This window comes from Erwinia sp. 1181_3 (genome assembly GCF_052824965.1).
The window spans coordinates 1-115,343 of the sequence record NZ_VTDE01000005.1; the positions used below are offsets into that span (position 1 = coordinate 1).

Below are 115,343 nucleotides of genomic sequence, written 5' to 3' on the forward strand. Positions count from 1 at the left end.
TGCACGAGCAGAACCGCCGTAGGTTTTAGCCAGAACGGTGGTGATAGCTGCAGTCAGGGTAGTTTTACCGTGGTCAACGTGGCCGATAGTACCTACGTTGACGTGCGGTTTGGAACGTTCAAATTTCTCTTTAGCCACGACGATATTCCTTACTTTAATGCTCTCACCCTTTGGTGAGAGCATAGGATCAATATTTAAACTGTAGCTTATTTGCTACGAGCTTCAATTACGGCCTGAGCGACGTTGTTCGGCGCATCATCATACTTCAGGAACTCCATGGAGTACGAAGCACGGCCTTTAGTCAGAGAACGCAACTGGGTCGCGTAACCAAACATTTCAGACAGCGGAACTTCAGCATGAATCTGAACGCCAGTAGCGTTTGATTCCTGACCTTTCAGCTGGCCACGACGTCTGCTCAAGTCACCGATAACATCACCGGTGTTCTCTTCTGGAGATTCAACTTCAACCTTCATGATTGGTTCAAGCAGTACCGGCTTCGCTTTCTTAAAGCCGTCTTTGAACGCGATAGAAGCTGCCAGTTTAAACGCCAGTTCTGAGGAGTCAACGTCATGGTATGAACCAAAGTGCAGACGAACACCCAGATCAACAACCGGATAACCAGCCAGCGGGCCTGATTTCAGCTGCTCCTGGATACCTTTATCAACAGCAGGGATGTATTCACCAGGAATCACGCCGCCTTTGATATCGTTGACGAACTCGTAACCTTTAGGGTTAACGCCCGGCTCCAGTGGGTACATGTCGATAACAACATGACCGTACTGACCACGACCACCAGACTGCTTGGCGTGTTTACCTTCGATATCGGTAACTTTCGCGCGAATTGCTTCACGGTAAGCAACCTGAGGTTTACCCACGTTCGCTTCAACGTTGAATTCACGCTTCATGCGGTCAACGATGATGTCGAGGTGCAGCTCACCCATACCAGCGATGATGGTCTGGTTAGTTTCTTCATCAGTCCATACGCGGAATGATGGATCCTCTTTCGCCAGACGACCCAGAGCCAGACCCATTTTTTCCTGGTCAGCTTTGGTTTTTGGTTCAACAGCGATCGAGATTACTGGCTCAGGGAACTCCATGCGCTCCAGAATGATCACGTTGTCCGGGTCACACAGGGTGTCACCAGTGGTCACGTCTTTCAGACCGATAGCTGCAGCGATGTCGCCTGCGCGAACTTCTTTAATCTCTTCACGCTTGTTGGCGTGCATCTGTACGATACGGCCCAGACGCTCACGAGCAGATTTAACCGGGTTGAACACGGTATCGCCTGAGTTCACAACGCCAGAGTAGACGCGGAAGAAGGTCAGGTTACCCACGAATGGGTCGGTAGCGATTTTGAACGCCAGAGCAGCAAACGGTTCTTTGTCGTCTGAGTGACGAACAGCCGGAGTGTCTTTACCGTCGTCTAACATACCGTTAATAGCGGTAACGTCAGTCGGTGCTGGCAGGTATTCAACAACCGCATCCAGCATCGCCTGAACACCTTTGTTCTTAAATGCAGAACCACAGGTGACCAGAATGATTTCGCTGTTCAGTACGCGCTTACGCAGAGAAGTTTTGATCTCTTCTTCGGTCAGCTCTTCGCCACCAAAGAATTTCTCCATCAGCTCATCAGAACCTTCAGCTGCAGCTTCAACAAGCTTCGCACGCCATTCTTCAGCCAGTTCCTGCATATCAGCTGGAATCTCTTCGTAAACGAAGGTAACGCCCTGATCGGCATCGTTCCAGTTGATCGCTTTCATTTTCACCAGGTCAACAACACCGGTGAATTTCTCTTCTGCGCCGATGGCCAGCTGCAATGGCACCGGGTTTGCACCCAGACGCGCTTTCATCTGCTCAACAACTTTCAGGAAGTTAGCACCCATGCGGTCCATTTTGTTAACGAACGCAATGCGTGGAACTTTATATTTGTTAGCCTGACGCCATACGGTCTCAGACTGTGGCTGAACGCCACCAACTGCACAGTAAACCATTACTGCGCCATCAAGCACACGCATAGAACGCTCAACTTCGATAGTGAAGTCAACGTGTCCCGGGGTGTCGATGATGTTTACGTGGTGCGGCTCAAACTGCTTAGCCATACCAGACCAGAAACAGGTGGTCGCAGCGGAAGTGATGGTAATACCACGTTCCTGTTCCTGCTCCATCCAGTCCATGGTGGCTGCGCCGTCATGTACTTCACCGATTTTGTGGTTTACACCGGTGTAGAACAGAACACGTTCGGTAGTGGTCGTCTTACCGGCGTCGATGTGTGCGCTGATACCAATGTTACGGTAACGCTCAATGGGTGTTTTACGAGCCATTTGATTCCTCTGATTCTTAGACGTTCTAAGTTAAAAAAGCCCAGCAGGTGAGTCACTGGGACGCCCGCTGGGTTTATAACAACTACAGTGCTGTTACCAGCGGTAGTGAGCGAACGCCTTGTTGGCTTCGGCCATACGGTGAACGTCTTCACGTTTCTTCACTGCAGTGCCTTTGTTTTCTGCAGCATCAGAAAGTTCGTTCGCCAGGCGCAGAGCCATTGATTTATCACCGCGTTTACGAGCAGCTTCAACGATCCAACGCATTGCCAGAGCATTACGACGAACCGGACGGACTTCAACTGGTACCTGATAAGTAGAACCACCAACGCGACGGGATTTAACTTCCACGGTTGGGCGGACATTGTCCAAGGCTACTTCGAATGCTTCCAGCTCGTTTTTACCAGAACGCTGAGCCAGGGTCTCCAGCGCGTTATAAACGATAGTTTCAGCAGTAGATTTTTTACCATCTACCATCAGGATATTGACAAATTTGGCCAGCAATTCTGATCCGAACTTAGGATCTGGCAGGATTTTACGCTGACCAATGACGCGACGACGTGGCATGGAAATACTCCGTTGTTAATTCAGGATTGTCCAAAACTCTACGAGTTTATTATGACATTTAAGATAAAACGTTTGGCCTTACTTAACGGAGAACCATTAAGCCTTTGGCTTCTTCACGCCGTACTTGGAGCGAGCCTGCTTACGGTCTTTAACACCTGAGCAGTCCAGCGCGCCACGAACGGTGTGGTAACGCACACCTGGCAAGTCTTTTACACGACCGCCACGGATCAGGATCACGGAGTGTTCCTGCAGGTTATGACCTTCACCGCCGATGTAGGAGGTAACTTCAAAACCGTTGGTCAAACGAACACGACATACTTTACGCAGTGCGGAGTTCGGTTTTTTAGGGGTAGTAGTGTATACACGAGTACATACACCACGTTTCTGCGGGCAGGCTTCCAGCGCAGGCACGTTGCTCTTTGCAACTTTGCGTACGCGTGGTTTGCGAACCAGCTGGTTAACTGTTGCCATTAAATAGCTCCTGGGATTTAGCTTTGCTTCGTAAACACGTAATAAATCGCCTCGCGGAATCACGAGGCCGCAGAATTTTAGAGCTGGTCTGAAAAAGAGTCAAGAAATAACCAGGATTACCGCACTTACCAGGTCATTTGTTGCGAATGCCTGACCGCCAGCGTAACAAAACCAGTATAGCTTACTGTTGTTATCCTGGTCGAAATTTGAGCGACCAGGCCGCGGGCATCAAGATCTTCCTGCAGAACGTACACAGAGATGGGGGCATTCAGCAGCGCTTCAAGGGCGGAACTGCCCTCAAGGGCAGCGATAACCCCATCCTGCAGCAGCAGAACATCATCACCCTCTGCCAGCAAGCGTAGCATGGCCGGCAGGTCACAGTGGAAAGGCGAGGTCATCAAGGTATGCAGCATGGTTTCCTCTAGAAGGTCATGACCCGGTCATAATCATTCAGCATGGTACGAAGGGCATCCGGGGCCAGGACTTCAGCCGGCAGCACCCGCACAGCATCAGAAGCCATACCGCGTTCTGCCAGTGCTGCTGCGCACAGATAACAACGATCAACGTCATACAGCGGCAGCACACCAAATGTCGCGATGTAGTCGCGCGCCAAAATCTGCTGCGGCTGCTGGCCTTGAGTGAGTTGCAGCACACCATCGCTGACAAAAAAAAGTGCAATTTCATCGCTAAGCGCTGACGTGGCGAGAACCGCATCCAGCCCTTCACGGCCGGCACTGGAGCCATGCGGTCCCTGAGTGAATACAAATGCAACGCGTGCCATCAGAACTGCACCAGACGATCACAGGTCAGTGCGGCTTCAGCCAGCGCCCCTAACCCCGAAAGCTGAAACCCGTCTGCCAGATTGGCGACAGGTAGCCCCAGATTGCTGGCTTCCTGCTGGTCGGTAATGCCACGGCGCAGGGCAGCAGCCACGCAGATATTCAGCGTCACGCCCTGTTTCTGCTGCAATGATTGCCAATGACGGGTGAGGTCGAACTCATCGCTGGCGGGGGCATTGAGCACGCTGGCATTCAGGACCCCTTCACGATAGAAGAAAACACTGTCAAGCGTATGCCCCTGTTCCAACAGGGCATTAGCAAACAGCCAGGCACTGCTTGCCTGCTGCGTGCCATAGGCTGGCCCGGTGACCAGCAGGGAGAAACGCATTACTTATCCTGCCCGTGGAAATCGCCATTTTTAAACTGACGGATGTAGAGATAGACAGTGTGCTTGGAGATATTGAGACGATCCGCCACCTGATTGATGGCATCTTTGATATCAAAGATACCCTTCTCATACATATTGAGAACAATCTGGCGATTTTTGGCATTGTTCGACACATTACGGTCGGCACTAACTTCTTCAATCGTAAACTCCAGCGTCTGCATCACCAGATCTTCCACCGAAGAGGCAAAGTTCACTGAGGAGGCAACTTCCTGGGTTTCCGGCGGCATAAACGTCGCCATGATCTGTGAGAAAGGCACATCAAGGTTCATGTTGATGCACAGCAGACCAATCACACGCTGTTGGCGATTGCGGATGGCAATCGTCACCGACTTCATCAGCACACCGCTTTTCGCCCGAGTAAAATAGGCTTTGGAAACGTTACTGTCCGCCCCGGTCATATCGTGCAGCATACGCAGGGCAAGATCGGTAATCGGAGAGCCAATTTTACGCCCGGTATGTTCACCGTTAGCAATGCGCACCGCAGAACATTTTAGATCCTCCAGCGAGTGCAGAACGATCTCACAGTGCGAGCCAATCAGCATCGCGAGGCCATCAACGACGGACTCGTAAGATTTTAAAATTTCGAAATCACCGGGCGTAAAGGGGTGCTGCTCCAGCAGCTCCGAATCCGCAACATCACCGGAGAAAAGTGAATTAGACATGAACGACACCACCCTTTGACAAGAGCCTGTCACACGGCGCCAGGGGCAGACTCATTCTTATTAATTGCGCGCGGGTTAGTCTAGCAAATATGGGAAAGGCGTGTCCCGCCCTTTGTCGTTAAATACAACCTGGCGCAAAGAAGGAGTGGAAACAGGGGGTAAAGCAAAAAAAAACGCCACCCGAAGGTGGCGATTATCAACTTATTTCTTGGCTTTCGCATCAGCGGCGGCAGGAGCTGCCTGCTCTGCATTATCATCCGCTTTCGCTGCTGGCTTGATGTCGAGCAGTTCAACATCGAAGACCAGGGTGGAGTTAGCCGGGATGCCTGGAACGCCATTTTTGCCGTAAGCCAGATTCGGTGGGATCACCAGCTTGATCTTGCCACCTTTTTTAACGTGCTTCAGACCTTCGGTCCAACCCGGGATAACACCATCCAGACGGAATGACAGTGGCTCACCACGAGTGTAAGAGTTGTCGAACTCAGTACCATCAATCAGCGTACCTTTGTAATTCACAACAACCGTGTCGCTGTCTTTTGGCGCATCACCCGTCCCTTCTTTCTCTACCTGGTAGAGAAGACCGGTTTCGGTTTTCTTCACGCCTTTTTCTTTCGCGAATTTCGCCGCATAAGCATCACCTTTCGTGGTGTTCTCTTTTGCGTCTTTTTCCATCTTCGCCTGCGCTGCACCTTTCACACGACCTTCGAAAGATTGCAGTGTTTGTTCAATTTCCTGGTCAGAGAGCTTGCTCTTACCGGCAAACGCATCCTGTACACCCGCGATAAGCTGGTCTTTATCCAGTGCGATGCCCAGTTTTTCCTGCTCCTTCAGGGAGTTCTCCATGTAGCGACCCAAAGACGCGCCCAGTGCATAAGCTGACTGCTGGTCGTCATTTTTGAATGCGGCATTTTTTGGTGCCTGCTGCTGCGCAGTTGGCTTAACCGGAACAGCATCAGCAGCCATAACCAGAGGAGCATTCAGTGCAACAGCCATAGTGGTAGCTAACATTGTGACTTTAAACAGTGATTTCATCCATTTCTCCAAAACCGAAGCATCTCACCTCGGAAATCGTTTGCAGACCTGCGGTCTGTAATATAACCGGGGGCGGGATCACAAAACAATCTCGCCATAAAAACTCGAAGTTAACTTCCGACCGCGTGATTATCCGAAAGTTTCAACACAAGGAATGGTGATTCGTTCGCGCCTTTTCAACCTCTGGTGGCCAATTTAAGCCAATACTCTTACTTCTGCCTGCATTTTACCGTTAGAATCGGACAATTCGCGAGCCTGGAAGACGGGCCGGTAGTAACAAGAGGAAACAGAATGCAACAATCACTGCTGGAGCAACGGCTGGAGATAATGGAGAGTAAGCTGGCGTTCCAGGAGCACACCATTGAGGAACTTAACCTGACGGTGGTGCAACACGAGCTGGAAATGGCCCGACTGCGTGAATTGATGCGCCTGCTGACCGACAAGCTCAAAGCCGCCGCGCCATCGATGCTGGCGGATCCCTCCGAAGAAACCCCACCCCCTCACTATTGACACCGGGTCGAGGCGTGCCTCAGCACTACGATGGTTCTTCGGAAGGCCAGGTATGCCTCGCCCCTATGTTGATTCTTCGCAAGGCTCGGCATGGGTGCTTCGTAGGGGGCGGGCATGCCCGCCCCAATCCCCCCAGGCAAAGCAAAAAGGCCACCCGAAGGTGACCTTTTATCGCTGATATTCCTCAGTATGTCGTGCAATAGCCAACGCAGCTACAGCACGAAAGACGACGGAATATTAGTGGCTGCAGCCGCAACCGCCAGTCCCGCAACCGCCCTGACCATGGTCGTGATCATGGTCGTGGTCGTGGTGATGGCCGTCTTCGCCGTGAACGTGGCCGTGGGCCAGCTCTTCTTCCGTTGCTTCGCGAATAGCGATAACTTCAACGTTAAAGTTCAGGTTCTGACCTGCCAGCATGTGGTTACCATCAACCACTACGTGCTCGTCTTCCACTTCGGTAATTTCTACCGGCACTGGACCCTGGTCGGTTTCTGCCAGGAAGCGCATGCCAACCTGCAGTTCATCAACACCCATAAATACGTCTTTTGGGACGCGTTGTACCAGATTGTCATCGTAGGCACCGTACGCATCGTTTGACTCGATATTCACATCAAACTTATCGCCGACCACATGATCTTCCAGTGCTTTTTCCAGCCCGGAGATCAGAGAACCATGACCGTGCAGGTAGTCCAGCGGTGCACTCACCGGGGATTCATCAACCAACACACCGTCTTCTGTACGCACCTGGTATGCCAGGCTGACCACGAGGTCTTTTGCTACTTTCATGATTACTCCTAACCGTTGAGAGCTTGAGCCCTGATTCATTGACTGCCATTGTCAGCCTTAGTGGCTCTAAGTGGCGACGATTGTATCGAATTTCAATGCGGCTGTAAGGAACAACGTAAAAAAAGCTGAATCAGCGCGTTACTCCGGGTGGAAAATACCGATAACTTGCTCATTTTCGCGCACCTGCTCACGAGCCTGTTTATCCGCTTCACGCATCTGATGGCCGCACTTTACGCACTCCACCACATCAATATTATTTTCCCGCCACAGGGCGAGGGTGTCTTTTGCCTGGCACTTTGGACAAGTCGCACCAGCGATAAAACGTTTACGCATAGTATTATTCCATATGAAATTTGGCGTTATCGGCGATGAGCGTTCGATTACGATAGCCAAAAATTAATCCGCCTCATCCCAGCCATCATATTGCCGCTTCTCATGCTGCATCTCAGCCTGGAAGATATCTTCCAGCTCGCGTCTGGCCTCTTTCACTCTTGAAATCTGCTGGCTGTCGGTATGATTTGGCATCAGCTCACGCAACATTCTCATATCCAGACGGCGGAAATGTTGCTGGGCACGGAACGCCTGATGCGGATGCATACCAAGCGTCATCAGAGTCTTACGCCCCAGTTCCAGCGCACTGCTGAACGTTTCACGGGAGAACTGCGTCACCCCCGCCTGCAACAGTTCATGTGCTTCAACACGGCCACGTGCACGCGCCAGGATCTGCAAGTGCGGGAAATGATGCTGACACAGATGAACGATCTCCATCGCATCTTCCGGGCCGTTGCAGGTTATCACGATAGACTGCGCCGTTTCTGCTCCCGCGGCACGTAATAACTCCAGCTCGGTGGCATCACCGTAATACACTTTGTAACCATATTTACGCATCAGGCTGACTGCACTGATATCACGTTCCAGTACCGTAATGCGCTTTTCATTGGCCATCAACAAACGCGCCACAACCTGACCGAAGCGACCAAAGCCCACCACAATTACCTGAGGCTTATCATCTTCAACAAAGGGTTTTTCCTGGCTGTCATCCACTTCATTAAAGCGACGTTCAAGAATTTTATCCACGCCCTGCATCAACAGCGGTGTGGTCATCATCGACAACGTAACCGTGACCAGCAGCAATGGCATCTGATCGCCACTGAACAGCTTTGCTGACGCTGCCGCAGAGAACAACACAAAAGCAAATTCCCCGCCCTGGCTGAGCACCCCGGCAAACTGCAACCGCTCAGAGCTGCGCAGGCCATAGATGCGTGACAGCAGATAGAGCACCGCCGTTTTCACCGCCACCAGGGTCACAACGCCTATCAGAATCTCAACAATATGGGTATAGAGCACACCGAGGTTTAACGCCATGCCTACCGAAATAAAGAACAATCCGAGCAGCAGTCCTTTAAAGGGATCGATGGCAATTTCCAGCTCGTGGCGATACTCACTCTCCGCCAGCAGGATACCGGCAATAAAGGTGCCCAACGCCATCGACAGACCGAGCGCATCCATAAACAGCGCCGACCCAAGCACCAGTAGCAATGCCGCCGCAGTGAAGACTTCGCGCACACCGGAGGCCGCAATAAAACGGAAAATGGGCCGCAGCAGATAGCGTCCGCCGACCAGCATTCCGCCAAACGCCAGTACTTTCATGCCGACCTTCATCCAGTCGGTATGACCACTGTCGCCGCCTGCCAGCAGCGGTACCAGCGCCAGCGCCGGGATTACGGCAAGGTCCTGGAACAGCAACACGGAAAAACCGAGCTGGCCTGACTCATTGCGGTTCATCGCTTTATCGCGCATGAGCTGTAACGCCATTGCCGTTGAGGACATCGCCAGGCCGATCCCGCCAATGGTCGCCGCCTGCCAGGAGAAATCGGTCAGCCACAGCAGCCCGCCCAGCACCAGCGCACTGAGGATCACCTGAGCAGCACCGACACCAAATATCGAACGCCGAAGCTCCCATAGTTTGGAGGGTTTCAACTCCAGCCCGATGATAAACATCAGGAACACCACGCCCAGCTCGGAGAAGTGCAGGATCTCATCGACGTCGCTGATGAAACCCAATCCCCAGGGCCCGATAGCGATCCCCGCCAGCAAATACCCCAGCACCGCGCCAATCCCCAGGCGAGCGGCGATAGGCACTGCAATCACCGCCGCAAACAGATACACCACGCCTGCGGTCAGAAGACTTTGACCTTCCATCTACACTCCTCCGTGTGGCAACGGGTTGGACAACCAGTCGCCATAGGCACGGGCATAATTTTGCATGACATCAGCGGACTGGCGACGCGCCCAGTAAATGATCATAGGCGTCATCCAGTGCATATTGCACATCTGTGCGGTCAACTCGAAAGGACGCATAATGTCCGACATCGGATAACGGTTCAGCCCTTCCTGATGGTAAGCCGCTTCCGGTTCTCCAGTAGTGATCACGCTGCGCCAGTATTTGCCTTCCAGCACATTACCGCCCACCCCACTGGCAAAGCCACGTGACAGCACGCGGTCCAGCCACTCTTTCAGCAACGCAGGGCAACTGTAGGTGTAAAGAGGATGTTGAAAAACGATGATATCGTGTTCACGCAGCAGTTGCTGCTCACGGTGAATATCAATAAAAAAATCCGGATAGTGTGCGTACAGGTCATGCACCGTCACATGCTCAAAATGACGCGCCGGCTGCAACAAAACGCGATTAGCAATCGAATCCTGAGACTCCGGATGGGCGTACAACAGCAGGACTTTAGGCAGCTGCGACATCATTCCCCTCCAAATCGTCGTCATGGCGGGATATTTCCGCTACCATGCTCGACGCAACGGAACTACTTGATTCCGCAAAACTGATTATGATGGTGTAATTTAACATACTCTGAACTTACGGCGCTTATGATTGTATTCTCCTCGTTACAAATTCGTCGCGGTGTCCGCGTACTGCTGGACAACGCAACAGCCACGATCAACCCCGGTCAGAAAGTCGGCCTGGTCGGCAAAAACGGCTGTGGCAAATCGACGCTGCTGGCCCTGCTGAAAAACGAGATAAGCGCCGATGCCGGTAGCTTCAGTTACCCGGGTAACTGGTCGCTGGCGTGGGTCAATCAGGAAACGCCAGCGCTGGACGTTCCGGCCATTGAGTATGTTATTGATGGTGACCGCGAATTTCGTCAGCTTGAATCTGAATTAGCCCATGCAAATGAAATTAACGACGGCCATGCCATCGCCACGCTGCATGGCAAGCTGGATGCGGTTCAGGCCTGGACCATTCAGTCACGCGCCGCCAGTCTGCTGGACGGCCTCGGTTTCAGCCAGGAACAATTACAGCGACCGGTGAGTGATTTCTCTGGCGGCTGGCGTATGCGCCTTAACCTTGCGCAGGCACTAATCTGCCGCTCAGACCTGCTGCTGCTGGATGAACCGACCAACCACCTTGATCTTGATGCCGTGATCTGGCTGGAACGCTGGCTGAAAAGCTACAGTGGTACGCTGATCCTGATTTCGCACGATCGGGACTTCCTTGACCCGGTGGTCGACAAGATCCTGCACATAGAGCAGCAGTTCATCTTCGAGTACACCGGCAACTACAGCTCGTTCGAAATTCAGCGTGCGACCAAGCTTTCACAACAGCAGTCGATGTTCGAACATCAGCAGCAAAAAGTGGCGCACCTGCAAAGCTTTATCGATCGGTTTAAAGCGAAAGCCAGCAAGGCGAAACAGGCACAGAGCCGCATCAAAATGCTGGAACGTATGGAGCTTATCGCCCCGGCTCACGTTGATAACCCGTTTACCTTCAGCTTCCGCGAGCCTGAAAGCCTGCCGAATCCCCTGTTGAAAATGGAAAAAGTCAGCGCGGGTTATGGCGACAGAAAAATCCTTAACTCGATCAAACTCAACCTGGTACCCGGCTCACGTATTGGTCTGCTGGGGCGTAACGGCGCAGGTAAATCAACGCTGATTAAGCTGTTGGCCGGTGAACTGGCCCCGCTGGAAGGGGATATCGGGCTGTCGAAAGGCATTAAGCTTGGCTACTTCGCCCAGCATCAGCTAGAGTTTTTGCGCGCCGATGAGTCCCCCATTCAGCACCTGGTGCGCCTGGCACCGAAAGTGCTGGAACAACAGCTGCGCGACTATCTTGGCGGCTTTGGTTTCCAGGGCGATAAAGTCACGGAAGAAACACGCCGTTTCTCCGGTGGCGAGAAAGCGCGCCTGGTCCTGGCCTTAGTGGTCTGGCAACGTCCCAACCTGCTGCTGCTGGATGAACCGACAAACCATCTTGACCTCGATATGCGTCAGGCACTGACCGAGGCACTGATCGATTTCGAAGGCGCTCTGGTTGTTGTGTCGCATGACCGCCATCTGCTGCGCTCCACCACCGACGATCTCTACCTGGTGCACGATGGCAAAGTCGAAGCCTTTGAAGGAGACCTGGAAGATTATCAGCAGTGGTTGAGTGACCTCCAACGTCAGACCAGCGCAGAGGCCGCCCCGAAAGCCGACAGCGCCAACAGCGCTCAGGCCCGTAAAGACCAGAAACGCCGCGATGCCGAACTGCGCACCCAGACTCAGCCACTGCGTAAGCAGATTGAGAAACTGGAGAAGCAGATGGAAAAGCACAACGCCCAGCTGGCTGACGCGGAGAGTAAACTGTCTGAAAGCGCCATTTACGATCAGAGCCGCAAAGCCGATCTGACCGCTGCACTGCAACAGCAGGCAACGGCGAAATCAGCATTGGAAGAGTGCGAAATGGAATGGCTGGAAGCGCAGGAAGAATTAGAGTCGATCATGAACGCCTGATGCAGCAGTCCGGGCGCGGCATGCCACGCCCCTACGACACTGATTTATCGGGATAACGCACTCTGGGACACAACCCGACGCGGCATACCGCGCCACTACGACACTGATTTAACGGGATAACGCACTCTGGGACACAACCCGACGCGGCATACCGCGCCACTACGACACTGATTTATCGGGATAACGCACTCTGGGACACAACCCGACGCGGCATACCGCGCCACTACGACACTGATTTATCGGGATAACACATTCGTAGGGGTCGGGCATGCCCGACCCGCATCTCGTTACTGCGCCGCCAGACGCTGGCGAAGCGCGGTCAGATCTTCAACGTTATGCAGCTTTCCATCCAGGAAACGGATTTTCAGCTCCCCACCCTGCTCCTGCTGCCAGCTCTGACCGTCCAGCAAACGATATTTCCCTTCATCATCTTTTTCCACCCGTAACAGGCCCCGCGCAGAGTTTTTCATGCCGTTGTCCGTTTTCGGCTGTTTGAAGATCTCACGCCCCTCACCGTTCACTTCGCCATAGGTCGCTTTCATCGCGAAACCAAAGGTGTCACGCGTGTTGTACTGATAAGTATAAGACCCGACGCCGAACACCACATTGCTGCTGGCAAAACCTTTGGCCTCCAGACGGCTCAGGATCAGATTGGCACGCTCAAGCGTAATCGAGTCGCCGTAAATCAGGCCAACATGCGGGTCCAGCACCTTGTAGCCCTTCGCATTGATCGTGCCGCCGAAGATCTCCCACAGCACTTCGACGGAGCCTTTCTGTTGTGCACTGCGTGCCGGATCGCGGTCGGCATCGTCGCCGCTGCCGCACAGTATCTCCACCGGGTCACCGCTGTCAGGGCGGAACACCAGACGGCCTTCACGCGCCATGATCTCGGGTTTGAGCTCGCGGCTGTATTCGGTCAGTACTTTCCAGTAATCCCAGGTATCGGACACCACCGAAACAAACCCGGCAGGATAAAGCTCCGTCAGCAGACGACGGAAGGTGGCGATCTCACCCTGCTCCTCACCCATGCACATCACGCTGTGCTCGGTGGCAGGAATACTCCCGGCAATAAACGTCCCTTCTGCCGGGCGGTAATACTGCTGCGCATAGAGAATAGAAGGCAGACTGTCAGTACCGGTAAAACTCAGCAGGTGGCCCACCCCCGATTGTGCAGCATCATGCAGGCCTGACATGCCGCGGAACGAGAAGTCATGACACTGAAAATCGACATGTGTCATATCGTCACAGGTCCGTTCCGCCCACTGCTGACAAATCTGGCGATAGTGGTGCGCCACGGTAGCATTGGTGGAAGACTTCCACAGCTCTGCCGACATCACGCTCTCAAGGTAGTTAACCAGCCAGAAAAACTCATCCACGGTATTGGTGATGGTCAGCACCGGAATTTTCATTGACACTTTGCTGCCTTCATCCAGGCTTTTGATCGCCAGCGGCAAATAGCCCAGGCGATGCAGTGCGCGGATATGCTCCACGCTGACGCTATTTTTTCCCAGGTAGCTGTCCATCAGTTGCTGATACTGGCCCACCACCTGCTCTTCCGGCTGGGCAAAGAATTTGTCGTTAAACAAATCGACCATAAACCACTGTAAAAAACCCTGCAGGCCGAAAAACACCAGCGCATCATCCGCCAGCGGTGAGTGGAAATAACGATTTCCACGCGGGGTAAAGTTGGAGTACACGCGGTTCGTTCCCGCGGGGTACTGTTCGCGATGTGTGGTTTTGTAGCCGTCGATAGCCATAATCGGATTAATTTGCATGGGATGCTCCTTCACTGCGGTAAATGGTGTCGATATCAATCAGTTCTACACGTTCCTGCGCCAGTTCATGTCCCGCCAGTGATGTGGTGGTCCAGATGCGGTCGATCCCCTGGCTCAGCAGGTGATCCACTCCTTTGCTGAACAGGCCGTGCGTGACATACAGGCTGACCGAACGCGCCCCGGCAGCACGCAACACCGCAGCTGAACCGATAAAAGTGCCTCCGGCATCGCAGAGGTCGTCAGCAATCAGCACGTCCCGGTTCATCACATCGCCTTTCAACAGCTCAAATCTGCTCAGTGCACCGCTGGCAATATCACGGTGTTTGCCCAGAATGCCGTATTCCGTGGCGTTGACCTGCTGCGCCAGCGCATGCACCTTCTTCAACGCACCTGCATCGGGCGCAACCAGCATCATGCCTTGCGCCAGTTCAGCGCGCAGCGTAGGGCTGTGGATCAGAGCGCGATGCTGTGGGATCGCCACCAGACGGTCAACAACGCCTGCGGCCACATCGCTATGCGGATCAAGCACCACTACGCGGTCAAAGCGCAGTTGATTAAGAAAACCGGCAAACACTTTCAACGCAAAACTGTCACCGTCACGCATGGTGCGGTCCTGGCGGGCATAGGGCAGCCACGGCAGCTCAAGAGTCGTCTGGCGCAGCAGGCAGCGCTGGCGTACCGCATCCAGTACCTGCGCGACCAGCATCAGGTCATCCAGAGTCTGCATCGCACTGGCACGCAGCGTCAGAATGGTGGCCTGCGGATCAAGCGACGACAGCACACGTCCCCAGACCGCACCGTCAGGAAAGCGGCCGCTTTCCAGCGCGGCCTCCTGACCATCGAGTGTTAATTGCAGTTTCATCATCGCAGACTCCTATTTACCAATTAATGTCTCAAGGACATTTATATAATTGTCTAAGAGACACTAATTGACAAGTAAAAAATAACTCGCGGAGAGAAAAACTGGTTAACACCATGATTTTAAATCAAATAAATCTCATCAAAAAAGCGGCATGATTGAATCATTACGCCGGGGCTGGTAGTGTGTCCCAGCGACACTTCCTGCAGGAACCCTATGATGTCATCAGAAGAAGAGTATCTGGCGCAGTACGATGCCTCACGCTATGCCGCACCGCTTGTCACCGTCGACAGCGTGCTGTTTACCCTATGGCAGGAACAGCTGTGCGTGTTACTGGTAGAACGTGCTAATCATCCGCAACGGGGATGGTGGGGGCTACCGGGAGGGTTTATTGATATGCAACAGGATGAATCCACGCGTGCCACGGCGCTGCGTAAACTGCGTGAGAAAACCACGGTCAATCCTCCGTGGCTTGAACAGCTGGCAACCTGGTCAGGGCCAGATCGAGATCCCCGCGGCTGGAGCCTGACCACTGCCTGGTATGCGCTGATCGCCGCGGAAAATTGCCGCGCAGAAAGTGAGGACGTGAGCGATGTGCAGTGGCAACCGCTGGCCGGGCTGGCACAGCGCAGCGATATCGCCTTTGACCACCAGCTGATTATTGCCGAAGCCCTGCAACGGCTGCGGCAAAAAACGCTCTACTCCCTGCTGCCCGTCTACTGCCTGCCTGCCGCCTTTACCCTCACACAGTTGCAGGACGTAACCGAAACGATCCTCGACCGCCCGGTGCAGCGTAAAAGCCTGATCCGTCGTTTTGAGGCCTCAGCGATGTTTGAGGAAACCGGGGAAAGCGTGGCGACGGGCGCGCGAAAGGCCAAACTGTATCGCCTTAAGCCGGGTGCGGATGTTCATACCTTCTCCCGCAACCTGATGATCGACAATTAAAACAGCCTTGTACCGGGCTGCGACTGTGTTGCTGCGTCTCCTCGCGCCTTGTCTCGCTCCGGTACAATCCGTTTTGTTAAAAGGGCTTGTCCCCTAATATCGTTGCTCTGTGCATGATGCGGCGCGCCGGTAAATAATCCGCATTGGCATAATGCTGCGTCACACGGTTATCCCAGATGGCCACATCACCCACCTGCCAGCGCCAGCGCACCTGGAAGTCAGGTTTGGTGACATGGGCAAACAAGAAATGCAGCAGCGCATCACTCTCCTTCTCTGTCAGACCGACAATACGCGTGGTAAAGCCTTCATTAACAAATAACGCCTTTTTACCGCTGACCGGATGGGTGCGGATCACTGGATGTAACACGGGCGGATTCTTCGCCACCGCCTGCTGCCAGCGCTGATGCTCTTCCTCACTGCCGCGATATTTGTATTCCTGGAAGGCTTTGCGGAAATCATGCTCGGCCTGTAACCCACCCAGCAGCACCTGTAACGGTTCAGACAGCGCGTTATACGCAGCGATCCCACTGGTCCACAGCGTATCGCCCCCGGTTTCGGGTAACTGCTTCGCCGCGAGGATCGCCCCGGCTGGAGGGGTTTCAATAAACGTCACATCGGTATGCCAGTTGTCGTTATCCGGCGGGTTATCGTCATGGGTATCCAGCACGATAATCTCCTCCACATCCGGCGCATGCGGATAAACCGGGTGAATATGCAGGTCGCCAAACCGTGCCGCCAGCTGGCGATGCTGCTGCGGGGTTAACGGCTGGTCACGCAGGAACAGTACCTGATGGCGGATCAGCGCATGATAGAGCTGCTCAAACTGCGCATCGCTTAACGGTCGGGTCAAATCTACATCGCTGACCTGGGCACCAATATAGGGGCCAAGCGCCTGAATTTTAATACGTTCGTTCATTGTTGTACTCCATGCCAGGGGGTAAGGCGGCGCTGCAAGGCGCGTAGCCCCAGCTCCAGCGCAAAAGCTATCAGGGCGATCACTGAGATACCGGCCAGCACCACATCGGTGGCGAGAAACTCGCCAGCTGACTGCACCATAAAGCCCAGTCCGCGGGTGGCGGCGATGAGTTCAGCGGCCACCAGCGTCGACCAGCCGACGCCAAGACCAATACGAATGCCTGTCAGGATTTCCGGCAGCGCACCGGGCAGAACCACATGCCACAGCACCTGCCAGCGGCTGGCACCAAGTGAGCGGGCGGCACGCAGACGGACCTGCTGAGCACTTTTTACCCCGGCCACCGCCGACATCGCGATCGGCGCAAAAATCGCCAGGTAGATCAGTAAAATTTTTGAGGTCTCGCCAATACCAAACCAGATCACCATCAGTGGCAAATAAGCCAGCGGCGGCACAGGACGGTACAGCTCAATCAGCGGGTCGAGAATGCCGCGCACGGTGTCATTCAGCCCCATAAAAATGCCCACCGGAACGCCAATCAACGTCGCGGCCAACAGCGCAATCACAATGCGCGTCAGGCTCGCACCCAAATGCTGCCACAGCGTGGCATCCATAAATCCGGCCGGGCTGGCGATGGTCAGTAACTGGTGTAAGACCTTCTGCGGCGGTGGCAGAAACAGTGGCTCAATCAGCTGTAAGGCGGTCACGGCCCACCACACGGCCAGCAACACCAGAAGTGTACCCACGCTGAGTGTCAGCTGACGCGACAGCGGCCAGCGCCATTTCACACGGCGCACCGTGCTTTTTTCGTTAATCAGGGAGCTCATGCAAATACCTCACGCTGCTGGAACACCCGGCCGAGTACGTATTCACGGCGTTCAATAAAGGCAGGATCGGATTTAATCGCGCGGCAGGCTTCCCCCGCTGCATAGCGGCGGCCAAAGTCGAGTGACAGGCGTTCGACAATACGGCCCGGCCCCGGAGACAGTAGAATCAGTTCGCTGGCGAGGAATACGGCTTCCTCAATATCGTGCGTAATCAACAGAATCTGTTTGCCACTGTCGCGCCATAACGTCAGCAACAGTTCCTGCATCTGCTCGCGGGTAAAGGCGTCAAGTGCGCCGAAGGGTTCATCGAGCAGCAGCAGACGCGGGTCAGCCGCCAGTGCGCGGGCAATGCCAACGCGTTGACGCATACCGCCCGAAAGCTGCCAGATAAAGCGTTTTTCAGCACCCTCCAGCCCGACTTTTTTCAGCATCTGGCGTGCCACTGCCCGGCGGGCATTTTTTTCCACTCCTGCCAGCTGCAGCCCGAATGCAACGTTATCCAGTACATTGCGCCATGGCAGCAGCCCTTCATGCTGAAAGACCACGCCCCGGTCGGCGCCCGGTCCACTCACCGGCTGGCCGTCCAGCGTAATGCTGCCACCGTCTGCCGGAATAAATCCGGCAATCAGGTTCAGCAGCGTGGTCTTGCCGCAGCCCGAAGGCCCCAGAACCACCACCAGCTCTCCATTGCCGATCGACAGGTTGATATCCTGTAATGCCAGTTGTCCTGCATAGCTGGCGCGAAGATGAGAGACTGACAGCATGGTTCTGGCTCCTGTTATTGTGCGAGAGGTTTCACAAAGCGGTCGGTGACATAGCTGCTGTAATCCGTTGCGATGTCCGGCACTTTGCCCTGCTCTTTCAGGAACCGGGCCGTATCAACAATCGCCTTGTTCACCGGGCCGTTAAGCTGCTCCACCTGCTGCTTCGCTGTCAGATAGGTATTTCCTTTCACCAGAACCGGAACGTCAGCATTCGGCACACCGCTGAAGCGCGACAGCTTGGTCAGGTTATCGTCCTGCTTCAGCCACTGCTGTGGGTTATCAAGATAGGCTTTCTGCGCGTCCAGTGCGCTGCGGGCAAAGGCAGTCACCACTTCCGGATGCTGCTGGGCAAAGTCTTTACGCACTACCCACACATCCAGCGTTGGCGAACCCCATTTCCCGACCTGGGCGGAATCGGTCAGCACCTTGCCGTCTTTCTCCAGCTGATTCACTGCCGGAGCCCAGACGTAAGCACCATCGATGTCACCACGCTGCCAGGCTGCAAGAATGGCCGGGGGTTGCAGGTTAATGATCTGTACCTGGCCCGGCTTAATGCCCCAGTGCTTCAACGACGCCAGCAGACTGTAATGCGTGGTTGAAATAAAGGGCACGGCGATGCGCTTGCCAATCAGGTCTTTCGGACTCTTGATGTCTTTTTTCACCACCAGCGCTTCGGAGTTGCCCAGTTGGGAAGCCAGCAGGAACACCTCGATAGGCAGTTTTTGACTGGCGGCGACCGCCAGTGGGCTGGAACCGATATTGCCGATCTGTACGTCGCCGGAAGCCAGTGCGCGGATCACGCTGGAGCCGCTGTCGAATTTACGCCAGTCGACTTTCGCCCCGCTCTCTTTGGCAAAGGTGCCGTCAGCCTGAGCGACTTTTGCCGGTTCTGCTGATGTCTGATACGCGATGGTGACATCGACTGCCTGAACGCTGAGTGCTGTCAGTGACAATGCCGCTGCCAATATTGAAAGTGTGAATTTACCCGCCATAGCCCGCTCCAGAGATTATTGTTATTGGTGAACACCTCCTTTGTAACCGGGCGCGACTATCGTAATAAAGTAATTAAAAATTCTTTTTTATATCAAAAATTGCTTAGGAAGAATTGTGAATTGATTTGCCAAAAAATGGTAAAAGCCTTAGTTAAGCGTATTTTCAGAATAAGCAGGGTTTACGCACTGCGCATTTCCCTTGCACCACAGTCTCAACGCCAGGCGACTGCCCTGCAAAAAGAGATGGCCGATACCATCAATCAAATGCTGAAACGCAAAGCCTGACGGCCATCAATAGCGGAAAAACTACCGACATATGCGTTACAAGCACTGAACTCCGCCTTCGCCCAGCAGCATTTGCGCCTGCTGGAAAACGATACGCTGGCGTTCGAGACCGACCTCACCGTGCTGAACAGTCTGCTGAAAACCGATGGGTTTAAGCCGTAATCGGGCCGGGTATGCCCGGCCCCTACGGAAAATGAAGAATATCGTAGGTCCGAAGCACGACGTAGAGGCGGGGAAGATCGTAGGTCCGAAGCAAATACCGTAGGGGCAAGGCACGCCTCGCCCGCGGTTTTAGTGCCAGATCAGCAATACGCAGGCCGCTGTTAACAACCCCATAAAAACATTGAAAAGGGTCCATGCCCGGCGACTGCGCAGAATGCGGCCTATCAGCGTGCCGAAGCCTAACCAGATCACCCCGGAAACCACATTGACCAGCGCCATGCCAATACTGATGGCAATCACCGAGTTTTTGTAGGCTTCACCGGCCAGACTGAAGCTGGCCACGGCACCCAGTGCCATTAGCCAGGCTTTCGGGTTAATCAGTTGCAACAGACCGCCCTGCCAGAACGGCATCGGCGCTGCGGGTGCGTTACCCGTTTCCAGTTTTTCGTATTCCGCGCTGCCGATTTTCCACGCCAGCCAGAGCAAATAGGCACTGCCCGCTATTTTCAGGAACAGATGAAGGGAAGGATAAAGCAGAATCAAACCACCCACGCCAAAGGCCACCATCAGCAGCATCACCTGCATCCCGATCATAATGCCGATCAGTAACATCAGAGAGCGCAGAAAACCAAAGTTAGCACCTGAGGCGGTGAGTAACATATTATTAGGGCCTGGCGTAATCGCCGCGACCCACAGAAAGCCCAACATTGATAAAAACAGACTCAGTTCCATAGAACGGGTGCTCCCCACCCCTCTGAAAAATTAACAACCTGACGAAGCTAACAGCGTGCTATGGATCCTACAAGCTCTAACCCGATAAATTTTAGCCCCCTGACGGATAACGCTTTTCGTCCACTAATGGGCACCAGCAATCCGCATCTGCAAACTATTCTGCCGCGCCTGATCCGTCGCCGCATTACCCTGCAACCCCACTGGCAGCGCCTGACGTTACCGGATAGCGATTTTGTCGATCTGGCATGGAGTGAAGATCCGGCGGCCGCACGCCACAAACCCCGAGTGGTCCTGTTCCACGGGCTGGAGGGCAGTTTTCACAGCCCTTATGCGCACGGCCTGCTTCAGGTGTTGAAAGATCGCGGCTGGCTTGGCGTGGTGATGCATTTTCGCGGTTGCAGTGGTGTACCGAATCGGCTCAACCGTATCTATCACTCCGGTGAGACAGAAGACGCCAGCTACTTTTTGCAGTGGTTGCGCGATGAATGGGGCCAGGTTCCTACCGCCGCGGTGGGGATTTCCCTGGGCGGGAATATGCTGGCCTGCCTGATGGGCAAGCAGGGCGAGGGCTGCCTGCTGGACGCGGGCGTGGTGGTTTCCGCCCCGCTGATGCTGGAACCCTGTAGTCTGCGGCTGGAGCAGGGATTTTCACGCATCTATCAGCGTTATTTGCTGGGATTGCTGAAGAAGAATGCCGAACGCAAACTCCGCGCGTGGCCGGGAACACTCCCTGTCGACCTGGCTCAGCTTAAATCGCTGCGCCTGCTACGCGACTTTGACGATGCGATCACCGCGCGCGCGCACGGCTTTGCGGATGCCAGCGACTACTATCATCGTTGCAGCGCCATGCCGTTGCTCCCCGGCGTGCGTAAACCGTTATTGGTGATACACGCGAAAGACGACCCTTTTATGACCCCTGAGGTCATCCCTGATCCGGCATTACTGCCCGCCTGTGTTGAGTATCAGCTGACGCAGCACGGTGGACACGTCGGTTTCGTCGGCGGCACGCTGCGTAAACCTGCGATGTGGCTGGAACAGCGCATCCCTCAGTGGCTTAACACCTGGCTGGAGAAATGATGATTATCCCCTGGAAAGACCTTGATACCGAGACGCTCGACAATTTGATTGAATCCTTCGTACTGCGTGAAGGCACCGACTATGGTGAACAGGAGCGCTCGCTAAAACAGAAAGTCGACGATGTCCGTCGCCAGCTCAACAGCGGCGAGGTGGTGCTGGTGTGGTCGGAATTGCATGAATCCGTCAACATCATGCCGCGCGGCCAGTTTCGTGAATAAATAGTCGTGAATAAGTAAACGTGAAGCCATAATGACTTGGACGGGTAAAACATGTTACCAATGATCCGTCCGTCCGACCTTTATCAGGGAGTTGCACGCCATGTCAGCCAAACATCCGGTCATCGCCGTCACCGGCTCCAGTGGGGCAGGAACCACCACCACCAGCCTGGCTTTCAGGAAGATTTTTCAGCAACTTAATCTGCGGGCAGCCGAGGTCGAAGGGGACAGTTTCCACCGTTTTACCCGCCCGGAAATGGATATGGCAATCCGTAAAGCGCGCGATATGGGAAAGCACGTCAGCTATTTTGGCCCTGAAGCCAATGACTTTGGCCTGCTGGAGCAAACGTTTGGTGAATATGGTCGCAGCGGTAAAGGGCAGTCGCGCAAATATCTGCACACCTATGATGAAGCCGTACCCTGGAACCAGGTGCCGGGCACATTTACCCCGTGGCAGCCGCTGCCTGAACCCACCGATGTCCTGTTTTATGAGGGTTTGCATGGCGGCGTAATGACTCCGCTGCACAACGTGGCAGACAAGGTGGACCTGCTGGTCGGCGTGGTGCCTATCGTTAACCTGGAGTGGATACAAAAACTGGTGCGCGACACGGGTGAACGCGGTCACTCGCGTGAAGCGGTCATGGATTCAGTGGTGCGTTCCATGGAGGACTACATTAACTTTATTACGCCGCAGTTCTCACGCACTCATATTAACTTCCAGCGCGTCCCCACGGTGGATACCTCTAACCCCTTTGCTGCTCGCGGCATCCCCTCTCTGGATGAAAGTTTTGTCGTCATCCACTTTCAGGGGCTGGAAGATATCGACTTCCCCTATCTTCTCTCCATGTTGCAAGGTTCGTTTATCTCGCATATCAAAACCCTGGTGGTACCAGGTGGAAAAATGGGACTGGCAATGGAGTTGATTATGGGGCCACTGGTCAAACGCCTTATCGAAGGCAAAAAAATCGGCTGACCCCATTTATCCTGTTATCGCTTCATCAGCAGGCGGTGGATAAAGCCGGTATGCAGCCTCACCCCGATTTTTAGCGCATCTTCGTCAAGGCGAAAATGGGGGTTATGCAGCCCCCGGCAGGTCCCTTTTTCCGGGTTGCCCGACCCGACCCACAGGAAACAGCCCGGCACTACCTGCTGATAGGCTGAGAAGTCCTCGCAGCCAAACATTGGATGCAGCATAACCTGCAAGGCATCATCCCCCAGCGTGGCAATCACATTATCCACTGCAATACGGCAGGCGTCCGGGTGATTAACCCCGGTGGTGTAACCCGGCGTCCATTTCAGCACGTAGCTGGCCCCTGCTCCCTGCGTCATTCCGTCCAGCTGCTGTGACATCATCTGCGGGATAGTGTTACGCGCACTCTGGCTGAGCGTGCGCAGCGTGCCGCGCAGATTCGCCGTGTCAGGGATAACGTTATAGCCGCCGTCAGCCTGAAAACTCGCGACCGTCAGTACGGCACCTTCGTTAGGGTCAAGACGACGTGAGACAATCTGCTGAAGTGCCTGCACCACTCCTGCGCCCAGCGTCACCGGGTCGATACTCTCCTGCGGCATCGCTGCGTGGGCGCCTTTTCCCTGCAGGGTCAGGTCGAAGTTATCGCTGGCAGCGCTGAAGACGCCCTCTTTCACAGCCACCTGGCCGGTAGACAGTCCCGGGAAAACATGCAGACCGAAGATCATTGATACACCATTCAATACGCCCAGCTTAATCAGCTCGCTGGCCCCGCCTGGCGGCACTTCTTCCGCATGCTGGAAAATAAAGCGCACTTTGCCGGCAAGCTTACTCTGCTGCTGGCACAACACCCATGCCGCCCCCATCAGCATTGCCGTATGCGCATCATGCCCGCAGGCATGCATCACACCGCGATTGCGCGAGGTGAAAGGTTCACTGTTCAACTCCTCAATAGGCAGCGCATCCATATCGGCCCTCAGGGCAATGCAGTCACCACTACGCGGCCCCTCAAGTTCAGCCAGTACGCTATTTGGCGTCGGGCGACTAAGTGTTAATGGGCCAAACTTTGCCAGTTCAGCGGCAACATAGTCTGCGGTGCCATGCTCGTGGAAAGAGAGTTCGGCATTCGCGTGAATATGCCGCCGCCATTGCAGCACCTTTGGTGTGACATCCTGAATCAGCGTCTCGATAGTCATCATGACTCCTGGTTGATTAAATCTGACAACGGCAGACCAGGCAGCAACAGAGAATCATGGGCAAACGCCGGACATTCAGCTGTTGTTTCGCCAGCCTGCAGCAAATTAAGAAAGGAATGTAGAACGAGGGAAATATACCGCTGATGTTATTCGCCTGCCGTGGCGTGAAATGCGGGTAGAGAGAGGAATAGCAGGATGTGTACGCTACGTTCTGTCAGCTGTGGGTAACGACAACGAACATCGTTACCCATAAGAAACCAGCTTCAGGTCAGATCTGTCACTTCATAGCTGTGCGTCATTTTCACCGCGCTCCCCAGCATAATCGCCACCGAGCAGTATTTCTCCGCAGAGAGGTCGACCGCACGTGAAACGGCTTTATCCGTTAACGCCTTGCCGCTGACAATAAAGTGCAGGTTAATATGGGTGAAAATACGCGGTGCCTCTTCACGACGTTCCGAGGTCAATTTAACTTCACAGTCGGCGACATCGTGACGGCCTTTCTGCAGAATAGACACCACATCAATCGCACTGCATCCCCCGGCAGCCATCAGCACCATCTCCATCGGGCTGGGTGCTTTATCCCCCGCGTTGCCATCCATCAAAATCTGATGGCCGGATGAGGATTCTCCCAAAAACGTCATCCCTTCAACCCACTTAACTCGTGCTTGCATCACAAAATCCTCTCATTGATTCAGTTACCGCAGAGTACGCTGCACTCACAAAAACGGCAACGTTGCCTTTTTCGAACTATGCTGAAGCGAGACAACAGAAGACAGTCTTGTAAAGCTGTGCTACAAACGAAGCTGCAATATTTTACTGGCATAACAATGCACGGTAAAAACGGGACGACAGCACGAGCCATGCTCTTAACAGAGGCCCGTATAATTTCCCTATGGGAACGCTTGAATATTTCAACGCCTGGCAGGGATACATCCCCTGATACCCAAAAATATTTCGCGCTTCAGGCCAGCGGCAACGCATCTGCAGCACGCCGAATACAGGGTATATTTAGGCACGATTACAACAGAGGATAACAGCGAATGGTTCTCGGCAAACCGCAAACAGACCCTACACTCGAATGGTTCCTGTCACATTGCCATATTCACAAATATCCATCCAAAAGCACTCTGATTCATCAGGGTGAGAAGGCGGAAACCCTCTATTACATCGTTAAAGGATCAGTAGCGGTGTTAATCAAGGATGAAGAAGGCAAAGAGATGATCCTCTCCTACCTCAATCAGGGCGACTTCATTGGCGAGCTGGGCCTCTTTGAAGAAGGTCAGGAGCGCAGTGCATGGGTACGTGCGAAAACAGCCTGTGAAGTGGCTGAAATTTCCTACAAAAAATTCCGTCAGTTGATTCAGGTGAATCCTGACATCCTGATGCGCCTGTCTTCACAGATGGCGCGTCGCCTGCAAGTCACATCAGAGAAAGTGGGTAATTTAGCTTTCCTTGATGTGACCGGACGCATTGCCCAAACGTTGTTGAATCTGGCGAAACAACCGGATGCCATGACGCACCCGGATGGGATGCAGATCAAAATCACCCGTCAGGAGATCGGCCAGATCGTCGGCTGCTCCCGCGAAACGGTGGGTCGTATTCTGAAAATGCTGGAAGATCAAAACCTGATCTCAGCACATGGTAAAACCATTGTTGTTTACGGAACACGTTAACCGGCTCTGAACCCACGGCGCGACGCCCAGTCGCGCCGTTTTTATTTGGTGTGGCTCATGTGGCGGAGAATTATCTATCACCCCGAAGTTAACTACGCACTCAGGCAAACACTGGTGCTGTGTTTACCCGTGGCGATCGGCTGGATGCTCGGCAACCTGCAAAACGGCCTGCTGTTCTCATTAGTCCCCGCCTGTTGTAACAATGCCGGTCTTGATACTCCACACAAACGCTTCTTCAAACGTCTGATCGTAGGCGGTTGCCTGTTTGCTTTCAGTAGCTTTTTGATTCAGTACGCCGGGGCAGAAGAGGTGCCACTGCCCGTGATCCTGCTGGTCATGGCACTGCTGCTTGGCGTCACCGGTGAAATCAGTCCGCTGCACGGTCGTCTGCTACCGGCATCGCTGATTGCCGCCATTTTCACCCTCAGTCTGGCCGGACGCATGCCCATGTGGCAGCCGCCGCTATTGTTCATTCTCGGTACCGTCTGGTATGGCGCGTTTAACTGGTTCTGGTTCTGGCTGTGGAAAGAGCAGCCGATGCGCGAAACCCTCAGTCTGCTCTATCATGAACTGGCTGATTACTGCGAAGCGAAATACAGTCTGCTAACCCAGTTGACCGATCCCCAAACCGCCCTGCCTCCCCTGTTGGTCCGCCAACAGAAAGCCGTCGATCTGATTAACACCTGTTACCAGCAAATGCATATGCTGGCCGCCAATCGCGACCATTATCAGCGACTGACGCGCGCATTTCAGGTCGCCCTCGATCTACAGGAACATATCGCCGTCAGCCTGCATCAGCCCGAGGAAGTACAGAAGCTGGTAGAGCAGAGCCACGCCGAGGCGGTGATCCGCTGGAATGCGCAGACCATTGCCACACGCCTGCGGGTACTGGCTGACGATATCCTCTATCACCGCTTCCCTGAACGTTTCACGATGGAAAAACCGCTTCAGGCACTGGAAAAAATATCCCGTCAGCACCCCGATAATCCGGTTGGCAACTTTTGCTATTATCACTTCAGCCGTATCGCCCGCGTGCTACGCACCCAGCACCCGTTGTACCGTCGCGACCTGATGGCGGACCGCCAGCGCCGCCTGCCGCTGTTTCCTGCGTTGAAGAGTTATCTGTCGCTGAAATCCTCTGCCCTGCGCACCGCCGCACGCTATGCAGTCATGCTGACCTTCGCCAGTTCACTGGCCCTGTTCTTCAATCTGCCGAAGCCTTACTGGATACTGATGACGGTGATGTTTGTCAGCCTCAACGGTTACAGCGCTACTCGGGTACGTATCCAGCACAGGGCGCTGGGAACGCTGGCCGGGTTGGCCATTGCCGCTGCCACGCTCGGTTTACATGCCCCGGAATCCTGGGTGCTGCTGGTGATGCTACTGATTACCCTGGTGAGCTATCTGTTTATCCGCAAGTTTTACGGCTGGGCAACCGTAGGATTCACGGTCACCGCGGTGTATACATTGCAACTGCTGTCGCTGAACGGAGCGCAGTTCCTGCTGCCGCGCTTAATGGATACACTAATGGGCTGTCTGATTGCCTTCGGCGGCATGATTTGGCTATGGCCACAGTGGCAGAGTGGATTGATGCGTCAGAATGCGCACGATGCGCTGGAGACCTATCAGGAGGCATTGCAGAAGCTGCTGGGCAGCGAACAGGATGCGGAGAAACTGGCATACCAGCGTATGCGGGTGAATCAGGCGCATAATGCGCTGTTTAACTCACTGCATCAGGCGATGCAGGAACCGGGCTTTAATTCACGCTACCTGGCCGATATGCAGCTGTGGGTCACGCACAGCCAGTTTATTGTTGAGCATATCAACGCCATGACCATTCTGGCGCGGGAGCATACGATGCTAACGCCGACGCTGGCAGAGCGCTATTTGCAATCCTGCGAAATTGCCCTGCAACGCTGTCAGCAGCGTCTGGAGTATGACGGACCGGATTCAGGCAGCAATGTACTGGATGCTCCCGAGGACTTCCATCAGGGGCCGGTGACCATTATGGAGCGACACGTGAAGCGTATTCTTGGCCACCTCAGCGTAATGCACACCATTTCGTCGCTGACCTGGAGCCAGCGCCCACATCATGGCCGCTGGCTGTCCCGGCGCTTGAGGAAATCGTCATGATCGCGGGTCAGGCATGCCTGACCCCTACGAATTAGCGGCATGCCGACGCTGGTCTGGGATATGCCTGACATCGACGAATTAGCGGCATGCCGACGTTGGTCTGGGATATGCCTGACATCGACGAATTAGCGGCATGTCGACGTTGGTCTGGGATATGCCTGACATCGACGAATTAGCGGCATGCCGACGTTGGTCTGGGATATGCCTGACATCGACGAATTAGCGGCATGCCGACGTTGGCCTAGGATATGCCTGACCCCTACGAATTAGCGGCATGCCGACGCTGGTCTGGGATATGCCTGACATCGACGAATTAGCGGCATGCCGACGTTGGTCTGGGATATGCCTGACATCGACGAATTAGCGGCATGCCGACGTTGGTCTGGGATATGCCTGACATCGACGAAACAACGTAGGGGCGGGGCATGCCCCGCCCACGGCAATCAGCCCAGGACTTTCTCAACAGCCGTGGCGAAACGCGCCATGCCTTCGGCGATATCCGTTGGCTCAATGACCAGCGAAGGCGCAAAACGCATCACGTCAGTTCCGGCAACCAACACCATCACACCGGCTTCTGCTGCGGCGTTAAGAATATCGCGCGCACGTCCAGCATGCTGTGATTTCAGCTCCGCGCCAATCAGCAGGCCTTTGCCACGGATATCGCTGAACAGATCGAAACGGGCATCCAGCGCCTGAAGCGCATCAACAAACAGCTGACGGCGCTCTTCCACACCTTCCAGCACCTCTGGCGTATTGATGATATCCAGTGCAGCTTCAGCCACCGCACAGGCCAGCGGATTACCGCCATAGGTGGTGCCATGCACGCCAGGCGCCATAACCGATGCAATGTCGTTAGTCGTTAACATGGCACTGACCGGGAAACCACCGCCCAGCGCTTTGGCGGTGGTGAGTATATCCGGCTGCACACCATAATGCTCATACGCAAACAGTTTACCGCTGCGGCCCATGCCGCTTTGCACTTCATCCAGAACCAGCAGCGCATTATGTTCATCACAGAGCTGGCGCAGCCCCTGCATAAACTCTGGCGTCGCGGGCATCACACCCCCTTCTCCCTGAATCGGCTCGACCACAATGGCGCAGGTATGATCGTCAATCACCGCTTTTACTGCGGCCAGGTCGTTAAACGGGACGTGGACGATATCGGCAGGTTTTGGCCCGAAGCCATCGGAATACTTCGGCTGGCCGCCAACGGACACCGTAAACAGCGTGCGACCGTGGAAGGCGTTATGGAAGGCAATGATTTTACTTTTGAACGGGCTGTGACGTTTGGTGGCGTAGTAACGCGCCAGCTTAAACGCCGCTTCGTTTGCTTCAGCACCGGAGTTAGCAAAGAACACTCGCTCGGCAAAGGTCGCGTTGATCAGTTTGGTCGCCAGACGCAGGGCAGGTTCGTTAGTGAAGACGTTACTGGTGTGCCACAGGGTTTCACCCTGCGTTTTTAATGCCTCTACCAGCGCCGGATGGCAATGCCCGAGCGCGGTGACCGCAATACCGCCAGAGAAATCAATGTACTCTTTACCCTGCTGATCCCAAACGCGGCTGCCTTTCCCTTTCACCGGCACAAACTGTGCTGGTGCATAAACAGGCAAAATCACCTCATCGAACGTTGCACGTGTTACCGCTAATTTTTCCGCCGCCATTCACTACCTCACCATTTAGTCTTTTCAGGGATGTGAAAATATAGTCATAAAATATGCATAAAAAGTCACTAAAAGGCAAACGTTAATCAGCGTTTGAGGAAATTATCCAGCAGTTGATGCCCCTGCTCGCTGAGGATGCTTTCCGGGTGAAACTGCACCCCTTCCAGCGATAACGTGCGGTGGCGGAAGCCCATGATCTCATCAGGCTGACCATTCTCATCCACGGTCCAGGCGGTCACTTCAAACTCAGCAGGCAGACTGCCGCTTTCAACAATCAATGAATGATAGCGGGTCACCGTCAGGGGATGATTCAGCCCGGCAAACACGCCGCCATCACGATGTTCGATCGCGGATGTTTTGCCGTGCATCACCTTGCGTGCGCGTACCACGCGGGCGCCAAAGGCCTGTGCGATTGCCTGGTGCCCCAGACAAACGCCAAGGATAGGCAATTTCCCGGAGAAATAACGGATAGCCTCAAGAGAGATCCCGGCTTCATTCGGTGTACAGGGACCTGGAGAGATCACCAGATGTTCCGGCGCCAGCGCGTCAATCTCAGCCAGCGTGATCTCGTCATTGCGGCGCACGCATACCTCGGCTCCCAGCTCAGAAAAATACTGGTAGAGGTTCCAGGTGAAGGAGTCGTAGTTGTCGATCAGAAGCAGCATGGTGGGCTCGTTACAGCAGGACCGCCACCAGGCGGCCCTGACAGAATGCCATCAGAGAATTATGGCAGCACTTTGGCAGACAGGATCACCACCGGCGTCACCGGAACATTCTGGTAAGGACCAAAAGTTTTCGTCTGCACCTGGGCGATCTTATCGGCCACATCCATTCCCTTCACCACTTTACCGAAGACGGCATAGCCAAAATCACGCTGACCATGATCGAGGAAGGCGTTATCCGCCACGTTGATAAAGAACTGGCTGGTTGCACTGTCCTTCTCAGCCGTACGCGCCATTGAAATGGTGCCACGTTTATTGAGCAGGCCGTTATCTGCCTCATTTTTTATCGGCGGTTTAGGCTGCTTCTGCTGCATGTCAGCGGTGAATCCCCCGCCCTGCAGCATAAAGCCCGGGATCACGCGGTGAAAAATGGTGTTGTTATAAAAACCATTGTTGACGTAATCCACAAAATTAGTCACCGATACCGGTGCTTTCTGGTTGTTCAGTTCCAGTTCGATAGTACCGGCGGAAGTGGTCAGCAGCACATGCGTGTCCCCCTTCGCGGCAATAGCGGAGGCAGAGATTGTCGACAGGGCAAGAACGGTCGCCACTGCGGTCAAAGTACGTTTCAACATGAAAGATTCCTTACTGAGTGCAACAAACCATAAAAACAACGCTGATTGTAAAGAGGCACTTACCAACGCGCCAGCGTTTTACCTTTATTTACGCTGCAAACATCTTGAAGCAAACGGGATAAGAGAAGTCCGAATGGTGATAATGATCACGTTATGAATGAAATATGAAGATATTCATTTCATTAAATATTTAAGCAGATCACGAATATCGTTAAACTTCTCTCGTTTACCACGGGCATTCCGCCCGACGACTTCTCTTTCAAACAGGTTTCCACTATGACAAATCGCGATCGAATTGGGCTTACCTGGATCAGCTTCTTCTCTTATGCGCTGACCGGTGCAGTGGTTATCGTTACCGGTATGGTACTGGAGAATATTGCTGCTTACTTCCAGCTGCCCGTGGCACAGATGAGTAATACCTTTACCTTCCTGAACGCCGGTATCCTGCTGGCGGTATTCCTGAACGCCTGGCTGATGGAAATTGTGCCACTGAAGCGTCAGCTTATTTTCGGCTTTGTGCTGATGGTGCTGGCCGTGCTGGGCTTGATGAACAGCCACAGCCTCACCGTTTTCTCTCTGTGCATGTTTGTGCTTGGCGTGGTGAGTGGTATTACCATGTCCATCGGTACGTTCCTGATCACCCATCTGTATGAAGGACGTCAGCGTGGCTCTCGCCTGCTGTTTACCGACTCCTTCTTCAGCATGGCGGGTACCATTTTCCCGATTATTGCTGCCGCTATTCTCGCGCGTTCTCTGCCGTGGTACTGGGTATACGCCTGCATCGGCGTCATCTATGTCGCCATCTTTGTTCTGGCACTGTGCTTTGAATTCCCGGTACTGGGCAAGAAAGCCACCAGAGGCGAGCCTGTAGTGAAAGAGAAGTGGGGCATCGGCGTCGGCCTGTTGGCTGTGGCAGCACTGTGCTACATCCTTGGCCAGCTTGGCTTTATTGGCTGGGTACCGCTGTACGCGACCAAAAATATGGGGCAGAGTATCGAACAAGCCGGGGGTCTGGTCGGTAACTTCTGGACCGCGTATATGATTGGTATGTGGGCCTTCAGTGCCATTCTGCGTTTCTTCGATCCGCAGCGCATCCTCACCGTACTGGCACTGGCCGCCACTGCGCTGATGTACTGGTTTATCAGCGCGACGGATGCCTCCATGCTGAAGTGGATCATGATGAGCCTGGGCTTCTTCTCCAGCGCTATCTACACCACCATTATCACACTGGGTTCGTTGCAGACTAAGGTCGCTTCGCCAAAACTGGTGAACTTCATCCTGACCTGCGGCACCGTTGGCACCATGTTGACCTTCGTGGTCACTGGCCCGATCGTAGAGAAAGGCGGTGCACACGCGGCGCTGGCGACCGCTAACGGCCTGTACGCGGTGGTCTTTGTGATGTGTCTGCTGCTCGGTTTCGTCAGCAAGCACAAGTTGCATGGACATATGGGTTCCCACTAACCTTAAGATGTCAAAAAGGCCGGTTAATCCGGCCTTTTTTTATGCAGCGTCATCGCCTGAAATCCACCTTTTCACTCTCATCCAAATGGATAATGCTGGTGGCGGGAGCTGTCTCGGCGATCACTCGTCCATCACGGATCGAGTAGCGCACTGGAACCTGACGGCGCAAGGCATCAAAACCGCTCTCAGCAGGCAAGATCACCAGGTTAGCACTGTTACCGCATTGGATACCGTAATCCTTCAGTTGCAGCGTTCTGGCGCTGTAAGTGGTTATCAGGTTAATCCCAGCATCTAACTGTTCGTATCCCATCAACTGGCACACGTGCATCCCCATGTGCAAGACCTGCAACATGCTGGCAGTCCCCAGAGGATACCAGGGGTCGAAAACATCATCGTGACCAAAGCAGACATTAATGTCCGCCTCCAGCATCTCTTTCACCCGCGTAATGCCCCGGCGCTTCGGATAGGTATCGAAACGGCCCTGTAGGTGAATATTCACCAGCGGGTTAGCCACAAAATTAATTCCAGACAGCTTTAGCAGGCGGAACAGACGTGAGGTGTAAGCACCGTTATAGGAGTGCATTGCGGTGGTATGACTGGCCGTCACGCGGGCTCCCATCTGTTCACGGTGCGCCAGCGCCGCGACGGTTTCAACAAAACGCGACTGTTCATCATCGATCTCATCACAATGCACATCCACCATACGCTGATACTTTTGCGCCAGTGCGAAAGCACGGTGCAATGACTCAACGCCGTATTCTCGGGTGAACTCAAAATGCGGTATTGCCCCCACCACATCGGCCCCTAATTGCAATGCTTTCTCCAGCAGCGCTTCACCATCGGGGTAAGACAAAATGCCCTCCTGCGGGAAGGCCACCAGTTGAATATCCACCCATGGCACCATCTCCTGCTTCACTTCCAGCATCGCTTTCAGCGCGGTCAGCGTCGGGTCGGAGACATCAATATGGGTACGCACATGCTGAATACCGTTGGCGATTTGCCACTTCAGTGTCTGACGAGCCCGCTGCTTAACATCATCATGCGTCAGCGTGGCCTTACGCTCAGCCCAGCGCTCAATGCCCTCGAACAAGGTCCCAGACTGATTCCAGGCAGGCTCACCCGCTGTCTGCGTGGTGTCCAGATGAATATGCGGTTCAATAAACGGAGGGAAGGCCAACCCACCTTCGGCATCCAGTGCTTCACCGCTGGCACGCGTTGGTGGCTGTGGCATGATATGCACAATCTTGCCCTGTTGGATCTCAATCTGCCAAAGCCCTTCACGCTCCGGCAGGCGAACGTGATTAATCCACTGTAATTCTGGACGCATAAATCCCTCCGTCATCAATAAGACACGCTGTTAACCCTATCACGGATTAATACTGCTGCCGGAAATCTCTGAATGAACCGATGAAAATCAGCAGCCTGAATGCTAATTTCCCCTCTATACTCAGCATTCTGATTGACTGCGAGGAAAGGACCATGAAGCACCTGATCATCGCCTGCATGCTGGTAAGCCAGCCACTGATGGCGGCTGCACCTGACTATGCCACGCTGGAAGGTATCTGGCACGTTGATGCCGTACATGTGGATAGCACAGGCATCCAGGCTGTGGTGGAGAACGATCCGCAATATATGGGCGCAGTGGTGACGTTTTCGTCAAATAAGATTATGTGGAGTCAAGGCAGTGCGCAGCGGACGATCGATCCGGCAACGGATAACTGTCTGAAGAGACCGACGTTGACGTCTGCCGATGAGAACGATCCCGAAGACAGCTATCAGGTCGCGGGTGGGTACAATGTGATATGTGGCGATGAGCCGTGGGGGCCGGGGGCCGTCGTTACCGCACCGGTCAACGATACGCTAACACTCTACTGGTTTGACGGGGCAATTCTGGTATTGAAAAAAGAGCACCGCCAGTCATGATGCTCTTGCTTTCTTAACGGGTGGCAACCCTTAGCAGATTGCCACCGGTAACGATTTACGGCTGAGCAACGAAGCCGATGGCCTCATACACTTTTTTCAGGGTGCCCTGCGCCTGCGCACGCGCTTTTGCTGCACCATCACGCATCACCTGCTCAAGGAAGGCTTCATCATCGCGGTAACGATGATAACGCTCCTGCAGCTCACCCAGCATGGCTGATACCGCATCCGCAACCGCTCCTTTCAGGTGGCCATACATCTGGCCAGCAAACTCGGCTTCCAGCTCGGCCATCGTCTTACCGGTCACACCGGACAAAATATCCAGCAGATTCGATACACCAGGCTTCTCTTTCACATCATAACGCACCACCGGTGGTTCATCGCCGTCGGTCATCGCACGTTTAATTTTCTTCACTACCGACTTCGGATCTTCCAGCAGGCCGATAACGTTATTGCGGTTATCATCAGACTTGGACATTTTCTTGGTCGGCTCCAGCAGCGACATCACGCGCGCCCCGGATTTAGGAATAAACGGCTCTGGCACGGTAAAGATGTCGCCGTACAGTGCGTTAAAGCGCGAAGCCACATCACGGCTCAGCTCCAGATGCTGTTTCTGGTCTTCACCTACCGGCACCTGAGTGGTCTGATACAACAGGATATCTGCCGCCATCAGCACCGGGTAGTCAAACAGCCCCGCATTGATATTTTCTTCGTAACGGGCGGATTTGTCTTTAAACTGAGTCATACGGCTCAGTTCACCGAAATAGGTGTAACAGTTAAGGATCCAGCCAAGCTGCGTATGCTCAGGCACGTGCGACTGAACAAAAATGGTGCTTTTCTGTGGATCGATGCCGCAGGCAAGATAGAGTGCCAGCGTATCCAGCGTAGCCTTACGCAGTGCAACCGGGTCCTGACGAACCGTGATGGCGTGCAGGTCAACGATGCAGTAGATGCAGTGGTAATCATCCTGCATCTGTACCCACTGACGCAGCGCACCCATATAGTTACCGATGGTCAGTTCACCTGAAGGCTGTGCGCCGCTAAATACGATGGGTTTGCTCATGTTTCCGTCCTGAATAATTACAGCCCGAGTGCGGGCAACAAATCGTTAAAATGATCAAGCGTGACGTCGGGCTGACTGGTGGCAATAGGCTCACCGTAGTTATAGCCGTAAGTCAGGCCAATGCAGGGACATCCTGCCGCCTGCGCGGCTTGAATATCATTGCGTGAATCGCCAACAAATACCAACTCTCCCGGTAGCAGACCAAACTTTCCCAAAACCAGAAACAGCGGGGCCGGATGCGGTTTCTTTGCCACCACATCATCGCCACCAATAATCAGGGAAAAGTAGTCGGCAATACCGAGCGATTGCAGCAGTGGAGCAACAAACGGAGTGGGCTTATTGGTGACCAGCGCCATCGGCAGGTTATGTGCGGCCAGCGCGGCCAGCGTCTCTTTGACGCCAGGATACAGCAGGCTGCCACCATCTACGCTCTGTGCATAGTGTTTATCCAGCAGCACCCGCGCATCAGACAGCAGGGCGCTCTGTGGGGCATGGCCCAGCGCCCAGGTCAGAGCGCGCTCGATCAGAATATCCGCCCCGTTGCCAATCCAAGTTGATACCCGCTCAACACCCGCTATGGGTAGGTTCAGCTCATTGAGTGCGCTATCAACGGCACTCGTCAATCCTGGGGCGCTATCGGTCAGCGTGCCATCAAGATCAAACGCGAGGGCACGGACGTTAGTGAAATGACCCATGACGAGACTTCTCCAGTTCGGTGCGCATATCATCGATCACTTTTTTGTAATCGGGATGACCAAAAATGGCTGAACCGGCAACAAACATATCGGCACCCGCTGCGGCAATCTCACCAATGTTGTCCGCTTTAACGCCGCCATCCACTTCCAGGCGAATATCATAGCCGCTCTGATCGATTAGCTTACGTACCTGACGCAGTTTATTCAGGGTACCCGGAATAAATGACTGACCACCGAAGCCCGGGTTCACGGACATCAGAAGGATCACATCCAGCTTATCCATCACATAATCAAGCACGCTGAGAGGGGTTGCCGGGTTCAGCACCAGGCCCGCCTTGCAGCCCTGCTCTTTAATTAATTGCAGTGTGCGATCAACATGCTCGGAGGCTTCTGGATGGAAGGTGATATAGCTGGCACCGGCCTTGGCAAAATCAGGTATCAAACGATCAACCGGTTTGGCCATCAGATGGACATCGATCGGCGCAGTCACGCCATAATCGCGCAGGGCTTTTAACACCATCGGCCCCATCGTGAGATTGGGAACGTAATGGTTATCCATCACATCAAAGTGAACCACATCACCGCCAGCAGCCAGTGCTTTAGCAGTGTCTTCGCCCAGGCGGGCAAAATCTGCGGAAAGAATTGATGGGGCAATTAAAAACTGTTTCATCCGTTTCTCCCTGGTTGTGCCTGAGTTTCAGGCGTCATCACCGGCCAGTATACAACGCCAGTAATTCATTGACCTTACTTCGCGTGTTGCCACTGCGGCTGATCGAACGACGCACTTTGATTTCATGCAGGATAGCGCCCTCGTACCACTGACGTGTTAGCGGCGTATCGTGGTTCGAGATCAGCACGGTAATGCTATGCTCGTTGGCCAGCATCGTAGCCAGTTCGACCAGATGTTGTTGCTCACGCATGCTAAAGCTGTTGGTGTGGTACGCCGTAAAGTTAGCGGTCGTGGAGAGCGGTGCATAGGGTGGATCGCAATAGACCACTGCCCCCTTTTGCACTTTCCCCAGCGTAACATCGTAAGATTCACAGACAAAAGTCGCCTGCTGGGCCCGTTCGGCAAACCAGTAAATTTCATCTTGCGGAAAGTAGGGTCTGCGATAACGACCAAACGGCACGTTGAACTCACCGCTCAGGTTATAACGGCACAAGCCGTTGTAACAATGGCGGTTGAGGTATAAAAACAACACCGCTCGTCGGTAATCATCGCGGCACAGATTAAACTCTTTGCGATAGGCGTAGTACACCGCCGAATCATTCGTTTCAGGAACGAAGAGCATGCGCACATCTGCCACGAATTCATCCGTGCGTTCTTTAACGATGTTATAGAGGTTAATCAGATCGCTGTTAATGTCTGCGAGAATGTACTTTGAGTACTGGGTGTTAAGAAATACCGAGCCCGCCCCTACGAAGGGTTCGATCAAACAGTCCCCTTCAGGGAGATGGCGTCGGATATCATCGAGCAACGGGTACTTGCCACCTGCCCACTTCAAGAAAGCGCGATTTTTTTTCATGCTGTCGTTAATTACTTTTACTCATCAGGCTGTGGTTACACCGACAGCATATCTGCGCTTTGAATGCTCTGCGTGCCAGCGGCACGCACACACACTAAGGATACGCCGGGTTTCCCCGGCGGGGTGTTATTTACCCGCTTCTTTTTTTACCTGGCTCACCGGTTTTACCCAAGGGTTCTGAGCACGAACTTCCGCCGGTAGAGAGGCAACAGCGCGTTTAGCATCACCTGAAGTCGCATAAGAGCCACTCACCAGTACATACCAAGGCAGTCCGTTACGCGTGGTCTGATAGACATGATAGCCACTCAGATTTTGTTTTTTCGCCCAGGCATTCAACGTGTCTGAACGCGATGCACTGCTGAGTTGCAGCGTAAAGTTACCGCCGGGGGTGCTACCGCTACGCGCGGCTGGCGTACTCTGACTGGCTGTAGTCGCTGGTTTACTTTCTTTCGCCGCAGGCTTACTGGCAGCAGGCGTATGGGCCGCCGCCGGTTTATTCTGATGCGTTGCCGTCGGACGTGGAGCCGTAACAGGTTTGTTGCTTGCCTGGCGCGGAGTTTCTGCCCCTGGTGCTACTGTAGCAGCCGCCGTTGGCAATGAAGACTCTCCCTGACCTGCCTGTGCTGCAGCATCAACCTGCCCTTGCTGGTCATTCAAAGCTGTATTCAGATCGCCTGGCAGCTCAACACGCTGTTGATTCGGCGGTGTCTGCACTGGCTGTGCTTCTGTCGGCGTTGGGGAAATCGGTGGAACACCCACATTCTGTGACGAAGCCGACTGAGTATTATTCGGGGTTGTACCGGTTTCAGACGTAGCTGGCTGGCCTGACTGGCCGCTCATTGAAGAGGACCCGGAGAGATCGATATTCTTTTCACCACCGGCGTTACCCGCAGGCGTTGCAGGCTGTTTCGCACTGCTGTTATCAGGTGATTTCAATGCAGACCCAATACCTAACACAAGCAGCAGCAGAACCAGGATACCAATTCCCATCATCATATGCTGTCGGGATACAGGGATTTTTGGTGCAGACGACGTTTTGCGGGACCGCGTTGGTCGGCGGTCGCTGGTGTCAGGTTTTAACTCGTCTTCCGGTTTAAACTCGTCCATTTAACCTCCTCCCATAGAGCGGCAATGCCGTTCGAACCCTTGAACGGCGATACATCAGAATAGTAGCCAGGAGACCTGGTACAGATAATCGCTATGGCTTCAGACAATCCTGAATGGATGCAAGAACCATATCATGTGGTACTCCGCTGCGCACTTCGGCTTTGCCGATGGCCAGGGGAAGAATCAGACGCAGCTTGCCAGCCAGGACTTTTTTATCACGCATCATATGTGGCAGGTAGTCAGCCGCCGCCATACTTTCTGGCCCATGTACCGGTAACCCGGCACGCTGTAACAACGTGATAATACGGTCTGTATCTTGCGAACTGAACTGACCAAGACGTTCAGCGTTGCGTGCAGCCATTACCATCCCGGCTGCCACCGCTTCGCCGTGCAGCCAGTTGCCGTAACCCATATGGGCTTCAATGGCGTGACCATAGGTATGCCCAAGGTTCAGCAACGCACGCTGGCCGTGCTCATGTTCATCTGCTGCCACCACTTCCGCTTTCAACTCACAGCAGCGGCGAATACAGTACGCCAGCGCCGTGCCATCCAGCGCCAGCAAGGCATCCAGATTGTCTTCAAGCCAGGTGAAGAATTCACCGTCAAGGATGATGCCGTATTTGATCACTTCCGCCAGACCGGAAGAGAACTCACGCGCTGGTAGAGTATTCAGACAGTCAAGATCTACCACCACCGAGGCAGGTTGATAAAATGCCCCGATCATGTTTTTACCCAACGGATGATTGACGGCAGTTTTCCCCCCCACAGAGGAGTCAACCTGCGACAACAGCGTGGTTGGGACCTGGATAAAACGTACGCCACGCTGGTAGCTGGCGGCTGCAAATCCGGTTAGATCACCAATCACACCGCCACCCAGTGCCACCAAAGTGGTATCCCGGCCATGAGGCCTGGACAGTAATGCGGTAAATACCTGATCCATCACGGCCAGCGATTTAAACTGCTCACCGTCCGGCAGAATCACCTGATCGACCACCACGCCCGCGCCCTCAAGGCGTGAACGCAATGGTTCCAGATAGAGAGGAGCCAGCGTCTGGTTGGTTACCAGCATGACCTGATCGCCCGCTTTAAGCGGCCAAAAAGAAGCCGGATCTGCGAACAACCCGGCGGCGATGGTAATGGGGTAACTGCGATCCCCAAGAGTTACGGTAATCCTCTCCATGACGCTGTATCACCTTTTTTGCTGTGCCCACAAGTGGGCCGTCAGAGCCTGAATCAGCTCTTTTCCAACATATTGATAATTTGATTAGCCACCACTTTCGCACTTTGATCGTCAGTACGAATGGTTACGTCGGCAATCTCTTCATACATCGGATTGCGTTCATCGGCTAATGCTTCCAGCACTTCACGCGGTGGAGAATCCACCTGCAACAGCGGACGTTTTTTGTCGCGCTGAGTACGTGCCAGTTGCTTTTCGATAGTCGTTTCAAGATAAACCACTACGCCACGGGCGGAGAGACGATTGCGCGTTTCGCGCGACTTGACGGAACCGCCACCTGTCGCCAGCACAATGCCCTGCTTTTCAGTGAGTTCATTGATGATTTTTTCTTCGCGATCGCGGAAGCCTTCTTCGCCTTCGACGTCAAAAACCCAGCCCACATCCGCTCCGGTACGTCGCTCAATTTCTTGATCGGAATCGAAAAATTCCATATTGAGTTGTTGAGCTAACTGACGCCCAATAGTGCTTTTGCCGGCACCCATAGGCCCAACCAGAAAGATATTGCGTTTCTCTGCCATTTTTTCGGTATTACTAAGACAATTCGTTGATGATACCCCGCCTTAAACCAGGCAGGACATGAACTGAAACCTCATGAGCGATAGTGCGAGAGTCAGACGAAAATTATCTCAACACTGAAGGTGTTTTGGCAACCGATTAAATTTACCTTGCCCATTGCACGCAATATTTTGGCGCGTTTCAGTCCGCTTCATTTATCAGCCGGATGTGGTTGCATCGGCTACGCCGGTTGCGCACGATAAAAAACGGTTAAAAAGCATTCGCTGCTAAGGGCACCTGGCCCGTAATTCAAAATCGCTAAACCTTGTAAGCTAATTCCGTCCTTGCGTCAAACCCAACTGTCAGCAATTCCGGAAAAAACATGCAGGTGTTACAGTTTGCCTCAAAAATCGCATTAATCGCTACGAATCAGTCTCGGTGTGATGAAGATCACCAATTCACGCCTTTTTTGTTCACGTACATCGTGACGAAACAGGCCACCCAGTAGCGGAATATCGCCCAGAAAAGGCACCTTAGTGCGCCCTGTGGCGCTCTGTTGCTGAAAAATCCCTCCCAGCGCCAGCGTCTGCCCATCCTTCAACATCACCTGGGTATCAATCTCCTGTTTATCGATGGTCAGGACCTCGTTTTCACCGCTTCGCATATTTTTTCCGGGTACATTTTGAGAAATATGCAGTTTCAGTAAAATCCGACCGTTAGCCTGTACCTCTGGCGTGACTTCCATCGCCAGCATCGCCTCTTTGAACTCCATGGTGGTCGACCCCCTATTTCCACTGGCAACTTCGTAGGGAATTTCCGTACCTTGTTTGATACTGGCCGTCTGCTGATGCGATGTGAACAAGCGTGGGCTGGCAATAATCTCGGCCTGCTGCTCTCTTTCCAGCGCGCTCAGCTCAAGATCCAGCAACTGACCATCCAGTTTTGCCAGCGTCAAACCCACCATACCTGCCGGGCGACTGACGCCAAGATCCACTCTCAGCTGGCTGCTACGCAGCGCCTCTGCCACCTGTTCAGATCCACTTAGCCCCCAGTTAACCCCTAATTCACGCAGATTCTCTTCACTGATGGTGACGATATGTGCTGCCAGCTCAATCTGAGCCAACGGCACATCCAGCTGGCGCACCCAACGTTCTGCCTGATCGAGGGCACTTTCAGTATCACGTAATAACAAACTGTTAGTCCGGCTATCCAGCGTAATGCTGCCACGCGCGGTCATTAATCGGGCGCGCTCATTTTGCAGGCTGCCGTTGACCGCTGCGGCATCGGCATGCTGGAGAGTGAGCGTACGATTATGCAGGGGGAGCGTCTGTTCCTGAGCTTCACGGCGTGCGGCCGTTTTTCGCTCCTCCTCTTGCTGCCAGCTCTCCGGATAAATCAGCATCACGTTGCCCTGTTTTTCCATTGTCAGGCGCCCCATTTTTAACACCAACTGTAAAGCCTGCTGCCAGGGCACGTCTTTCAGCCGAAGAGAAAGCGTGCCTTCAACCCCCGGTGCTACCACCAGGTTGAGCTGCTGGTAATCGGCCAGCGCCTGCAATACCTGCCCGACGGGAGCGGCGTCAAAAGCGAGAGAGAGGGGAATCTGGCTGGCTGATAACGGGCTTATCAGCGCCAGCCAGAGGTAAATTATCCTGAGCATGATGTCCTCCTTTTAAACCCAGCCGCCGTGACGGCGGGCAGTCCTGTAAAGTCGTGATCGTGACAGTCTGAGCATCAATCTCCGCGATACGCCACTCCGTGCCGGGTAATGGGTCGCCAGTCTGCCGCCAGAGCAATTTATGTTGAGACGAGACCAGCCACGCGTCATAGCGGCCCTCTCGGCCAATCAGTCCCAGTAAACGCCAGGTGAGTTCCGTCTCTGCAACGGACGCGCAACGCTGGACGTTCAGAGGAAAAAAGGGATCGCGCGCCCACACGTTACACATCAACAACAGCAATCCCCAGGCCAGCTTAATTTTCATCCGTTAACTCCATGACCAGGCGCAATTGCTGTTCCTCACGTTGCAGTTTGAACTGGGAAAACAGTAACGTGGGCTGAAGCGCAGAAAGATAATCCAGCAGCGCAATAAATTGTGGCCAGTTCAGCATCAGAGACAGCTCACCGCCCTGCCCGGCAGGGTGCCAGTATTCCAGTACCGCACCGCTGGCTTTGAGCAGGTCAGGCAGTAAAAAAGGCCGGATGACGTCAGAGGTAAGCCGTACCTCGATCTGTTCTGTCTGCTGCTGCACGGTGGCAAGTGCGGGCATGGCGCGGAGTAATTGCAGCTGCTGACGATAACGGTGTGCCAGCTGCTGCCACTGCTGTTCGCCCTGCTGCTGCTTTTGTTTTATCGGATGCCACCAGGCGCCCCATAACAGCATCGCCAGCAACAGCGCAGCGCCACAAAAACTGCCCAAGCGTATCCATGCCGGCATTTGCAACCAACCGATCAGCCAGCGGTGCATCATTCGTCGGCACCAGGAGACAAAAACGGTAGTGCCTGCATATCAAACGTCATTTCGCCCGTGCGAACACGCTGGACTGCCCCCAAATTGACCTGTTTAAACAACGTGACCTCGCGTAATCTGTCACGCAACTGGTGCAGTTCCTGAATGCTGGCCGCCACCCCGCGTAACACCAGTTCCTTGCGGGTTTTATGCAACACGCTCAGCCAGGTATCCGGTGGAAAGTGCAGGCCAAGACCCCGCGCGAAATCACGCCACTGGGTCATCTGCTGTTGACGGTGCATGAGGTGATGCTGCTGACGTTGCAAGGCGCTGAGCTGCTGTCGTGCGGCCTGCGTGCGTGCACTCAGGGCCTGCACATCGTTTAGCGCGGCGCTCCACAGACCCTGCGTGCGACTCTGCTGGTGATTGAGACTGCGCTGCCAGTATCCCTCCAGCATCAGCATGGAAAACACCAGAACTAAAACGCCCCCTGCCAGACGCCAGACGCGCCAGCGCTTCTGCAATTTCACCTGCCGCCAGGGCAATAAGTTCACCCATACCATCAGCAATCCTCCGGGCGTAATGCCAGACCGGTTGCCAATGCAAAAGCACCGTCATACACGGGCAACGGCGGCTGATAACATTGCACTGCGGCCAGCGGCGACAAGGCGAAGGTGCCTTCCGGCCGCTCTTCTGCCAGCACAGAGCTGTACCAGACTGAGTGGCTGCCTTGTAAATATCGCTGCTGTAGTGCGCTAAAATCGGCTGCATCTTCCAGTGAACACCAGCCCCAGGCATGAACACCCGACTGCGTGGCATACCACAGCCAGTGATCGTTCAGGCGGTGCACCAGTGCGGCGGACGCCTCCAGTGACAGTCCACGAGCCAGCGCATACAGTGCCGCCGGAGTCAGTTCCAGAACATCGGGAGCCAGCGAGGCCTGTTGCAGGCAGTCTACCCAATTTTGTAGTGCATCCTGGCGTGCCGCCGTCAGATACATCGCCCCGTCAACGTCATCACTACCACGGTAATCCAGCGCCAGCGCTTCGGGTGCGATAGGGAAAAATCGTCTCGCCGCCGCCATGATGTAACTGTTACGATCGGGTTCACGTAATCGTAAGGCAGGCTTCGCCAGTTGGCGCTGCATGACGAGCTGCGGGGGGAAGCCGACCCGCAGTGAAATGCGAGCAGGAAGGTGTTTACGCCAGCGTTGCAGTAATGCCACAACATCGTCCGGGCGTTGCACCAGGCCATTTCTTAACGTATCTTGCGGCAACGTATGCTGCCACCAATGACGTAGCTGCCAGCCGTTTCGACGGCGCTGGATGCCCAGGGCGCAGAGCTGCCCGTTTTGAATATCCAGCCCGACTTGCCATGTCTTAAAAGCCATTGCGCGATCTCCTTATCGTCTGTTGAAAAGGACGTATCCAAGGTACAGGCTTGCCTTTATACTACCGCGCGATTGTTTATAAACTGCCCAACCGACTTTAAGTGGGAAATATCAGGTGAAGTTCGTAAAGTATTTATTGATCCTTGCAGTGTGTTGCATCTTGCTGGGAGCTGGCTCGATCTATGGTTTGTACAAATACATAGAGCCACAGCTCCCGGATGTCGCCACGCTGAAAGATGTGCGTCTGCAGACGCCAATGCAGGTCTACAGTGCCGATAACGAGCTTATCGCACAGTACGGCGAGAAACGCCGTATTCCACTGACGCTGCAACAAATCCCACCGCAAATGGTGAAGGCCTTTATCGCGACGGAAGACAGCCGCTTCTATGAACATCATGGCGTCGACCCGATTGGTATTTTCCGTGCAGCCAGCATTGCGCTGGTTTCCGGTCATGCGTCGCAGGGGGCCAGTACCATTACCCAGCAGCTGGCACGTAACTTCTTCCTCAGCCCGGAACGTACACTGATACGTAAGGTCAAGGAGGTGTTCCTCGCCATTCGCATTGAACAGATGATGAGCAAGGACGAGATCCTTGAGCTGTATCTGAACAAGATTTACCTCGGCTACCGCGCCTATGGTGTTGGCGCTGCGGCACAGGTCTATTTTGGTAAAAGCGTTGATCAGCTGTCACTGAGTGAGATCGCCATGATCGCCGGCCTGCCAAAAGCACCGTCGACATTTAACCCACTCTATTCTCATGATCGTGCCGTGCAGCGTCGCAATACCGTTCTGGCACGTATGCTTGACCAGCACTACATCACGCAGATGCAGTATAACGAAGCGCGCAGCACACCACTGGTGGCGAACTATCATGTGCCGGAAATTGCTTTCTCAGCGCCGTATCTGACTGAGATGGTGCGTCAGGAGATGATCAAGCGCTTCGGTGAGAACGCCTACAACGACGGTTATAAGGTCTATACCACCGTCACCCGTAAGCTCCAGTTGGCGGCACAGACATCGGTTCAGGACAACGTTATTGCCTATGATATGCGTCATGGTTATCGCGGTCCGGCCAGTGTGCTGTGGAAAGTGGGTGAGCAGGCATGGGGCCACAGCGAAATCATGAAAACGCTGAAGTCTTTACCGGTGTACGGTCCGCTGTTCCCGGCAGTGGTTACCACCAGTAATAGCGAGGAAGCCACGGCCATTATGCGTGATGGCAGCAGCGTTGCGCTAAACCTCGCCAGTGTTCGCTGGGCCCGCCCGTTCAAGTCAGACACCTTACAAGGTGCCACACCGCGTTCGGTGAGCCAGGTATTGCAGCCTGGTCAGCAGATTTGGGTACGCAAAGTGGATAACGACTGGCAACTGGGCCAGGTGCCGGATGTGAACTCCTCACTGGTATCGCTCGACCCACACGATGGTGCCGTGCGCGCACTTGTGGGCGGTTTTGACTTCAATCTGAGCAAGTTTAACCGTGCAACCCAGGCGTTACGCCAGGTCGGTTCGAATATCAAACCGTTCCTGTATACCGCAGCAATGGACCGTGGTTTGACGCTGGCATCTATTCTTAACGACGTGCCGATTTCTCGTTGGGATGCAGGTGCCGGTGCTGACTGGCGTCCGAAAAACTCACCCAATACCTACGCGGGTCCCATTCGTCTGCGCCAGGGGTTGGGTGAGTCGAAGAACGTTGTGATGGTGCGCGCCATGCGCGCCATGGGCGTCGACTATGCGGCCGAATATTTGCAGCGTTTTGGTTTCCCGGCACAGAACATCGTCCATACGGAATCACTGGCGCTGGGATCGGCCTCCTTCACCCCATTGCAGATGGTACGTGGCTACTCTGTGATGGCGAACGGCGGCTTCCTGGTTGACCCGTACTTCATCACGCGCATCGATGATGAGCAAGGCAACCACGTCTTCGAAGCGAAACCGAAAGTCGCCTGTGCAGAGTGCAATCTGCCGGTGATCTATGGCAACACTCAGAAGGCCGTCGCACTGAGTGAAGACAGCGTAGAAAACGTGGCGGTATCGTCGGAAGGTAACAATGTTGCCGTACCACAACCGCAGTTGGAGCAGGTTCCACAGCAGGGTCAGCAGGATGGCCAGCAGCAATATGCGCCACACGTGATCAACACCCCGCTGTCATTCCTGATTAAAAGTGCGCTGAATTCGAATGTGTTTGGTGAGCCAGGCTGGATGGGCACTGGCTGGCGGGCTGGCCGCGACCTTAAACGTAACGATATCGGTGGCAAAACCGGTACCACTAACAGCTCAAAAGATGCCTGGTTCTCCGGCTACGGGCCGGGGGTTGTCACCTCGGTGTGGATCGGTTTTGACGATCACCGCCGTGACCTCGGACGCACCACGGCTTCCGGGGCGATTAAAGATCAGATATCAGGCTACGAAGGCGGTGCCAAGAGCGCACAGCCAGCATGGGATGACTATATGAAATCCGCGCTGGATGGTGTGCCGTTACAACCATTGACGCCGCCAGAAGGCGTAGTGACGGTCAATATCGACCGCAGCACCGGCAAACTGGCGAACGGTGGCGGCAATAGCCGCGCGGAATACTTCATCAACGGCACCCAGCCGACTGAATATTCCGTACATGACGTCGGAACCACACTGATGGACAACGGCGAAAGCCACGAGTTGTTCTGATACAAAAATGCCGGGCAATTGCCCGGCATTTTTTATTTCAGGTCAGTCAACCACACTCACCCGTTACGATGGCTCACATCAGTAACTCAGCCGGCCTTGCTTCACCAGCCATTCACGGACCAGAAACAGCGCACTGACGTTACGCGATTCGCGAAAATCAGGTTCATCCAGGAGCGCCAGCAAATTATTTAGCGGCCAGCGCAGTTGCGGTAATGGCTCAGGTTCATCCCCTTCCAGTTGCTCAGGATAAAGTCCCTCTGCCACCACAATGTTCATCTGACTGGAAAAATAGGACGGCGCCATCGTCAGTTTTCCCAGTGTCTCCAACTGATGAGCGCCAAACCCGGCCTCTTCTTTTAGTTCACGATTGGCGGCTTCAAACGGCGTTTCGCCAGCATCAATCAATCCCTTCGGGAACCCCAGCTCATAGCTTTCCAGCCCGACAGCATATTCCTGAATCAGAATCAGATGATCGTCGACAATCGGTACGATCATAACCGCTTCACGGCCAGAGGAACGCATACGTTCGTACACACGGCGCGCACCGTTGCTGAACTCCAGATCAACGGCTTCTACCGTGAACAACCTGGAGCGCGCAACAGCTTCAACTTTGTGGATAGTAGGTTTTTGTAATTGTCTGGTCATCATGGCCCCAGCGAAAAGCCGAATAAGGTTAACGTCATGCCCGGTGCAAACACGGGTGTGCTATTGTCCATTGTGCGGCAGGTGCCGCAGGAATCCAATCATCGCATGAATCATTTTACTTTTTTATAACAAATCCTTGTTAATATGAGGAAAATCTTTTAAAGAATGTCAATTGAACGACTAAAAAATAGGATTATGCCGATATCTGTTATGGCAAATGCCTGGTAACATCACCCCCGGCCATGCTATACAATTATTCTAATTTTATGATTTTTAGCGCTATTTTTAATCACACAGTGAATTGCCTATTCTGTCTTCACTCGCCATTTTTGGCTGGTATTGACCCACCATCTTATGCGAGAGAAATGACAGGAGCATCGTGGCAGGAATGAGGGGAGCATGAGCACAATAGTCATCATATTGGCTGTAATGCTGGCCTGCTCGGTGACGGCAGGTTGTTTTTTTTGGTACGCTATGCGGCATCGCCCGCCGTTGGCGAAACCACTGCCATTCATTAGTCCCCCTTATCGCAAACTGAGCGACGAAGAACGCACAGCGGTAGAACGCTACGTCTCCATGCTGGCTAATAATCGGCATGATACCCAGCCAACCGGTGCCAGCAGCTCACCCGAACAACTGGTTCTGACATCTCAAAGCAACAATGTTTATCCCGTCACTCGCTCCATCACCCGCTACGGACTCTCCACCGACGACCAAAATAAATGGCGCTACTACCTGGATGCGGTTGAAGTGCATCTGCCCCCATTGTGGGAGCAGTACATTGCGGAAGAGAACTACGTTGAGCTCATTAAAACGCAAACGATCCCGCTGGTCATTTCACTCAATGGGCACTCACTGACTCAATATCGTTGGGAATCGCCTGCACTGGTGCCGATGGTACGCGCGACCGGGCAAAATGCCTCTATCCGCAAAGAAGAGGGCGAGAACGTTGAGCTTCTCAGCGTTCGCAAGGAGAGTCTGGAAGAGTATGCATTGAGCAAACCGGATGGCACCCGGGAAGCCCTGCTTATCAGCACGGGATTACTGCTGTTTTTCATCAGCCTCGTGGGGCCGGTTGTTCTGATGCCCTGGCTGATATTGGCGGGTATCTGCATGATTTTATTCAGCATCTGGATGCTGTACCGCCGCCCCACAGAGAAAGACCTGCGTGACATCCACTGCCTGCGCGGCGCACCGAAACGCTGGGGCTTATTTGGCGAATCCAACCAGGGTCAGGTCAGTAACATCTCGTTGGGTATTATCGATTTGATCTATCCGCCACACTGGCAAAGCTACGTAGCCCAGGACCTGGGTCAAACTACCGACGTTGATATCTATCTTAACCGCCAGGTCGTTCGCCAGGGACGTTTCCTCTCCCTGCAGGATGAGGTGCGTAATTTCCCAATCCAACGCTGGCGTAAAAATGTTGTGCTGGCTGCGGGTGCGTTGTTGGTGCTGGTACTGCTGATTTCCTGGATCCCCCTGAGCATGCCACTGAAGTTGAGCCTGGCATGGATTAAAGGCACGGAAAGTCTGCAGGTCACGCAGGTGAGTGACTTAGAAAACGTTGCCCTGCATGTGGGCGACAGCCTGAAAGTCAAAGGCACGGGGATGTGTTCGATTCCAACCACCTATCAGGGCAACCGCAGCTATGACTTTATGCCGTTCGACTGCTCTGCGGTATACTGGAACAACGCTGAACCCCTGCCCCTGCCGCAGTCCGATATTATCGATAAAGCCACCGCACTGCTGGATACCACCCGGATGCAGCTTCATCCGCAGACCAGCACCGATCCAAAACTCAATCCGCAGCTGGCCACCGCCATTCAGAAGTCAGGCATGATCCTGCTGGACGATTTCTCGGATATCGTGCAAAAAACGCAGGATTTGTGCAGCCAGGAACAGGACTGTGTGCGTCTGAAAAATGCGCTGGTCAACCTCGGCAATGCCAAAGACTGGCAAACGCTGGTGCACCGTGCCAATTCCGGTGCACTCAACGGCATGAACGTGTTACTTCGCCCGGTGAGTGCCGAAGCGCTCGAAAATCTGGTCAATACCGCAACCTCCTCTTTCTTCTATCGTGAAACACGCCGTGCCGCAGACGCACTGAACAGCCCTCCTCCGGGTGGTTTTCTGATCCTCAGTGACGAAGGTCGCCAGTTGGTGAATCAGCCCTCCCCGGCAGCATCACTGTTTGATTACAACGCCCCCGACCAGTGGCCAGAACTGCAACGTCTGGCAGGTATGCTGCTGCACACGCCGTTTAACGCTAACGGGATCATTACCAGCATCACCACCGATGCCAACGGCACACGCCACATCGCACTGCACAGCGAGCCGGACACCATCACATTATGGCACTACCTCGGCAGCAGCCTGTTGTTGCTGTTGCTCTCTCTGATCCTGGTCATTAACACGCTACTGGCACTGCGTCGCATTCACCGTAATCGTCTTCGGATGATGGAAATTCACCAGTATTACGACAAATGCCTCAACCATTCGCTCAACGATATACAGACCGTGCGGCCGATGTTCTGAGCCCATCGCATCTGTGCTATTTTTAATAGCTAATGCCCTCCATACCCAAAATAATCCTGGACGCCCCCACCCGTTAACTTGAAAGATGACGGGGGACACCCTATATAGGGGTATTCCCAAAAGGAGCAGCGATGAAAGAGAAACCCTCTGACGGGGTCCGGCTCGATAAATGGCTTTGGGCCGCACGGTTTTATAAAACCCGGGCAGACGCACGCGAAATGATCGAAGGCGGCAAAGTCCATTACAACGGTCAACGCAGCAAACCCAGTAAACTGGTGGAAGTGGCTGCCGAGCTGACGCTGCGCCAGGGTAACGATCAGCGCACCGTGGTGATTGAAGCGATCACTGACAAACGTGGCCCGGCGACTGTTGCGCAACAATTGTACCGCGAAACGGTAGAGAGTATTGAGAAGCGGGAAAAAGTGGCGCTGGCGCGTAAAATGAATGCCCTCACTATGCCGCACCCTGACCGGCGCCCTGATAAAAAGGAACGTCGTGACCTGATGAAATTTAAACATTCTGGCGACGAATAACGCCACACTCGAGAGAAACACTATGTCCCAGCAAGACCAAATGCACCGTTACCTGTTCGAAAACCATGCTGTGCGCGGCGAATTGGTTACCGTATCCCAGACATGGCAGGAAATCATTGAGGGTCATGACTACCCTCAGCCAGTGCAACAGGTCCTTGGCGAACTGCTGGTGGCCACCAGCCTGCTGACAGCTACCCTGAAATTTGACGGTGACATCACGGTGCAGTTACAGGGTGATGGCCCGCTTAATATGGCCGTAATCAACGGTAACAATCTTCAGGAAATGCGCGGTGTTGCACGTATGCAGGGTGAGATTGCCGATGGGAGCAGCCTAAAAGAGATGGTCGGCAATGGCTATCTGGTGATCACCATTTCTCCGAAAGAAGGTGAGCGCTACCAGGGCGTAGTCGGGCTGGAAGGTGACACCCTTGCCGCCTGCCTGGAAGATTACTTTATGCGTTCAGAGCAGCTCCCTACTCGTCTGTTTATCCGCACCGGCGAAACAGAATCGCAGGTGGGTGCAGCCGGTATTCTGTTGCAGGTTCTGCCGGCTCAGGATGCCAGCCTGGATGAGTTCAACCATCTGGCGACGTTGACAGAAACGATCAAAACAGAAGAGCTGCTGGGCCTGCCAGCAAATGACGTGCTGTGGCGTCTCTATCATCAGGAAGAAGTCACCCTGTTTGAACCCCAGAACGTGAGCTTCAAGTGCACCTGTTCACGCGAACGTTGCGGCGATGTGCTGCGAACACTGCCGGATGAAGAAGTGGACCAGATCCTGCAGGAAGATGGCAACATTGATATGCACTGTGACTACTGCGGTAATCACTACGTCTATGATGCGGTCGATATTGCCGCGATCCGTAATGATTCTGCGACAGGTGACCAACAGGTTCACTAATCGCCAGGGGCCGGATATTACCCGGCCTTTTTCTTTTCAACGATGCCCCGTTTTTACCCCGCCTGTCTTTATTTTCTATCGAAAAACAATACGATACTCCCGTCACAAAAAATCGCATTTTCCCGCTAAAAATTCTTCATAACCTGGTATTTATCACTACAAAAAGACACCGACTTAGCACTATTGATGCAACAAATGCGATTCTTTTCATTGAACCCGGCGTGGCTTCTCATTTTCCTTCTTTGCCGCTTTCGCTGTTTTCTGGCGGGTGTAAACTGCGCGCGATCGTGGCATCACCCGGCACTGATGCAGAAGCCGGAGGTTGCTCGCGGTAATAAAGTTGAAATACCCCTACAATTTGACGCAGTACAAAAAACCGACAAAGGAGCAGTAACATGCACACTAACGACCTGACCTTGCAGGACCTCGTCGCTTATGGCATCACTGATACGGTGAAGGTGATTCATAATCCTGATTATGACACCCTGTTTAAGGAAGAAACCCTACCCACATTAAACGGTTTTGAGCGCGGTATCGTCACGCAGTCTGGCGCTGTCGCCGTTGATACCGGCATTTTTACCGGACGCTCTCCGAAAGACAAATATCTGGTACGTGACGAAACCACCCGCGACACGCTGTGGTGGAGTGACAATGGGAAAGGTAAAAACGATAACCACCCCCTCTCGCAGGAGACCTGGCAGTCGCTGAAAAACCTTGTCACAAAGCAGCTCTCCGGCAAACGCCTGTTTGTTATCGATGCCTGGTGCGGCGCTAACCCGGACTCACGCCTCTGCGTACGCTTTATCACGGAAGTCGCCTGGCAGGCGCACTTCGTGAAGAACATGTTTATCCGCCCGGATAAAGCAGCTCTGGCGAATTTCATACCCGACTTCGTGGTGATGAACGGCGCCAAGTGCACCAACCCGGACTGGCAGGCACAGGGGCTGAATTCCGAGAACTTTGTCGCCTTTAACCTGACGGAAAACATGCAGCTTATCGGGGGAACCTGGTACGGCGGCGAGATGAAGAAAGGGCTGTTCACTATGATGAACTACCTGCTGCCGCTAAAAGGGATTGCGTCGATGCACTGCTCGGCCAACGTCGGTGAAAAAGGGGATGTTGCCATTTTCTTCGGCCTCTCAGGCACGGGCAAAACCACACTGTCTACCGATCCAAAGCGCAAGCTGATTGGCGATGATGAACATGGCTGGGATGATGACGGCGTGTTTAACTTTGAAGGGGGCTGTTACGCTAAAACTATCAAACTGTCAGAAAAAGCAGAACCGGAGATCTACCATGCGATCCGCCCGGATGCCCTGCTGGAGAACGTTGTCGTTCGCAGCGATGGTTCGGTGGATTATGACGACAGCAGCAAGACCGAGAACACCCGCGTCTCCTACCCGATTGATCATATCGACAATATCGTTAAACCGGTGTCGAAAGCCGGCCACGCGAAGAAAGTGATTTTCCTGACCGCTGACGCTTTCGGTGTGCTGCCCCCCGTATCACGCCTGACCGCCGAGCAGACCCAGTACCATTTCCTTTCCGGTTTTACCGCCAAACTGGCCGGTACTGAGCGTGGAGTCACCGAACCTACTCCCACCTTCTCAGCCTGCTTTGGTGCCGCGTTCCTGACCCTGCACCCCACACAGTACGCAGAGGTTTTGGTGAAACGGATGAAGGACGCAGGCGCAGAAGCCTGGCTGGTGAATACCGGCTGGAACGGCAGTGGGAAACGTATTTCGCTCGCCGATACACGGGCGATTATCAACGCTATCCTCAGTGGCGACATCGCCCATGCAGAAACCACCACGTTGCCTGTTTTCAACCTGGAGATACCGCTGACCCTGCAAGGCGTAGACAGCAAACTGCTCGACCCGCGTCAAACCTGGGCGAGTGAAGCCGAATGGGAAACAAAGGCTCGGGATTTGGCGCAGAGGTTTATCAACAACTTCGATAAGTTCACCGACACTAAAGCGGGTGAAGCACTGGTGAAAGCCGGGCCGAAACTGTAAGCCAGTCAGTGGAATCGGGTGAGGCATGCCTCACCCCTACGACATCATGCCGCACCCTTGCCTGTCACTGGGTAGGCCCTGGCGGAAGGCTGGCAGGTGGCAATGGCAGCCAGGCACGAATGCGTAAGCCCCCTTTTTCACTCTTACCAATCTCCAGCGCCCCCTGGTGAGCATCAATAATACGCTGCACAATCGCCAGTCCCAGGCCCGTTCCGCTGGTACTGCGTGCGCTGTCACCACGCACAAACGGCTGAAGCAGGTGCTTAAGCTGGTCGGGTTCAATACCGGGACCATCATCGTCTACCTGGAACCAGGCTCGATGCAGCTCACGCCCGGAACTGACCTTAATCCAGCCATTACCATAGCGGGCAGCATTGACGACCATGTTGGCAATCGCACGCTTAATCGCAAGGGGATTGATATCCAGCATCAGCTCAGCGGACATCACGGCATTCTCAATTTCACGCTCGTAACCGCTTTCTGCCGCCACCACTTCTCCCAGCACACTGTTGAGGTCCGCGCGTTCAAACTGCATCTCCTGCCCGGTACGCAGGTAATCAATAAACTGTTCGATAATCGCATTACATTCTTCGATATCTTTATTGATCGACTCAGCCAGATAGCCATCCTGCTCTGACATCATTTCCGTTGCCAGACGAATACGCGTCAATGGCGTTCTCAGGTCATGACTCACCCCGGCCATCAGCAGGGTTCGGTCATCGGCTAACTGCTTCACGCCAGATGCCATCTGATTAAATGCCCGCGTCACGGAACGGACCTCAGAGGCACCATACTCGCGCAGTGGCGGGGGGATAATGCCTTTACCCACCTGTAACGCCGCGTGCTCCAGCTCCACCAGCGGGCGGTTCTGGATACGTATAAACAGCCAGGCTCCACCGATCGCCAGCAACATAATCGCCAGCGTGTAGCGGAACAATGGAGAGAAATCGCCCTGATGGATCTCGGTCAGGGGGACGCGCACCCAGATATCCGGCGACAACCAGGTTTTCAGCCACACCACCGGGGAGTTCTTATTGACCTCCACACGGACATCGGTCGGGCCACCCAACTGCTGCGCCATCTGTTGGCTGAGAAACTGATAGTGCTGCGCCCAGCGTAATCCGCTCTCTTCCGCCGCTGCATTGGTATACAGCGAGATGCCGAGTTCACGGTAGATTTCACGGCGAAATGCCGGAGGCACTTCCAGCTGCGTGCCATCTTCCAACTGCAAACGGTCGGTCATCAACATACGAACTTCATAGGCCAGCACTTTGTTGAACTGTTGCAGACTGGGCAAAATTGCAAAGTTCAGCACCACCAGATAAGTCGTTACCAGGCTGACGAACAGCAGGGTAACGATCAATAACAGTGTGCGGGCAAATGAACTACGGGGAGAGAAGCGGAATCGCCTCATGCTTTACTGCCGTCCGGCACGAAGACATAGCCCAGGCCCCAAACGGTCTGGATGTAGCGTGGATGAGCCGGATCTTCTTCCACCATACGGCGCAAACGGGAGATCTGTACGTCGATAGAACGCTCCATCGCACTGTACTCACGACCACGGGCCAGGTTCATCAGTTTATCGCGCGACAGCGGCTCACGCGGGTGGCTCACCAGCGCTTTCAGCACGGCGAACTCGCCGCTGGTCAGTGGCATCGGCTCATCTTCACGGAACATCTCGCGGGTACCGAGGTTCAGCTTGAATTTACCGAAAGCAATCACCGCTTCTTCCTGAGAAGGCGCACCCGGTAGTTCATTCGCCTGACGACGCAGCACCGCACGGATACGGGCCAGCAGTTCACGTGGGTTGAACGGTTTTGGAATATAGTCATCCGCACCGATTTCGAGGCCCACGATACGATCCACTTCCTCGCCTTTGGCGGTGACCATAATAATCGGCATGGGGTTGCTCTGGCTGCGCAGACGGCGGCAAATCGACAAGCCATCTTCGCCAGGTAACATCAGGTCCAGCACCATCAGGTGGAATGATTCACGCGTCAGCAGGCGATCCATCTGCTCAGCATTGGCCACACTACGCACCTGGAAGCCCTGCTCGGTCAGATAACGCTCCAGCAGTGCACGCAAACGCATGTCATCATCTACCACCAGGATTTTGTAATTTTCTTGCATTTCGTTACTCCCAAAGGCGCTATTGCCTGAGCCTGTATTTTTAAAAAAGATGCCTGAATGTAACAGTCAATAATGGTTTATATTGTAGCCGAAATTGTTACAAAGCATATTAAACAGCAGCTTATCTGTAATCTGGGTCAAAAAAACCAGGGGATGAACGGTTTTTTCCAGCGTATTTATCATGACAAACAAGCAGTAACGTTGCGGCATAATTCGGAACAATGAATTTGCATCCCGTCACACAGCACAACAAAATAGTCTGCATATCACGATGACGATGGCTGAATGATGAAAACCAAACTGATTACCCGCGAAGGCTACAACCTGCTGAAGCAGGAGCTGGACTTCCTGTGGCGTGAAGAGCGCCCGGAAGTGACGAAGAAGGTCACCTGGGCGGCCAGCCTTGGCGATCGCAGTGAAAATGCCGACTATCAGTACAACAAAAAACGCCTGCGTGAAATTGACCGCCGGATACGCTATCTGACCAAGTGCCTGGAACAGTTGCGTATTGTCGACTATTCCCCACAGCAGGATGGCAAAGTGTTTTTCGGTGCCTGGGTTGAGGTGGAAAACGATGATGGCGATCTGAAGCATTTCCGCATTGTCGGCTATGACGAGATCTTCGGTCGCAATGACTATATCTCTATCGACTCGCCGATGGCGCGTGCATTGCTGAAAAAAGAGATCGGGGATGCCGCCATCGTCCACACCCCAGTGGGTGAAGCACTGTGGTACGTCAATGCGATCAGCTACGTCAAAGAATCCTAAACTCGCCGTTGCAGCCATGCTGACAGTCTGATGACTGGCATTATGCTGCTGCAATCCGTATAACTGTTGCCAATTTCTTAAGCTAAAAAGTGTCCCAACAATGATGAATAATTCACTGAGCCGCCTGATTGCAAGTGAGCTAAAGGCCAGACCAGAACAGGTTGAAGCCGCTGTTCGCCTGCTGGACGAAGGAAATACCGTGCCGTTTATCGCACGTTATCGTAAGGAAGTGACCGGCGGGTTAGATGATACCCAACTGCGTCAGCTGGAGACCCGACTGGGTTACCTGCGCGAGCTTGCCGACCGCCGCCAGTCCATTCTGAAATCCATTGCCGACCAGGGAAAACTGACCGATGAGCTGGCAGCGGCAATCAACGCCACCCTGAGTAAAACCGAGCTCGAAGACCTCTATCTGCCTTACAAACAGAAGCGCCGCACGCGCGGTCAGATCGCGATAGAAGCCGGTCTGCAACCCCTGGCAGACACGTTATGGCAGGAGCCGTCTCACGATCCTGAACAACTGGCCGCTGGCTACATTGATGCCGACAAAGGTGTTGCTGACACCAAAGCGGCGCTGGATGGTGCACGCTACATCCTGATGGAACGTTTCGCAGAAGATGCCGGACTGCTGGCAAAAGTGCGTGACTACCTGTGGAAAAATGCACACCTGGTCGCACGTGTGATCGATGGCAAAGAAGAGGAAGGCGCAAAATTCCGTGACTACTTCGATCATCATGAAGCGTTATCCACCGTACCTTCCCACCGTGCGCTGGCCATGTTCCGTGGGCGTAACGAAGGTATCTTACAGCTGGCGCTGAATGCTGATCCGCAGTTTGATGAACCACCGCGCGAAAGCCACGGTGAGCAGATCATCACAGACCATCTGAATCTGCGCCTGAACAATGCGCCAGCGGATACCTGGCGTAAAGCCGTAGTCAGCTGGACCTGGCGCATCAAGGTGCTGCTGCACCTCGAAACCGAACTGATGGGCACCGTGCGTGAACGCGCGGAAGACGAAGCGATTAATGTCTTCGCCCGCAATCTGCACGATCTGTTGATGGCGGCGCCGGCGGGGATGCGCGCCACGATGGGTCTCGATCCTGGCCTGCGTACCGGGGTCAAAGTCGCCGTGGTGGATGCGACCGGGAAGCTGGTCGCGACAGACACCATCTATCCTCACACCGGGCAGACTGCGAAAGCCGCAGCGGCCGTAGCAGCACTCTGTACCAAACATCAGGTTGAACTGGTCGCCATCGGCAACGGTACGGCATCTCGTGAAACCGAGCGTTTCTATCTTGAGGTGCAAAAGCAGTTCCCGCAGGTCCAGGGCGAGAAAGTCATCGTCAGCGAAGCGGGAGCCTCGGTCTATTCCGCTTCCGAACTGGCGGCACTGGAGTTCCCTGGCCTGGATGTCTCGCTGCGTGGCGCGGTTTCCATCGCCCGTCGCTTACAGGATCCGCTCTCCGAACTGGTAAAAATCGACCCGAAATCCATTGGTGTCGGCCAGTACCAGCATGACGTCAGCCAGAGCCAGTTAGCGAGAAAACTGGATGCGGTGGTGGAAGACTGCGTGAACGGCGTGGGTGTCGATCTGAATACCGCCTCTGTGCCGCTGCTAACGCGCGTGGCAGGGCTGAGCAAGATGATCGCCCAGAACATTGTCACCTGGCGTGATGAGAACGGCCGTTTCCAGAACCGTCAGCAGTTACTGAAAGTCGGTCGTCTGGGGCCGAAAGCCTTTGAACAGTGCGCCGGATTCCTTCGCATCACTCAGGGCGATAACCCACTGGATGCCTCTACCGTGCACCCGGAAGCTTATCCGGTCGTGCAGCGTATTCTCGCCGCCACCGAGCAGGCTCTTAACGACCTGATGGGTAACCCGACTGAGCTGCGTAATCTGAAAGCCGTTGATTTTACCGATGAGCGTTTCGGCGTGCCGACCGTGAGTGACATCATCAAAGAACTGGAAAAACCGGGTCGCGATCCACGTCCTGAGTTTAAAACCGCACAGTTCGCTGACGGCGTCGACACCATGAATGACCTGCTCCCGGGGATGGTGCTGGAAGGCTCGGTGACTAACGTCACCAACTTCGGCGCCTTCGTCGATATCGGCGTCCATCAGGATGGTCTGGTGCATATCTCCTCACTGGCCGATAAATTTGTCGATGACCCACACAAAGTGGTGAAAGCCGGTGATGTGGTCAAGGTGAAGGTGATGGAAGTGGATTTACAGCGTAAGCGTATTGCGCTGACCATGCGCCTTGACGAGCAGCCAGGCGAAACCAACGCGCGACGCGGTGGCGGCAACAAATCGCCGGACCGTGACAACGCGCGCCCGGCAAAAGCCAACAACAAGCGCCCTGCCGCCCAGCCTGCGGGCAACAGCGCGATGGGCGATGCGCTGGCTGCCGCCTTTGGCAAAAAAAGCTAATCCCCCCGGCGGGCCTGATGGCCCGCTCTTTTTTCCTAACCTCCGCGTCTGCCCTGCGATTAAGTTGCTCCATATCAATGTGAGCAAGAATCACTCTCATTAAAATTATCAGTGTCTATTTAAGCAGGCACCGCCAATGCAAATGATCCCACAGCACGCCTACCGAATCGTCGGTTTTTCGTCATCCATCAATCCGGTATTTCGCCAGAAACTCATGGCGCTGGGCCTGTTGCCCGGCATCACCTTTCGGCTGATCCGTATCGCTCCACTGGGCGATCCCCTACATATTGAAACCCGCCACGTCAGCCTAATGTTGCGCAAAAAGGATCTTGCATTACTCCAACTGGAAGCCATGCAGTCAGCCGGAGAGGTCGCATGAAAACCACGACTATCGCACTGACCGGGAACCCTAACGTAGGCAAAACTACCTTGTTTAACCAGCTCACCGGATCGCGCCAGCGGGTCGGTAACTGGGCCGGTGTGACCGTCGAGCGCAAAGAAGGGCAGTTCACCACAGAAGAGCATCAGGTGCAGTTGGTTGATCTGCCAGGCTGCTACTCACTCACCACGCTCTCGGCACAGGCATCGCTGGATGAACAGATTGCCTGTCAGTATCTCCTGAGCGGTGATGCCGACCTGGTGGTTAACGTGGTGGATGCCAGCAACCTTGAACGCAATCTTTATCTGACCTTGCAGCTGCTGGAGATGGGGCAGCCCTGCATCGTGGCATTGAACATGCTGGATATTGTTGAAAGCCAGCAAACAGAGTTAGACCTCCCGGCGCTGGAAGAGGCGCTGGGCTGTCCGGTGATACCGCTGGTTTCCACTCGCGGGCGCGGCATTAATCGCCTGAAAGAGACCATCGACCGTTATTCACGCCAGCCCACCCCGCTTGCTGTCCCCTATTCGCAGCCGCTGCAACAAGCGTTGCGTGAACTGGTCGCTGCCATGCCCGCCACCACGCCAGAAGGGCAGAAACGCTGGCTGGCCCTGCATATGCTGGAAGGGGATATCTGGAGCCAGCAGCAGATGCCCGCAGCCCAGGCGTTACTGCCAGGCATCCATGAACGTCTGGGGGAGGATGCCGCTCAGTCCATTGCCAGTAGCCGTTATCAGACTCTCGAATCACTCTGCCACAAGGTCATCCGTGCCGCCGGAAGCCGTAGCCTGTTCAGCCAGCGCCTGGATCGCCTGACCATGAACCGCTGGCTGGGCCTGCCGTTGTTTCTGCTGGTGATGTATATGATGTTCTTCCTCGCCATCAACCTTGGTGGCGCACTACAACCGCTTTTCGACCTCGGATCAGCGGCGATATTTATTCAGGGTACGCAGTGGCTGGGCGCTACGCTGCACCTACCGTTATGGCTGACGCTTTTCCTGGCGCAGGGCATCGGCGGTGGGATCAATACCGTCATGCCGCTGATACCGCAGATCGGCATGATGTACCTGTTCCTCTCTCTGCTGGAAGATTCCGGTTATATGGCGCGTGCCGCCTTTGTGATGGATCGGTTGATGCAGGCGCTTGGTCTGCCCGGTAAATCCTTTGTGCCGCTGATTGTTGGCTTTGGCTGCAATGTGCCCTCGGTAATGGGAGCACGCACGCTGGACGCCCCACGGGAGCGGTTGATCACCGTACTGATGGCGCCGTTTATCTCCTGCGGAGCGCGGCTGGCGATTTTCGCGGTCTTTGCGGCGGCCTTTTTCGGTCAGCGTGGTGCCCTGGTCGTTTTCAGCCTCTATCTGTTGGGGATTTGCGCGGCCATCGCCACTGGCCTGCTGCTTAAGCATACGCTGATGCGCGGTAACGCCAGTCCCTTTGTAATGGAGCTGCCACTGTGGCACGTTCCTCACGCCAAAAGTCTGCTGTTGCAAACCTGGCAGCGTCTGCGGGGGTTTGTCCTGCGGGCCGGGAAAGTGATTGTGCTGGTCAGTATGCTTATCGGTGCGCTAAACAGTTTTTCGTTTAGCGGCAAGCCGGTGAGTCATCTGAACGACTCCGCGCTGGCCAGCGTCAGCCAGACATTGACACCACTGCTGGCACCGATCGGTGTTCACGATGATAACTGGCAGGCTACCGTCGGTCTGCTGACCGGAGCGATGGCAAAAGAAGTGGTGGTCGGCACGCTGAATACTCTCTACACCGCCGAAGCGCTGCAACAGCAGGCATTCGACCCTGAGCAGTTCAGTCTTCGCACGCAGCTGAGTGACGCGCTGATTGAGACATGGCAAGGCATCAAAGCCACTTTCAGCCTCAGCGTTCTCGCCAACCCCATTGAGGCCAGTAAAGGCGATGCGGAAATGGCCAGCGGCGCAATGGGTACGATGCACAGCAAGTTCGCCAGCGATGCTGCCGCCTACAGCTACCTGATTTTTGTGCTGCTGTACGTGCCCTGCGTTTCAGTAATGGGTGCCATTGCCCGTGAAAGCAGTAACCGCTGGATGCTGTTCTCGATCCTGTGGGGGCTGGATCTGGCTTACTCGCTGGCCACCCTGTTTTATCAGGTTGCCAGTTTCCACCAGCATCCAGGCAGCAGCAGTCTGATTATTGCCACTGTCCTGTTGTTCAATGCCCTGCTGCTGGGCGCGCTACGCCGCGTGCGCATCACCCCGGCCCAGATCCCGGTTAAACAGGTCAGTACCGGCTGCCAGAACTGCGCCAAAAACGGTCGTTGCCACTGATGCAGGTTGCGATTTTGTGACCAGCGTCTACAGTGAAAAATAACGTCTGAATTTTTCACCCGCGGTGGCAATTCGAATAATAATGGATATTATCAATAACTTAATAGATAAGATCTACGATTACACTTTCCCGCCATCCTGCTTACAGCGGCTGCATACGCTGATTGCTGATGCGCGGGAGCGTATTCAACAGTCGCGTAAACCACACTGGGATGAAAAAGACGTGGTGCTGATCACCTACGCCGATCAGTTTCATGAAGAGAACACGCCCACCCTGACGACCTTCTCTCGTTTCTGGCAACAGCACCTGCAATCCAGCTTTAATCTGGTTCATCTGCTGCCTTTTTTCCCCTGGTCCTCCGACGATGGTTTCTCAGTCATTGACTATCACCAGGTGGACCCCAAATGTGGCGACTGGCAGGACGTCGCCGCCCTGCGCCAGCATACCCGGCTGATGTTTGATTTTGTCTGCAACCACATGTCATCTGAAAGCGCCTGGTTTCGCCACTATCTGGCGCAGGACCCCGGCTGGGACGATTTCTTTATCAGCATGCCGCCCACCACCGATTTAAGCGCAGTCACCCGCCCGCGCACCTCACCCCTTCTCACGCCTTTTGCGATGGCCGACGGTGAAACCCGTTTTATCTGGACCACCTTCAGCGCCGATCAGATCGACCTGAACTTCGCTAACCCGGAAGTGCTGATCGCGATGGTGAACGTGGTACTGGATTATCTGCAAAAAGGCGCCGATTACCTGCGCCTGGATGCGGTGGGCTATATGTGGAAAACGCCGGGAACGTCCTGTATTCATCTGGAAAAAACCCACCAGCTGGTCAAGCTGTTTCGCGCTATTGCCAACGAAGTGGCACCAGGCACGGTGGTGTTAACGGAAACCAACGTTCCGCACAAAGATAACATCAGCTATTTTGGTAATGGTCGTGATGAGGCGCAGATGGTGTATCAGTTTTCACTGCCGCCGCTGGTGCTGCACGCAATCCATTATGGATCGTCACGTGCCCTTCGCCAGTGGGCCGCCTCCCTCGATGGCGGCAGCGGCAGCACCACATTCTTCAATTTCCTCGCGTCACATGACGGCATCGGCCTGAACCCCTTACGCGGCATTCTGCCGGAAACCGAGATCGTCTCGCTGGTACGCGATCTGGCGATGGAAGGAGCGCTGATCTCCTATAAAAATAACCCTGATGGCAGCACCAGTCCGTATGAAATCAATGTCACCTACATGGATGCCCTGAATCAGAAAGCGGATGATGACGATACGCGCCTGCGACGTTTCCTGCTGGCCCATGCGCTGCTGCTGGCCTTTCCTGGCGTACCGGCCATCTACGTGCAAAGTATTCTCGGCTCACGTAACGATGTTGAAGGCGTAAAAACTGCCGGGTACAACCGGGCAATCAACCGCCAGAAATATGCCGTCAGCGATATCGAACAGGCGTTAATGGAAAAGGATTCACTGCGACAACGAGTCTACTATGCCCTCAGCCAGCTCATTCAGTTGCGTATCCAGCAGACGGCCTTCCATCCGGATAATCCCATGAGCATCATCGACAGTGACAATTCACTGCTGGTGATGAAACGCCAGGCAAGAGAAGAACAGGAATCCCTGTGGTGCGTGTTTAACCTGAGCAATAAAGCGGTGAGTATGATGCTGCCAGAGGCGCGCTGGTATCGGGATATTGCCAGTGGCGATCGTATTGATGGTGCGCAGGCGATGCTGCTGGAAGCGTGGGAATTCCGCTGGCTGAAAGCCTGAAACTGCCCACCGATGGCGGGCAGGGACTATCGCTTACTTATAGACGTCAGCCAATGCGTGATCGCGGTTCCCCTGCTGGGCTGCGATGATCACATAGTATTTACCGCCTTTCTCATCGGCTTTTTTCGATAAGCGGGCGTTGGCATCCATCGGATCGGTGGTGGAGTTTGTCGTCACCGTACCGATTTTTTCCAGCTTCATCTCCTGCGCTTTTTCGCGGGTGATCTGCTCGGCTGCACTGGCATTAAATGCCGCCAGGGTCGTCAACATCAGTGCAGAGATAGTGATCAGCTTTTTCATACAATTTCCTCTCCTTAGGTAAATATTTCCAGTTATCAATGGCAGTAAAAAATAGTGCCGTGACCATTATCGACCGCGATGTGCAAACCGACAACGCAGTGAATTGTTGCAATACGTAACGCCACTCTGCCTCCCCCGCTCAGTTGCCCAGAGATGGCGCTCCTCAGGGCCTGACGTTCTCACTGAAATCGATAATCTGCTGACAAAAATCGGCCGGATGCGAGATAAAAGGCGCATGGGCCGCTTTCTCAATAATATGGCTGGTACTGGCTGGCCAGGCATCATCAAGCAGCGGGACAATTTTTCGTGGTACTAAGCCATCCAGCGCCCCATACAGGCGTAAAAATGGTATGGACAGCGCGGCGAGCGCCTGGCGCACGTCTGCCGTCTTGAGAATTTCCAGCCCGCCGTTCAGGACCTCAACCGCAGGTACCGGTCGCTCAAACACCACGCTTTTCAATGCCCGGGCATCCTGGCGAGCGCTGTCCGTCCCCAGGGTTTGTAACGCGAGAAACCGCTCCACGGTGCGCTGGAAATCCTCACTCAACTGGTGCTGAAATGAGGTCAGCGTTTCCGGTTTTATGCCGGGCCAATCGGTTTCCGCACTGAAACGCGGTGAGGATGCCACGCTGACCAGACCACGCACCCGCTGCGGCGCATTCAGCGCCACCTGGCTGGCAACCAGGCCACCCAGCGACCAGCCCAGCCAGATGGCCTGCTCAGGGGCCTGCGCCAGCACAGCTGCCGCCATCTCATCGAGCGTCATTGCCGGGAATCCCTGGCTGTGACCATAACCGGGAAGATCCACCAGATGCAGACAAAAATGTGCGCTGAGCCGCTCGCTAATGCAATGCCACACCCCGGCGTTCAACCCCCATCCGTGCAGCAGCACAAGATGGCGATCGCCCTGTCCAATAGTCTCCCAGTGAAGCACCGTCATCGGTTATCGTCCTGTATTTAAATTACGAGGTCGCCATGCTACCAATGCCAGCAGGCTGTTGGCTATGTCTGATGCCGCTCAGCCTTGCACAGCACGGCTTGTGCACCGTTTGTTTACGCCACCTTCTGGCGATGCGCGGTGGTTGCCCACGCTGTGGACTGCCCAGCGGCGAAACAACCCGTGAATGCGGCCGCTGCCTGCACAGCCCACCTCCCTGGCAGTGGCTGGTGTTCGTCACGCCCTGGCAACCACCGCTCAGCCAGCTCGTAAACCGGCTAAAGTTTTATCGCACCACCGCACTTGCGGTAACGCTGGCCCGGTTGATACTGCTATGCTGGTTAATGCAACGGCGTGAAAGCGGGCTGCATCGTCCGGATGTATTGCTGACGGTCCCACTGCATCATCGCCGGGCGTGGCAACGCGGCTATAATCAGTTAGAGGATATGGCTCACTGTCTGGCACGCTGGACGCAATGTCGTTATTTACCCCGAGCCATCACACGTATACGTGCGGGGCGTATTCAGCACCGTCTGGGCGCTCTGGCGCGGCGTAAAAACTTACGCGGCGCGTTTACACTTGAAATTGATGTGCGCGGGCTGCATATCACCTTATTAGATGATGTGGTCACCACGGGCAGTACCGTCGCAGAGATAAGCCGCATTCTGCTGGCCAGGGGTGCTGCCAGCGTACAGATCTGGTGCCTGTGCCGAACCTTGTAGAGCGTCGGTGATGGGCGTATTATAACCAATGAAATTAGTTAACTATTGAGCAATCGCCATGATCCTAATTACCGACTCTGCACAAGAGCACTTCGCAAAACTGCTGTCAAAGCAGGAAGATGGCACCCAAATTCGTGTATTCGTGATTAATCCGGGTACACCGACTGCCGAGTGCGGTGTTTCCTACTGCCCACCCGATGCAGTAGAAGCAACGGATACTGAACTGAAGTTTCCCCTGCTGTCAGCCTATGTTGATGCCCTCAGCGCACCCTATCTGGAAGACGCTGAAATCGACTTTGTGACCGATAACCTGGGTTCACAGCTGACGCTGAAAGCACCGAACGCCAAAATGCGTAAAGTTAACGAAGATGCCCCGTTAATTGAGCGTGTTGAGTACCTGTTGCAGGCCCAGATCAACCCACAGCTGGCGAGCCACGGCGGTAAAGTTTCCCTGATGGAAATCACCGACGAAGGTTTCGCTATTCTGCAATTTGGCGGCGGCTGTAACGGCTGTTCCATGGTCGATGTGACCCTGAAAGAAGGCATCGAGAAAGAGATGCTGGCGGCGTTCCCTGAACTGAAAGGCGTACGCGACCTGACAGAACACGAACGCGGTGAGCATTCGTTCTACTGATGACCTGGGGCCGGATATCCGGCCCCTTCTCTTTTCTTTCCCCGCGATTTCACGCCCCCGGTTTAATTTTCCCCCGACTGCCTGTTTAATTTTCCCTGGCGTGATTGACGCTGGATTTTTCAGCTTACACGTGTACACTGAAACCTGTTTTCGCAACCTACAGGTCATCATGTTGAACAATATTGGCAGAAGAGTCGTGATCACAGGTATGGGCTTAATCAGCCCGCTCGGTAATGGCGTAGACGGTAGCTGGCAACGGCTGATCGCCGGTCAGTCCGGGATTCGTCATCTTCCTGAAGAGGCCTATGGCGATACGGCCATCCGCGTGGGTGGGCAGGTTCCCTCCATCGAACAAGACCCGCAGCACGGTTTTGATATTGCTGCGCTTATTCCGGTGAAAGAGCAGCGTAAAGCGGACCGCTTTATTCATCTGGCGCTGGCAGCGGCCGAAGAAGCCATCACGCAGGCCGGCTTACATAATCTATCGGAAACCGCACGTCTGCGCACCGCCACCATTATTGCCACCGGCATTGGCGGTTTTCATGCCATCAGCAATGCGGTCAAAACCGTGGCAGAAAAAGGCAGCCGTAAACTGTCCCCGTTTACCATTCCGTCGTTTATCGCCAATCTCGCGGCGTCACACGTGGCGATCAAATATGGCTTCAAGGGCATGCTGGGAACACCCGTTTCCGCTTGCGCGGCCAGCATTCAAAGTATCGGTGACGGTTTCCGCGCCATCCGTTTTGATGATGCGGATATCGCCGTGGTGGGTGGCTGTGAATCTTGCATCAATCCGGTTTCACTCGGGGGCTTCCAGGCCGCCCGCGCGCTCTCAACAGCCTTTAACGACCATCCTGAGCAGGCTTCGCGCCCGTTCGACCAGGCACGTGATGGTTTTGTGATGGGAGAAGGTGCCGGGATGCTGGTACTGGAGGAATTGACCCGTGCTCAGGCGCGTGGCGCCACAATCCTTGGTGAAGTGGTCGGTTATGGCACCACCTCGGATGCTTACCACATCACTTCCGGGCCGGAAGATGGCGAAGGCGCTGCGCGTGCGATGACCATTGCGCTCCAGCAGGCAGGGATAACAGGGCGCGATATCGATTATATCAACGCGCACTCTACCTCGACGCCGGTCGGCGATCTTGCCGAAATCAATGCGCTGCGTCGGGTACTGGGTGAAGGCGCTCACACGGCGATCTCCTCAACCAAATCCGCCACCGGGCATCTGCTGGGCGCCGCCGGGGCTGTGGGGGCGATCTTCTCACTGATGGCAATGCGTCAGCAGATTGCGCCACCTTCGCTGAATATCACACAGCTGGACAGTGCTGCTGAAGGGCTGAACATCGTTAAAAACAGTGCGCAGCAGATGACCATCCGCAGCGTGCTGGTTAACGGTTTCGGTTTTGGTGGTGTAAACGGTTCGGTGATTTTTAAAGCCTTTACGCCGTAAGCGCCGGGCGGACCGCAAGAGAAACGGGTCGGGCATGCCCGACCCCTACGTGATGCGGCAATAGTTGATACGGCGAGGCATGCCTCGCACGATTATTACGGGGCTTTACGTCGTTTATCGATATCCTTAATTAAGCGATTAACGCGATCATCGGCAAACATGGCCTCCAGCGTGACGCTCAGTTTACGCCGCCAGTTGGGATACTGATCGGTGGTGCCCGGTACATTCACCGGATCGGCCATATTCAGCCAGTCCTCTGGTTGCAGCCCCAGCAGTGCGCTGTTGCTGTCGGCAATAAAACGCTGTAATCCACGATTGAGCACCGTTGTCATCGCCAGCCTGTCCGCCCGTTTACCACAGCTTTTTGGCACACAGTGATGACGATGCAATGCCTCCAGCAATGCCTGTTTCTGGCGGACGCGATGCTCAAACAACCCTTTGAGGACCAGCTTGTCAGGATAAATACCCAGCGTTTGACCCAGAGTCAGATCCCCGGCACTCCAGAAGCCACGCAGCGTCGGCAGGTCATGGGTCGTCGCACTCGCCATAGACTGGCGTGGCCAAACGGAGGGTGCCCGGTAACGATCCCCACTCTCCTGCTCGAAGTAGAGAACCTTCCACGAATAGATACCACTGTCGCGCAGTTTACTGACAATTTCCGTCGGTACAGTACCAAGATCCTCACCGATCACCATGCACTGATGGCGCTGACTTTCCAACGCGAGGATTGCCATTAAGTCATCCACCGGATAGTGGACATAGGCACCGAAGTTGGCCGTTTCACCGTAAGGGATCCACCACAGGCGCAACAGCGACATCACATGATCGATGCGCAGTGCGCCGCAGCTCGCCATATTCGCCCGCAGCAGGTCGATAAACGGTTGGTAGCCACGCGCCGCCATCACGTGCGGGTCCATCGGCGGCAATCCCCAGTTTTGCCCCAGCGGGCCGAGGATATCCGGCGGCGCGCCAACGGAAGCTTTCAACCGGTAGAGTTCACGATCGCACCAGGTTTCGGAGCCGCCTTCCGCCACGCCCACGGCTAAGTCCCGGTAAAGCCCCACTGGCATCTGGTGCTGCTGGCAACACTGCCAGCACGCATCAAACTGACGATTCGCCAGCCATTGCAGCCATGACCAGAAACGCACTTCATCCTGCTGCTCACGGCAAAACTGCTGCACCGCCTCGCTATCGCCCTGCTGTACATTTTCAGGCCATACCGGCCAGCCCCAGCGAGCAGGATCGTCCTTCAGCATAGCGCAGTGCAGGGCATCAAAGGCGGCCTGGTTTAACAGGCTTTCTCCCCCGGCGTTGATAAAGGCCTCAAAGTGCTGCACGCTGGCGTCCTGCGCATCACGTGCGGTGAACTGCGACCAGGCATGACGTAGCCCCTGAATTTTTAATGCCCCCACCCGCGCATAATCCACCCAGTCAGCATCGCGTGCAGTGTGTAACGCCGTCTGGGTGCTCTTTTTCTGCCACCAGCGCTGAGCGGCCTTGCTGTGCTGGAAATCCGGCACGGCAGCCACATCGATATACATCACGTTGAGCCAGCGCCGTGACGACGGGCTGTACGGACTGGCATTTTCAGGCAGGGAAGGATAAAGCGCGTGAATCGGATTGAGACCAATAAATGCACCGCCGCGTGTGGCGATTTCGCTGACCATGTGCTTCAAATCGCCGAAGTCACCGATGCCCCAGTTCTGGGCCGATCGCAGCGTATAGAGCTGCACGCAGGCGCCCCACAGTTTGTCGCCGCGCTTTAACTCTGCAGGCTCATAGCAGCGTTTTGGTGCCACAATAATCCGGCACGGCCACTGTTTTTTCCCCTGCGTGAGCAACAGATGATGATAACCTTCTGGCAGATTCGCCGGCAGCGTCAGCACCTCTCCACCAGACACAGACCCCTGGTGGGTTTTCCCCTGCTCACTGTCAAATTGCCACTGATAATTCCCTTTTCCCCCCACCTGAAGCTGTTGAGTCCGTTTTTTCAGCAGCACACGACAGGGTGGCAATGGTGCATTTCCCCTATCAGGAACGGCGGCCATTGCCTCAAGCAGCTTTTCGCGCGTCCCGGCGCTCACCGCTTCCGGCTGCCCGCGTGCATTAATATATTTCGAAGCAATACCCGCCGCCGTAGCGGCCTGCTCACGCTTTTTTAAGTCCATCGCCTCTCCCGGGCCGTTTTGCCTGCCAGATACGCTGCTGGTAATCCCGAATCGAACGATCGGAGCTGAACATCCCGGTGCGGGCCGTATTCAGAATAGCCGCTTTCGTCCAGGCCTCCTGGTCACGGTACAGCGCTTCCACCTTCAGCTGTGCTTCGCAGTAACTGGCGAAGTCGGCCAGCACCAGCCACGGATCGCCCCCTTTGCCCAGGCTGTGCAGCATCATGTCGAACGCGTGTTTATCGCCATCACTGAAAAATCCTTTCTCCAGCTCTTTCAACAGGCTATCAAGATGTTTATCTTTTTTGCGTAACTTCAGCGGCTGATAGCCACTGGCTTTCAGCGCCTTGACCTGGTCCACCGTATTGCCAAAGATAAAGATATTCTCTTCACCCACCTGTTCAGCGATTTCAACGTTGGCCCCGTCGAGCGTACCTACGGTCAGCGCACCATTCAGCGCCAGCTTCATATTGCCTGTACCGGAGGCTTCATATCCGGCAGTGGAGATCTGTTCTGACAGATCGGCTGCCGGGATCATCAACTCAGCCGCCGTAATGCGATAATCCGGAATGAACACCACCTTCAGCTTGTCGCCCACCAGCGGATCGTTGTTGATCTTCTCCGCCACCTTATTAATGGCATAAATAATATTCTTCGCCAGGTAGTAACCCGGTGCGGCTTTGGCGCCAAACAGGAACACACGCGGCACCACATCCAGTTTCGGGTCGTCGCGCAGCCGTTTATAGAGAGAGAGGATATGCATCAGGCCAAGATGCTGGCGTTTGTACTCATGCAGGCGTTTGATCTGTACATCGAACAAGGCATCCGGGTTCACCACAATGCCAGTGCGCTGCACAATGTACTCAGCCAGGCGCAGCTTGTTGGCGCGTTTAATCTGTCGATACTGTTTGCGGAATGCTTTATTGTCGGCAAAGGCTTCCAGCCCTTTCAGCGCCTCCAGATTGTTCGCCCACTCAACGTTAAGCGTGTCATCGATCAACGCCGCCAGCGCCGGATTACACTGCTTCAGCCAGCGACGCGGCGTGATGCCATTGGTAACGTTATGGAATTTCTCCGGCCACAGCAGGTGATATTCCGGGAACAGGTCTTTCACCACCAGTTCAGAGTGCAGCGCAGCCACACCATTCACAGCAAAACCGCTGACCACGCAAAGATTGGCCATGCGCACCTGTTTATCGTGCACCACCGCCAGTTTCGCCCAAACGGCTTCATCCCCTGGCCACTGTTTCTCGACCACCTTTTTAAAGCGTCGGTTGATCTCTTTAATCAACGTGAAATGGCGTGGCAGCAGGCTGCGTACCAGCCGTTCATCCCAGCGCTCCAGCGCTTCCGGCATCAGGGTGTGGTTAGTGTAGGCGAAGGTCTGACGGGTGATGGCCCAGGCATCGTCCCAGCTTAACTGGTGCTCATCCAGCAGCACACGCAGCATCTCGGGAATGGCGATGGTCGGGTGGGTATCATTAAGCTGAATCACCTCATAGTCCGGCAACGTATGCACGCTGCGCCCAGCAAGGTGATGGCGACGCAGAATGTCGGCCACCGAACAGGCACACTGGAAGTATTGCTGCATCAGGCGCAGGCGCTTTCCTTCCTGATGGTTATCGTTGGGGTACAGCACTTTGGTCAGCTTCGCCGCATCAATACCCTGCTGCTCGGCCGCGAGAAACTTACCGTCATTAAACAGCGTGAGGTCGAACGGATGAGCATGGGAGGCCTGCCACAGACGCAGTGGCTGTACAACGCCGTTACGGTAGCCGGTCACCGGCAGATCCCAGGCTTCGCCGCGCAGAGTAAACGCCGGATGCCACGCCAGCTGGCCATCGGCATTTTTGATTACCGTCCCGCCGATGCCGACATTCACATCCAGCGCCGCATTGTGGCGAAACCATGGATAACGCTCACGCTGCCAGTCATCCGGTGCTTCAATCTGCTGACCGTCGTCAAACGACTGGCGGAATAAACCGTATTGATAATTTAGCCCATAACCCGTAGCCGGCTGCCCCACCGTGGCCATCGAATCCAGATAGCAGGCGGCCAGCCGCCCCAGCCCACCATTACCCAGAGCAGGATCAACTTCTTCTTCCAGCAGTTCACTGAGATCGCGCTGATGCTCTGCCAGTGCCGCTTTAACCTCGTCATACCAGCCCAGATTCAGCAGATTATTCCCGGTCAGGCGGCCAATCAGAAACTCCATAGAAATATAGTTAACGTGGCGCTGCTTTTTCACGGATTTCGTCACCGGCTTTGCCGCCAGCAGTTCTGCCAGCGCACCGCTGATCGCCTGCCACCACTGGTGGGCAGTCATGTCTGCGGCACGTGTATAACCAAGATGCTGCCACTGACGCGTCAACGCCGCATCAAAGCGCGCCTTATTGAATTTCTGTTGCGACATATAATCCCTCTTAAACAGGTGGGCAAAATGTGACTGAAGGCACCTTACAGTTAAGACGGCAAAACGAAAAAAAGCTCACCGCAGAATGCGATGAGCGAAAAAAAAGCAAGTAAACAACTAGAGGGAGACAACTAACCGGGCTGGGCTGCCCGGATAAAGCGCGCGGCAATAGGGTGCAGAACAGGCTGCACGCCCAGAATGGGAATAGGAGGTGAAAAAAAGAGACTGATCTGAGTATGAGTGAATTCGTTAAACGTGCCAGTAGCGGGCGACCTTTTTTTAGATCGCCCCGGCCGGGCTAGCAGAGTTCCAGATGAACTTCGTGCTGTTCGATCGTTTTCATGACACTCGGTGGCGGTGCCTGGTCGGTAAACAGGTAATCGATCAACCCCATATTGCCCAGGTTAACCATCGCGTTGCGGCCAAATTTAGAGTGGTCTGCCACCAGCATCACACAGCGGGAATTCTCGATTATCGCGCGCTTGGTGCGCACTTCATGGTAGTCGAAGTCCAGCAGGGAGCCGTCCATATCGATACCGCTAATCCCCAGAATGCCGTAATCGAGGCGGAACTGAGAAATATAATCGAGCGTCGCTTCGCCCATAATGCCGCCATCACGGGTACGCACTTCGCCCCCGGCCAGGATCAGGCGAAAATCGGGTTTCGCCATCAGCAACACCGCAACGTTCAGGTTATTAGTGACGATACGCAGATTACTGTGGTTCATGAGCGCATGCGCCACCGCTTCCGGAGTGGTGCCGATATCAATAAACAGCGAGGCGCCATCGGGGATCTGGCTGGCAACACGCTGAGCAATACGCGCTTTCTCTGCCGACCACATCATCTTACGGTCTTGCCAGGCGGTGTTTTCCGAACTGGAGGGTAACGCGGCACCGCCATGATGGCGCTGAATTTTGTTTTGCTCGGCCAGATCGTTTAAGTCGCGACGAATGGTCTGCGGGCTGACATCAAAGTGCTCTACCAGCTCTTCGGTACTGACATATCCCTGACGGCGCACCAGCTCAATGATGGCGTCATGTCGTTGTGTCTGCTTCACGCTGTTCTCCTTTTAGCTTTTTTTATGACGCGTATCGACAAAGGCCATCGCCAGCCCAACCAGCAGCCCGGTAACGTGCGCTGCATTGGCAATCGACAAACCAAACCAACCGAAATACCCCACCAGCAGCCACAAAACCGCAAAGGCCATCAATCCGCGTTGCAGAAAGATCCCGCGCTCAGGGCTGCGCTCACCGCTCAGCCAGGAATAGCCCATCAGGGCGTAGACCACACCGGAAAGCCCACCAAACAGCACACCGCTGAACTTCGCCTGCATCCAGCCGCTGAGCAGCGCGGATATCAGCATAATCACGAACAGCTTGCCGCTGCCGAGCCGCTTTTCCAGCGTGCCGCCAAGATACCAAAACCACATCAGGTTAAACAGAATATGCAGCAGCGAGAAATGCAGTAAGGCATGTGAGAACCAGCGCCACAGTTCAAAGTGCTGGTCTGCATCAGGCCAGGAGAGCAGGCGCATCACGGCGCCATCACCGAGCACCTGCATCAGGATAAAGACCAGCACGCAGGCTGCCATCACCGTCAGCGTGAGGACGCCAGCACGTTCACGCAGATTATCCAGCAGTGAAACATGCTGATAGTGAATGCCGCTGTCTGTCGTGCCCGAGGTCCAGCTGGCCGCCTGATAGCGCGCGTGGTTAGGGTCACGAATAAACTGGTTGAGTTCGTTTTCGACCACTGTCAGCTGCGATTCATCATCCAGCCACAGGGTGTAACCATTATCGTGCTCAACGCGCAACGTCACGCCGCGCGTCGCCATGTAATCGACAAACGCCTGCGCCGGGCGCAGATGAGTAAAATGGGTGATGCGCATAGAGAAGCGACTTCCTTTCAGTCAGACCAGACAAACCGAGAGTATAACGATTTCCCCTTACCGGTTGCAGGGGAAAGCGCGAGCGGTGACAAGAGAGGCGTCAGAGTGCGTCGACCTGCTGCGGGAAAGCGGCACGCCAGGCGTCAAATCCGCCATCAATACTGTAAGCCGCCGTGAACCCCTGACTGAGCAGGAATTGCGCTGCACCTTTACTGCTGTTGCCGTGGTAGCACATCACCAGCACCGGGGTCGTTAACGCCGCCTGGGAGATAAAAGCAGGCAGTGAATCGTTAGTCAGATGAAAAGCGCCGCTGGCATGGGCAGCAGCAAAACTCTGAGGGTCGCGAATATCAACCAGCAACGCATTCTCTTCAGAGAGTTTCTGCTGCGCCTGCTGTACGTTGATGCACTCAAATTGTTCCATGGTGGGTTCTCGTCAAAAGCTAAAAAAGTGACCAAATTACCCCCATTGTAGCCTGAAGGCGGCGCACAATAACCCGGGAGTTAGCAGGGAGATAAACTTTTTCTTGCAGCAAATATGTTACCTGCATCACGCATAATTGTTTTTATTAGGTTAACGCTAGCATCAATGTTGGTTTCCGATTAGTATAATGCTCGAAAACGAACATTAGTGAAAGATTCCGAACATCGGAGGAGATGACGTGGAAACCAAAGACCTGATCGTAATCGGCGGCGGTATTAACGGTGCTGGCATTGCGGCTGATGCTGCCGGGCGCGGCCTGTCAGTATTGATGCTGGAGGCGCAAGATCTCGCCTGCGCCACCTCTTCTGCCAGTTCAAAACTTATCCACGGTGGCCTGCGTTACCTGGAGCACTATGAATTCCGCCTGGTAAGTGAAGCGCTTGCCGAACGTGAAGTGCTGCTGAAAATGGCACCACACATCGCTTTCCCTATGCGTTTCCGTCTGCCGCACCGCCCGCACCTGCGTCCAGCCTGGATGATCCGCGTGGGTCTGTTTATGTACGACCACCTGGGTAAACGTACCAGCCTGCCGGGCAGTAAGGGTTTGCGTTTTGGCTCAGACTCGGTGCTGAAGCCGGAAATCGTGCGCGGTTTCGAATATTCTGACTGCTGGGTGGATGATGCCCGCCTGGTGGTGCTTAACGCGCAGGAAATTGAGAAGCGTGGCGGTGAAGTTCGCACCCGTACTCGCGTGACGCGCGCCTGGCGTGAAAACGGCCTGTGGATCGTGGAAGCTGAAGATATCGACAGTGGCAAAACCTTTACCTGGCGCGCCAAAGGCCTGGTGAATGCTGCCGGTCCGTGGGTTAAACAGCTGTTTGATGACAGCCTCAAGCTGAAGTCGCCGTATGGCATCCGCCTGATCAAAGGCAGCCATATCGTGGTACCACGTGTACACACCCAGAAGCAGGCTTATATTCTGCAAAACGAAGATAACCGTATTGTCTTCGTCATTCCGTGGATGGATGAATTCTCAATTATCGGCACCACCGACGTTGAGTACAAAGGCGATCCGCAGAATGTGAAAATCGACGATAACGAAGTCGACTACCTGCTGAAAGTGTTTAATGCCCACTTCAAGAAAGATCTGGGCCGTGACGATATCGTCTGGACTTACTCCGGCGTGCGTCCGCTGTGTGACGACGAGTCAGATTCTCCGCAGGCGATTACCCGCGATTACACGCTGGATGTGCATGATGATGCCGGCCAGGCACCGCTGCTTTCCGTGTTCGGCGGTAAGCTGACCACCTATCGTAAGCTGGCAGAGCACGCGATGGAGAAACTGAGCAAGTACTACCCAAGTATCGGTGCGGCATGGACCAAAAGCTGTGTACTACCGGGTGGCAACTTTGCCGGAACACGTGAAGATTATGCCGCGACCCTGCGTCGCCGCTTCCCGTTTATTACCGAGGCGATGGCACGCCACTACGCGCGAACTTACGGCAGTAATACAGAACTGCTGCTGAAAGACGCGACCTCTCTTGAGGATCTGGGTGAGCTGTTTGGTCACCACTTCTATGAAGCGGAACTGCGTTACCTGGTTGAGCACGAATGGGTACGCGTGACCGACGATGCTATCTGGCGTCGTACCAAAGAAGGGATGTGGTTGAACGATGAGCAGCAGGCGCGAGTGACCGCGTGGCTGACCGAACACGGTAAGAAACCGGCCGCGCTGTCGCTGGCATCGTAATATCAGCGGGTCGGGCATGCCCGACCCCTACGTTATGGCGGGGCGAAGCGGGTTGGCATGCCCGGCCCGTACATGATTCGTAGGGGCGAGGCATGCCTCGCCCTTTCCGGCTCTGATTACAATCTTATCGGTTTAATCCCCCAGATCTCATCCGCATACTCCTGAATGGTCCTGTCCGACGAGAAATACCCCATATTGGCAATGTTGTGTACCGCACAGCGCGTCCACTCTTCCTGATTACGATACAGCTTATCGACCTTATCCTGAGTATCCACGTAGCTGCGATAATCGGCCAGCAGCTGGTAGTGGTCCCCAAGATTAACCAGTGAATCAAAGATATTGCGATAACGCCCAGGCTCCTGAGGGCTGAATACTCCGGTGGCGATCTGTATCAGGACCTGATGCAGTTCGGCATCCTCCTCATAGAAAGTGTGGGAGTTATAGCCACTGTTGCGCAGCGCTTCGACCTGCGGTGTGGTGTTACCGAAGATAAAGATATTCTCTTCACCCACGTGATCCAACATCTCGACGTTTGCTCCGTCCAGCGTACCAATTGTCAACGCACCGTTAAGTGCAAATTTCATATTACTGGTGCCGGACGCTTCGGTGCCCGCCAGTGAAATCTGCTCGGAGAGATCGGCCGCCGGAATAATGATCTGCGCCAGACTCACGCCGTAGTTAGGAATAAACACCACCTTCAGTTTATTTTTCACCTGCGGATCGTTGTTGATCACCTTCGCCACATCGTTGATCAAATGAATGATGTGTTTTGCGGTGTAATACGCTGAGGCGGCTTTCCCGGCGAAGATATTGACCCTGGGCACCCAATCGGCCGTCGGATCGGCTTTGATGCGGTTATAGCGGGTGATGACGTGCAAAACATTCAGCAACTGGCGTTTGTACTCGTGGATACGCTTAATCTGCACATCAAACATCGCACGCGGATCGATCACCACATCCATTTTTTGGCTGATGTAAGCCGCCAGACGTTTTTTATTTTTCAGTTTGGCATTCGCCACCTGCTCAATAAAGTTCGGATAGTCAATATGCTGTTTCAGCTCATCCAACTGGCTCAGTTCGGTACGCCAGGTACGACCAATCGTCTCATCCAGCACATCGGAGAGCGCCGGGTTCGCCAGTGCCAGCCAGCGACGCGGCGTCACGCCGTTAGTTTTGTTGCAAAAACGGCCAGGGAACAGTTTGGCAAAGTCAGCAAACAACGACTGAACCATCAGATTCGAGTGCAGCTCAGAGACGCCATTCACTTTATGACTGACCACCACCGCCAGCCAGGCCATACGAATACGGCGACCGTTGTTCTCATCAATAATGGAAATACGCGACAGCAGCTCCCAGTCATCCGGGTAATATTCCTGGATGGTTTTCAGGAAGTAGTCATTGATGTCGAAGATAATTTGCAGATGACGCGGCAAAATTTTACCGATCATATCCACCGGCCAGGTCTCCAGCGCTTCCTGCATCAGCGTGTGGTTGGTGTAGGAGAACACCTGGCAGGTGACTTCAAACGCGTCATCCCAGGTAAATTTGTTCTCATCGATCAGCACGCGCATCAGTTCCGGGATCGCCAGCACCGGGTGGGTATCATTAAGATGCAGGGCAATTTTATCGGCCAGGTTATCAAAGGTCTGGTGCATCGCCCAGTGACGATGAAGGATATCCTGAACCGTGGCTGACACCAGGAAGTACTCCTGCCGCAGACGCAATTCACGCCCGGAATAGGTCGAGTCATCGGGATAGAGCACGCGCGACACATTTTCCGAATGGTTTTTATCTTCCACCGCCGCAAAGTAATCGCCCTGGTTAAACTTCCCGAGATTGATTTCATTACTGGCCTGCGCGCCCCATAGCCGCAGGGTATTGGTGGCATCCGTATCGTAACCCGGGATAATTTGATCGTAGGCGGTGGCCAGCACCTCTTCGGTCTCTACCCAGCGTGCGCGGCTGCCTTCCTGCTGAATACGGCCACCGAAACGCACCTTGTAGCGGGTGTTAAAACGCTGGAATTCCCAGGGATTCCCATATTCCAGCCAGTAATCCGGTGACTCCGCCTGGCGACCATCAACGATATTCTGTTTGAACATGCCGTACTCGTAGCGGATGCCGTAGCCGCGTCCCGGCAGACCGAGCGTGGCAAGGGAATCCAGAAAACAGGCAGCAAGACGACCGAGGCCGCCGTTACCCAACCCCGGATCGCTCTCTTCTTCAATCAGCTCCTCAAGGTCGAAGCCCATCTCTTCCAGCGCCGATTTTGCATCGTCGTAGATGCCCATCGCCAGCAGCGCATTGGACAGCGTGCGTCCCACCAGAAACTCCATCGACAGGTAATACACCTGACGCACATCCTGAGACAACTGGGCACGGTTCGATCGCAGCCAGCGCTCGACCATACGATCGCGCACGGCCAGCAAGGTGGCGTTCAGCCACTCGTGCTTATTAGCAATAGACGGGTCTTTGCCAATGGTGAACATCAGCTTATAGGCAATTGAGTGCTTGAGTGCATCGACACTGAGCGTCGGTGAGGCATAGGAGAACGGTGCGTTCATATCAAATTTCCCATTTTCTGGTTACAACAAACGTTGATAGAGATCGCGGTAGGCCACTGCAGCCACCTGCCAGCTAAAATCCATCCCCATTGCCTGACGCTGAACATAGCGCCACAACGAAGGACGGGACCAGAGAACAAAAGCACGTCGAATTGCACGTAATAACGACCAGGCATTACTGTCTTCAAAACTAAAACCGCTGGCGATACCGTCAGCCAGATTTTCCAGTGAGCTGTCATTCACCGTATCTGCCAGCCCTCCGGTACGCCGCACCAGCGGCAGCGTGCCGTATTTCAATCCGTAGAGCTGTGTCAGACCACAGGGCTCAAAACGGCTCGGCACCATAATCACATCAGCGCCACCAATAATGCGGTGCGAGAAGGCTTCGTGATAGCCGATTTGCACGCCCACCTGGCCTGGATACTCGGCAGCCGCAGCAAGGAACCCCTGTTGCAGTTCTGCATCCCCTGCACCCAGTAACACCAGCTGACCGCCCTGCTCCAGCAGCCCCGGCAGAGCTTCCAGCACCAGATCCAGCCCTTTCTGCTTCGTTAAACGGCTGACCACAGCAAAGACCGGCGCTTTGTCGTCGATCTTTAATCCCATGGTGATCTGCAACTGCCGTTTGTTCTCCAGCTTGGCATCCAGCACATCACGGTTATAGCGCGCATTCAGTAGCAGATCCTGCTCCGGATCCCAGATAGCCGGATCAACACCATTGAGTATCCCGGTCAGCCGCCCTTCCAGCTGGCGCTGTTTCAGCAAGTCTTCCATACCGTAACCAAACTCAGGCAGCGTGATTTCACGTGCGTAAGTCGGGCTGACGGCCGTGATATGATCGGCATAGAACAGCCCGGCCTTAAGGAATGAGATCTGCCCGTAGAACTCCAGCCCGTGCATATTGAAGAAGGAAGGCGGAAGCTGAAGCAGATCCAGATGCCGCGCTTCAAACAACCCCTGATACGCCAGATTGTGGACCGTAAACACCGATTTTGCCGGGCGACCACGCGCCGCAAGATAGGCACAGGCCAGCCCCGCGTGCCAGTCATGGGCATGCACCACATCCGGTCGCCACCAGTTATCCAGCCCACACGCCAGCTCACAGCCAATCCATCCCAGCAGCGCAAAGCGCAGATGGTTATCGGCGTAGGCGTACTGCGACTCATCGTGATACGGACTGCCGGGCCGATCGTACAGGCCGGGAGCATCGATCAGATAAATGCCGACGCCATCAAAATGACCAAAGTGTAACTCCACATCACCGGCAAATGTTTGCAGCTTCGCCACCACCTGAGTCGGTGTAATGGCTTTCTTCAGCGCCGGAAAGGCCGGCAACAACACCCTTGTATCCGTGCCTTCTGCGATTTGCGCCGCCGGTAATGCCCCAATAACATCAGCAAGTCCGCCGGTTTTCAGCAGCGGGAAAATTTCTGAACAGACGTGTAGCACCTGCATTATCGGCTCCTTTTTATCCTTCATACTTGAAGCTGCCTCTGTGTTGGCTGCGTTCACTCACCCGAATCACTTACCTGAGTAAGCTCATCGGGACTCGTTCTCTTGCCGCCTGGATGCAACTTCAATTATTTTGGATTACGTGTGTGCTATCGCCAGCCAAGCTTCGCCAGCATGGTCCTGGTGACAAGAACGATCCCTTCTTCCGATCGGTGGAAACGCCGGGCATCATCATCCGGATTTTCGCCAATCACCGTTCCTTCTGGCAGTACGCAGGCACGGTCTATCACACAACGTCGCAGACGGCAGGAACGTCCCACCTCTACATCCGGCAGTAATACCGATGACTCAATATTGCAGAAGGAGTTAATTCGAACCCGGGAGAACAGCACCGAGTTCACTACCACTGAACCAGAGATAATGCAGCCCCCTGACACCAGCGAATTCATTGTCATCCCGTGACTACCGGAGCGATCCTGCACAAACTTCGCCGGCGGCAACGGTTCCATATGGGTGCGGATCGGCCAGGTACTGTCATACATATCCAGTTCTGGCATCACAGAAGCGAGGTCAAGATTGGCTTTCCAGTAGGCTTCCAGCGTGCCGACATCGCGCCAGTAAGGTTCTGCCGTCTCATCATGCTGAACGCAGGAGAGACTGAAAGAGTGCGCCAGAGCTTCACCACTGGCGACAATTTTCGGCAGCAAATCTTTACCGAAATCATGGCTCGACTCCGGTAACGCCTGATCGACTTCCAGCAGGCCGAAAAGATATTCGGCATCAAAAACATAGATACCCATGCTGGCTAACGCCCGGCTGCTGTCGCCAGGCATTGAGGGTGGGTTCTCCGGTTTCTCAAGGAACTCAACCACCTTGTTATCATCATCCACCTTCATCACGCCGAAGGAACTGGCTTCCTCCAGCGGCACCGGCAGACAGGCAATGGTGCAGCGCGCACCGTTTTCTACGTGATCGATCAGCATGCGCGAGTAGTCCATCTTGTAGATGTGGTCCCCGGCCAGGATCACGATGTACTGCGCACGGTAGCGACGAATGATATCGAGGTTCTGCGTTACCGCATCGGCGGTGCCGCGATACCAGTGGTCGGTGGAAAGGCGTTGCTGCGCAGGCAGCAGATCGACGAACTCGTTCATCTCTTCATTGAGGAAGGACCAGCCGCGCTGGATATGCTGTACCAACGTGTGCGACTGATACTGGGTGATCACCGCAATACGTCGAATGCCGGAGTTCAGACAGTTGGAAAGCGCAAAATCGATAATGCGAAACTTGCCGCCGAAGTGAACGGCCGGTTTCGCACGCTTGGCGGTCAGGTCTTTCAGACGCGTACCGCGTCCACCCGCAAGGATCAGCGCAACAGTTTGTGTAGGGAGTTGCCTTGCCAGCATTACAGGGTCGTTCTTATCTAATTTGACCATGTCTGATTCCTATTATGATTGTTCCTGGAACACGCACACACCGTGGGCGGCTCCATGCCAGACCGTTGACAGAATCGGGTTATCATCCCCGGCAAAGGGAGGAATGGCATGCCATTTCCCTTCAGGTAACACCAGGTCATACACTTCTTCGGTGGCGTTGATCGTCAGTAACCAGTGCTGTGAAAGCCTGATCTGCAAACGATGCGCCCCCTGCTCCCACTGCTCAGTGGTCAACGGCTGTCCCTGGTCGTTCAGCCACTCCACATTGCCATCACCGTCCTGCCACCAGCGATCCTGCTGCAACGCCGGAATACGGCGGCGCAGATGGATCAGTGCGGCAGTGAAAGCAAACAGTCCGCGATCGTGCTGCTGCCAGTTGAACCATGTCAGCGGATTGTCCTGGCAGTAAGCATTATTGTTGCCGTGCTGGCTGTGCCCGTGTTCGTCCCCGGCCAGTAACATCGGCGTCCCCTGCGCCAGCAGCAGCGTGGCCAACAGGGCATGCACGCTACGACGGCGGTGTTCCATAATCAGTAACGGCGCCTGTAATCCTTCCACGCCGTGGTTATGGCTGAAGTTATTGTTGCTGCCATCACGGTTATCTTCGCCGTTCGCTTCGTTATGTTTATGTTCATAACTGACCACATCTCGCAGGGTAAAACCGTCGTGGGCAGTGATAAGGTTGATACTGCTGGAGGGCCGTCGGCCGCCACGATCGAAGATATCGCTCGACCCGGCAAAACGCCGTGCAAAGTCGCCGTTGGACAACTCGCCATGCAGCCAGTAACGCCGCGTAGCATCGCGAAAATGGTCATTCCATTCGGCGAATGGTGGAGGAAAATTGCCGACCTGATAACCCCCGATGCCGATATCCCAGGGTTCGGCAATCAGCTTGCAGCCTGACAGCACAGGATCGGCTGCAATCGCCTGAAACAATGGCGCATCCTGATGATAGTCCGGCGTGCGCCCCAGTACGGTGGCCAGGTCAAAGCGGAAGCCATCGACATGGCACTCTTCTACCCAGTAGCGCAGGCAGTCGAGCATCCACGCCATCACCTGCGGGTGGCTGAGATTCTGCGTGTTGCCACAGCCGGTCCAGTTCTGATATTCCCCCTGCCCGTCCAGCCAGTAGTAGCTCTGATTATCGACGCCGCGCATCGACAGCGTGGGGCCAGTCTCCTCCAGCTCTGCGCTGTGGTTAAACACCACATCAAGAATCACTTCTATGCCAGCCTGATGCAGCGCCTTCACAGCCTGCTGGAACTCCTGACGCGGATGCAGCTGGTGCTGGCCGGAGGCGTAGCGCGCTTCCAGCGCGTAGCAGGCCAGCGGGTTGTAGCCCCAGTAATTACTCAATCCCATCCGCAGTAAGCGCGGTTCACTGGCGAAGCAGGCCACTGGCAACAGCTCCAGACTGGTGATCCCCAGTCGCTGAAAGTAGTCGATCATCACCGGATGCCCCAGCGCCGCGTAAGTGCCGCGTATCGCTTCCGGGATATCCGGATGCAGCTTTGTCAGACCACGTACGTGGGCCTCATAAATCACGGTACTGCCCCAGGGCACGCGCGGTGGCGCATCCTCGTCCCAGTCAAAATCATCGGCCAGCACCACACTTTTCGGTGCCAGCGGCCCGCTATCAAGGGGATCCGGCTGCTGCACCCCACACTGGAAACAAGGGTCGTCCGTGACTTCACCCAGCACTTCGTGTGCGCAGGGGTCGAGCAACAGCTTCGCCGGATTAAAACGTTGCCCCTGCTGCGGCTGCCACGGACCATGCACGCGATAACCATAACGCTGGCCCGGTTTACCGCCGGGGAGGTAGCCGTGCCAGATGTCGCCACTCCGTGAAGGAAGATCCACACGCGTCTCCGTGCCACTGGCATCAAACAGACAAAGCTCCACGCGTTCAGCATGCTGCGAGAACAGGGTAAAGTTCACCCCTTTGCCGTCATAGTGGGCACCGCGCGGTGCTGGAAGTCCCTCACGGAGTGATGTCATTCTGCCTCCCGTACCAGCCACAGCGTCGAGAGCGCAGGCAGCGTCAGACTGAGAGAGTGACTGCGGTTATGGCTGCCCCAGTCATCGGTGCTGACCGTTCCCAGGTTGCCGTTGTTACCGCCGTGATAATGGCCGGAGTCGGTGTTTAGCACTTCGCGCCAGCGCCCGGCACCCGACACGCCAAAGCGATAGCTTTCACGCTGCACCGGGGTAAAGTTACTGGCGACGATTAGTTCATTGCCATCGCGATCGCGGCGCACAAAGACAAACACCGAGTTATCAAAGTCATCCACCACCAGCCATTCAAACCCGGCCGGGTCGAAATCGAGTTGATGCAGCGGCGTCTGTGCCTGGTAGGTATGATTCAGGTCGCGCACCAGACGCTGCACGCCGTTATGCCAGTTGTCTTCCCCTTCCAGCAGATGCCAGTCCAGGCTGGTATCGTGGTTCCACTCTTTGCCCTGAGCGAACTCATTACCCATAAACAACAGCTTTTTACCCGGGAAGCCAAACATCCAGCCGTAATAGGCACGCAGGTTGGCGAACTTCTGCCAGGTGTCACCCGGCATGCGGTCCAGAATCGACTTCTTGCCGTGAACCACTTCATCGTGGGACAGCGGCAGCACGAAGTTTTCGGTGTAGTTGTAAAGCATACCGAACGTCATCAGATTGTGATGATGGCGGCGGTAGATCGGATCGAGCTTCATGTAGTCGAGGGTGTCGTGCATCCAGCCGAGGTTCCATTTAAACCAAAAGCCCAGGCCGCCCATTTCCGGCGGTCGTGACACGCCATCAAAGTCCGTTGACTCCTCCGCCACGGTAATCGAACCGGGGGCAGCATGGCCCAGCGTTCGGTTGGTGTAGCGCAGGAAAGAGATCGCCTCGAAATTCTCACGCCCGCCAACATGATTCGGCACCCATTCGCCTTCGGCGCGGCTGTAGTCGCGGTAAATCATGGATGCCACCGCATCCACCCGCAGGCCATCAATGCCGAAACGCTCGATCCAGTAGAGTGCATTCCCCGCCAGATAATTACTCACCTCACGGCGACCAAAGTTATAGATCAGCGTGTTCCAGTCCTGGTGAAAGCCTTCGCGCGGGTCGCCATGTTCATACAGCTCCGTGCCATCAAACTTCACCAGACCAAAATCATCCGATGGAAAGTGGCCGGGAACCCAGTCCAGCAGCACGTTCAGCCCGGCATTGTGGGCCGCCGTAATAAAGGCACGGAAATCATCGCGAGTGCCGAAACGGCGCGTTGGGGCATACATTCCCAGTGGCTGATAACCCCAGCTCCCGTCGAATGGATGCTCATTGATGGGCAATAGCTCCAGATGGGTAAAGCCCATCTCTTTGGCATAAGGCACCAGTTGTTCTGCCAGCTCTTTGTAACTCAACCAGAAGTGGTTATCCGTGTGGCGGCGCCAGGAGCCGAGGTGCACTTCATAAATCGAGATCGGTGCGTCAAAACCGTTCGCACGCTGGCGCTCCGGTGACAGAGTGGTTTTCTCTGGAATACCGCAAATCATAGAGGCCGTTTGCGGACGCATCTGCGCCTCAAACGCGTAAGGGTCGGCTTTCAGGCGCAGTTGTCCCTGATGGTCGATAATCTCGAACTTATAAAGCTGCCCCTGCGTGGCGCCCGGGATAAACAACTCCCAGATACCAATTTCACGCCGCAGGCGCATCGGATGCCGACGTCCATCCCAAAAGTTAAATTCACCGACCACAGAGATGCGCTGAGCATTCGGCGCCCAGACGGCAAAGCGGGTGCCAATCACACCGTCAATCACATCGCCATGCGCACCCAGGGTTTCATAAGGCCGCAGATGGGTCCCTTCCGCCAGCAGCCAGCTGTCCATTTCCGGCAGCAGTGGACCAAAGCGGTAAGCATCGTCGATTAAATTTTGCTGGCCGTGCCAGGTGACGGCCAGTTGATAGCGAAACGGAGTTTTACGTTTGGGGATCACCCCCTGAAAAAAACCGCGAGAATCGAGGCACACCAGCTGCACACATTTATTGCCCGTACTGGTTTCAATCACCCAGACTTCGCTTGCGTCCGGTAACAGAGCACGCACTTCAAGACCCTTGTCGGTCTTGTGCATGCCCAGTAAAGAAAAGGGGTCAGCAAAATGACCAGAGACTAAAGCGTTAATCACACGACGATCCATAAGCTCTGACATGACTTTCTTCCCGTGATGATCGGCAGTCGACTGGCGGAATCCCCGATTCGGGTATCGCCAATGCACTGCTCTTCATTGAGCCCAAAACACACTGACCGGCAGAGGTAACCTTCCACTGGGTAAAAACCGCCGCAGCGTGCAATAAAATAACGAAGTGAAAAAAAATAATGTTTTAGGAACTGTGGCTTTTTAAGCATAGCCAGGGGAAAACAATAGCCATGGATGAAAGCGTAAAAATATTTCTTTCAGATCAAAGTTTATTGCTTTAAAGGCGTGAGACAGGAACGTCAGACCCTTCTTAGACCTGCCAGGGTTCAAGCCCCGGGCAAGGGGAAGTGACTGAATTCTGGCGCGGAGAATCGCCAGTTAACACAAAGGAAGGTGCACGTAATAACAGTGAAAAATGATGATGCAAATCGAAACAGGGTGACATCCCCCCTGCCAGCGGCAGAGGGGAAATGACCCGAATTAACCCACCAGCAGACGCAACATACGACGTAGCGGTTCTGCCGCGCCCCACAGCAGCTGGTCGCCAACGGTAAAGGCGGAAAGATAATCCGGCCCCATGTTCAGCTTACGCAGGCGACCTACTGGGGTGTTCAACGTGCCGGTAACGGCGGCTGGCGTCAATTCACGCATGGAGATATCACGGTCGTTAGGGACCACTTTCACCCACTCGTTATGTGCGGCCAGCATCTGTTCGATTTCAGCCAACGGCACATCTTTTTTCAACTTCAGAGTAAACGCCTGGCTGTGGCAGCGCAGCGCACCAACGCGCACGCACAGACCGTCAACCGGGATGACGCTGCTGGTACGCAGGATTTTGTTGGTTTCCGCCTGGCCTTTCCATTCCTCGCGCGTCTGACCGTTATCCAGCTGTTTGTCGATCCACGGGATCAAGCTGCCTGCCAGCGGTACGCCGAAATTATCAGTTGGTAACACGCCAGTGCGGCTCAACTCGGTGACTTTACGCTCAATGTCGAGGATGGCAGAAGCCGGGTCCTGCAACTCTTTCGCCACGTGGTTGTGCAGCATGCCCATCTGGGTCAGCAGTTCACGCATGTGGCGCGCACCGCCGCCGGAAGCCGCCTGGTAGGTCGCCACGGATGCCCACTCCACCAGGTTATTTTCAAACAGACCGCCCAGTGACATCAGCATCAGGCTCACGGTGCAGTTACCGCCAACGAAGGTTTTTATTCCGTTGTTCAGGCCGTCGTGGATCACCTTGTGGTTGACCGGGTCGAGAATAATAATCGCGTCATCTTTCATACGCAGCGTGGATGCCGCATCAATCCAGTAGCCGTTCCAGCCGGCTGCGCGCAGCTTAGGATAAATATCGCTGGTGTAGTCGCCGCCCTGGCAGGTGATGATAATATCCAGCGCTTTCAGCGCTTCAATATCAAAGGCATCCTGCAACGTGCCCGCAGACTGGCCGCCGAACGCTGGCGCCGCCTGGCCGTGCTGAGACGTCGAGAAGAATACCGGGCGAATCACATCAAAATCGCGCTCTTCGCTCATGCGCTGCATGAGTACCGAGCCCACCATCCCACGCCAACCTACCAATCCTACAGATTTCATCATTACCTTTATCCCGGGCTACTTTACTTGCCATTTTCGCCCCCGGCAGTGCTCGCAATCCTCACGTACTTCAGTACGCTACGGTTGCTGTACGCTGGCGGTAAGCAAACTGGCTGCGACAGTGGCGCCTGACCTGTTAGAGTTAAAATATTAGATTGCTAAACCTTACAAGTTGCAGGAAAAGTGGCAAGTGAATTAAATCGATTAGACGGTTTTTTTTAGCAGCTCTGCTTATAAGAGGCGAACATTGATTAATAAAGAGAACAACAACGATGACTGAAATGATCTCGGCCACGATATTATTGTTGCTGATAATGGATCCATTGGGCAATTTGCCGATTTTTATGTCGGTTTTGAAGCATCTGGAGCCGAAACGTCGACGGATGGTGCTCATTCGCGAAATGCTGATCGCGCTACTGATCATGCTGCTGTTTCTGTTTGCGGGCGAAAAAATTCTCGCGTTCCTGAATCTGCGTACCGAAACGGTATCGATCTCCGGCGGTATTATTCTGTTTCTGATCGCCATCAAGATGATTTTCCCTTCGCAGGAAAGCAGCAGTAGCGGGTTGTCAGCAGGTGAAGAGCCGTTCCTGGTGCCACTGGCAATCCCCCTGGTGGCAGGGCCCTCTCTGCTGGCAACCCTGATGCTGCTGTCACACCAGTATCCACAGAATATGGGCCATCTTGTCGGTGCACTGCTGATTGCGTGGGGGCTGACGGTGGTGATTTTACTGCTATCGGGGCTGTTTTTACGACTGCTGGGAGATAAAGGGGTCAATGCGCTGGAGCGTCTGATGGGGTTGATTCTGATTATGCTGGCAACGCAGATGTTTCTGGATGGGATACGCGTTTATCTGAAACTGTAATCCTTACATGGCGTTAAGGTCGAGGCATGCCTCGACCCTACGACACAGGTGTTAATACGCAGGAGCGAGGCACGCTTCAATCCTGCCAACATCGTATTAATACCTAGGGGCGAGGCACACCTCGCCCTTGCTGACTACGACAACAATTCGAACGCAATCATACCGATAATTGCCCCAACGGTGCCGAGTATGGTTTCCATCAGCGTCCAGGTCTTCAGCGTCTGCCCTTCGGTTGCCCCCGTAAAGCGGCCAAACAGCCAGAAACCGGCATCATTGACGTGGCTACAGATAATTGAACCTCCGGCAATACAGATCGACAGCGCGGCCATCTGCGCACCGGAATAATGCAGCGGTTCAATCACGGGCATAATCAGGCCCACCGCCGTTAAACAGGCCACCGTTGCCGACCCCTGAATAATGCGCACGGCACCGGCCAGCACGAAGCAGGCCAACGCCACCGGCAAACCGGCCCCGGTCAGCGCATTACCCAGCGCCGGACCCACACCGGAATCCACCAGTACCTGTTTGAACACGCCCCCGGCACCAATCACCAACAGGATAATCCCCGCAGGCTGTAACGCCGCACCGCAAATCTCCATCACGCGCTCTTTATCCATGCCCTGACGGTATGCCAGACCATAAATCGCCACCAGGCAGGCGAGCAGGATGGCGGTAAACGGATGACCGATAAACTCCAGCCACTCGTACAGCGTAGAGCCAGGCGTGGTAAAGCGGGCGCCAACAGTTTTCAGCCCCACCAGCAGCAGGGGAAACAGGATCAGCGACAGACTGAAGCCAAACGAGGGCAGTTTGCTCTCATCAAATTCAGGATGATCGCCTTCCGCGGGGATACCAAAAGTCACATGCTGGCTGATGAAACGGCCAAACAGCGGTCCGGCAATCAGCATTCCCGGAATGGCGGCACACAGGCCCAACAGAATCATCCAACCGAAATCAGCATGCATCTGCGAAGCCAGCAGCATCGGCGCTGGCCCGGGCAGCAGAAACGCCGCCGCAGCGGCCACCCCGGCAAACAGCGGGATAACCAGCTTCACCAGGTTATCGCCGGTACGGCGCGCAACCGCAAAGGCAATGCTGATTAACAGCACCACGGCCACCTCAAAGAACAGCGGCAGGGCACAAATCAGCCCGGCAATCCCCATCGCATAATGGGCACGGCTTTCACCAAAGGTTTTCAACATACGGATGGCGATCTGATCGACCGCGCCCGTTTCATGCAGAATTTTGCCAAACATCGCGCCCAGCGCAACCACGATGGCGAGGAAGCCGAGCGTACCGCCCATGCCCTTTTCCATCGTGGTGGCAATTTTATCCAGCGGCATCCCGGAGAACAGACCTGCGCCAATAGACACTAACATCAGCGCCACAAAGGCGTGCATCCTTGCCTTCATCACTAAAAACAGCAGCAGCAAAACCGAGCCCGCCGCCGTTAACACCAGTGTTGCAGTACTCATTACACCCTACTTATTTTTTTCTGTCGCACCGTCAATGGTTTTGAGTGTTGCCGCAACAACGTCATCAAGTGACTGATTAATATCGACGACCAGCACATCATCTTCATCGCTGCCCGGCTCTTCCAGCGTGGCAAATTGTGTCACCAGCATCTGCGGTTTGAAGAAGTGCCCCTTGCGTGCACGCAAACGCGACTCAATGGTATCGAAGTCACCCTTCAGATAGACGAATGAGAGGTTGCTGTTACCTTTGCGCAGAATATCGCGATAACTTTTTTTCAGTGCCGAACAAACAATCAGTGACACATCGTTGGTGCGCTGCATGGCGAATGCCGCATCGTTGATCGACTCCAGCCACGGACGACGATCGTCATCATTCAGTGGATGGCCTTCAGACATTTTTTCAATGTTGGCGCGTGGGTGCAGAAAATCACCATCGAGGAAGGCCGCCTTCAGTTGATGCGCAACGGCATTGGCAACGGCAGATTTGCCGCTTCCGGATACACCCATCAGTACGAAGACGTGATTAGGCGATGAATGAGTGGTCATTGTTTTGGCTCCGGCAGAGAGGTAGCAGATGTGTTCGGTTATTTGTTATCGGTAACATTGTCTGGATGTGCAGTGAGTATGGCAACAGCCACGGCGGAAAAAGCTGGTAAATGTGAGGTGGTTCAAAAAAATGACAGATTCAGACGGAGAGAGGCACAAAGGGGTAAGTCGATGGAGGCGTAGGGGTCGGGCAGGCCCGACCTGTATTAAATACTCCCGCCCGCCAGAATCGTAAAGCCGACATCCACCGGTGCCGTATCCACGTTTTCACCGCGAATACGCGCCAGCAACAGCGCTGCAGATTCATGCCCCATACGCTCACGCGGCGTCTGCACCGTCGCCAGCGACGGGTTAACCACATGAGCAATATCGTGGCCGTGGAAACCGGCAATCGCCATCTGTTGCGGCACTTGCAGCCCCTGACGCTGGCACTCAAACATTGCACCGACCGCCAGGTCGTCATTGGTACAAAACAGGCTGTCAGTCTGCGGATAGCGCTTCTGCGCTTCGCACATCAGCATCGCACCGGCGGAAAACGACGATGCCGCTTCCATCATCACGCAGCGAGGCTCCAGCCCGGCTTCCTGCATCGCCAGGCGATAGCCCTGCTCTTTTTGCAGGGTGCGTTCATCCAGGCGTGCGCCGAGATACACCGTATGACGATGGCCTTTTTGCAAAATGGCATGGGTCATCTGGCGGGCCGCTTCGACATTATCAAACCCGACCGCCATATCGAGGCACGGCGAGATGCAGTCCATCATCTCAATCACCGGGATGCCGGCGGTTTCAATCATGCGCAGGCTGGCAGCAGTATGGGTGCGTTCGGTGAGGATCAGGCCATCAATGTTCCAGCCCAGCAGCGAGCGCAGCTGTAGCTCTTCTTTTTCAGCGCTGTAGCCAAAATGCCCCAGCAGCGTCTGGTAACCCGCTGCATCGGTCACCGCTTCAATGCCGCGCAATACATCGGCAAAGACCTGGTTAGTCAATGAGGGAAGTAATACGCCAATCGCCCGACTGGTGGCATTAGAGAGCATATCGGGGGCGCGATTAGGGATATAACCCAGCTCATCCAGCGCGGCAGCGATCTTGCCCTGCAACGCGGCAGAAACCTGATCGGGATGACGCAGATAGCGGCTAACGGTCATTTTAGTGATGCCTACGCGATCGGCAACATCCTGTAGTACCGGTCTTTTTTTCTTCATCTGGCTTCAACGAATAGGAACGAGTTGAGCTGAGTGTAACAAAGATAGGGATAAAAAAGAGGAAGGGTGCGGTAAACCGCACCCAAAATGTGACAGGGAGAACACTTAGACCGGTGGCAGGTCGAACAACAGGATTTCGGCATCGCTGCTGGCAACAATCGCCAGGGATTTTTCATCCCAGATGGCAAACGCGTCAGACGTTGTTGCCGCTTCACCGTTGACGGTAACCGCCCCTTTCACCACCTGGATCCAGATACGACGACCCTCTTCCACCTCTACGCTACCCTGCTCAGCGGATTTCAGCGCCCAACGGGACAGCGTCATATCCTGGAACACCTTCAGCGAACCCTCACGGGCATCCGGTGACAGCACCAGCTGGCGTCCCTGCACATCGTCGAAGCGGCGCTGCGCGTAACGTGGCTCAAGACCGGTTTTTTCCGGGATGATCCAGATCTGGTACAGATGCAGCGGTACATCTTTGCTGGCGTTGTACTCAGAGTGACGGACCCCGGTACCGGCGCTCATAATCTGGAATTCACCCGCCGGGATCTGCTCTTTGTTGCCCATGCTGTCTTTGTGTTCAACCGTACCGGACAGCACGTAAGTCAGGATTTCCATATCTTTATGAGGATGCGTACCAAATCCCTGACCACCATCAATCACATCTTCGTTAATCACTCGCAGTGCCGAGAAGCCCATAAAATTGGCATCGTAGTAATCGGCAAAAGAGAAGGTGTGGTAACTGTCCAGCCAGCCATGATTTGCATGACCACGATCTTGTGCTTTGCGTAAGTAAATCATATTCAATTCTCCTCAACGTTTTGACACAGTCTGGACCTGTAGCGCTGTGGATGATAGCGGATAAAATTGTCTTCTCTGTTCAAAATATTCGATATAAATGCGCAGAAAGAAACAGGAGAATTGCAGATGTGCGGCGGAAGACAGGCAAAAAAAAAGCCAGCACCCGAGCTGGCTAAGAAATACTGAAGCAATGTGAGCAATGTCGTGCCTTCTCAGTCTGTGCCAGAGGCTTTCCTGAAAACGCATGACAATAATAATCATTATCATTCGCACTTGTAAAGCCATTTCCTGATTATTTTTTGCTTGATATTGCGATAAAAAACCCTGATTTTAAAGAGGATTATACAATCTACGGAGAGGGAAAATGAGTGAGATTATTGTTCGACATGTGCTTGCGGAAGATGCCACTGCCATTTATCAGTTGTACAGCCAGCCGGAAACCTATGCCGATACACTACAGCTCCCCCATCCCTCGCTAAAAAAGTGGCAGGAACGCATCGCCTCTGTGCCGGATGGCATGCAAATGCTGGTGGCCTGCAGGGGTGATGAAGTGGCTGGCCAGGTCACGCTGGAGGTCAACAATCGCGCCCGCCGCCGTCATACCGCCACGTTTGGCCTCGGGGTCGATGTCCGTTATCGCGGCCAGGGTGTGGCGAAAGCGATGATGCGTACGATCATCGATCTCTGTGATAACTGGCTGAACGTTGAGCGTATCGAACTCACGGTCTTTGCCGACAACCATGCCGCTATCGCATTGTATGAACAATTTGGTTTTGAAACTGAAGGCTGCGCCCGGCGTTATGCAGTACGCAATGGCCAGCAGGTTGATGCCCTCTACATGGCGCGCTTCCGGTCATAACTGGCGTGGTGCCAAAGCGAGCACTATCTTGCGGGGATGAGCCCAGTATGAGCCCTCCCCTGCATCATCAAATCCTGATCGTTTTCATTTTACCGCGACGCTCAATCTTGAGCACTAATTGCCCTGCCGGAGTGTCCGCCAGGGCAATACGGAGTTGATGAAGGCCTTCAGGCAGGACTTTACTGCCGTTAACTTCCACCAGCACATCCCCATTTTGCAGACCAAAGCGGGCCAGTGCGGTCGGGGAATGAGAAAAGAACTCAACCCGATGTGCGTAATAACGAACGGAAAGGATGCGCTGCGGTTCAGGCTCGTCGCGAGTAAAGTGTTGCTCCCGATAACAAAACAGCATTTTTTTCGGCATGAAAAGATAGCTATCAAAGCGGGCCAGAAAGTTCATCCCCAGACCATATGCTCCCTGTTTGTTCTCACGTACCAGCAGCTTACCCAGCGGCATCTGATTAAAACTTAAGCCTGTCAGTGAATACCCAACACTTACCGCCTGGCCAGTTAGCCCCAGAACGGGCTGATTGATGCCTGTCAGCACCGCGCTTTCAGGACGTTCGCGGCTTGCTTTAATCAGCTCATCACCGATGTAACTGTAATAAACGCCGGTATCAACCCGCATATGGACCGGGCGATTGTGATAGTCCAGCAACAATTCAGGCCCGGAATCATAGGCATCGCGGTAGGGAACACACACCGGGTAATCCAGCGTGCCGGGCGCTTGCTGCCAGACGCTGAGCTGCCCCTGTTGATTATCAACCTGCCACGCAAACTGGCGAAAAATATCCTGGCCTAAAATCCCGTCAATTTTCACACCGGTCACCTGAGTAAAGGCACTGAGATCCATCCCCTGCCACGGGGCACTGGCGGGCAACACGCGATCGCCAATAGCCAATGCCATCGGCTGCCAAAGCAGGAGTGCATCTGCAGGCAGCGGCCCACCCGGCGTCTGAAGACCTGCCGCCAGGATAGCCCGTTGCAACGCCGACACCTGGTCAACGGGGAGCCGATGCGTCAGCTCACTCGCCAGCGCATTATCAATCACCAGCGTACTGATGCCCGTATCCAGCAGGAAATGGTACTGCTTGCCGCTGATGGCCACCGGCACAATCAGAACATCGGGCCGCACGGGGCTCGTTAACACGGCCTGTGGGGCGGAGACAGGAATGCGGTCGGCCAGAGCCGATAATGATCCCGACAGTAGCGCAGCGGAAAAAATGATGGTCAGTGCAGAGTACTTCATAACCTTCCTTGTAGTGGATGCCCCATGTTCCAGTATTGGGGGCCCTGTGACGTTTACGTTTCTTCAATCTACGTTAAAAAGAGGACAAAACGAGATTTAAGCGTGCTAATTGTCGAGAAAAAGCAAAAAACACTGGATTGAACCCAACTCACTCATCCCCCTGTCACACTCACATTTGACACCTTTTTTTGAGGTTTTTTTGAGGTGATTCGTGCGTATTGTTAATGAAATGTAAGTGATAAGGTGGTCTGGAGCCATTTTCTCTGACGACCAACCCTACATAAATCAACAATAAAGGCAGTTTAATCATGAGCTTAAATATTAATCAGCAGTTTCACGGTAACGTCTATGTGGTCACGGGCAGCACTCAGGGACTGGGCGCTGCCGTTGCAAGATTACTGGCAGAACGCGGCGCGCGCGGGCTGATCCTTTGTGGCCGAAACCGCAAGGCCGGGGCGGCTCAAGAAGAGGCGTTACGGGCACTCGGCTGTGAAGCCTGGTTTGTCGCCGCCGATATCAGTGACCCACAAGCCTGCGAACAGGTGATTGCCGAAGCGGCAACGCGCTTCGGTACGCTGCATGGTCTGGTGAACTGTGCCGGAATGTCCGATCGTGGCACCATCCTCAATACGACCCCCGAACTTTTTGACGCCATCTTTGCCGTCAACGTCCGTGCGCCATTCTTTCTGATGCAGGCGGCGATCAAACTGATGATTGCCAACAAGGTGGAAGGCAGCATCGTCAATATTATCACCATGACCTCTCACGGCGGCCAGAGCTTCCTCACCACCTATGCCGCCTCAAAAGGCGCACTGGTTACGCTGACGAAAAACGTTGCTTTCAGCGCCATGCGCAACCGCATTCGCGTTAACGGCCTGAATATTGGCTGGATGGATACACCACACGAAGATGACATCCAGAAGCAGTATCACCAGGCGAGCGACGACTGGCTGGAAAAAGCCGAACGCGAGCAGCCCTTTGGCCGACTGTTGAAGCCCCGGGAAGTGGCCCGTGGCGTGGCATTTTTACTCTCTGAAGAGTCCGGGATGATGACCGGTGCCGTCATCGACTTTGATCAGAACGTGGTGGGCTGCGGTGATGATGGTGCACCACAGCCTCAGCAGATACTGGCCCTGTAAGGAGCGACCGATTATGAACGCAATCTATCTCAATGAAGCACAGCTTTCGCTGGATGATTTCGCCACCGTATCACAGCAGACCCTGCATCAACAGGATTACCCGCTGGCGCACGGCGCACAACGGAATGTTTTGATTTATCAGGCTGAGTCGCTGATCAATGCCGCCCGTGACGATCGCCAGTCGGTGCTCAGTGAACTGCATCGGGCGCTCTCATCCGGGCCTGGCGTATTTGTTGTTAAAGGGCTGTACCGCGATCTGGCGGCCGTCGACCGCAGCAGTCAGTTGTTTGAGGAGATCCTGCGTGATGAGGCGGCCTCCGGCGGCGGCGATCATTTTGCCAGGGCGGGCAGCAATGGACGCATCTGGAATGCCCTGCAAAAAGTGGCAGAACGCGATGCCGATGCCTTTATCGATTACTACGGAAATCCCCTGCTGGCGCTGATCTGCGAAAGCTGGGTCGGGCCGGGCTATGAGATCACCGCACAGGTGAATCAGGTACGGCCGGGCGGTAAAGCACAGCAGCCACACCGCGATTATCATCTGGGTTTCCAGAGTAATGAGGTTGTGGCCCGCTTCCCGCTGCCTTTACAGATCCTGTCGCAGTATCTCACCCTGCAAGGCGCGGTAGCGCATACGGATATGCCGCTGGAATCTGGCCCAACCCAGTTGCTGCCCTTTTCCCATCAGTATGAGGGCGGGTATCTGGCCTGGCGCCAGCCCAAATTTATTGAATACTTCCAGCAGCATGCGATTCAGCTACCGCTGCAAAAAGGCGACGGGCTGTTCTTCAACCCGGCGCTGTTCCATGCGGCAGGTAATAACACCACGGCAGATCATATCCGCACGGCCAACCTGCTCCAGGTCTCTTCCAGCTTTGGCAAAACCATGGAGAAGGTCAACCACGTCAAAGTACTGCTGAGCCTCTATCCCGCTCTGCGTCAGCGCCAGCTGGAGACAGAACAGCGTCATGCGGTGATTGCCGCAGCGGCAGAGGGCTATTCGTTCCCGACCAATCTGGATACCGATCCACCGCTGGGCGGACTGGTGCCACAGACGCAGCAGGCGCTGCTGTTGCAGGCATTACAGGAGGGATGGTCGGAAGTGCACTTTGATCAGCAGTTAAGCGAGCACGTGCAGAAACGTCAGGCGTGATTTTCCGCGGGCCGACCTGTTGTTTCCTGGTCGGCCCGCATCACATCAATACCCCGCGGTTAAATCATCAATGGTGCGCGGATCTGACGCACCGTAACGCATCCCGTCCGGCCCCAGCATAATGCTCTGCGTGCTGCCCATGGCAGACATCACCTTCACATTCTGCCCTTTCTGGCTCAACAGTTTCAGTGTATCCGGGCTGAAGCCTTTCTCTACACGTAGCTGATCCGGTAACCATTGATGATGGAAGCGCGGCGCGTTGGTGGCTTCGGCGACGTTCATTCCGAAATCAATGCTGTTCACGACCATTTGCAGCACAGTCGTGATGATGCGGCTCCCGCCCGGACTGCCCGTTACCAGCCAGGTTTTCCCGTCTTTAGCGATAATGGTCGGCGACATGGAAGAGAGCGGGCGCTTGTAAGGCTGTACCGCATTGGCTTCACCTCCCACCAGCCCGTAAACGTTTGGCGTTCCCGGTTTCGCGGAGAAGTCGTCCATCTCATTATTCAGCAGAATGCCGCTGTTACCGGCGACAATCCCGCTGCCGAAATTGGTGTTCAGCGTGTAGGTAACCGCTACCGCATTGCCGTCTTTATCCACCACCGAGAAGTGCGTGGTCTGATTGCTTTCATACGGGGCCAGCTTACCGGGTTTAATCTCCGCGGAAGGGCGCGCTTTGGCGACATCAATCTGCTGCGCCAGCGATTTAGCATAGGCTTTGCTGGTCAGCGCCTGCCACGGCACCTTGACGAAATCCGGATCGCCCAGATATTCCGAGCGATCGGCATAGGCATATTTTTCTGCTTCCGCCATCACCTGAATGGCATCTGCGCTGCCAAATCCCATCTTCGCTAGGTCAAAGTTTTCCAGAATATTGAGGATCTGCACAATATGAATGCCGCCTGATGAGGGTGGCGGCATCGAGAAGACTTCATAGCCACGGTAGGTGCCGCTGATCGGCTTGCGCTCGATCGCACGGTAGTTCGCCAGGTCCGTTTTGCTGATAAGCCCACCGTGCTGCTGCATCTCGCCTGCGATCTCATCGGCAATTTTGCCTTTATAGAAGGCATCCGGTCCCTGCTGTGCAATCAGTTCGAGGCTGCGTGCCAGATTGCGTTGCACCAGCTTTTCGCCTTTGAGATAAGGCGTACCGTCGGCTTTAAAGAAGATGGCTTTACTGTTCGCATGCCCTACCAGCACCTCTTTACCGTAAACGTTCAGGTCATCCGCCAGCGAGTCGTTCACCACGATGCCTTTACGTGCCAGCTCAAGTGCCGGTTTGATTAAGGTACTCAGCGGCAGCGTGCCATATTTCTGACTGGCCAGTGAAAATCCTGCCACCGTTCCCGGCACGCCGGAGGCAAGATGGGAAGTCAGTGATTTTTTGCTGTCGGCGTTGCCCGCCGCATCCAGGAACATATCGCGGCTGGCGTGTACCGGAGCCATCTCGCGAAAATCAATCGAGGTGGTATTACCGGACGCGGTGCGCAACAGCATAAAACCCCCGCCGCCGAGATTCCCTGCCTGTGGATGCGTCACCGCCAGCGCATAACCCACGGCGATAGCCGCATCCACCGCATTTCCGCCCTGTTCGAGGATTTTCACCCCAACCTCTGTCGCCGTTGCATCCACCGAAGCGACCATACCGTGCTGCGCTTTCACCGGATGGAAGGTGTCCGCCCCAACCCCGTAAGAAACAGGCGGCGCAGTGGGAGCAGCACCTGCCCCCTGCCACACCAGTAACCCGGCTAACAGCGACCACGACAGGCGCTTCAGAGTAGCTTGTGTCATCATTGTTACATCCTTTAATTATATTTACGTTATGTTTGCCTTTGATAAATATGCACAAAAATGGATGAAAGGCGAATTTTAACGCAAATCAGGAACACTCCTGGCGTGCAGGGCTTGTGGCTGAAGTAGACTTAAGGCAGTAACACGGAGGAATAAAAATGAAAATGAAATGGTTAGTTATCTTTGCCGCCATTTTGCCGTTAACCGGTATGGCGAACATGCTGAGCAACAACAGCAATAACAGCAACCCACAACAGCCGGGCTACAATCCCAGCACGCAGCGTTTGCAGCAAAATATGCAGAACCAGCAGTCGCAGCAGAAGCTGAAACTCCAGCAGGATCAACAGCGTCAGCAGCAGGATTTGCAGCGGAAAATGCAGGAGCAGCGTGACAGTGCGGCCCAGCGCACCAAAGAGGGTCAGGTGAAACAGCTGCCACAGAATTGACGCTCAGGGCGAGGCATGCCTCGCCCCTACATAAATCCCATCAGTTCACACGATTCGTAGGGGGTCAGATATGCCTCGCACCAACATAAAACCGTACAGCGCGATGCCCCATCAGTCACACGATTCGTAGGGGTCAGACATGCCTCGCACCAACATAAAACCGTACAGCGCGATACCCCATCGGTCACACGATTTGTAGGGGTCGGGCATGCCTCGCACCTACATAAAACCGTACAGCGCGATGCCCAATCAATCACACGATTCGTAGGGGTCGGGCATGCCTCGCACCAACATAAAACCGTACAGCGCGATGCCCCATCGGTCACACGATTCGTAGGGGTCGGGCATGCCCGACCCGCTATTCAGCGGAAATCTGGTCCAATCACATCAATGCGGTCGGTGCAGATCGCATCCACGCCCCACTGCAACAGCTCACGCGCCCGATCCGGGTTATTGACCGTATACACCAGAATACGCAGCCCGGCCTGTTTCAGCAGTGCAACGCGCGCCTTATCCAGCAGCTTATGATTCAGGTGAATCGACACGCAGTCCAACGTGGTGGTCAGTGTCTGCCAGTTGTCATCCCACTCATCCAGCAGCAGCCCGCGTGGCAACTCCGGCGCCGCCTGTTGTGCCGCTTCCAGCGCATGATACGAGAACGATGACAGCAGCGGCATCACCTGCCCTTGCCACATCACCCTTGCCGCCAGCGCCAGAACCCGCCCGGTTTCTGCATCCAGACCAGTGGTAGGTTTAATTTCGATATTCGCCATCAGACGATGCTGGCGACAGCGTGCCGCGACATCAGCCAGCAGCGGCAGGCGCTCATCGGTGAATGCACTACCAAACCAGCTACCGGCATCCAACTGGACCAGCTTGTCCCACGGCAACTGCCCTGCCACACCCCAGCCGTTGCTGGTGCGGTCAAGGGTGTCATCATGCAGCAGGAAAATTTCACCGTCCTGCGACAGTTTGGCATCAAACTCAATCATCCGGTGTCCCAGTTGCGCACCGATATCGATAGCGGCCAGGGTATTTTCCGGCGCCAGTTTCCCGCCGCCGCGATGGGCAACAATGGGCGGGTATGGCCAGGTCTTATTCATTAGTCGATCCGTTGTCCATTAGGGTCAAAGAAGTGCAATGACTGCGGCGGCAGATGCAGCCACAGCGTACTGCCCATCTCCGGTCGCACCGAATGCGGCAGGCGCACCACCAGTTTATTATTGCCCCAGCGGCCGTGTGCCAGGTTATCCGCTCCCAGCATTTCCAGCGTATCCACCACCAGTGGAATGCCGCCGTCCTGCCGGGAGGAGAGTTCAATATGCTCCGGACGAACGCCCATCGTCAATGCGCGATCGGCCCATTTTGCCATCGGTACGCTCAGGGGAAGCGCCATACTGTCGCTGAGATTAAAACGTGAACCGTCAGCATTCACCTGCCCTTCCAACAGGTTCATCGCCGGGGAACCAATAAAGCTGGCGACAAAACGCGTGGCCGGGCGCTCATAAATTTCCACCGGCGTACCGAGCTGTTCCAGCACGCCTTTATTCATCACCATCACCCGCTGCGCCAGCGTCATCGCTTCTACCTGGTCATGGGTCACGTACAGACTGGTGGTGTTCAGACGACGATGCAGCTGCTGCAGCTCCAGACGCATCTGCACACGCAGCCGGGCATCCAGGTTAGACAACGGTTCATCAAACAGAAATACCGCTGGTTCCCGCACAATGGCGCGCCCCATCGCCACACGCTGGCGCTGCCCACCGGACAGCTCACGCGGGCGGCGTTTCAGCAGTGCCTCCAGCTCCAGGCTGCGTGCCGCCTCCAGCACGCGCTGGCGGATCTGTTCTTTGCCCATACCGCGAATTTTCAGGCCCCAGGCCATATTCTCTTCCACGCTCATATGCGGGTAGAGTGCATAGTTTTGGAATACCATCGCGATACCGCGATCTTTTGGCTCCTCTTCGGTCACACGGCGGGTATCAATATAGATATCTCCGCTGGTCACCCGTTCCAGCCCGGCCACCATGCGCAGCAGTGTCGATTTTCCACAGCCGCTTGGCCCGACCATCACCATAAACTCACCGTCGCGGATTGAGACATCCAGCGGCTGAATAATCGGGTTTATCCCATCGTAGGATTTCGTTACTGCCTGAAGTCTTACACCTGCCATCGTTATTTCTCACTCTCAACCAGACCGCGAACAAAGGCGCGCTGCATCACTAAAACAATCACTACCGGTGGGATCAGCGTGAGGATCATCGCCGCCATCACCAGGTTCCATTGGGTTGCCGCATCACCGGTGGCAATCATGCTGCGGATACCCGCGACTGCCGTCCCCAGTTTGCTGTCGCTGACAATCAGCAACGGCCACATGTACTGGTTCCAGCCGTAGATAAAGGTGATGACGAACAGCGCTGCCAGATTGGTTTTCGACAGCGGCAGTACGATGTCCCAGAAGAAGCGCATCGGGCTGGCACCATCAATACGTGCAGCCTCCATCAGTTCATCAGGCAGCGTCATAAAGAACTGACGGAACAGGAACGTGGCGGTGGCCGACGCCATCAGCGGCAGGGTTAACCCGCTGTAGCTGTCGAGCATATTGAGGTCGGCTATCACATCCACCGTCGGGAAAATACGCACCTCAACCGGCAGCATCAGGGTGATAAAAATCATCCAGAAAAACAGGTTACGCAGCGGGAAGCGGAACCACACCAGCGCAAACGCCGACAGCATGGAGACGGTAATTTTTCCGGTGGTGATCGCCAGCGCCATAATCAGGCTGTTAAACAGCATGGTGCTGAAGGGCGCGCTGTTTTGCCCCACGCCGTGGGTCCAGATACGGGAAATGTTATCCCACAGGTGCGTACCGGGGATGAGCGGCATCGGCACCTGAAACACCTGTTCCGTACTGAGAGTGGCGGCAATAAACGCCACATACAGCGGGAACAGCACGGTGAGGATACCGAGGCCCAGCAGGGTATGGCTGAAAATATCCAGCCCGCGTCGGTTTTCGATCATTGGTAGCGCACCTTCTTCTCGACATAGCGGAACTGAATCACCGTCAGAATAATCACCAGCACCATCAGCACCACGGACTGCGCAGAGGACGAGGAGAGATCCAGACCGGCAAAGCCTTCACGGTAAATTTTATAAATCAGCGTCGTCGTCGCCTGTACCGGGCCACCGCCCGTGGCGGCATCAATCACCGGGAAGGTATCAAAGAAGGCGTACACCAGATTGACGACCACCAGGAAGAAACCCACCGGGGCGATCAGCGGCAACGACAGGCTGAAGAAACGCCGCACCGGGCCTGCGCCGTCAATCGCGGCCGCCTCTACCAGGGATTTAGGAATAGACTGCAACGCGGCAAAGAAGAACAGGAAGTTGTAGCTCATTTGCTGCCAGATCGAGGCCAAAACGACCAGGAACATCGCCTGGCCGCTATTTTGCGCATGGTTCCAGCTGTAACCCAGCAGCCCTAAGAAATGGGTAATCAGACCGAGGCCCGGGCTGAACAGAAACATCCACAGCACCGCCGCTACCGCAGGAGCCACCGCATAAGGCAGCAGCATCAGCGTCTGATAAAAGCGTTTAAGGCGCAGCACGTAGTCGACCAGCGCGGCAAACAGCAGTGACACCACCAGACCAATCACGGTGACCAGACCGCTGAACACCAGCGTGGTCCAGAAGGAATCAAGGTAGTAGCTGTCGCTAAACAGGCGAATAAAGTTTTCCAGTCCGACAAACGTGCTGGAGATGCCGAAAGGATCGACGTTTTGGACCGAGTACCACAGGGCTTCGCCCGCGGGCCAGAGGAAGAAAATGATCGTGATTAACAGCTGTGGCAGCACCAGCAGGTAGGGCAGTGCTTTGGCGCGAAATACGGGACGAGGTTGGGACATAAAGGTTTATCTCGTGCGAAAAACGTCACAGGGGCCGACCGCTGTTCTGGTCGGCCCTGATGGGCGGATCGGGGATCCACCCCTACATGCGTCTACGTTATTTGGTCTGTTGTTCGAAACGACGCAGCAGTTGATTACCACGTTCAACGGCGCTATCCAGTGCCGCCTGCGGGGTTTTCTTGCCCGTCCAGACGCTTTCCAGCTCCTCATCCACCACGGTACGGATCTGCGGCATATTGCCCAGACGCATCCCTTTGGTGAACGGCAGTGGATCTTTGTTCAGCATCTGACGCGTCGCAATGTCTGCACCCGGATTCTTGTCATAGAAACCCTGCTGTTTGGTCAGCTCATACGCGGCCGTGGTGATCGGCAGGTAACCGGTTTTCTGGTGCCATTCAGCAGCAATTTCTGGTTTCGCCAGGAACTGCATGAACTTGGCGACGCCTTTGTAGGTTTCTGCATCTTTGTTTTTCATGACCCACAGGCTGGCCCCACCGATGATGGCGTTCTGTGGCGCGTTCGGCACGGTTGCATCGTACGGCATCATGCCTACGCCGTAGTTGAACTTGGCGTGGCTACGGATATCCGCCAGCGAGCCGGAAGAGGCGGTGGTGATGGCACAGTCGCCGTTATAGAACTTGGCGGTGGATTCATCTTTACGGCCGAAGTAGGTGAAATCACCCTTCTTATTCATCTCTTCCAACAGGGCAATGTGGCGAACCTGCGTCGGTTTGTTGAATTCCAGTACCGAGTCAGTGCCGTCAAAACCGTTGTTTTTGGTGGCAACGGGCAGACCATGCCAGGCGCTGAAGTTCTCAATCTGGATCCAGCCCTGCCAGCCGCTGGCGTAACCACAGGTCATGCCCGCTTTACGCAGTGCTTCCGTATATTTCGCCAGATCCTGCCAGGTTTTTGGCGGCTGCTCTGGGTCAAGGCCGGCTTTTTTAAAGGCGTCTTTGTTGTAGTACAGCACCGGGGTAGAGCTGTTAAAAGGCTGGGAGATCAGCTGGCCTTTGGAATCGCTGTAATAGCCCGCCACGGCGGGCACAAACTGCTTCGGATCCATCGCAATGCCCGCGTTTTTAAACACTTCATTGACCGGAACAATCGCTTTCGATGCCATCATCGTGGCCGTACCGACTTCGTACACCTGCAAAATCGCTGGGGCTTTGCCAGAACGAATGGCAGCAATACCCGCTGACATGCTCTGCTCGTAGTTACCTTTGTAGGTTGGCACGATTTTATAGTCAGGGTTTTCTGCGTTAAAGCGGGTGGCCAGCGAGTTAACTTCTTCACCCAGCGCACCTTCCATTGAGTGCCAGAATGGGATCTCAGTGGCGGCCAGCGCATTGGCGCTAAGAGTCAGTCCCAGTACCACGCTAAGTGCGGTATGACGAAAGGCGATTGATGACATGTCGGTTTCCTGTACCCGGTGTTGTAAGGCGCGTTATCGCGCATTCTTTGAGTCGGGAGGTAACATGACATGCGAAAATGACAGAAAAATAACGAAGTTATGACAGTGAGGTGACAGCGAGGTGACGGTCGGGGATGCATTATTGATATCGGGCGAGGCATGCCTCGCCCCAACGGATAACGTAGGGGTCGGGCATGCCCGCCCTGTTTTACTGGCATGCCCGCCCCGGACATTAACCGCCTAAATACGCACTACGTACCGCTTCATTGGCCAACAACGCAGCCCCGGTATCTTCCAGCACCACATGACCGTTTTCGAGCACGTAGCCCCGGTCGGCCAGCTTCAGCGCCTGGTTGGCATTCTGTTCAACGAGGAAAATCGTCATGCCTTCCTGACGCAGCTGTTCGATGGTGTCGAAAATCTGCTGGATAATGATCGGGGCCAGGCCCAGCGATGGCTCGTCCAGCAGCAACAGACGCGGCTGGCTCATCAGCGCACGGCCAATGGCCAGCATCTGCTGTTCACCGCCAGACATGGTGCCGGCACGCTGTACACGGCGCTCATAAAGACGGGGGAACAGCTCATACACACGTTTGATGCGCTGCTGATACTGCTGACGCTCGGCAAAGAAACCGCCCATTGCCAGATTCTCATCCACCGTCATACGCGAGAAGACGCGACGCCCTTCCGGCACAATGGCAATCGCCTCACGCATAATACGCGCCGTCTGCCAGTCGGTAATGTCTTTACCGTCGAAGGTAATTGACCCCTCGGTGGCACGCGGTTCCCCGCACAGCGTCCCGAGAATGGTGGTTTTACCCGCACCGTTCGCACCAATCAGGGTGACAATTTCGCCCTGATTAATATGCAGACTGACATTGTGCAACGCCTGGATTTTGCCGTAATGCGCACTGATATTATTCAGGGAAAGCATAGCCTGACTCATATTATGCTTCTCCCAGATAAGCACGGATCACGTCCGGGTTATTGCGGATCTCGTCCGGCGTACCGTTAGCCAGCGGCGTTCCCTGGTTGACCACGTAAATACGGTCAGAAATACCCATTACCAGTTTCATATCATGTTCAATCAACAGTACCGAAACGTTGTGCTGGTTGCGCAGTTCCGCAATCAGCTCATCCAGCTCGTGAGTTTCTTTCGGGTTCAGGCCGGCAGCCGGTTCATCCAGCATCAGGATTTCCGGACGCGTCACCATGCAGCGGGCGATCTCAAGACGGCGTTGCTGCCCGTAAGCGAGGTTACCCGCCTGGCGGTTAGCCAGCGCCAGCAACCCGACGCGGTCCAGCCAGGTCGCTGCGCGGTCAAGCGCTTCGCTTTCCGCTTTACGGAAGGCCGGCGTTTTCAACAGACCAGAAAACACACCGCTTTTCAGATGCTGATGCTGGGCAACCAGCAGGTTTTCAATGACCGTCATTTCGCGGAACAGGCGCACATGCTGGAAGGTACGGACAATCCCCATGCGTGCGATTTTCTGCCCAGGCAGACCCGCAAGCTGCTTGTCCCCCAGCGTGATAGAGCCACCCGTCGGGCGATAGAACCCCGTCAGGCAGTTAAACACTGTGGTTTTACCGGCGCCATTCGGGCCGATAAGCGAGACGATTTCCTGCGGGCGCAGCTCCAGTTCCACATTATTGACGGCCAGCAAACCACCAAAACGCATCATCAGGCCATTAACGGCTAACAGAGGCTGAGTCATGCCTGGTCTCCTTTTTCTGCCGTTTTCAACTTCAGATGCGGGCGCTTCATCGGCAACAGTCCCTGTGGACGCCAGATCATCATCAATACCATTAAGCCACCGAGCACCAGCATGCTGTACTCGTTAAGATCGCGCATCAGTTCACGTGACACCACCAGCAGGATCGCGGCAAGAATCACTGCAAACTGCGATCCCATGCCGCCCAGTACCACGATCGCCAGCACAAACGCCGACTCGGCAAAGGTGAAGGATTCCGGGCTGACAAAGCCCTGACGGGCGGCAAACAGGCAGCCAGCGAAACCGGCAAAGGCCGCACTGATGGTGAAGGCGGTCAGCTTGATGCGCGTTGGGCTGAGGCCCAGCGAGCGGCAGGCAATCTCATCTTCACGCAGGGCTTCCCACGCGCGCCCCAGTGGCATACGCAGCAGACGGTTGATCACAAACAGCGTGATCACCACCAGCAGCAGCGCCACCATATACAGGAAGATAATACGGTCGCTCGGGTCATACTTCAGGCCGAAGAAGTTATGGAACGTATCCCAACCGCCGTCACGTGCGCTGCGGTTAAACTCCAGCCCAAAAAGAGAAGGTTTCGGGATCTGGCTGATGCCGTTCGGGCCACCGGTAATCTCTGTATTGTTCAGCAGCAGAATACGCACGATTTCACCGAAACCGAGGGTAACAATCGCCAGATAGTCACCGCGCAGACGCAGTACCGGGAAGCCCAGCAGCAGACCAAACGCCGCAGCGACCAGACCTGCCAGCGGCAGGCTCTCCCAGAACCCCAGGCCATAGTAGTGGTTGAGCAGCGCAAAGGTGTAAGCACCGATGGCATAAAAACCGCCATAACCCAGCACCAGCAACCCCGACAGCCCCACCACCACGTTCAGACCAAGGCCCAACATGACGTAAATCAGCGTCAGGGTGGCGATATCCACCGTGCCGCGTGACACCAGGAACGGCCACACGGCGGCGGCAACAATTAAAGCCAGCAGAAACAGTTTTTGCTTCGGGGTTGAACCATCAATCCCCGGCAGGACCAGCGACGGACCGGAGACTTTTTTCAGGCTGCTCTGCACCAGCGGGCGCAGCAGCTGGAACAAAAACACCACACCACAGCCCAGCGCAATCCAGTTCCAGCGCACGTTGCCCGCGTTATTAACCACCAGTTTGGTGCCATCGAGATCCAGCCGCATGCCCATAAAGAATGCCGCCAACACCAACAGCATCAGCGATGAGACAAGGGCGTTAAGCAGGTTGAGCTTTTTCATACTTTCTCAACCTCCGGACGACCCAGAATACCGGTAGGCATCACCAGCAGCACCACAATCAGCAGCGCGAACGACACCACATCTTTATATTCCGTGCTGAGGTAGGCCGAGGTCAGGGCTTCTGCAATCCCCAGAATCAGACCACCAATCATCGCACCAGGAATACTCCCGATGCCACCCAGTACGGCAGCGGTGAAGGCTTTCATCCCGGCCATAAAACCGATATAAGGGCTGATCACGCCGTAGAACTGGCCCAGCAGCACGCCGGCCACCGCCGCCATTGCCGCACCAATCACGAAGGTCAGTGAGATCACCCGGTCGGTGTTAATGCCCAGCAGGCTGGCCATTTTCAGATCTTCAGCACAGGCGCGACAGGCACGGCCCATACGTGAGTAGCGGATAAATATCGTCAGCGCCAGCATGGCGAGGAACGTCACGCTCCAGATCACGATCTGCATAGTGGAAATGGTCGCGGCAAAGCCATTGCTTTCGCCAATCGTCCACTGTCCGGTCACCAGACTTGGCAGCGCGAGATCGCGCGAGCCCTGGGTCAGGCTGACGTAGTTTTGTAAGAAGATTGACATCCCGATGGCGGAGATCAGGGCAATCAATCGCTTCGACGATCGCACTGGCTTATACGCCACGCGCTCAATGCTCCAGCCATAACAGGAGGCGATCACCACGGCGACAACGAAGCCGCTGCCAATCAGCAGCCAGCTGGCATCAATCCCCATCATCATCAATGCGGCGATGACGATGAACGAGACGTAGCTACCGATCATATACACTTCGCCGTGGGCAAAGTTAATCATGCCGATGATGCCGTACACCATGGTGTAACCAATGGCGATCAGCGCATAGGTGCTGCCCAACGTCACACCGTTGAACATTTGCTGCAAGAAATAGAGAAACTGCTCGGACATACCTTAATACCTTACGAATCCACCTGCACAGCGGGTGCAGGTGGATGAAAACGACAAAGGGCCGGGCATGCCCGGCCCCTACGGGGATGCGCTGAGCTACCCCAAGGATCCCCGTTATTCCGGGGATTCACCGGGTTACCCCACGGATCTGCATTATTCCGTAGGGGCCAGGCACGCCTGACCCGCAGCCTGGTTTATTTCACGGCAGTGGAGGAGCCGTCAGCGTGCCACTTGAATACACCAAACTCGAAGCCTTTCAGATCGCCCTTCTCATCCCAGTTGAGGTCACCCATCACCGTTGGTACTGCTGCGCCTTCTTTCAGGTTTTTCACGATAGCTTCCGGCTCTGCGCTCTTGCTGCGCTCCATACCGGCGGCCAGTGACTGCAAGGCAGCGTAGGTTGTCCAGACGAATGGACCTGTAGAGTCTTCTTTTTTCGCTTTCAGCGCATCAACGATAGGTTTGTTGGCAGGCACCTGGTCATAACGTTTTGGCAGCGTCACCAGCATCCCTTCGGAAGCCGCACCCGCGATGTTCGACAGGGAAGCGTTACCCACACCTTCCGGGCCCATAAACTGGGTTTTCAGACCGGCCGCACGTGCCTGGCGCAGGATCTGACCCATTTCCGGGTGGTAACCGCCAAAATAGACGAAGTCGACGTTGTCTTTCTTCAAACGCGCCACCAGCGTAGAGAAATCTTTGTCGCCTGCGGTCACACCTTCAAACAGCACCACGTTGCCGCCCGCTTTTTTCAGGCTGTCCTGTACGGAACGCGCCAGGCCTTCACCGTACTGCTGCTTATCGTGAACCACGGCAATACGCTGCGGTTTAATCTCGCTCAGGATGTATTTTGCGGCGGTCGGACCCTGGTCAGAGTCAAGACCGGTCGTACGCATAATCAGCTTATAGCCACGGCTGGTCAGGTCTGGTGCGGTTGCTGCCGGGGTAATCATCAGCACGCCTTCATCTTCATAGATATCAGAAGCAGGCTGGGTAGAAGAAGAGCACAGGTGGCCGATGACGTAACGGATACCGTCGTTAATCACTTTGTTGGCGACTGCAACCGCCTGCTTAGGATCGCAAACGTCGTCATACTTCACTGCGACCAGTTTGTCGCCGTTAACACCGCCTTTAGCGTTGATATCGGCAATGGCCTGCTGCGCACCTGTCCACTGCATGTCGCCATACTGGGCCACCGGGCCGGACATCGCACCCACGATGGCCACTTTGATGTCTTTTGCCATTGCTGCATGGCTCATTGCCAGGGCAACACAGCCCGCCAGGAACGCACTACCTTTACTCATTTTCATCCGAACTACCCCATCTGTTGTGGTTACTATTTATTATGTGCCATGTAATCAGCGATAAACGCTTAACTAAGAACGAGTTAGAGTGATTACCGGCATTTTTTATGAATAAGGCTTTAAATTTCAGGTTATTAAACAGGAATATTCTGCTGTAAATCAACTGACATATTCAGTAAATAGCGGGAGCCACAGGACAATTCACTAACACGAACGGTGGCATTTTAGCCGAATACCCAGGAGTTTATGCTGGCTGATAAATCATCAACAATGATTTACTCGGCATATAGGACAGAGACTCAACACATCGCCTCGTTTTTGTACGCAAAAACTAACACGTTATAGTATGGTCAACTTCGCTACAATATGCCTTTCTCACGTACGGGTTATTCCGATGAAACTGACTATCATCCGCCTGCAACAGTGCTCAGAGCAGGATCGCAGTGATTTAAAAAAAATCTGGCCACAGGCTGATATCGACGCTCTGGAAGCGCAGTTGGATGATCAATTCCGACTCTATGCTGCGCGCTTTAACGATCGGCTGCTGGCGGCGGTCAGAGTGGAAGTGCGCACAGGTCAGGGGAAGCTGTCGCAGTTGGAGGTGCGGGAGGTAACACGCAGGCGCGGTGTCGGGCTGTATCTGCTGGAAGAGGTAGTGGCACAAAACCCAGAGGTGGCCCACTGGTCGGTCTGCATCGACGGAACGTCGGCACCTGAAGTGATAGCCGCCTTTATGCAGGCGGGCGGATTTAAGCAGCAGAACGGTGAATGGTTGAAATAAAAAAGGGCTGACCTCAAAGAAGGTCAGCCCTTATAGCGACCACATGCCGGTCGCTCTGCTGTCATGGTATTGACTATGCTTCAATCGCCAGACGCAGTTTCTTCATGGCGTTCTTTTCAAGCTGACGCACACGCTCTGCGGAAACGCCGTACTGATCGGCCAGCTCCTGCAGGGTGGTTTTGTTGTCATCGTCCAGCCAGCGGGCGCGGATAATATGCTGACTGCGTTCGTCCAGCCCCAGCATCGCATCACTCAGCTTATCCGCCGCGTGATCGTCCCAGTTATCTTCCTCAATACCATTCGCAAAGTCGGAAGACTTATCCTGCAGGTAGAGCATCGGCGCCATTGAACGCCCTTCGCCTTCGTCGTCCGGCGTTGGGTCAAAGGTCATGTCCTGCGCGGCCATGCGCGATTCCATTTCCAGCACGTCTTTGCTGCTGACGCCCAGTTCACGCGCCACCATTTCGACTTCTTCCTGGTTGAACCAGCCCAAACGCTGCTTAGCTTTACGCAGGTTAAAGAACAGCTTACGTTGTGCTTTGGTGGTGGCAACTTTCACAATACGCCAGTTACGCAGAACGTATTCATGAATTTCGGCTTTGATCCAATGCACAGCAAAGGACACCAGGCGCACCCCTACTTCCGGGTTAAAACGGCGCACAGCTTTCATCAGGCCGATGTTACCTTCCTGGATCAAGTCTGCCTGCGGCAGGCCATAACCAGAATAGTTACGAGCAACATGAACGACAAAGCGCAGGTGAGACAGGATCAGCGTTTTAGCTGCTTCCAGATCGCCCTGGTAATGCAGCTGTTCAGCCAACGCTTTTTCCTCTTCTGCCGTCAGCATAGGCCAGGCATTAGCTGCCCGGATGTACGCATCCAGGTTGCCTAAGGGAGCAATAGCTAAAGTTTGCATTTCTTTGGTCATTCAAATCCTCTCTGTGTTAAGCGTGGTGACAGCGCCAGTCCCTGACGCGCTGACTACACTACGCGAATTGCCGACAAAAATCGAAAGCAATCTGTGCGAAGCTTTGGGTCTAAATCTGCCTACTATGATGCTAAAACCACCCAAAAGTTCAATCAGATTAGTGGAGGTTTTACACATAATATGCGGCGCATGAAAGGAGCAGAATCGCAGGGGGAAGTGACAAGTTGATGAACTTCCTCTGCGGTAAACTCTCACGCAGCAGAGGAAGATTATATCAAAAAAACGTGTAAAGGGGTTACTGAGGCGTAAATCGGCGTAAATGTTGTACCGTTGCCAGCCACGCGGCCACCCAGCCAATCATTGCGGCAATCAGCAGCAGCAGTAGGCTTTCATCCCACGCCAGACCGTGCAACCCGAAGGTGGTGCCAAACACAGAAGCCACCTGAGCCACCACCGACTCAAGCCGCAGCACCAGCACTTCAGACAGCACCAGTGACAACAGTGCACCACAGAAGCCCAACAGTGCGCCGCCGTATAGGAAAGGTCGCAGAATAAAACCATCGGTGGCACCGATCAGCTTTTGCACATTAATGGTGTCACGCCGGGCAAAAATACTGAGACGTACGCTGTTACCAATCACCAGGAACACAGCCACAATCATCAGAATACCAATCATTGATGCAACCTGTCCCACCAGCCCGGTCAGCGCCGCCAGGCGGGCAAACCAGCTGTCATCCATCTTCACTTCATCAATACCCTGCACTTTTGACACGCGGTCACGCAGGCTATCCATGGTGGATGAGTTCTGGAAATTCAGCTTCGGCGTAATGATCGCAACCGCTGGCAGCGGGTTCTGCTCCAGCATGTCCATCGCACCGCCAAAACCAGACCAGTTACGGAATTCGCCCAGCGCCTCTTCGCGTGACAGGTAGTTAACCTTGTCGACGCCCTCTTCTTTTTTCAACTGCGCCACGACATTTTCAGCGGCGTCGTTATCCAGTGTTTTGCTCAGATAAACGGTCAGTTGCGGGGCGGGATACCACTGATCTGCCGCCTGACTCACATTTTTCCAGACCATATAGCAGACACTGGGCAGCGTCAGAGAAATGGCGATGACCATTACTGTCAGCAACGTGGCCAGCGGCTGGCGCCACATGTCAGAGAGTGAGCCATGCATTGCATAACGCCACTGCTCTTGCCATCCGCCTTTTAGCGCTTTGCTTTTAGATGGCACCTTCTGCTTCACCGCTTTGGCTGCTGCCGGGCGGGGATTGCGCTTATTCGCCACGATGACCTCCGTGCAAACGTCCCTGGTTTAGCGTCATCAGTCGATACTGACGGCTGCCAATCAGTCCCATATCATGCGTCGCCATCAGAACGGTGACGCCCACACGGTTGAACTCTTCAAACAGACGCAGAATATCTTCTGATAATGCCTCATCGAGGTTACCGGTTGGTTCATCCGCCAGCAGAACGGCGGGCTTGTTGACGACCGCACGGGCGATGCCCACACGCTGTTGTTCACCGCCAGACAGCTGAATCGGGAAGCTTTTTGCTTTATCGAGCAGGCCAACTTTATCCAGTGCGGCTGAAACGCGACGGCGAATATCTTCACCGCTGGCCCCGCTGATAATCAGCGGGATCGCCACGTTGTCATACACCGAGCGATCCATCAGCAGATGGTGATCCTGGAAGATCATACCGATCTGACGGCGCAGAAACGGGACTTCACGGCTTTTCAGACGGCTGATGTCGTGGCCGCCAAACCAGATATGCCCGGCACTCGGGCGCTCAATGCCACAGATCAGCTTCAGCAAGGTACTTTTCCCCGCCCCGGAATGTCCGGTCAGAAACGCCATTTCGCCAGGACGCAGATGAAAATCTACCCCCTGCAGCGCTTGCCGACCGCCGAGATAAGCCTTACTGACTTCTTCAAAGCGAATCATCCTAATTTAATCCTCTCGGGCAAAAAGTGCCTCTATAAAATCGTCAGCCTTAAACGATCGTAAATCTTCAATACCTTCGCCAACGCCGATGTAGCGAATCGGAATGTTGAACTGATCTGCCACCGAGAAGATCACCCCACCTTTCGCTGTACCGTCAAGCTTGGTCAGGGTAATCCCGGTCAGGCCGACGGCCTCGTGGAACAGTTTAGTCTGGCTGATGGCATTCTGGCCGGTGCTGGCATCGATTGTCAGCATTACCTCATGCGGCGCCTGCTCGTCGAGCTTCTTCATCACGCGGGTGATTTTTTTCAGCTCTTCCATCAGGTGCGATTTATTCTGTAAACGCCCGGCCGTATCGGCGATCAACACGTCAACGTGGCGCGCCTTCGCAGCCTGGATGGCATCGAAGATCACTGAGGCGGAATCTGCGCCAGTATGCTGCGCCACGACGGGAATATTGTTTCGTTCTCCCCACACCTGCAACTGCTCAACGGCAGCGGCACGGAAAGTATCGCCTGCGGCCAGCATTACGGATTTACCTTCAGCCTGGAACTGACGCGCCAGCTTGCCGATAGTGGTGGTTTTACCCACACCATTGACGCCGACCATCAGGATAACAAACGGCGTTTTCCCCGTAACATCCAGCGGCGCTTCAACCTTAGCAAGAATCTCAGCCATTTCGCTTTTCAGCAGGCCGTACAACGCTTCGGCATCACGTAACTGCTTACGGCTCGCCTGCGCCGTCAGGCTGGCAATAATGCGGCGTGTGGTATCCACGCCAACATCTGCAATCAGCAGCTGCTCTTCCAGCTCTTCAAACAAATCGTCATCAATTTTTTTGCCACGGAACAGGCCGATGAAACCAGAACCCAGATTTTCACGGGTTTTGACCAGGCTGCGCTTCAGACGGGCAAAGAAACCTTCTTTGGTCGGGCGAACTTGCTCCACCACTGGCTGAAGTTCTTCTTCCATAACCTCAGCGGCCAGGGCAGCCGCTTCGGCTTCAGCACGGGCAGCCGCTTCGGCTTCAGCACGGGCTGCCGCTTCGGCTTCAGCACGGGCTGCCGCTTCGGCTTCGGCACGGGCTGCCGCTTCGGCTTCAGCACGGGCTGCCACTTCGGCTTCAGCACGGGCTGCCGCTTCGGCTTCAGCACGGGCTGCCACTTCGGCTTCAGCACGGGCTGCCGCTTCGGCTTCAGCACGGGCTGCCGCTTCGGCTTCAGCACGGGCAGCCGCTTCGGCTTCGGCACGGGCAGCCGCTTCGGCTTCGGCACGGGCAGCCGCTTCGGCTTCGACACGGGCAGCCGCTTCGGCTTCGACACGGGCAGCCGCTTCGGCTTCGGCACGGGCAGCCGCTTCGGCTTCAGCACGGGCAGCCGCTTCGGCTTCGGCGTTGTGAGCGTTTTCAGGGGCAGAGTCAGCGGCAGGGGGCACTTCCGCTGGCGTATCGGCAGAGGGCTGCGGTGATAACGTTTCTTTTACTTCATCCTGTGGCGTCTGTTCTTCGCGCCCCAGACCAAGCCAGGAAAAAAAGCCACGTTTTTTATTCTTTGCCATGGTGCAACCACACTCCTCGCGGGAAAACCGATCCGGTTCCGGTACGAAAATTAATCTGTTAATTAATCTCTTAGTCTAACACTTTCTGCCAAGCGCATCACAGCACCCTTTTTACGTTTCCTCCGCCCGGTTAGCCCGTTAAACTATGCAACAAATTATTAAGAGTTCAGCAAGATGAATAAGAAACCCCGCAGCGGCGCAGCAGGACAAATACGTATTATTGGTGGGCAGTGGCGCGGTCGTAAGCTGCCGGTTCCCGACAGCGCGGGCCTGCGCCCGACCACTGACCGGGTACGCGAAACCCTGTTCAACTGGCTGGCCGCTGATATTCAGCAGGCAAAATGCCTCGACTGCTATGCGGGGAGCGGTGCACTCGGTCTGGAAGCACTGTCACGCCATGCTGCCAGCGCCACATTGCTGGAGCTGGAGCGCCCGGTGGCACAGCAGCTGGAAAAAAACCTCGCGACCCTTGGAGCGAAGAGCGGACGCGTGGTCAATACCAACACCCTGCAATTTCTGGCGCAAAAAGGGGATGAACATCAGCTGGTCTTTATCGATCCACCGTTTCGTCAGGGACTGCTGGAGAAAACCACCCAGTTACTGGAGAGCAACGGCTGGCTGAGCGATGGCGCGCTGGTGTATGTTGAAAGTGAAGTGGAGCACGGCATCCCGCCCGTCCCGGTAAACTGGCAGCTTCACCGCGAGAAAATTGCCGGACAGGTAGCCTACCGCCTGTATATTCGTCACCGTGTTGACAAGGAGATTTCCAATGCTGATTAATGCAGGCCGCGTGCTGATGCTGTTCGTCTGGGCCTTTTTACTGCTTAACGTGGTACACCCGTTCCCGAAACCGCTGACGTACTTTGTTAACGTGGCGCTGTTTTTCATGGTGATTATGCATGGTCTGCAACTGGTGCTGATGC

General features: G+C 54.7%; 107 protein-coding genes (1 of these 107 running past the window's edge). 33 read left to right on the forward strand and 74 right to left on the reverse strand.

Annotated features, from left to right (window positions below):
• The 9 genes from FY046_RS14495 to fkpA form a co-directional block, all read right to left on the reverse strand.
• The coding region (locus FY046_RS14495) for a GTP-binding protein (RefSeq protein ID WP_417659485.1) at window positions 1-138 on the reverse strand (138 nt) is incomplete at its 3' end.
• Between the two features lie 68 nt (window positions 139-206).
• Window positions 207-2,321, reverse strand: coding sequence for an elongation factor G (gene fusA / locus FY046_RS14500; RefSeq protein WP_133846701.1), 2,115 nt, complete (start codon window positions 2,319-2,321; stop codon window positions 207-209).
• Between the two features lie 93 nt (window positions 2,322-2,414).
• Entirely contained in the window at window positions 2,415-2,885 is a 471-nt protein-coding gene (gene rpsG / locus FY046_RS14505) for a 30S ribosomal protein S7 (RefSeq protein WP_004160604.1), read from the reverse strand.
• A gap of 96 nt (window positions 2,886-2,981) precedes the next feature.
• On the reverse strand, window positions 2,982-3,356 hold the full coding sequence (gene rpsL, locus FY046_RS14510) for a 30S ribosomal protein S12 (RefSeq protein WP_003852912.1): 375 nt from the start codon (window positions 3,354-3,356) through the stop codon (window positions 2,982-2,984).
• Window positions 3,357-3,481: 125 nt separating this feature from the next.
• Window positions 3,482-3,769 (reverse strand): sulfurtransferase complex subunit TusB, encoded by a 288-nt coding sequence (tusB, locus tag FY046_RS14515; RefSeq protein ID WP_446186205.1) that lies wholly within the window; start codon window positions 3,767-3,769, stop codon window positions 3,482-3,484.
• An 8-nt stretch (window positions 3,770-3,777) separates the two neighbouring features.
• Window positions 3,778-4,137, reverse strand: a complete 360-nt coding sequence (tusC, locus tag FY046_RS14520) for a sulfurtransferase complex subunit TusC (RefSeq protein ID WP_227535600.1) — start codon at window positions 4,135-4,137, stop codon at window positions 3,778-3,780.
• Entirely contained in the window at window positions 4,137-4,523 is a 387-nt protein-coding gene (tusD, locus tag FY046_RS14525; protein ID WP_133846698.1) for a sulfurtransferase complex subunit TusD, read from the reverse strand. The genes tusC and tusD overlap by 1 nt, the downstream gene beginning before the upstream one ends.
• Window positions 4,523-5,245, reverse strand: a complete 723-nt coding sequence (locus tag FY046_RS14530) for a helix-turn-helix transcriptional regulator (RefSeq protein ID WP_133846697.1) — start codon at window positions 5,243-5,245, stop codon at window positions 4,523-4,525. The genes tusD and FY046_RS14530 overlap by 1 nt, the downstream gene beginning before the upstream one ends.
• A gap of 201 nt (window positions 5,246-5,446) precedes the next feature.
• Window positions 5,447-6,277, reverse strand: a complete 831-nt coding sequence (gene fkpA / locus FY046_RS14535; protein WP_159337879.1) for an FKBP-type peptidyl-prolyl cis-trans isomerase — start codon at window positions 6,275-6,277, stop codon at window positions 5,447-5,449.
• Window positions 6,278-6,568: 291 nt separating this feature from the next.
• Here fkpA and FY046_RS14540 point away from each other — a divergent pair, with 291 nt between their 5' ends.
• Window positions 6,569-6,787, forward strand: coding sequence for a SlyX family protein (locus FY046_RS14540; RefSeq protein ID WP_133846695.1), 219 nt, complete (start codon window positions 6,569-6,571; stop codon window positions 6,785-6,787).
• Window positions 6,788-7,024: 237 nt separating this feature from the next.
• On the opposite strand, the gene slyD is transcribed toward FY046_RS14540, so the two are convergent.
• The 4 genes from slyD to kefG form a co-directional block, all read right to left on the reverse strand.
• Entirely contained in the window at window positions 7,025-7,573 is a 549-nt protein-coding gene (slyD, locus tag FY046_RS14545; RefSeq protein WP_133846694.1) for a peptidylprolyl isomerase, read from the reverse strand.
• A 138-nt stretch (window positions 7,574-7,711) separates the two neighbouring features.
• The gene (locus tag FY046_RS14550) at window positions 7,712-7,906 is read right to left on the reverse strand and encodes a YheV family putative zinc ribbon protein (RefSeq protein ID WP_133846693.1); all 195 of its coding nucleotides are present in this window, start codon (window positions 7,904-7,906) and stop codon (window positions 7,712-7,714) included.
• Between the two features lie 63 nt (window positions 7,907-7,969).
• Complete coding sequence (gene kefB, locus FY046_RS14555) at window positions 7,970-9,775, reverse strand: glutathione-regulated potassium-efflux system protein KefB (protein WP_133846692.1); 1,806 nt, start codon at window positions 9,773-9,775, stop codon at window positions 7,970-7,972.
• Entirely contained in the window at window positions 9,776-10,327 is a 552-nt protein-coding gene (gene kefG, locus FY046_RS14560) for a glutathione-regulated potassium-efflux system ancillary protein KefG (RefSeq protein ID WP_133846707.1), read from the reverse strand.
• Window positions 10,328-10,453: 126 nt separating this feature from the next.
• Here kefG and FY046_RS14565 point away from each other — a divergent pair, with 126 nt between their 5' ends.
• Complete coding sequence (locus FY046_RS14565; RefSeq protein WP_446186206.1) at window positions 10,454-12,355, forward strand: ABC transporter ATP-binding protein; 1,902 nt, start codon at window positions 10,454-10,456, stop codon at window positions 12,353-12,355.
• A 287-nt stretch (window positions 12,356-12,642) separates the two neighbouring features.
• Here the strand turns inward: FY046_RS14565 and FY046_RS14570 are convergent, their stop codons facing one another.
• Both FY046_RS14570 and prs read right to left on the reverse strand, forming a co-directional pair.
• Window positions 12,643-14,130, reverse strand: coding sequence for a nicotinate phosphoribosyltransferase (locus FY046_RS14570; protein ID WP_446186207.1), 1,488 nt, complete (start codon window positions 14,128-14,130; stop codon window positions 12,643-12,645).
• Window positions 14,120-14,995: a ribose-phosphate diphosphokinase gene (gene prs, locus FY046_RS14575; protein ID WP_133846689.1), complete on the reverse strand. Its 876-nt coding sequence runs from the start codon at window positions 14,993-14,995 to the stop codon at window positions 14,120-14,122. The genes FY046_RS14570 and prs overlap by 11 nt, the downstream gene beginning before the upstream one ends.
• Before the next feature lie 213 nt (window positions 14,996-15,208).
• On the opposite strand from prs, the gene FY046_RS14580 reads away from it, so the two are divergent.
• On the forward strand, window positions 15,209-15,934 hold the full coding sequence (locus tag FY046_RS14580) for an NUDIX hydrolase (RefSeq protein ID WP_259152977.1): 726 nt from the start codon (window positions 15,209-15,211) through the stop codon (window positions 15,932-15,934).
• Window positions 15,935-16,010: 76 nt separating this feature from the next.
• On the opposite strand, the gene tauD is transcribed toward FY046_RS14580, so the two are convergent.
• From tauD to tauA, 4 genes are read right to left on the reverse strand one after another with little or no spacing between them, the layout of a single operon-like run.
• Entirely contained in the window at window positions 16,011-16,850 is an 840-nt protein-coding gene (gene tauD, locus FY046_RS14585) for a taurine dioxygenase (RefSeq protein WP_133846688.1), read from the reverse strand.
• Complete coding sequence (gene tauC, locus FY046_RS14590) at window positions 16,847-17,674, reverse strand: taurine ABC transporter permease TauC (protein ID WP_133846687.1); 828 nt, start codon at window positions 17,672-17,674, stop codon at window positions 16,847-16,849. The genes tauD and tauC overlap by 4 nt, the downstream gene beginning before the upstream one ends.
• Entirely contained in the window at window positions 17,671-18,438 is a 768-nt protein-coding gene (tauB, locus tag FY046_RS14595) for a taurine ABC transporter ATP-binding subunit (protein WP_133846686.1), read from the reverse strand. Before tauB ends, tauC begins: the two co-directional genes overlap by 4 nt.
• 14 nt (window positions 18,439-18,452) lie before the next feature.
• Complete coding sequence (tauA, locus tag FY046_RS14600) at window positions 18,453-19,430, reverse strand: taurine ABC transporter substrate-binding protein (RefSeq protein WP_446186208.1); 978 nt, start codon at window positions 19,428-19,430, stop codon at window positions 18,453-18,455.
• Between the two features lie 27 nt (window positions 19,431-19,457).
• Between tauA and FY046_RS14605 the strand changes: the two genes are divergently transcribed.
• The gene (locus tag FY046_RS14605) at window positions 19,458-19,715 is read left to right on the forward strand and encodes a hypothetical protein (protein ID WP_159337867.1); all 258 of its coding nucleotides are present in this window, start codon (window positions 19,458-19,460) and stop codon (window positions 19,713-19,715) included.
• A gap of 291 nt (window positions 19,716-20,006) precedes the next feature.
• Here FY046_RS14605 and FY046_RS14610 read toward each other — a convergent pair whose 3' ends face one another.
• Window positions 20,007-20,609, reverse strand: coding sequence for a LysE family translocator (locus FY046_RS14610; protein WP_133846683.1), 603 nt, complete (start codon window positions 20,607-20,609; stop codon window positions 20,007-20,009).
• A 60-nt stretch (window positions 20,610-20,669) separates the two neighbouring features.
• Between FY046_RS14610 and FY046_RS14615 the strand changes: the two genes are divergently transcribed.
• The 3 genes from FY046_RS14615 (at window position 20,670) to FY046_RS14625 (ending at window position 22,874) form a co-directional block, all read left to right on the forward strand.
• Window positions 20,670-21,686, forward strand: a complete 1,017-nt coding sequence (locus FY046_RS14615) for a hydrolase (protein WP_446186209.1) — start codon at window positions 20,670-20,672, stop codon at window positions 21,684-21,686.
• Window positions 21,686-21,904, forward strand: coding sequence for a YheU family protein (locus tag FY046_RS14620; protein WP_133846705.1), 219 nt, complete (start codon window positions 21,686-21,688; stop codon window positions 21,902-21,904). The genes FY046_RS14615 and FY046_RS14620 overlap by 1 nt, the downstream gene beginning before the upstream one ends.
• A gap of 100 nt (window positions 21,905-22,004) precedes the next feature.
• Complete coding sequence (locus FY046_RS14625; RefSeq protein ID WP_446186210.1) at window positions 22,005-22,874, forward strand: phosphoribulokinase; 870 nt, start codon at window positions 22,005-22,007, stop codon at window positions 22,872-22,874.
• 14 nt (window positions 22,875-22,888) lie between these two features.
• On the opposite strand, the gene FY046_RS14630 is transcribed toward FY046_RS14625, so the two are convergent.
• Window positions 22,889-24,067 carry an amidohydrolase gene (locus FY046_RS14630; protein ID WP_446186211.1) on the reverse strand — a complete coding sequence of 393 codons (1,179 nt, stop codon included), beginning with the start codon at window positions 24,065-24,067 and terminating at the stop codon, window positions 22,889-22,891.
• A gap of 260 nt (window positions 24,068-24,327) precedes the next feature.
• On the reverse strand, window positions 24,328-24,735 hold the full coding sequence (locus tag FY046_RS14635) for an OsmC family protein (protein ID WP_133846679.1): 408 nt from the start codon (window positions 24,733-24,735) through the stop codon (window positions 24,328-24,330).
• A gap of 369 nt (window positions 24,736-25,104) precedes the next feature.
• Between FY046_RS14635 and crp the strand changes: the two genes are divergently transcribed.
• Window positions 25,105-25,737 (forward strand): cAMP-activated global transcriptional regulator CRP, encoded by a 633-nt coding sequence (gene crp / locus FY046_RS14640; RefSeq protein ID WP_000242758.1) that lies wholly within the window; start codon window positions 25,105-25,107, stop codon window positions 25,735-25,737.
• Between the two features lie 57 nt (window positions 25,738-25,794).
• On the forward strand, window positions 25,795-27,870 hold the full coding sequence (locus FY046_RS14645) for a YccS/YhfK family putative transporter (RefSeq protein WP_159337861.1): 2,076 nt from the start codon (window positions 25,795-25,797) through the stop codon (window positions 27,868-27,870).
• Window positions 27,871-28,313: 443 nt separating this feature from the next.
• Here FY046_RS14645 and argD read toward each other — a convergent pair whose 3' ends face one another.
• The 3 genes from argD to ppiA all read right to left on the reverse strand — a co-directional run bounded on the left by argD (window position 28,314) and on the right by ppiA (window position 30,828).
• A complete protein-coding gene (gene argD / locus FY046_RS14650) occupies window positions 28,314-29,531 on the reverse strand; it encodes a bifunctional acetylornithine/succinyldiaminopimelate transaminase (RefSeq protein WP_133846677.1) in 1,218 nt (405 codons plus the stop codon).
• An 86-nt stretch (window positions 29,532-29,617) separates the two neighbouring features.
• Window positions 29,618-30,196, reverse strand: coding sequence for an aminodeoxychorismate synthase component II (locus tag FY046_RS14655; RefSeq protein ID WP_133846676.1), 579 nt, complete (start codon window positions 30,194-30,196; stop codon window positions 29,618-29,620).
• A 59-nt stretch (window positions 30,197-30,255) separates the two neighbouring features.
• On the reverse strand, window positions 30,256-30,828 hold the full coding sequence (gene ppiA / locus FY046_RS14660; protein WP_133846675.1) for a peptidylprolyl isomerase A: 573 nt from the start codon (window positions 30,826-30,828) through the stop codon (window positions 30,256-30,258).
• 276 nt (window positions 30,829-31,104) lie between these two features.
• Between ppiA and tsgA the strand changes: the two genes are divergently transcribed.
• Complete coding sequence (gene tsgA / locus FY046_RS14665) at window positions 31,105-32,289, forward strand: MFS transporter TsgA (RefSeq protein WP_133846674.1); 1,185 nt, start codon at window positions 31,105-31,107, stop codon at window positions 32,287-32,289.
• A 49-nt stretch (window positions 32,290-32,338) separates the two neighbouring features.
• On the opposite strand, the gene FY046_RS14670 is transcribed toward tsgA, so the two are convergent.
• A complete protein-coding gene (locus FY046_RS14670; RefSeq protein ID WP_212813630.1) occupies window positions 32,339-33,616 on the reverse strand; it encodes a cytosine deaminase in 1,278 nt (425 codons plus the stop codon).
• 152 nt (window positions 33,617-33,768) lie between these two features.
• Here FY046_RS14670 and FY046_RS14675 point away from each other — a divergent pair, with 152 nt between their 5' ends.
• Window positions 33,769-34,212 (forward strand): hypothetical protein, encoded by a 444-nt coding sequence (locus tag FY046_RS14675; RefSeq protein WP_133846672.1) that lies wholly within the window; start codon window positions 33,769-33,771, stop codon window positions 34,210-34,212.
• A gap of 55 nt (window positions 34,213-34,267) precedes the next feature.
• Here FY046_RS14675 and trpS read toward each other — a convergent pair whose 3' ends face one another.
• The 12 genes from trpS to pilM form a co-directional block, all read right to left on the reverse strand.
• Complete coding sequence (gene trpS / locus FY046_RS14680) at window positions 34,268-35,272, reverse strand: tryptophan--tRNA ligase (protein WP_133846671.1); 1,005 nt, start codon at window positions 35,270-35,272, stop codon at window positions 34,268-34,270.
• A 17-nt stretch (window positions 35,273-35,289) separates the two neighbouring features.
• Window positions 35,290-35,967, reverse strand: coding sequence for a phosphoglycolate phosphatase (locus tag FY046_RS14685; protein ID WP_133846670.1), 678 nt, complete (start codon window positions 35,965-35,967; stop codon window positions 35,290-35,292).
• On the reverse strand, window positions 35,951-36,637 hold the full coding sequence (gene rpe / locus FY046_RS14690) for a ribulose-phosphate 3-epimerase (protein WP_133846669.1): 687 nt from the start codon (window positions 36,635-36,637) through the stop codon (window positions 35,951-35,953). The genes FY046_RS14685 and rpe overlap by 17 nt, the downstream gene beginning before the upstream one ends.
• A gap of 37 nt (window positions 36,638-36,674) precedes the next feature.
• Window positions 36,675-37,493, reverse strand: coding sequence for an adenine-specific DNA-methyltransferase (gene dam / locus FY046_RS14695; RefSeq protein ID WP_446186212.1), 819 nt, complete (start codon window positions 37,491-37,493; stop codon window positions 36,675-36,677).
• 126 nt (window positions 37,494-37,619) lie between these two features.
• Window positions 37,620-38,600 carry an SPOR domain-containing protein gene (locus FY046_RS14700; RefSeq protein ID WP_446186213.1) on the reverse strand — a complete coding sequence of 327 codons (981 nt, stop codon included), beginning with the start codon at window positions 38,598-38,600 and terminating at the stop codon, window positions 37,620-37,622.
• Between the two features lie 91 nt (window positions 38,601-38,691).
• Window positions 38,692-39,780, reverse strand: a complete 1,089-nt coding sequence (gene aroB, locus FY046_RS14705) for a 3-dehydroquinate synthase (RefSeq protein WP_133846666.1) — start codon at window positions 39,778-39,780, stop codon at window positions 38,692-38,694.
• 53 nt (window positions 39,781-39,833) lie between these two features.
• A complete protein-coding gene (gene aroK, locus FY046_RS14710; protein WP_048917675.1) occupies window positions 39,834-40,355 on the reverse strand; it encodes a shikimate kinase AroK in 522 nt (173 codons plus the stop codon).
• A 392-nt stretch (window positions 40,356-40,747) separates the two neighbouring features.
• A complete protein-coding gene (hofQ, locus tag FY046_RS14715) occupies window positions 40,748-41,992 on the reverse strand; it encodes a DNA uptake porin HofQ (RefSeq protein ID WP_133846665.1) in 1,245 nt (414 codons plus the stop codon).
• Entirely contained in the window at window positions 41,913-42,314 is a 402-nt protein-coding gene (locus tag FY046_RS14720; RefSeq protein WP_159337853.1) for a HofP DNA utilization family protein, read from the reverse strand. Before FY046_RS14720 ends, hofQ begins: the two co-directional genes overlap by 80 nt.
• Window positions 42,304-42,801, reverse strand: coding sequence for a HofO family protein (locus tag FY046_RS14725; protein ID WP_446186214.1), 498 nt, complete (start codon window positions 42,799-42,801; stop codon window positions 42,304-42,306). The genes FY046_RS14720 and FY046_RS14725 overlap by 11 nt, the downstream gene beginning before the upstream one ends.
• A complete protein-coding gene (locus FY046_RS14730; protein ID WP_212813620.1) occupies window positions 42,798-43,343 on the reverse strand; it encodes a PilN domain-containing protein in 546 nt (181 codons plus the stop codon). The genes FY046_RS14725 and FY046_RS14730 overlap by 4 nt, the downstream gene beginning before the upstream one ends.
• Window positions 43,343-44,170: a pilus assembly protein PilM gene (pilM, locus tag FY046_RS14735; protein WP_446186215.1), complete on the reverse strand. Its 828-nt coding sequence runs from the start codon at window positions 44,168-44,170 to the stop codon at window positions 43,343-43,345. The genes FY046_RS14730 and pilM overlap by 1 nt, the downstream gene beginning before the upstream one ends.
• 115 nt (window positions 44,171-44,285) lie before the next feature.
• Between pilM and mrcA the strand changes: the two genes are divergently transcribed.
• Entirely contained in the window at window positions 44,286-46,838 is a 2,553-nt protein-coding gene (gene mrcA, locus FY046_RS14740) for a peptidoglycan glycosyltransferase/peptidoglycan DD-transpeptidase MrcA (RefSeq protein WP_133846660.1), read from the forward strand.
• A 78-nt stretch (window positions 46,839-46,916) separates the two neighbouring features.
• On the opposite strand, the gene nudE is transcribed toward mrcA, so the two are convergent.
• Entirely contained in the window at window positions 46,917-47,483 is a 567-nt protein-coding gene (gene nudE / locus FY046_RS14745; RefSeq protein ID WP_133846704.1) for an ADP compounds hydrolase NudE, read from the reverse strand.
• A 399-nt stretch (window positions 47,484-47,882) separates the two neighbouring features.
• Between nudE and FY046_RS14750 the strand changes: the two genes are divergently transcribed.
• The 4 genes from FY046_RS14750 (at window position 47,883) to pckA (ending at window position 53,470) form a co-directional block, all read left to right on the forward strand.
• The gene (locus FY046_RS14750; RefSeq protein ID WP_159337847.1) at window positions 47,883-50,021 is read left to right on the forward strand and encodes an intracellular growth attenuator family protein; all 2,139 of its coding nucleotides are present in this window, start codon (window positions 47,883-47,885) and stop codon (window positions 50,019-50,021) included.
• Between the two features lie 131 nt (window positions 50,022-50,152).
• The gene (hslR, locus tag FY046_RS14755) at window positions 50,153-50,554 is read left to right on the forward strand and encodes a ribosome-associated heat shock protein Hsp15 (protein ID WP_133846658.1); all 402 of its coding nucleotides are present in this window, start codon (window positions 50,153-50,155) and stop codon (window positions 50,552-50,554) included.
• Between the two features lie 22 nt (window positions 50,555-50,576).
• Window positions 50,577-51,455 carry an Hsp33 family molecular chaperone HslO gene (gene hslO / locus FY046_RS14760; RefSeq protein WP_133846657.1) on the forward strand — a complete coding sequence of 293 codons (879 nt, stop codon included), beginning with the start codon at window positions 50,577-50,579 and terminating at the stop codon, window positions 51,453-51,455.
• A 395-nt stretch (window positions 51,456-51,850) separates the two neighbouring features.
• Window positions 51,851-53,470 carry a phosphoenolpyruvate carboxykinase (ATP) gene (pckA, locus tag FY046_RS14765; RefSeq protein WP_133846656.1) on the forward strand — a complete coding sequence of 540 codons (1,620 nt, stop codon included), beginning with the start codon at window positions 51,851-51,853 and terminating at the stop codon, window positions 53,468-53,470.
• Between the two features lie 64 nt (window positions 53,471-53,534).
• On the opposite strand, the gene envZ is transcribed toward pckA, so the two are convergent.
• Both envZ and ompR read right to left on the reverse strand, forming a co-directional pair.
• Window positions 53,535-54,884, reverse strand: coding sequence for a two-component system sensor histidine kinase EnvZ (gene envZ, locus FY046_RS14770; RefSeq protein ID WP_133846655.1), 1,350 nt, complete (start codon window positions 54,882-54,884; stop codon window positions 53,535-53,537).
• Complete coding sequence (gene ompR / locus FY046_RS14775; RefSeq protein ID WP_001157751.1) at window positions 54,881-55,600, reverse strand: osmolarity response regulator transcription factor OmpR; 720 nt, start codon at window positions 55,598-55,600, stop codon at window positions 54,881-54,883. Before ompR ends, envZ begins: the two co-directional genes overlap by 4 nt.
• Window positions 55,601-55,888: 288 nt before the next feature.
• Between ompR and greB the strand changes: the two genes are divergently transcribed.
• From greB to FY046_RS14800, 5 genes are all read left to right on the forward strand, one after another.
• Window positions 55,889-56,368 (forward strand): transcription elongation factor GreB, encoded by a 480-nt coding sequence (greB, locus tag FY046_RS14780; protein WP_133846703.1) that lies wholly within the window; start codon window positions 55,889-55,891, stop codon window positions 56,366-56,368.
• A gap of 100 nt (window positions 56,369-56,468) precedes the next feature.
• Entirely contained in the window at window positions 56,469-58,799 is a 2,331-nt protein-coding gene (locus FY046_RS14785) for a Tex family protein (RefSeq protein ID WP_133846654.1), read from the forward strand.
• A gap of 136 nt (window positions 58,800-58,935) precedes the next feature.
• Window positions 58,936-59,178 (forward strand): ferrous iron transporter A, encoded by a 243-nt coding sequence (gene feoA / locus FY046_RS14790; protein WP_133846653.1) that lies wholly within the window; start codon window positions 58,936-58,938, stop codon window positions 59,176-59,178.
• On the forward strand, window positions 59,175-61,478 hold the full coding sequence (gene feoB, locus FY046_RS14795; protein ID WP_446186216.1) for a Fe(2+) transporter permease subunit FeoB: 2,304 nt from the start codon (window positions 59,175-59,177) through the stop codon (window positions 61,476-61,478). Before feoA ends, feoB begins: the two co-directional genes overlap by 4 nt.
• An 82-nt stretch (window positions 61,479-61,560) precedes the next feature.
• Window positions 61,561-63,249 carry an alpha-amylase family glycosyl hydrolase gene (locus tag FY046_RS14800; RefSeq protein WP_133846651.1) on the forward strand — a complete coding sequence of 563 codons (1,689 nt, stop codon included), beginning with the start codon at window positions 61,561-61,563 and terminating at the stop codon, window positions 63,247-63,249.
• Window positions 63,250-63,282: 33 nt separating this feature from the next.
• Here the strand turns inward: FY046_RS14800 and FY046_RS14805 are convergent, their stop codons facing one another.
• A complete protein-coding gene (locus tag FY046_RS14805) occupies window positions 63,283-63,549 on the reverse strand; it encodes a YdgH/BhsA/McbA-like domain containing protein (RefSeq protein WP_133846650.1) in 267 nt (88 codons plus the stop codon).
• 163 nt (window positions 63,550-63,712) lie between these two features.
• On the reverse strand, window positions 63,713-64,489 hold the full coding sequence (gene bioH / locus FY046_RS14810; RefSeq protein ID WP_133846649.1) for a pimeloyl-ACP methyl ester esterase BioH: 777 nt from the start codon (window positions 64,487-64,489) through the stop codon (window positions 63,713-63,715).
• A gap of 35 nt (window positions 64,490-64,524) precedes the next feature.
• Between bioH and gntX the strand changes: the two genes are divergently transcribed.
• The 3 genes from gntX (at window position 64,525) to fabF (ending at window position 67,295) form a co-directional block, all read left to right on the forward strand.
• Window positions 64,525-65,208 carry a DNA utilization protein GntX gene (gene gntX / locus FY046_RS14815; protein WP_446186217.1) on the forward strand — a complete coding sequence of 228 codons (684 nt, stop codon included), beginning with the start codon at window positions 64,525-64,527 and terminating at the stop codon, window positions 65,206-65,208.
• Window positions 65,209-65,266: 58 nt separating this feature from the next.
• Window positions 65,267-65,842: a Fe-S biogenesis protein NfuA gene (gene nfuA, locus FY046_RS14820; RefSeq protein WP_133846647.1), complete on the forward strand. Its 576-nt coding sequence runs from the start codon at window positions 65,267-65,269 to the stop codon at window positions 65,840-65,842.
• A 169-nt stretch (window positions 65,843-66,011) separates the two neighbouring features.
• The gene (gene fabF / locus FY046_RS14825) at window positions 66,012-67,295 is read left to right on the forward strand and encodes a beta-ketoacyl-ACP synthase II (RefSeq protein ID WP_133846646.1); all 1,284 of its coding nucleotides are present in this window, start codon (window positions 66,012-66,014) and stop codon (window positions 67,293-67,295) included.
• Between the two features lie 95 nt (window positions 67,296-67,390).
• Here fabF and malQ read toward each other — a convergent pair whose 3' ends face one another.
• From malQ to glpE, 5 genes are all read right to left on the reverse strand, one after another.
• Window positions 67,391-69,463 carry a 4-alpha-glucanotransferase gene (malQ, locus tag FY046_RS14830; protein ID WP_446186218.1) on the reverse strand — a complete coding sequence of 691 codons (2,073 nt, stop codon included), beginning with the start codon at window positions 69,461-69,463 and terminating at the stop codon, window positions 67,391-67,393.
• On the reverse strand, window positions 69,444-71,876 hold the full coding sequence (malP, locus tag FY046_RS14835; RefSeq protein ID WP_133846644.1) for a maltodextrin phosphorylase: 2,433 nt from the start codon (window positions 71,874-71,876) through the stop codon (window positions 69,444-69,446). Before malP ends, malQ begins: the two co-directional genes overlap by 20 nt.
• A gap of 298 nt (window positions 71,877-72,174) precedes the next feature.
• Window positions 72,175-72,933, reverse strand: coding sequence for a DeoR/GlpR family transcriptional regulator (locus FY046_RS14840; RefSeq protein WP_133846643.1), 759 nt, complete (start codon window positions 72,931-72,933; stop codon window positions 72,175-72,177).
• 12 nt (window positions 72,934-72,945) lie between these two features.
• Window positions 72,946-73,764: a rhomboid family intramembrane serine protease GlpG gene (glpG, locus tag FY046_RS14845; RefSeq protein ID WP_133846642.1), complete on the reverse strand. Its 819-nt coding sequence runs from the start codon at window positions 73,762-73,764 to the stop codon at window positions 72,946-72,948.
• Window positions 73,765-73,864: 100 nt separating this feature from the next.
• Entirely contained in the window at window positions 73,865-74,188 is a 324-nt protein-coding gene (glpE, locus tag FY046_RS14850) for a thiosulfate sulfurtransferase GlpE (RefSeq protein ID WP_133846641.1), read from the reverse strand.
• A 238-nt stretch (window positions 74,189-74,426) separates the two neighbouring features.
• Here glpE and glpD point away from each other — a divergent pair, with 238 nt between their 5' ends.
• Entirely contained in the window at window positions 74,427-75,938 is a 1,512-nt protein-coding gene (gene glpD, locus FY046_RS14855) for a glycerol-3-phosphate dehydrogenase (RefSeq protein WP_133846640.1), read from the forward strand.
• 116 nt (window positions 75,939-76,054) lie between these two features.
• Here the strand turns inward: glpD and glgP are convergent, their stop codons facing one another.
• The 6 genes from glgP to asd all read right to left on the reverse strand — a co-directional run bounded on the left by glgP (window position 76,055) and on the right by asd (window position 87,149).
• A complete protein-coding gene (gene glgP, locus FY046_RS14860) occupies window positions 76,055-78,502 on the reverse strand; it encodes a glycogen phosphorylase (RefSeq protein WP_133846639.1) in 2,448 nt (815 codons plus the stop codon).
• A gap of 21 nt (window positions 78,503-78,523) precedes the next feature.
• A complete protein-coding gene (glgA, locus tag FY046_RS14865; protein ID WP_133846638.1) occupies window positions 78,524-79,957 on the reverse strand; it encodes a glycogen synthase GlgA in 1,434 nt (477 codons plus the stop codon).
• Window positions 79,958-80,103: 146 nt separating this feature from the next.
• Window positions 80,104-81,390 (reverse strand): glucose-1-phosphate adenylyltransferase, encoded by a 1,287-nt coding sequence (glgC, locus tag FY046_RS14870; RefSeq protein WP_133846637.1) that lies wholly within the window; start codon window positions 81,388-81,390, stop codon window positions 80,104-80,106.
• A gap of 12 nt (window positions 81,391-81,402) precedes the next feature.
• Window positions 81,403-83,388, reverse strand: a complete 1,986-nt coding sequence (glgX, locus tag FY046_RS14875) for a glycogen debranching protein GlgX (RefSeq protein WP_133846636.1) — start codon at window positions 83,386-83,388, stop codon at window positions 81,403-81,405.
• Complete coding sequence (gene glgB / locus FY046_RS14880) at window positions 83,385-85,571, reverse strand: 1,4-alpha-glucan branching enzyme (RefSeq protein ID WP_133846635.1); 2,187 nt, start codon at window positions 85,569-85,571, stop codon at window positions 83,385-83,387. The genes glgX and glgB overlap by 4 nt, the downstream gene beginning before the upstream one ends.
• 468 nt (window positions 85,572-86,039) lie before the next feature.
• Complete coding sequence (gene asd / locus FY046_RS14885) at window positions 86,040-87,149, reverse strand: aspartate-semialdehyde dehydrogenase (RefSeq protein ID WP_133846702.1); 1,110 nt, start codon at window positions 87,147-87,149, stop codon at window positions 86,040-86,042.
• Window positions 87,150-87,421: 272 nt separating this feature from the next.
• Here asd and FY046_RS14890 point away from each other — a divergent pair, with 272 nt between their 5' ends.
• Window positions 87,422-88,015 (forward strand): YhgN family NAAT transporter, encoded by a 594-nt coding sequence (locus FY046_RS14890; RefSeq protein WP_133846634.1) that lies wholly within the window; start codon window positions 87,422-87,424, stop codon window positions 88,013-88,015.
• Window positions 88,016-88,149: 134 nt separating this feature from the next.
• Here FY046_RS14890 and gntU read toward each other — a convergent pair whose 3' ends face one another.
• The 4 genes from gntU to FY046_RS14910 form a co-directional block, all read right to left on the reverse strand.
• Window positions 88,150-89,490, reverse strand: coding sequence for a gluconate transporter (gene gntU, locus FY046_RS14895; RefSeq protein ID WP_133846633.1), 1,341 nt, complete (start codon window positions 89,488-89,490; stop codon window positions 88,150-88,152).
• A gap of 6 nt (window positions 89,491-89,496) precedes the next feature.
• The gene (gene gntK, locus FY046_RS14900; RefSeq protein WP_133846632.1) at window positions 89,497-90,036 is read right to left on the reverse strand and encodes a gluconokinase; all 540 of its coding nucleotides are present in this window, start codon (window positions 90,034-90,036) and stop codon (window positions 89,497-89,499) included.
• A gap of 206 nt (window positions 90,037-90,242) precedes the next feature.
• Complete coding sequence (gene gntR / locus FY046_RS14905) at window positions 90,243-91,238, reverse strand: gluconate operon transcriptional repressor GntR (RefSeq protein WP_159337835.1); 996 nt, start codon at window positions 91,236-91,238, stop codon at window positions 90,243-90,245.
• Window positions 91,239-91,343: 105 nt separating this feature from the next.
• Window positions 91,344-92,039, reverse strand: a complete 696-nt coding sequence (locus FY046_RS14910) for a pirin family protein (RefSeq protein ID WP_133846630.1) — start codon at window positions 92,037-92,039, stop codon at window positions 91,344-91,346.
• A 364-nt stretch (window positions 92,040-92,403) separates the two neighbouring features.
• On the opposite strand from FY046_RS14910, the gene FY046_RS14915 reads away from it, so the two are divergent.
• On the forward strand, window positions 92,404-92,898 hold the full coding sequence (locus FY046_RS14915) for a GNAT family N-acetyltransferase (RefSeq protein WP_159337833.1): 495 nt from the start codon (window positions 92,404-92,406) through the stop codon (window positions 92,896-92,898).
• Window positions 92,899-92,965: 67 nt separating this feature from the next.
• Here the strand turns inward: FY046_RS14915 and FY046_RS14920 are convergent, their stop codons facing one another.
• Window positions 92,966-94,147, reverse strand: coding sequence for an aspartyl protease family protein (locus tag FY046_RS14920; protein ID WP_446186219.1), 1,182 nt, complete (start codon window positions 94,145-94,147; stop codon window positions 92,966-92,968).
• A gap of 308 nt (window positions 94,148-94,455) precedes the next feature.
• Between FY046_RS14920 and FY046_RS14925 the strand changes: the two genes are divergently transcribed.
• Window positions 94,456-95,286, forward strand: a complete 831-nt coding sequence (locus FY046_RS14925) for an SDR family oxidoreductase (protein WP_133846626.1) — start codon at window positions 94,456-94,458, stop codon at window positions 95,284-95,286.
• Between the two features lie 13 nt (window positions 95,287-95,299).
• Complete coding sequence (locus FY046_RS14930) at window positions 95,300-96,439, forward strand: phytanoyl-CoA dioxygenase family protein (RefSeq protein WP_446186220.1); 1,140 nt, start codon at window positions 95,300-95,302, stop codon at window positions 96,437-96,439.
• 45 nt (window positions 96,440-96,484) lie between these two features.
• Here FY046_RS14930 and ggt read toward each other — a convergent pair whose 3' ends face one another.
• Window positions 96,485-98,233, reverse strand: a complete 1,749-nt coding sequence (gene ggt / locus FY046_RS14935) for a gamma-glutamyltransferase (RefSeq protein ID WP_133846624.1) — start codon at window positions 98,231-98,233, stop codon at window positions 96,485-96,487.
• 155 nt (window positions 98,234-98,388) lie between these two features.
• Here ggt and FY046_RS14940 point away from each other — a divergent pair, with 155 nt between their 5' ends.
• Window positions 98,389-98,676 (forward strand): DUF2756 domain-containing protein, encoded by a 288-nt coding sequence (locus tag FY046_RS14940; protein ID WP_133846623.1) that lies wholly within the window; start codon window positions 98,389-98,391, stop codon window positions 98,674-98,676.
• Between the two features lie 362 nt (window positions 98,677-99,038).
• On the opposite strand, the gene ugpQ is transcribed toward FY046_RS14940, so the two are convergent.
• The 10 genes from ugpQ to FY046_RS14990 all read right to left on the reverse strand — a co-directional run bounded on the left by ugpQ (window position 99,039) and on the right by FY046_RS14990 (window position 109,214).
• Window positions 99,039-99,779, reverse strand: coding sequence for a glycerophosphodiester phosphodiesterase (ugpQ, locus tag FY046_RS14945; protein WP_446186221.1), 741 nt, complete (start codon window positions 99,777-99,779; stop codon window positions 99,039-99,041).
• Window positions 99,779-100,849 carry a sn-glycerol-3-phosphate import ATP-binding protein UgpC gene (locus tag FY046_RS14950; RefSeq protein WP_171149714.1) on the reverse strand — a complete coding sequence of 357 codons (1,071 nt, stop codon included), beginning with the start codon at window positions 100,847-100,849 and terminating at the stop codon, window positions 99,779-99,781. The genes ugpQ and FY046_RS14950 overlap by 1 nt, the downstream gene beginning before the upstream one ends.
• A gap of 2 nt (window positions 100,850-100,851) precedes the next feature.
• Window positions 100,852-101,697 (reverse strand): sn-glycerol-3-phosphate ABC transporter permease UgpE, encoded by an 846-nt coding sequence (gene ugpE, locus FY046_RS14955; RefSeq protein WP_167864252.1) that lies wholly within the window; start codon window positions 101,695-101,697, stop codon window positions 100,852-100,854.
• Window positions 101,694-102,581, reverse strand: coding sequence for a sn-glycerol-3-phosphate ABC transporter permease UgpA (gene ugpA / locus FY046_RS14960; RefSeq protein WP_227535572.1), 888 nt, complete (start codon window positions 102,579-102,581; stop codon window positions 101,694-101,696). Before ugpA ends, ugpE begins: the two co-directional genes overlap by 4 nt.
• A gap of 97 nt (window positions 102,582-102,678) precedes the next feature.
• A complete protein-coding gene (ugpB, locus tag FY046_RS14965) occupies window positions 102,679-103,995 on the reverse strand; it encodes a sn-glycerol-3-phosphate ABC transporter substrate-binding protein UgpB (RefSeq protein WP_446186222.1) in 1,317 nt (438 codons plus the stop codon).
• A 232-nt stretch (window positions 103,996-104,227) separates the two neighbouring features.
• Window positions 104,228-104,941, reverse strand: a complete 714-nt coding sequence (livF, locus tag FY046_RS14970; protein ID WP_062747708.1) for a high-affinity branched-chain amino acid ABC transporter ATP-binding protein LivF — start codon at window positions 104,939-104,941, stop codon at window positions 104,228-104,230.
• A 1-nt stretch (window position 104,942) separates the two neighbouring features.
• Window positions 104,943-105,710, reverse strand: a complete 768-nt coding sequence (gene livG, locus FY046_RS14975) for a high-affinity branched-chain amino acid ABC transporter ATP-binding protein LivG (protein ID WP_133846617.1) — start codon at window positions 105,708-105,710, stop codon at window positions 104,943-104,945.
• Window positions 105,707-106,981, reverse strand: a complete 1,275-nt coding sequence (locus FY046_RS14980) for a high-affinity branched-chain amino acid ABC transporter permease LivM (protein ID WP_133846616.1) — start codon at window positions 106,979-106,981, stop codon at window positions 105,707-105,709. Before FY046_RS14980 ends, livG begins: the two co-directional genes overlap by 4 nt.
• A complete protein-coding gene (gene livH / locus FY046_RS14985) occupies window positions 106,978-107,904 on the reverse strand; it encodes a high-affinity branched-chain amino acid ABC transporter permease LivH (protein WP_133846615.1) in 927 nt (308 codons plus the stop codon). The genes FY046_RS14980 and livH overlap by 4 nt, the downstream gene beginning before the upstream one ends.
• A 194-nt stretch (window positions 107,905-108,098) precedes the next feature.
• On the reverse strand, window positions 108,099-109,214 hold the full coding sequence (locus FY046_RS14990; protein WP_133846614.1) for a branched-chain amino acid ABC transporter substrate-binding protein: 1,116 nt from the start codon (window positions 109,212-109,214) through the stop codon (window positions 108,099-108,101).
• 388 nt (window positions 109,215-109,602) lie between these two features.
• On the opposite strand from FY046_RS14990, the gene panM reads away from it, so the two are divergent.
• Complete coding sequence (panM, locus tag FY046_RS14995) at window positions 109,603-109,989, forward strand: aspartate 1-decarboxylase autocleavage activator PanM (RefSeq protein ID WP_167864251.1); 387 nt, start codon at window positions 109,603-109,605, stop codon at window positions 109,987-109,989.
• Window positions 109,990-110,062: 73 nt separating this feature from the next.
• On the opposite strand, the gene rpoH is transcribed toward panM, so the two are convergent.
• From rpoH to ftsY, 4 genes are all read right to left on the reverse strand, one after another.
• Window positions 110,063-110,917 (reverse strand): RNA polymerase sigma factor RpoH, encoded by an 855-nt coding sequence (gene rpoH / locus FY046_RS15000; RefSeq protein WP_133846609.1) that lies wholly within the window; start codon window positions 110,915-110,917, stop codon window positions 110,063-110,065.
• A gap of 295 nt (window positions 110,918-111,212) precedes the next feature.
• Window positions 111,213-112,205, reverse strand: a complete 993-nt coding sequence (gene ftsX / locus FY046_RS15005; RefSeq protein WP_133846608.1) for a permease-like cell division protein FtsX — start codon at window positions 112,203-112,205, stop codon at window positions 111,213-111,215.
• Window positions 112,195-112,863 carry a cell division ATP-binding protein FtsE gene (gene ftsE, locus FY046_RS15010; protein ID WP_133846607.1) on the reverse strand — a complete coding sequence of 223 codons (669 nt, stop codon included), beginning with the start codon at window positions 112,861-112,863 and terminating at the stop codon, window positions 112,195-112,197. The genes ftsX and ftsE overlap by 11 nt, the downstream gene beginning before the upstream one ends.
• A 6-nt stretch (window positions 112,864-112,869) precedes the next feature.
• Window positions 112,870-114,420, reverse strand: a complete 1,551-nt coding sequence (gene ftsY, locus FY046_RS15015) for a signal recognition particle-docking protein FtsY (RefSeq protein ID WP_446186223.1) — start codon at window positions 114,418-114,420, stop codon at window positions 112,870-112,872.
• 174 nt (window positions 114,421-114,594) lie between these two features.
• Here ftsY and rsmD point away from each other — a divergent pair, with 174 nt between their 5' ends.
• Together rsmD and FY046_RS15025 are read left to right on the forward strand one after the other, a co-directional pair.
• On the forward strand, window positions 114,595-115,200 hold the full coding sequence (gene rsmD / locus FY046_RS15020; RefSeq protein WP_133844251.1) for a 16S rRNA (guanine(966)-N(2))-methyltransferase: 606 nt from the start codon (window positions 114,595-114,597) through the stop codon (window positions 115,198-115,200).
• Window positions 115,190-115,343 carry the 5' portion of a DUF1145 family protein gene (locus tag FY046_RS15025; RefSeq protein WP_133844253.1) on the forward strand. It continues 116 nt past the right edge of the window, so the window shows 154 of its 270 coding nt (coding positions 1-154); it begins with the start codon at window positions 115,190-115,192; its stop codon lies beyond the right edge, outside the window. The genes rsmD and FY046_RS15025 overlap by 11 nt, the downstream gene beginning before the upstream one ends.

Coding starts and splice junctions, on each gene's coding strand:
- fusA (WP_133846701.1), bottom strand. CDS start 2,321: ATGGCTCGTAAAACACCCATTGAGCGTTACCGTAACATTGGTATCAGC.
- rpsG (WP_004160604.1), bottom strand. CDS start 2,885: ATGCCACGTCGTCGCGTCATTGGTCAGCGTAAAATCCTGCCAGATCCT.
- rpsL (WP_003852912.1), bottom strand. CDS start 3,356: ATGGCAACAGTTAACCAGCTGGTTCGCAAACCACGCGTACGCAAAGTT.
- tusB (WP_446186205.1), bottom strand. CDS start 3,769: ATGCTGCATACCTTGATGACCTCGCCTTTCCACTGTGACCTGCCGGCC.
- tusC (WP_227535600.1), bottom strand. CDS start 4,137: ATGGCACGCGTTGCATTTGTATTCACTCAGGGACCGCATGGCTCCAGT.
- tusD (WP_133846698.1), bottom strand. CDS start 4,523: ATGCGTTTCTCCCTGCTGGTCACCGGGCCAGCCTATGGCACGCAGCAG.
- FY046_RS14530 (WP_133846697.1), bottom strand. CDS start 5,245: ATGTCTAATTCACTTTTCTCCGGTGATGTTGCGGATTCGGAGCTGCTG.
- fkpA (WP_159337879.1), bottom strand. CDS start 6,277: ATGAAATCACTGTTTAAAGTCACAATGTTAGCTACCACTATGGCTGTT.
- FY046_RS14540 (WP_133846695.1), top strand. CDS start 6,569: ATGCAACAATCACTGCTGGAGCAACGGCTGGAGATAATGGAGAGTAAG.
- slyD (WP_133846694.1), bottom strand. CDS start 7,573: ATGAAAGTAGCAAAAGACCTCGTGGTCAGCCTGGCATACCAGGTGCGT.
- FY046_RS14550 (WP_133846693.1), bottom strand. CDS start 7,906: ATGCGTAAACGTTTTATCGCTGGTGCGACTTGTCCAAAGTGCCAGGCA.
- kefB (WP_133846692.1), bottom strand. CDS start 9,775: ATGGAAGGTCAAAGTCTTCTGACCGCAGGCGTGGTGTATCTGTTTGCG.
- kefG (WP_133846707.1), bottom strand. CDS start 10,327: ATGTCGCAGCTGCCTAAAGTCCTGCTGTTGTACGCCCATCCGGAGTCT.
- FY046_RS14565 (WP_446186206.1), top strand. CDS start 10,454: ATGATTGTATTCTCCTCGTTACAAATTCGTCGCGGTGTCCGCGTACTG.
- FY046_RS14570 (WP_446186207.1), bottom strand. CDS start 14,130: ATGCAAATTAATCCGATTATGGCTATCGACGGCTACAAAACCACACAT.
- prs (WP_133846689.1), bottom strand. CDS start 14,995: ATGATGAAACTGCAATTAACACTCGATGGTCAGGAGGCCGCGCTGGAA.
- FY046_RS14580 (WP_259152977.1), top strand. CDS start 15,209: ATGTCATCAGAAGAAGAGTATCTGGCGCAGTACGATGCCTCACGCTAT.
- tauD (WP_133846688.1), bottom strand. CDS start 16,850: ATGAACGAACGTATTAAAATTCAGGCGCTTGGCCCCTATATTGGTGCC.
- tauC (WP_133846687.1), bottom strand. CDS start 17,674: ATGAGCTCCCTGATTAACGAAAAAAGCACGGTGCGCCGTGTGAAATGG.
- tauB (WP_133846686.1), bottom strand. CDS start 18,438: ATGCTGTCAGTCTCTCATCTTCGCGCCAGCTATGCAGGACAACTGGCA.
- tauA (WP_446186208.1), bottom strand. CDS start 19,430: ATGGCGGGTAAATTCACACTTTCAATATTGGCAGCGGCATTGTCACTG.
- FY046_RS14610 (WP_133846683.1), bottom strand. CDS start 20,609: ATGGAACTGAGTCTGTTTTTATCAATGTTGGGCTTTCTGTGGGTCGCG.
- FY046_RS14615 (WP_446186209.1), top strand. CDS start 20,670: ATGGATCCTACAAGCTCTAACCCGATAAATTTTAGCCCCCTGACGGAT.
- FY046_RS14620 (WP_133846705.1), top strand. CDS start 21,686: ATGATTATCCCCTGGAAAGACCTTGATACCGAGACGCTCGACAATTTG.
- FY046_RS14625 (WP_446186210.1), top strand. CDS start 22,005: ATGTCAGCCAAACATCCGGTCATCGCCGTCACCGGCTCCAGTGGGGCA.
- FY046_RS14630 (WP_446186211.1), bottom strand. CDS start 24,067: ATGATGACTATCGAGACGCTGATTCAGGATGTCACACCAAAGGTGCTG.
- FY046_RS14635 (WP_133846679.1), bottom strand. CDS start 24,735: ATGCAAGCACGAGTTAAGTGGGTTGAAGGGATGACGTTTTTGGGAGAA.
- crp (WP_000242758.1), top strand. CDS start 25,105: ATGGTTCTCGGCAAACCGCAAACAGACCCTACACTCGAATGGTTCCTG.
- FY046_RS14645 (WP_159337861.1), top strand. CDS start 25,795: ATGTGGCGGAGAATTATCTATCACCCCGAAGTTAACTACGCACTCAGG.
- argD (WP_133846677.1), bottom strand. CDS start 29,531: ATGGCGGCGGAAAAATTAGCGGTAACACGTGCAACGTTCGATGAGGTG.
- FY046_RS14655 (WP_133846676.1), bottom strand. CDS start 30,196: ATGCTGCTTCTGATCGACAACTACGACTCCTTCACCTGGAACCTCTAC.
- ppiA (WP_133846675.1), bottom strand. CDS start 30,828: ATGTTGAAACGTACTTTGACCGCAGTGGCGACCGTTCTTGCCCTGTCG.
- tsgA (WP_133846674.1), top strand. CDS start 31,105: ATGACAAATCGCGATCGAATTGGGCTTACCTGGATCAGCTTCTTCTCT.
- FY046_RS14670 (WP_212813630.1), bottom strand. CDS start 33,616: ATGCGTCCAGAATTACAGTGGATTAATCACGTTCGCCTGCCGGAGCGT.
- FY046_RS14675 (WP_133846672.1), top strand. CDS start 33,769: ATGAAGCACCTGATCATCGCCTGCATGCTGGTAAGCCAGCCACTGATG.
- trpS (WP_133846671.1), bottom strand. CDS start 35,272: ATGAGCAAACCCATCGTATTTAGCGGCGCACAGCCTTCAGGTGAACTG.
- FY046_RS14685 (WP_133846670.1), bottom strand. CDS start 35,967: ATGGGTCATTTCACTAACGTCCGTGCCCTCGCGTTTGATCTTGATGGC.
- rpe (WP_133846669.1), bottom strand. CDS start 36,637: ATGAAACAGTTTTTAATTGCCCCATCAATTCTTTCCGCAGATTTTGCC.
- dam (WP_446186212.1), bottom strand. CDS start 37,493: ATGAAAAAAAATCGCGCTTTCTTGAAGTGGGCAGGTGGCAAGTACCCG.
- FY046_RS14700 (WP_446186213.1), bottom strand. CDS start 38,600: ATGGACGAGTTTAAACCGGAAGACGAGTTAAAACCTGACACCAGCGAC.
- aroB (WP_133846666.1), bottom strand. CDS start 39,780: ATGGAGAGGATTACCGTAACTCTTGGGGATCGCAGTTACCCCATTACC.
- aroK (WP_048917675.1), bottom strand. CDS start 40,355: ATGGCAGAGAAACGCAATATCTTTCTGGTTGGGCCTATGGGTGCCGGC.
- hofQ (WP_133846665.1), bottom strand. CDS start 41,992: ATGCTCAGGATAATTTACCTCTGGCTGGCGCTGATAAGCCCGTTATCA.
- FY046_RS14720 (WP_159337853.1), bottom strand. CDS start 42,314: ATGAAAATTAAGCTGGCCTGGGGATTGCTGTTGTTGATGTGTAACGTG.
- FY046_RS14725 (WP_446186214.1), bottom strand. CDS start 42,801: ATGATGCACCGCTGGCTGATCGGTTGGTTGCAAATGCCGGCATGGATA.
- FY046_RS14730 (WP_212813620.1), bottom strand. CDS start 43,343: ATGGTATGGGTGAACTTATTGCCCTGGCGGCAGGTGAAATTGCAGAAG.
- pilM (WP_446186215.1), bottom strand. CDS start 44,170: ATGGCTTTTAAGACATGGCAAGTCGGGCTGGATATTCAAAACGGGCAG.
- nudE (WP_133846704.1), bottom strand. CDS start 47,483: ATGACCAGACAATTACAAAAACCTACTATCCACAAAGTTGAAGCTGTT.
- FY046_RS14750 (WP_159337847.1), top strand. CDS start 47,883: ATGAGCACAATAGTCATCATATTGGCTGTAATGCTGGCCTGCTCGGTG.
- hslR (WP_133846658.1), top strand. CDS start 50,153: ATGAAAGAGAAACCCTCTGACGGGGTCCGGCTCGATAAATGGCTTTGG.
- hslO (WP_133846657.1), top strand. CDS start 50,577: ATGTCCCAGCAAGACCAAATGCACCGTTACCTGTTCGAAAACCATGCT.
- pckA (WP_133846656.1), top strand. CDS start 51,851: ATGCACACTAACGACCTGACCTTGCAGGACCTCGTCGCTTATGGCATC.
- envZ (WP_133846655.1), bottom strand. CDS start 54,884: ATGAGGCGATTCCGCTTCTCTCCCCGTAGTTCATTTGCCCGCACACTG.
- ompR (WP_001157751.1), bottom strand. CDS start 55,600: ATGCAAGAAAATTACAAAATCCTGGTGGTAGATGATGACATGCGTTTG.
- greB (WP_133846703.1), top strand. CDS start 55,889: ATGAAAACCAAACTGATTACCCGCGAAGGCTACAACCTGCTGAAGCAG.
- FY046_RS14785 (WP_133846654.1), top strand. CDS start 56,469: ATGATGAATAATTCACTGAGCCGCCTGATTGCAAGTGAGCTAAAGGCC.
- feoA (WP_133846653.1), top strand. CDS start 58,936: ATGCAAATGATCCCACAGCACGCCTACCGAATCGTCGGTTTTTCGTCA.
- feoB (WP_446186216.1), top strand. CDS start 59,175: ATGAAAACCACGACTATCGCACTGACCGGGAACCCTAACGTAGGCAAA.
- FY046_RS14800 (WP_133846651.1), top strand. CDS start 61,561: ATGGATATTATCAATAACTTAATAGATAAGATCTACGATTACACTTTC.
- FY046_RS14805 (WP_133846650.1), bottom strand. CDS start 63,549: ATGAAAAAGCTGATCACTATCTCTGCACTGATGTTGACGACCCTGGCG.
- bioH (WP_133846649.1), bottom strand. CDS start 64,489: ATGACGGTGCTTCACTGGGAGACTATTGGACAGGGCGATCGCCATCTT.
- gntX (WP_446186217.1), top strand. CDS start 64,525: ATGCTACCAATGCCAGCAGGCTGTTGGCTATGTCTGATGCCGCTCAGC.
- nfuA (WP_133846647.1), top strand. CDS start 65,267: ATGATCCTAATTACCGACTCTGCACAAGAGCACTTCGCAAAACTGCTG.
- fabF (WP_133846646.1), top strand. CDS start 66,012: ATGTTGAACAATATTGGCAGAAGAGTCGTGATCACAGGTATGGGCTTA.
- malQ (WP_446186218.1), bottom strand. CDS start 69,463: ATGGACTTAAAAAAGCGTGAGCAGGCCGCTACGGCGGCGGGTATTGCT.
- malP (WP_133846644.1), bottom strand. CDS start 71,876: ATGTCGCAACAGAAATTCAATAAGGCGCGCTTTGATGCGGCGTTGACG.
- glpG (WP_133846642.1), bottom strand. CDS start 73,764: ATGCGCATCACCCATTTTACTCATCTGCGCCCGGCGCAGGCGTTTGTC.
- glpE (WP_133846641.1), bottom strand. CDS start 74,188: ATGGAACAATTTGAGTGCATCAACGTACAGCAGGCGCAGCAGAAACTC.
- glgP (WP_133846639.1), bottom strand. CDS start 78,502: ATGAACGCACCGTTCTCCTATGCCTCACCGACGCTCAGTGTCGATGCA.
- glgA (WP_133846638.1), bottom strand. CDS start 79,957: ATGCAGGTGCTACACGTCTGTTCAGAAATTTTCCCGCTGCTGAAAACC.
- glgC (WP_133846637.1), bottom strand. CDS start 81,390: ATGGTCAAATTAGATAAGAACGACCCTGTAATGCTGGCAAGGCAACTC.
- glgX (WP_133846636.1), bottom strand. CDS start 83,388: ATGACATCACTCCGTGAGGGACTTCCAGCACCGCGCGGTGCCCACTAT.
- glgB (WP_133846635.1), bottom strand. CDS start 85,571: ATGTCAGAGCTTATGGATCGTCGTGTGATTAACGCTTTAGTCTCTGGT.
- asd (WP_133846702.1), bottom strand. CDS start 87,149: ATGAAATCTGTAGGATTGGTAGGTTGGCGTGGGATGGTGGGCTCGGTA.
- FY046_RS14890 (WP_133846634.1), top strand. CDS start 87,422: ATGACTGAAATGATCTCGGCCACGATATTATTGTTGCTGATAATGGAT.
- gntU (WP_133846633.1), bottom strand. CDS start 89,490: ATGAGTACTGCAACACTGGTGTTAACGGCGGCGGGCTCGGTTTTGCTG.
- gntK (WP_133846632.1), bottom strand. CDS start 90,036: ATGACCACTCATTCATCGCCTAATCACGTCTTCGTACTGATGGGTGTA.
- gntR (WP_159337835.1), bottom strand. CDS start 91,238: ATGAAGAAAAAAAGACCGGTACTACAGGATGTTGCCGATCGCGTAGGC.
- FY046_RS14910 (WP_133846630.1), bottom strand. CDS start 92,039: ATGATTTACTTACGCAAAGCACAAGATCGTGGTCATGCAAATCATGGC.
- FY046_RS14915 (WP_159337833.1), top strand. CDS start 92,404: ATGAGTGAGATTATTGTTCGACATGTGCTTGCGGAAGATGCCACTGCC.
- FY046_RS14920 (WP_446186219.1), bottom strand. CDS start 94,147: ATGAAGTACTCTGCACTGACCATCATTTTTTCCGCTGCGCTACTGTCG.
- FY046_RS14925 (WP_133846626.1), top strand. CDS start 94,456: ATGAGCTTAAATATTAATCAGCAGTTTCACGGTAACGTCTATGTGGTC.
- FY046_RS14930 (WP_446186220.1), top strand. CDS start 95,300: ATGAACGCAATCTATCTCAATGAAGCACAGCTTTCGCTGGATGATTTC.
- ggt (WP_133846624.1), bottom strand. CDS start 98,233: ATGATGACACAAGCTACTCTGAAGCGCCTGTCGTGGTCGCTGTTAGCC.
- FY046_RS14940 (WP_133846623.1), top strand. CDS start 98,389: ATGAAAATGAAATGGTTAGTTATCTTTGCCGCCATTTTGCCGTTAACC.
- ugpQ (WP_446186221.1), bottom strand. CDS start 99,779: ATGAATAAGACCTGGCCATACCCGCCCATTGTTGCCCATCGCGGCGGC.
- FY046_RS14950 (WP_171149714.1), bottom strand. CDS start 100,849: ATGGCAGGTGTAAGACTTCAGGCAGTAACGAAATCCTACGATGGGATA.
- ugpE (WP_167864252.1), bottom strand. CDS start 101,697: ATGATCGAAAACCGACGCGGGCTGGATATTTTCAGCCATACCCTGCTG.
- ugpA (WP_227535572.1), bottom strand. CDS start 102,581: ATGTCCCAACCTCGTCCCGTATTTCGCGCCAAAGCACTGCCCTACCTG.
- ugpB (WP_446186222.1), bottom strand. CDS start 103,995: ATGTCATCAATCGCCTTTCGTCATACCGCACTTAGCGTGGTACTGGGA.
- livF (WP_062747708.1), bottom strand. CDS start 104,941: ATGAGTCAGGCTATGCTTTCCCTGAATAATATCAGTGCGCATTACGGC.
- livG (WP_133846617.1), bottom strand. CDS start 105,710: ATGACTCAGCCTCTGTTAGCCGTTAATGGCCTGATGATGCGTTTTGGT.
- FY046_RS14980 (WP_133846616.1), bottom strand. CDS start 106,981: ATGAAAAAGCTCAACCTGCTTAACGCCCTTGTCTCATCGCTGATGCTG.
- livH (WP_133846615.1), bottom strand. CDS start 107,904: ATGTCCGAGCAGTTTCTCTATTTCTTGCAGCAAATGTTCAACGGTGTG.
- FY046_RS14990 (WP_133846614.1), bottom strand. CDS start 109,214: ATGAAAATGAGTAAAGGTAGTGCGTTCCTGGCGGGCTGTGTTGCCCTG.
- panM (WP_167864251.1), top strand. CDS start 109,603: ATGAAACTGACTATCATCCGCCTGCAACAGTGCTCAGAGCAGGATCGC.
- rpoH (WP_133846609.1), bottom strand. CDS start 110,917: ATGACCAAAGAAATGCAAACTTTAGCTATTGCTCCCTTAGGCAACCTG.
- ftsE (WP_133846607.1), bottom strand. CDS start 112,863: ATGATTCGCTTTGAAGAAGTCAGTAAGGCTTATCTCGGCGGTCGGCAA.
- ftsY (WP_446186223.1), bottom strand. CDS start 114,420: ATGGCAAAGAATAAAAAACGTGGCTTTTTTTCCTGGCTTGGTCTGGGG.
- rsmD (WP_133844251.1), top strand. CDS start 114,595: ATGAATAAGAAACCCCGCAGCGGCGCAGCAGGACAAATACGTATTATT.